We start from the raw sequence: 115,343 nt of genomic DNA on the forward strand, positions 1-115,343 counted from the left end.
GATCGGTTCCAAATTTCGCGCAATGACGACGTGCGGCCTTTGCGTGTGGAGAGGAGACAATTCGGATTTCGGCCTAAACCGCTTCAAATCGACGATATTGGGCACGACGGTCGTATCGAAGCCAAAGCGTCCGAATACTGCCTGCAAGAACCCGGACGGCACCGCAATTAGGCTCGCTTTTTCGAGGCTGGGCCTGATCCAACGCATCGAACGAACGAAGAAACGCTCGGCCTCTCCCCCTCGATAGTTGAGGACGACGGGAACCTTGTTCAGCCACGCGATCCACAACGCGGGAGCGGCGAACAAATGCCATGACCATCCGGAATTCGCCATGACGTGCAACACGTCAACCTGTCTCGCTACACGCCGGAGTCGGGCTATATAAGCCATTAAACGCGGGACGGCTCGAATGCCCTTAAGCTTTCCCACCCAGGCGGGGCGATAGGGTTCATTCACCCGCACGAGGGTAACGGCGATACCGCGCGAAACGAGCAATTCCATGAGCTGGCGGGTCTGATTCGCCATGCCGCCCGAGGGAGGCGGCAAGGGACCCACTAGGCCGACGCGCAGGGTATTTTCCTCTGGAGCAGGATGATTCGAGTTCGAACCTGCCGCTTTTTTCGACAATAGCATTCAAGCGGCTCGCGAAAAATTGGCGATCAGTCTGGCCATGAACTTCGCCGGCGAACGATCCCAGGGCGTAAACCTCGGCAACTGCCAGATATCGCTTCTGCTATCCGCAACTCCCCGAGTGGTGGAGGCCGCCGCCTGAAATCCCAAGTCCCGAACGATTGCGATCTGATCCCGCTTGTAGTCCTTGACGGGCTTGCCGTTCGGATAGGCAAAGAAGCGAATCTTCTCCTGGATAATGGCTTCGAGCGCAGCCTTTCCTTCTCCGATTTCGCTTCGAGCTTCATCTTCGGACAAATTGGCCAGAATCGGATGATTGACCGTGTGCCCGCCGATTTCCATGCCGTGAGCGTGCATCGCCTTGACTTGCGAAGAGGACATCATCAAGTTGTCCGGCAAATTGCCCGCCAGAGAAGCAATGTGGTCGACGTATTCCGCCCTTTGACGGGTGGGCAGGTGCTTCAGCCGGTTTAGCAGCTCGTGGCCGGTTCGGGCTTTGTCCTCGGGCGTCGCAATCGGGTGGACACCCTGCCCTATCGAAGAAAGATCCAGGCGTTCATCATCCAGTACGCGGACCGATTCGAGCACGGTGTCATTCCACATGCGTCCGCCGTCGAGAAATCCGGTCGCGATAAAAAAGGTAGCCGGCAGATTCCAGCGCTGAAGAATGGAGAGCGCCAGCGTTGCGTTATCCGCATAGCCGTCGTCGAACGTGATGCACACGGCTCTAGGCGGCAGATCGCCAAGGCGCAGGCGGTCCAATGCTTCCGCCAACGGCAACACGTTGAAGTTACGCGCGAGAAGCTCCATTTGCCAACCGAAGGTGTGTGCATCGATTTCGTCCCGGCGCATGAAATCCGGTTCGCTCAACACGCGGTGGTAGATCAGGATCGAAACCTTGCGCTTTTGCCCGAAACCGCACATAAAGCCGCCGGCTGCCTTGAGCAGGCCGAGCGTCATGTTTTCCATTGCTGGATTAACGGATGGCATGGGTTTGGAACCACTGTTCCAGCATCATCAGCACCCAAATCAGTTCGCCGTAGTAGGCGGCGTGAACCGACTGGTGCATGGCGATAGCGTGATCCAGGAATTCCGCCCGGAAATAGCCGCGCCCTTTGAGTTGCTGAATGCTGCCGTAGGCAAGCGCTTTGAGCTCCTCATGATTCTGCAGCCAGATGCCGAAAGGCAGACCGAAACCGTGTTTCGATTTGTTGATGATCTCGGCCGGCAGAAATCCGTGCATTGCCCGTTTGTAGAACCATCTCAGGTTATTGGCCTTCAGCTTGGTTTTAGACGGAATCCTGCAAGACAGCTCGATCACGGCATCGTCCAGCATGGGATAGGCCACCTCGACCCCTGCCAGCTCGCACATCCGGTTGACCTTGACCAAGTCATTGTCATGCAGCGTGATTTTCCAATCCAGATAAAGCATCCGGTTAAGCGGAGAGGCTTCTTTTGGCCTGCGGTAACATGCTTGCTGGATCGACAGAGGCGCGCCGACATCGATCGATGCCAGGAGATCCGGATGGAATATCTCATTCACATCGTGGCGGTGCAGGAAATTGTAATCCTGTAGCCGATCCGGCAGCGGTGTCCCGGCTTGCTCGACGTAACGCCCGGCTTTTCGGACGATGCCTTTCTGCAAAGCCGGCGGGATTCGATTCAAAGCGAACTCGAACGTCTTCCTCAACGGAGAAGGCACTTTCCAGAAATATTCGAACAGCAGTTGCTTGGCATAACGCTCGTTACCGGCGAAAAGCTCATCACCGCCATCGCCACCCAATAAGCGATCCACGCCATGCTCGCGCGCCAGCTTTGCGCAAAAGTAGGCCGGCAAGGCCGATGAGTTGCCGAAAGGCTCGTCGCATGCCGCAGCCACCAAGGGGATGGCGGTCACCGCATCAGCCGGCGTCAAATAGTATTCGTGCTGACGGGTATTGAAATGTTTGGCGGCGGTGCGCGCATAGGCGATTTCGTCATAGCCTTCGACGGGAAAACCGATGGAAAACGTATCGGCCTCACCTTCGCTCTCTCGAGCCAATAGCCCGGAGACCGTAGAACTGTCGAGTCCGCCGCTCAGGAAAGCGCCGATCTTGGACGCGCCGTGCGTTTCCCGCCGCACCGCCTCGGTAAGAAGTTCCAAAAGTTTTGTTCCTTCGCGCTCGACAGCGGCATCGCTGTCCTCCCTGAATTCGGGCAGCCAATAATAGCGGCGGCTCACCGAACCGTCGCGCCAAACGAGGCACTCGCCTCCCTCGAGTTTGTAGACTTTCGCATAAATGGAGCCGGGACTCGGACAGTGATGGAAATAGACGTAATCGAACAGCGCTTGCAGAGAGAGCTCAGTATTCACGCCGGGATGACGGACCAGATCATCCGCGCGAGTCCCGAACACCAGCCCTGCCGGCGTAACGGCATAAAAAAGGTGGCGCTGTCCGATGCGGTCAAGCGCCAGCATTACGCTCTGCGCGTTAACGTCGATGACGGCGAGCACGAAACTCCCTCGCAGGTCTCCGAGAAACCCTTCAGGGTCGGCACGATACGCTTCCGCAACCGACTGGGCCATGCCGTTATCCGTCGCCATTTGCGCATAGCGCCGATTGGTCCAGTAAGGCCGACCGCTGACGACCGTCGTGATCGAGCCGTCACTCGATTGATAGAGCGACGCTTTAGGTCCCACGCAGCCCGCCCTTTCGCCGATCACGGCACGGACCGAATCGGGTCGACCGCTACGGTCCCGGAAGCTCTTGAGAAAATCCGCAGTAGTTTCCTGATCTGCGGGTACCTGATACCAACCCAGCATGTCCTGCATGATCAGTTACTCCGGTTCAGCAGGCTTTCATAAATCGGCTTATAGCGCGAAACGCTGTGCGCCCAAGTGCGTTCTCGCTCCACGTATTCCCGTCCGGCGACTCTAAACCGTGACCACTCGTCCCGGCGATTCAGCGCGCTTACCACCATGTCGGCCAAGGCGCCCGGATCGCCCGCCTTGAATAACCATCCGGTCTCTCCGTGCCGAATCAATTCCCGATGACCGCCCACATCGGACGCGATGACCAATTTTCCGTGAGCCAGGGCTTCCAGCGGCTTCAATGGAGTAACCAACTCGGTCAAGCGCATGGACATGCGGGGATATACGAACAGATCCACCTGGTCGTAATACTTCTGAACCTGATCATGGGGAACGCGACCGGAAAAGATCACTTTCTGGGATAACCCGAGCTCTTGTGCGCGCTGCTTGAGCAGATTCTCCTGGGGACCGCCGCCCACCAAGAGAAGCCGAACCTCGGGATTGACTTCGAGAATTCTAAGCAGAGCCTCCAGCAGCAACATCAGGCCCTCGTACGCGTAGAACGACCCGATAAACCCGAGAACGAGGTTTTCCTCTAACCCCAGCTGCTTCTTCAACTCTGCGTCTGCCGGACCGCTCAGGGAAAAGCGGTTAATATCGACGGCATTGGGTATGACCGTAACGTTTTGCTCGGGAATGCCTCTTTCGACGATGTCTCTCTTGAGTCCTTCGCAGATCGTCGTTACTGCATTGGCCCTTCTGAAGACGTAAGTCTCGAGCGACCGGGTTACGCGGTAGCGCAAACCTCCCTCTCGGCATGTCCTGTGGTCGACTGCGGCATCTTCCCAGAAGGCTCGACATTCGTACACGACGGGAAGGGAAAACCATTGCGCCACGCGCAAAGCTGCCAATCCGTTCAATACGGGCGAATGGGCGTGGATGATATCGGGTTTGACTTCTTCCACGGCTTCGCCGACTCGTTCCGCCAGACTGTTGATGATTGAAAATTGGTTCAGCACAGGCAGGGTGGAAAAAAAACTTTTTGGTTGGGCCGTTCGGTAAAAACGAAAACCGTCCACTTCCTCAACCAGCACGTCGGGTCCCTTTTGCTTCGCCGAGGTGATGTGAAAGGTTTCGAAGCCCAGAGCGCGCTGGTGCTCCAAGATAGCGCGCGTTCTGAACGTGTAGCCGCTATGTAATGGGATCGAATGATCAAGTATATGAAGAATACGCATGGCTGCCTTTTATTAACTTGGTCAGGCGTATCGGCGTAGGAAGGATTCGTACATCAACAGCGACCATAAGCCTGCGCTGTAATCGCGCAAACCCGACTGGTGCTGGTCGAGCATAGTCTTGAGAAAATCCATCTCGAACACGCCCGATTCCGCCATGGCCGATCCCAGTACGGCATCGCGGATCCTTTGTCTGAGCGGCCCTCTGAACCAAGCAGCCAATGGCACGGCGAATCCCATTTTTGGGCGGTAAAGAATGTCGTCCGGCAAGTGAGGTTCCATCGACTTCTTGAATACATATTTTCCCTCCCTGCCTCTAAGCTTGAGATCGGGTGGGAGTCCCGAAATCCATTCGACGAGCTTGTGGTCCAGCAGCGGCACGCGAACTTCCAAGGCGTGAGCCATGCTGGCCCGGTCGACTTTCGTGAGGATGTCCCCGGGCAGGTAGGTTTTCATGTCCAAGTACTGCACCAGCGACAACGGGTGCCGAGTCGGAGCCGACTCGGCGTGATGGCGGAGCACTTCGACAGCCTGATAGCCTTGAAGACTGCGCTTGAACCCGGCGCTGAAGATCTTTCCCTGACGCAAGCTGTCCGGCAGAACCGAAACCGTATGGAAGTAGCCTTCGACCGAGTCGCGGGCTAAGGACTCGAAGGTGGTTTTGGCCCGAAAAACTTTCGGCGCCCAATCGGCTTTGGGATAAACCCGGCCGAGCAGCCCGAACAGCGGACGGCGAACGCCTAGCGGCAAAAACGAACGAATTCTCTCCTCATACGTGTGCCAGCGATAGCGGCGATAACCGGCCAAATTTTCGTCGCCCCCATCTCCCGACAGCGCCACCGTAACCTCCTGGCGCGCCAATTCGCACACGCGATAGGTCGGCAGCGCCGAGCTGTCGGCATAGGGCTCGTCGTACAACCCTGCAAGCCGGTCGATCAACGAGAAATCGTCCGGATCGACCTGTTTCACACGATGACGTGTGCGATAACGTTCCGCCACCATCTCCGCATACCGCGCCTCGTTGAACGCGGGATCGCCGAAAGAGATCGAGCAGGTATTGACCGGATCGGCGGATAAGCCCGCCATCATGGCCACGACGGCACTCGAATCGACCCCTCCGGACAAAAAAGCTCCCAGAGGAACGTCGGCCACCAGCCGTATACGGACAGCTTCTTGCAAACGGTTGATAAGCTCTTCCCGCGCATGTCCTTCGGTCATGCTGCCGTCCGGCACGAACGGTACATCCCAGTAGCATTCCGGCCGGCACTTCGGCTCGCCGCGCTTGAGTGTCAGACGAAAGCCCGGAGCCAGTTTCTGGACGCCGCTAAAGATGCTTTTCGGGTCGGGCACATAGCCATAGGCGAAATAATCTTCTACCGCGGTGGGGTCGATTTTCCGCGGCACGTCCGGATGGAACAGCAAAGCTTTCAATTCCGAGCCGAAGACAAATTTGCCGTTGGGGAGATCGGCATAATAAAGCGGTTTCACGCCTAACCGGTCCCGAGCCAGGAACAGCGTCTCGCGCGGACGGTCCCAAATGGCGAACGCGAACATGCCGCGAAACCGGTCCACGCAGGACTCGCCCCAAGCCTCCCAGGCGTAGACGATGACTTCCGTATCGCAGTGAGTCTCGAATTGGTAACCGAGGGTCTCCAACTCGGCGCGTATATCCTGAAAGTTATAGATTTCGCCGTTATAAGTGGCGACAACGCTTTTGTCTTTATTGAAAAGCGGCTGTTGCCCGTTCGAAAGATCGATGATGGAAAGTCGCCTGTGACCGAATCCGAGTCCCGGCTCAGTATGCAGGCCACCTTCGTCGGGACCTCTATGGTATTGGCTTTCGTTCATGCGTCCGAGCAGTTCGCGGTCGATCTCTTCCCGCCCGAACCTGTCGAAGATGCCAACGATTCCACACATACTGTTAGTTCCTCAATGCCTTGTATTCAATAATTCGTCATAAAGGGCGAGATAACGGCTGACCATTCCGTCCAAACTGAACGATTCGACCACGCGCTTTTGCCCCGCAGTTCCGTGAGCTGTGATCATCCCCGGATCGTTCAGATAGGTTTCTAACGCGGTTGTCATCGCGCCGGGATCTTCCTTGGGCACCAACATTCCGGTAACGCCGTTCACGACCAGTTCCGGGTTACCGCCGACCTCGGTAGCGATGACCGGCAAGCCGGAAGCCATCGCCTCTAGGATCGTGTTCGATATGCCCTCTGCCCGGGAGGGGAGTACGAAGATATCCAAGCCGCGCAGGATGTCGGCGATGTCGGAACGCTCACCGGGCAGCCAGGCCAAACGCTCCAAGGCTGCCGATTCCAGCATTTGCCGTGCTTGTTCGCGCAAAGGTCCATCCCCCACGAGGAGCAAGCGCAGTTTCGCACGAAGTTCGGGCCGCCATTCGAGCAAACCTATGAAGGCTTTTACCAGAGTGAGCTGATCCTTGACACCGTGCATGCGACCCACCGTGCCGATCAGTATTTGCCCCTCTCGGCTTTGAAATGGGCAATCCGCTATCGAAGGCTTGCCGTCCGGCGCCGGATGAAATACCGATGTGTCGACACCGTTGCAGATACGGGCCATCTTCTTTTCGGGAACCCTGATCTTTTCCCGGAGATAAGATTCCAGATGGCACGATAATGGGACGTAACGATGCACAAGCGGCTTCAAGAATCGTCGCAGCCACTGATACTTGCGGTTCGTTCCGTCCGGATCGAACACATCCCACCCGTGTTCGCCGTGTACCCGCACCGGAGTGCCCGCGAACCAGGAGGGCATTTGACACTCCAATGCCGCGAGGTTGCGGGTATGCACGATGGCCGGTCTGAGCTGGCACAGCAACCGGTAAACCCGCGCGTAAACCTTAAAATCCTGGCCCTCGCTCCGGTTTAGCTCATAAACTGGAACGTCTCCGGCAACACGCTGCCTGAAGTCGGTCGCATCCTTAAGACAGATAACAGCGTGTCGGTAACGGTCCGGCGGTGTCCGGTTTATCAGATTCACCAGGCCGTTTTCCAAGCCGCCGACACCCAAGCGGTAGATGATATGCGCGACCAGCGGCGACTTCATCGGGTTACGATTGGGCCGCATCGTTCAGATTACGATCGACCGACGGCAACATCTCATCGACGAAACGCTGCAACACCTCGGAAGCCGTCCGGACATCATCTTCATACGGTGTAACGAGGATCACAGCCGCACCGTCCTTCACAGCGCCCAAAAGCTTGTCCTTGGCTTCGAGCAATTTCCCGATATAGTCGTTTGTCGTATACCGTCCCGATATCCGGTTCCAGCGCCAGGTCAGCAATCGCTGCGTGGGTGAATGAAGCCGTCCTTGCAGGACTGTGCCGGGAGCACCGTTCAGCCGGGCTTTCATCGGCTTTTCTTCGGGCATCTTCCAGACCTGCCGGTCTTCGGGGGAAACGAGAACGTTTTGCGAATTGATAAGTTCGCCGCCTTGTTTTTGATGGCGGTAATACATCACGTATAGGCCGACTGTGTCGGCGCCACTGCGATAAAACGCCTTGGCTTTGGCATTCGGCCCTACGTAGGAAGGCTCCCATTCCGTGAAGGCCTCGGCAGTTTGCCAAAAACCGGCTGCCTGTGGCAGCTCGACCTTCACGGATGCAGCTATGTGATCAGCCAGCGAATCGATGTAGGCTGCTCGAGCCGGCCAGAATACCGAAATGACCAAAGCTATGCCGACAGTTGCTGCAAGGCGAACGGCATTAGCACGACGCTCCGGAATTTTTGTCGTAAAAGACGGCAACTCGGCGCTCCTCTGCGGAGGTTCGGTCCAAAACGAGCCGATCCAAAACATGAATAGCATGACGATACCGAAAAATATCCACCCATAGATCACATGGTCTACGCCTACCGCGAGCTTCATTCCGCTCAGATGGCCTATCATCACGATCATGTAGGCTCGCAATCCATTGGCAATTATCGGAAAACATAGGGCCAGCACGATGAATGCCATTCTGCGAACCATCGAGCGGTAGCTCAAATAGGCATAAAGGAAACCGAGTGTAATCGAGGCGATCAGGTAGCGTATGCCGCTGCAGGCTTCGACGACCGACCAATCGCCGCTGGGTATGCTGAAAAAAGTCCCTTCCCGGTAAACCGGAATACGGGTGATCTGGAGCATCTTAACCGTGAAGTCGGCGGTAAACTCCATCAAAATCGGAACAAGCGCCTCGCCGGTCGGTACGGCGAATAGCAGGAACCCAAGGGGAAACGCCAATTTGGTCAGCACGGTCCAGCCCAGAAGCAGCCAGATCAATACTGGAATCATGCCGATCAACATCAATTGCTCAATCACGAGGACGTCGACGAGCCGCGCCGCGAGCCATGCGAATCCAAGAGAAATCAAAAGCGGCAAGGCCCGATAGTCCGGGTACGGGATTATCCGGGCTAGTTCGCACCGCTCCCGCCAGATGAGCCAGATGCTCACCGGAAAAATGATGAAACCATGCGCGAAAGTCTCCGAACGCCACCAGATGGCGACCATCGATGCGAACGTGGAATGATAAATTCCCAGCAAGGCCAGAACGGCGACGCTCGTCAACCATAATGCCGCGGGCCATTCGGCGGCCGAATCCGGCGTATTGATTTGTTGCGAGCCGGCCAAAGCTTCAACACTCATTTTCATATTGCTTCCAGCACCGCCCCCAGACGGCGAAGACTGTTCGCCCAGCCGTATCGCTGCACAACGAACTCCCGGTTTCTCTCGGACTTAAACGGCAGCGAGTCGGCGCAAAGCGCCTTCGAGACGGTGTCCGCCCACTCCCCGTGAGTCTCCGCAACGAGAAGATCCAGAGGTTTTTGGATTTCGATGCCTTCGATCGCCGCCCCAGTGGAGACGATGGATTTCCCCATCGCCATGGCCTCCAGCACTTTGTTCTGAATTCCTCGTGCGATTCTCAAGGGCGTAACCGCACAACGCGCATGCTTCAGGAAAGGCCGCACATCCTCAACCGCACCGGTTACTGCAACGCCCTCGATGCGAGCGAGGTTCCGGACCGCCTCGGTCGGGCGCGCACCAACGATGTAAAAGCGCGCCGTATCCATCTGGCGGCGAATTTCCGGAAATATATCGCGCGCAAACCAAGTGACCGCGTCGATGTTGGCCCAATAATCCATAGCTCCGGTGAATACCATGACATGCTCGCCGGGCGCGTAAGGATTGGCGTAGTCTGCTTGATCCGAAAAATAAGCCGTGTCGACACCGTTCTCGATACTCATAATCCGCTCTTTCACTTCTGGAGCAAGGCCTTTGAACAAGCTCGCCTCGTTTTCCGACACGAAGAGAGAACAGCTAAACGAATTCGCGATCTTGCGGTCATAGCGCGCCAAATACGCCGCCTCCCGCCGGTAAACCCAATTCATCGGCCAGGTTTTTTGGGTTGCATATTGCCGCCATTTGTCGGAATCGACATCGACGAAATCGATGATCCGCGGCACCGACGCATGCTCTACCACATATTGGGCCATCGCCGACGAAAACACCAAGACCGCATGAATGGAGCGCTGCTTCAAAATACCGGCTACCCAAGCGCTCATGCGAGCGTCGGAATAATAAGGCACGGTTAAAGGGAGTCCGACCGCTAATCCCTTGAGGCTCTTGAGTTTGGCGCGTCCTGGGTGCAGCGCAAGCAGACACGCTTCCCCGCAAAAATTTCTTACATCGGATGCGTAACGCCAGTCGTTCGGATCGTCCACGAACGCGCCGAGATGAACGCGGTACGACTCCGATAAATATTTGAGCAAGTGAAAGGATCGTATCTTGTCCCCTTTATTCGGCGGGTAGGGAATCCTGTGGGCGAGGAGCAAAATCTCCTTCATAGGCGGTGCCGTAACGTTCAGCCGAGGTTGCGGGAGATCCAGGGGCCCACCAGATTGCTGACCGGCAAAGGCAGACGCTGCCATGCAGCGATGAAATATCGAAATTTCGGATTGAGCGGATTTATCTCGGGTACCGCCTTCGCTTTCACCAACTCGTACTCGTAAGCCAATGGTTCGGGCTCGAAGCCCCAGTGCGTCTTGAATCGGTACGAGCCGGTACCTTCTTTGCTTCTACCGTAGTCGAATACCCGCACGTCTTTTTCCGTCGCCCGCCGCATGACCTCCCAGTACATGAAATCGTTACCCTTGAGATCCCTGGCTTCTTCGGTTCCGCCGCCATAATACGGGAGCACCTCATCGCGAAAATAGAAACTCATCACGCTGGCGATAACGCGCCCTTGGTGCTCGATGCTGAGGATTTCGCAAGAATCGCCGAATACGTCCTTCAAGATTGCGAAATAGCGTTTTGAAAATACCGGTGTTCCGAGATTGCGGACGCTCTCGGCATAGGCTCCGAAAAACCGGTCCACACCGGGATCGATGATGCTGCTTAAGCCGGCGGCAATGCCCTTTCGGATCATCGCGCGCTGTTTACGCGGAACGGCCGCGAGATTCTTCTCGGGATCGGGATCCAGAGCTTTCCGGAACGTGACATAGAGCGATTTGGTCGGCCGCCCGGATCCGTGCGGTTTTTGATTGCGAAGCTCCAGATAATCCACCTCGAGTTCCCGTGCAAGATCGCAGGCTGCCTGCTCCAGGGCTGTACGCGCTGCATCGGATTCGGTCGCGGCGCCGCCATACACGCAAAACGGGTTCGATATCAGCGCATTACCGAATAGAAAGCTTTTCACGTGGCCGAGCGGCAATACCCCGACGATCCGACCCTCTTCTTCCGCAAAGAGATAGTGGGTTTCATGGCCGAAGGCGCGTTCGATGATGTCTTGCCAACCGGCGAGATGAAAAAAACTCGCCTCGGTACAGTTATTTACGAATGCATCCCAGTCAGACTTGCGGCTGCCGTCTAATCGCTTAATTTCCATGCAAGATTTCGGTCCGGGTTAATTGTGGTATGGAGATAAAAACACATGAGCCATCGTGTTCCAGCGAAAGTCGTGTAAAAGACGGCGCAAGCGCGATTCGGTCCGAGAAAGATTCAGGTAGTGGCGAAACCGTGTTTTCAGATTAATGCCTCGCTGCCTCGGCTGATCCGGATCGATTTCCCAAGGGTGAAAATAAAACACGCATGATTGCCGGTCTTTCCGATTCACTCGCTCGATGGCCCAGCGAGAAACCCGATAGGGCAGCAAACGGAAATAGCCGCCACCGCCGCACGGCAATTTGTTATTGCTTAATTCGACCGTAGTTACGGGTATTTCCAGCAACCCGTCCGGTCTGCACGGCCTGAACGAGAAGCGCGGCGCTTCCGGCATGCCGTACAAATCATGCTTTACAGGATAGATGCTGGAGCTGTAACGGAATCCTGACTCTTCCAGAACCTCTAGCGCCCAGAGGTTTTTGGAACCGATCGAATAGCTGGCCGCACGATATCCCAGAACCGGGACTCCGCCGAGATCTTCGAGCAAACGCTTGGTCCGCAAAACATCGTCACGAAACTCATCAGGAGTTTGTTGAGTCACTCGTACATGGCTATAGCCGTGACAAGCCAGCTCATGGCCGGCTTTTACTATTCGTTTTATGAGTGCCGGGTAGCGCTCGGCCACCCACCCCAACGTGAAAAAAGTGGCTTGCACTCCCGCTTCGGCAAAGATCTGAAGTATCCGGTCGGTATTTCTTTCCACCCGGCAGGGTAAATCGTCCCACTTATCCCTTCCAATATAGGGTTCGAATGCTGATACATGGAAATAATCTTCGACATCCACTGTCATCGCATTGACGATGGGATTGCCAGCGGCCGACGGATTAGCCAAAAATACCCCCTAACGCGCAGTAACGGCGCGCAATTTATAATTGTTTTTGTTAATTCGCAGCGAGAAGCTTCAAGCTAGTTTTTTCGCACTTCAAGATTCGTCAAGCGGCTCCTGATAAACTTCATCAAGATCGAGGTGCAAGAGAATGGCTTTTCGCAACAAAGCCCGTTCTTTTTGCACGGTTTTCCGCAAACTGAGCACCAGGTGTTCGAGTTGAACGACCCTCTCCTCTAGGCTTCCGGTAGCCGCCGGGACGTATCCCGAGTCGATCGGGTACAACGACGCCTCGATATTGGTCGTTCCTTGACAGGATGGGCGCTGGACTCGCACGGCATCCTGCTCCATCTCGTTTATCACCAAGCGAACCGCATCCAAATCCAGCATGTGGAGTTCCTCCAAGTATCCATACAATAAAAGCCGGTCGCACAAAGTATTAATTATTCGTGGAACCCCCTGGGTATGGCGATAGATTTCCTCAAATGCCTCTTTCGTAAATTCCGGATCGTGTGCCCAATCCGCCGTAGTCAATCGATGAAGGATATACTCTTTGGTTTCTTCGAGCTCTAATGGTCGCAAGTGGTACATGGCCGTTATTCGCTGCCGTACCTGTTCCATTTTGCCTCCCTGCAATGTCGCTCGCAGCTCATCCTGTCCCAACAGGAAAACCTGAAAGATCGATCGTCCTTCCGATTCGAAATTGAGCAGCATGCGCAGTTCTTCCAAAGACTGGGCCGGAAGATTCTGTGCTTCATCGACGACCAGTAGGACTCGCTTTCCCTCGCGAGACTTGAGTTTGAAAAATTCTTCCAGATTCTTGAGGAGAACCGCCTTCGCATCGCCATCGTAAGAAAGGCCGAACGTGGCAGCAATGATCCGTAGAGTATCCTCGGCACCGACCTGGGACGTCACCATCAGGCCTGCAACAATATTTTCGTTCCGGAGCGCGCCGAACAACTCCTTTACCAGCATCGTTTTCCCGGTGCCGGGCTCTCCGGTCACGACAACAAACCCTTCGCCCTGGGCTAAACCATATCGTAAATATGCCAACGCCCGTTTATGAACCGCGCTGTTGTAGAAAAACTCGGGGTCCGGATTGAGCTGGAAAGGTTTTTTTTTCAGATTGTAAAAGGCATCGTACATGAAGAATCAGAACCTCATAAGCAAACTGGCCGTTACCCGATTCTCGTCAAATTCATTTTCTGATCGATTCGAATCCTGCTGCATGTGCCGCAACTCCAAAGAGCCTATCAAATCGGCCCAGATCCTTCGGTTCAATGCTAGTGACACGGTCATAAACTTGTTGTCGGAACGCCCTAAAGTCTCGCTCTGATTATCGATCGCCTGCCAGACAAAGTACAAAAGGGATTGGGTTCGTGCTGCGAACTGCCAACTCCACAACGCCGTAAATCCAAGCACATCCTGATCACCGGAAAATTGATAGTTTCGATCCTCCTGATAGCCGGTCAAGGTTACGGTGCTCTTGGCAGTGTGACCGGAGACAGATGCTTGTCCCCGTTTTCGAGTGATGACCTCATTGGTCAAGATAGGCTGATCGATCGGCAACAAGAATGGTTGACTGGTCAACGGATCGAACACCGGTTGATCGAGCAGAACCTGCTGAATTGTCGTGGTGTTGACCGTATAAGTTGCTATCCAACTCGTTCGGCGAGTTCTGTGACTTAGCAGCGCGTTCCAAGTCGTTCCGGCGTTGAACCCTCCTAAGCCGGTCCCACCGAAACCTGCTCCGCCGAAACCTGCTCCGCCGAAACCCGCTCCTCCGAAACCTGCTCCGCCGAAACCCGCTCCTCCGAAACCCGCTCCGCCGAAACCCGCTCCGCCGAAACCCGCTCCGCCGAAACCCGCTCCTCCGAAACCCGCTCCGCCGAAACCCGCTCCTCCGAAACCCGCTCCTCCGAAACCCGCTCCTCCGAAACCCGCTCCTCCGAAACCCGCTCCTCCGAAACCCGCTCCTCCGAAACCCGCTCCTCCGAAACCCGCTCCGCCGAAACCTGTTCCGCCGAAACCCGTTCCGCCGAAACCCGCTCCGCCGAAACCTGCTCCTCCGAAACCTGCTCCGCCGAAACCTGCTCCCCCGAAACCCGCTCCGCCGTAGCCTAACCCGCCGAAACCACCTCCACCATAAGCCCCACCTATGTCGCTATCGCGGTAGATGATCTGAAACGTAGTTCTTTTGCTCGGCTCCCATGCCACAGATATGAAATGATTGTTGCTACCCCACCCGCCTTGTACAGCTAATTTAGCACTCGGCGTCCAAGCCAGTCCCGCAGTCCAATACCCCCCGTTTCGAGCCCCCGAAATGTTTGTCTGACCTAAAAAATCGTTTTCGAAACGTCCTGCCTGAATAAACGGGCTGAATTCCTTGGAGAGACGGTATCTCAACTCGCCATTGTAGTTTCGATATTTTACGTCGCCTGTAGCGCTGGCGCCTCCGACACCATTGTCACGCGTGTTTTCTTGATTATAAAAGTTGGCACGCCAGGCAAGCGAATCGAACCAGTTGCCACTACGCAAATCTATTCTTTGTTCGAAAATATTCGAATCGAAGTTTCCTCCGCCGATGTTACTGTACGTAACACGGGCAGTACCTTCTGCATAACCGCCCAAGTGCGGCTTCCAATAGGGGCTGATTCGAAAAGTTCTGTAATCGCTGGTATTGCCAGTTTGCGAGACATTATCAAACGCAAAACGGCCAGTAGTCGAGTTATTGTATTGCCCAATCGTACTTGTAGAATCGATGAATACCGAATTATCCCACAGCTCGGTAGTCGAATTCATTTGAAGTTGGTTATTGATCCGCGGATCTGTATCCGTTCCCGCATAGAATAGATTCTGCATGCGATAATCCAAGTTAAATAGATTTCGGCCCCGGCGCCGGACTGATACGCCAGGACTTAACTCAGTCACGAATGCATCATCGCCATTCTGCCCCGCCGAACTGCTAGACCGTTGTCCGCTACCGGACAAATTGATATTGTCGGAATATATTCCTCGCGCAGTTAAATTGGGAGTTACAAGCCAATCCACGGCGAAGGCAGGGGCCAACGGAAAAAGAAAAGGAAGAACGGCTATACCTTGACCGATCTTCCTAATACTTGGCATGGACGCTGGGTCACCCATCAGTTCTCTGCTGACCATAAGATCCATACCCATAACCGTACCCGTAGCCATAATATCTGAATCCAAATCCCTTTTTGGTCTTGTTCAATACACAGCCAATGACCTCGCAGGACTCTAATTTGGAAATGGCCTCCTGAACAATGTATTGGGGCGTTGATTCCGACTCAATTACCAGGACGACCTGCCCAACCAACGTGGCTAAAACGGAGCCTTGACTAGCAGCCAACAATGGCGGAGAGTCAAAAATCACTACCCGGTCCGGGTAACGGGCAGATAATTCATTGGCTAGTCGTTTCATCGCATCACTAGCTAAGAGCTCGGTGGAATGGCGATCCAATTTACCTGCCGGCAACAGCGTGAGGTTGGGAATATCCGTTTTGATCAAGACATCGGAAAAACGGATCGATTTATCCTGAAGCAGATCGGTCAATCCTATCTTCGCAGGGATCCCGAGTAATTCAGCTATCGATGGTTTCGCCACGTCAGCATCTATCAACAGTACGGTTTTATCCCGCTCCATCGCTATGCTGAGCGCCAAATTTACGGCCGTAAAGGTTTTCCCCTCGCCGGGAACACTGCTGGTGACGAGAATCAGATTCGCACGGCTGAGACCATTATCACCATCCGGGAATGCGTTCATCAAAAGCGGCCGTTTGATTAGGCGATACTCCTCCGCTATCTGACTATAAGCCATCTCAGGCCCGAGCATCCCTTTTTCCCGCAGGTGACTCCAACCGATCGAATGTATTTTACTGGCCTCGGCAGTAGCTTTCCTGGTTGGCTCGGGGACTGGCTCGGCCGCCTCAATGTTTTCCAGTCTTTCGGGAAAATTCTGTTGATCCGCCTTTTTATTAGTCGAAGACTGCTCGAGCTCTAACGCTTTATTAAGTGCCTTTTCAATAATGCTCACGTGGCTGCCCCCGACTAAATGAAGGACGGAAGATGATAACCCCTAATTTCCAGCAAGATTACCCCAACGAATACTACGAATAACATGGCAAATACAGCCGTAAAAGCTAGAAACTCACGCCATTTCCGTTCCTTAATTTCCGGAATCCAATTCATGGAAACGCTGCCAAGTACAGGCAGTCCTGTAACCTCTCGAACTTTATTCATGGTATTGAATGCCGGCCGGAGCAGCGCCAAAAACACAGCCAACCCTATACTCACCACTATACCTGCCGCGAAAACCCCAACCGATAATAGAATGCGATTGGGAGCAGAAGGTTTCGTAGGTACTTGAGGTGGGTCGACAATCTTGAATTTAACGCTATCCGTGCTCTGCTCTACGCTTTCCGACATTCTCGCTGTCTCGCGCCGTTTCAGGAGTGCATCATAATTTTCCTTAATCGCTGCATAATCTCTATTGAGACCCTGCAACTGAGTCTCCACTTTTAAACGGTCATCCATTTGTTTCTTCAGGTTCTCTATCTTTTCCTCGAAGATTTTGACTCGTGAGTTCAAGGAGGCGACATTAGCGTCCGCCTCGCCAAGCGCAATTTTCTTCTGTTGAAAAACCGGATTTGTCTCGCCCCCCATGCCAGAACTGGTATCTTCTTCCGATGCGGCCTCCTCCTCTTCCTTTTTTTGCAACAATTCATCCAATCGAGCTTGCAACGCTTGAATACGCGTATCCAAAGGACTTGCTGCAACTTGGCTCCCAAAATCCGTGAATGACGGCTCCTCTTCATCCAGCTGCCTCTGCATTTCTTCGCGCCGATAGACAGCCTCTTGCAGAGCCATCTTAGCCTCCTCGAGCTGTCCGTTAAGCGTGCCGAGCTGTCCATAAAGGTCGCCCCCGTGCTCCGGCAACAATCCATAATTGGCTCGCTTGAAATCCTCTCTTGCCTTCTCAGCGGCTTGCAAACGTGTTTCATACTCCTTTAACTGCTGGTCCAGAAATTTCTGCGCAGAATTTGAATCTTCCCGCGACTCTCCGAGTGTTTGCTCAACAAAAATAGTTAATAATGCCTGAACAATCTTCTTTGCTACCGCTGGATTTTGGTCTTCTGCGCTAATCGTAAATAGATTATTTTCTCCGCCAGTAATGCTCATAGCCGATTGCAGGTGACTGACTAACTTTTCCATGGATGCTTCATCCTTCGCGCCTAAATCCAAGTCGGTCATCCGAGCCACTTTCTCCAAGTTTGGGCGACTGAACATCAATTTCGACATTAATCGGATTTGGCCGGAAACATCTGGCTGAATAGCCAAGCCGGAAAGCAGAGGACGCAAAACAGAGCGAGTATCCACATGTACGCGCGCACTTGCCTCATACTTGTTAGGCATTTGCGCGACAAAAACCCAACCCGCAAGACTAATTACCCATGCCAAAGCAATAGAAAGCCACTTATAACGGGTTGCGCCTTGGATATGACCGAGAACCTCGGCGATTAGTTCATGCATGGAAATTAGCTCCTATGCGAAACAGGCTAAAAATAAGCTTCCGGAATAATTAAAACATCTCCTGGTAGAATATTTACATTAGCCGTGATATCGCCATCCTCGAGCAGATCATCGATACGAACTCTAAGTTGCTGCTTAACACCATTTAATGTCCTTACGATTGTAGCTCGGTTGCCAGCCGCATAATCGGTAACCCCACCAACTAAAATCATTAAATCGAGCAGAGACATATTTTCTTTATAAGGTACAGCCTGGGGTTTTGCAGCTTGTCCAACAACTCTAACTTGCTCGCTGTAAGGACCGACAAAATTACTCACAATTACGGTTACTAGCGGGTTTCGAATATATTTTGCTAATTCCTTTTCGATATCGCGTGCGAGCTGAAAGGGTGTCTTGCCCGATGCAGGTAGTTCCTCAACTAAAGGGGCGTTGATTTTTCCGTCCGGTCTAACCGGTATGGTGCGAGATACTTCGGGATTTCCCCAGACAAACATTTCAATGCTGTCGCCTGGCCCGATGATGTAGGTATATTCCGAGGGCGGGTCTACGTTTGGTGCGAGTGGAGCACATCCCACGAGTAAAGAGGCGCAGAATAAAATTCCGCACAAAGCTCCATAATTAAAAAGACGCATAATATCTATCCCCAATTAGCTTTTTCTTAAAACAGCTCGCTCACGAAACCCGAGGTGAAAACAAGGTCAGCCGAAACCCTGACATAAAACCAACATTTGTTTTGTTTAAGCGGCGCGGTTTTGTGGAACGTCGGGTCTGATGCAAGCACAAAAAGCCTGGCTCTTCGCTCTCGATTTACAATGCGGCGCCCCATCTCGCCGGCTCAGGAAGCATACAAAGTCTAGCATAGCTGTTGCGCGCCCCTAAGACTGATTATTTCACCCAGAGGATCGCTATCACGCCAGCCAGGATGCGCTAACCGATTGATTTAACAACTTATATTTTAAATATCTCATTATGCAGTCTAGCGTCGCATATAGGATTAGCGCTGCACAAACTGTCTTATCCGAGTTATGGCCGCAGCCAATCGCTCAAGAGTGACCGCATATGAAAATCTAAGATGATTTTCGGGCGAATTTTTTCCGAAATCCTTACCCGGAGTTGTCGCCACGCCGGTTTCCTCTAACAAATTCAATGCAAAATCAAAGCTATTCGACGTAAACCGCCGGCAATCAGCGTACACATAAAAAGCACCATTTGGGATGGTGTTTAATGTAAATCCAATGCTCAACAGCTGCTCACAAAGAAAGTCTCTTCTTTCCTGAAAAACGCGTCGTCGCTGCTCCAATTCTTGTAAGTTCGCTTCGGTAAAGGAAGCCAGGGCGCCATATTGTGAAGGGGCGGGCGTAGAAATAAAAATGTTCTGTGCAAGTTTTTCGGCACTTTCGATGTAGTCGGCAGGAATCACAAGCCAGCCGACCCGCCAGCCTGTCATGCCAAAATATTTCGAAAAGCTGTTGACCACGAAAACCCGATCCGAGAGCGATAGAGCCGTCGGTGAAGGCTCGTCATATTCGAGTCCGTGATAGATCTCGTCTGATATCAAAAACCCCGATCGCCGCTCCAATTCAATGGTGAGTCTCTTCAACGCATCCGATTGCATTACGGTTCCAGTGGGATTCGAGGGCGATGCGATCACAACGCCCTTTGTTCGGCTGTCCCAGTGGGCGGACAGGACGTCCGAATTGAGCTGGAAACACGTTGACGCGTCTACGGGAACCAACGAAGGAGTGCCACCAAAAAGTCGAACAAAATTCGCATAACATGGATAGCCAGGATCCGCCAACAGAACCTCGTCGCCTTCATTAAGCAGCAATCCCATCGCCAACAGAAAGCCGCCCGAGGCGCCTGGAGTGACAAAGATTCGTTCACTCGCGACATATACGCCGTAGCGGTCACGGTAATATTTCGATATAGCCTCGCGAAGCTCGGGCAGCCCGGCAGCCGGCGTATACTTTATTTCTCCGCGGCGCATGAATTCGGTCGCGTGTTGGATAACCAGCGGAGGCGTCGGAAAATCCGGTTCGCCGATTTCCATATGAATAATGTCCCGCCCCTGGCGCTCCAATGCATTGGCACGCGACAAAATTTCCATCACGTAGAAGGGCTGTATGCCAGCCATACGATTCGAAATCATCATTTTTGCATCCGTAACACGGCGGAATCGCCTTAAAGTGTCCCAGCAATCTCGTTAACAGACGCCGGCCATCTTGCAGAACCGCGATTTGTCTGCTAGTAATATCCGGTTTTTGAACTTGGTTTAGGAGTTTACGGATGTCCAGCGCCCAAAAAGCCGATACCCATGTGACACCTTTCAGCTTCACGCCTTACCCGCTCAAGGAAGGCGAAGAATACATGAATGAGGCTCAAGTCGAGCACTTCCGTCGCATTCTACAGAATTGGAAGGCGGAACTCATGAAGGAAGTCGATCGGACGGTGCATCACATGCAGGACGAAGCGGCTAATTTCCCGGACCCGAACGACCGCGCGACGCAGGAATCCGAATTCAGCCTGGAACTGCGTACCCGCGACCGGGAACGGAAACTCATCAAAAAGATCGAAGAATCCCTGGAAAATCTCGAGCGTGGCGATTACGGTTATTGCGAGACCTGCGGCGTGGAAATCGGCCTGCGGCGCCTCGAGGCGCGGCCGACGGCGACCCAGTGCATCGACTGCAAGACTCTGGATGAAATCCGGGAAAAGCAAGTCGGCTAATCTTTGGTCCATTCATCCTCGGACTTGAACGACACCCAATTCTCGACGACCTCTTCTAAGCCAAAATACCGGGGCCGTTTCGCGCCATCGCCTACCGGCCCCCTGCATTTAGGCTCCCTCTACACAGCTCTCGCCAGTTTTCTCCAAGCCAAATCGCAGCAAGGCGAATGGTATTTGAGAATCGACGATGTCGACCCTTTTCGCACCATTGCCGATTCAGCAGACCGGATTCTTCGCACCCTGGAAACATTCGGTTTGCACTGGAACGGGCCTATCCTCTATCAGAGCGAGCGTTTGGAGGCCTATCGAGCCGCACTTGCGCGGCTCGATCATCAAGAGCTCCTTTATCCCTGCACCTGCTCGCGCAAAGACCTTGCGTCGTTCTCTGACGGAAATACGGACGCATCGATTTACCCGGGGTTCTGCCGGAACAGGAACAAGAAACCTGTGACCGACTCTCATGCCTTGCGCGTCATAACGGAAAACGCTGCGGTAACGTTCGAGGACATGCTCCAGGGACCAGTGACACAGAATCTGGCGAACGACGTCGGAGACTTCATCGTCTTCCGGCGCGATGCAGTTTATGCCTACCATTTGGCAACCGTGCTCGATGATGACGAACAAGGCATTACCGAAGTGGTTCGGGGCGTCGATTTGCTCGACTCCACGCCCCGGCAGATTTATTTGCAGCGGCTACTCGGATTGCCCACTCCGGTATACGCGCACGTTCCGGTTCTCCTAGATCAAATGGGACTCAAACTGAGCAAACAGACCTACGCCGATCCCGTGGATGGGCAAAATCCATCATCGACCTTGGTTAGCTTGTTGACCCTCTTAAACCAAAACCCGCCTCCGGATTTGCAATCGGCAAAAACGGACGATGTCCTCGATTGGGCACTCCGAAATTGGGACATTTCACGACTCTCGGCTCAGCGCACCATCCCGGTGAACTTATCGTGAGCTATCCTTACAAAACCTAAATAATGATCTCGTCTCTTACTCCGAATGCCGTAATGGCCGACGTCCCGCAAAAACAAAGTATTTCAGTCGGTTTTATGGTTTGACAAGTTATTGCTTTTCTTTAAAATTCCGTCCTCCAAATCACGACCCACTTCCCCGATTTTTCCTTAATGAAGGATTACCTGCTCATCCTGGTCGGCACGACCCTGGTCAATAACTTCGTCTTGGTCAAGTTTCTCGGGCTTTGCCCCTTCATGGGCGTATCCAAAAAACTTGAGACTGCGATGGGCATGGGTCTGGCGACGACCTTCGTACTGACCCTGTCTTCGGTGAGCAGTTATCTCGCCAACGAATATCTTCTGGTCCCTCTGGGACTGGAATATCTCCGCACCATCGTCTTCATCGTCGTCATCGCCGTGGTGGTGCAATTCACCGAAATGTTCGTACGCAAGTCGAGCCCCTTGCTCTATCAAGTGCTGGGCATATTTTTGCCCCTCATTACCACCAACTGTGCGGTGCTTGGCGTTGCGCTGCTGAATGTCCAGTCTCAGCACGGATTCATCGAGTCGTTTTTGTACGGTTTCGGTGCCGCTCTCGGCTTTACCTTGGTTTTGGTTCTGTTCGCAGCGGTTCGCGAACGAATAGACGCATCCGATGTTCCTTTACCTTTCCGCGGCAACGCTATCGCCTTGATTACCGCCGGCCTGATTTCCATGGCTTTCATGGGATTCTCCGGCCTCGTCAAGGGCTGATCCGGTTTCATCCATGTTGGCCGTATTCGTCGTTTGCGCATTGTTCGCTTTATTAGGCTTGATCCTGGGCTATTCAGCCCGGCGCTTCAAGGTCGAGGGCGATCCCTTGGTGGATAAAATCGACGCCGTATTGCCGCAAACGCAATGCGGGCAATGCGGTTTTCCCGGTTGCCGCCCGTATGCAGAAGCCATCGCGCGGGGCGATGCGGACATCAACCAGTGCCCTCCGGGCGGCGAGGAAGGCGTTATCGCGCTGGCCGATCTGCTGGGCGTCGAACCAAAGCCTTTGAGCGCCGAACATGGCATCGAAAAACCGAAGTCCGTTGCCATCATCGATGAAAGCAAATGCATCGGCTGCACCCTTTGCATTCAGGCCTGCCCCGTCGATGCGATCCTCGGCGCAGCCAAGCACATGCACACGGTCATTGCGTCGGAATGCACGGGCTGCGAACTGTGCGTGGCGCCGTGCCCGGTGGATTGCATCCGCATGGAACCCGTTAAGGAAACCCTGGCCACCTGGCGATGGCCCGAACCCAAAGCGGTGGGTCAATGAGCTTGTTCAAACTCTGGAACTTCCATGGCGGCCTTCATCTGGATGGCCATAAGCAGGAGTCCTGCAAAGCCCCGCTCGCCGTCGCGCGTTTACCGGAAAGGCTGCTTTTTCCGCTGCAACAGCGGAATGGCGAAGATTCCAAGCCCGTCGTCGCGCCGGGCGACCGGGTTCTGAAAGGCCAAGTCATCGCCCGCGACGACCACCCGTTCTATCCGCCGATTCACGCCTCCAGTTCCGGCATCGTCCGGAAGATCGAAGACTTGCCTCTGCCCCACCCGTCCGGCCTGACTGGATCGTGCATCGTCATCGAGACCGATGGCGAGGATGCCGCCATGGACTTCGCCGGCATAGAGGATTACCGGCAGTGTTCTCCCGACGAACTGCGCCGCAGGATATACGAAGCCGGAATCGTCGGCCTTGGCGGAGCCGCGTTCCCTACCTCGGTCAAGGTGGCACCGGGCAGCGATCGCAAGGTCGACACGCTGATTCTGAACGGCGCGGAATGCGAGCCCTACATCACTTGCGACGACAGCCTGCTCAGCCACTATCCGAACCACGTGCTGGAAGGCGCCAAAATCCTGCTCCAAATCCTGAAGGCGGAACGCTGTCTCCTGGCCGTGGAAGACGATATGCCGGACGCGCTGGCCGCACTGGAGAAGGCGAAGCAGCGCGGAGGTTTCGAGGCTATTCAGCTCGTGCGCGTTCCCGCCATTTATCCCACCGGCGGCGAGAAACAATTGATCAGCGTGCTGACCGGCCGCGAAGTACCGACGCGCGGCATTCCGGCCGACATCGGTATCGTCTGCCAGAATGTCGGAACGGCCGCAGCGGTTTATAACGCCGTCGTTCACGGTACTCCTTTGATTTCCCGAATCGTGACGGTAACCGGCCTCGGCGTAAAACAGCCACAGAATGTTCTGGCTCGGATCGGTACGCCTTTCGCCGATCTCATCCAACAATGCGGCGGCTATACCAACGAAGCCGAGCGGCTCGTTCTGGGCGGACCGATGATGGGCTTTGACGTGCCGACCGATAATCTGCCTTTGACCAAATCGGCCAACTGCATACTGGTGGCCGGCCGCAACGAACTGATCGGCGAAAAGCGATCCCTGCCCTGCATTCGTTGCGGCGCTTGCGCCGAAGCCTGCCCGGTGAACCTGCTGCCGCAGCAGCTTTACTGGTACGGCCGTTCGGACCAGATCGAACGGGCGCTGGATTACAATCTGTTCGACTGCATCGAGTGCGGCTCCTGCGATGTCGTATGCCCCAGCCACATTCCGCTCGTCCAACATTTCCGCGCCACGAAAGGCAAGGCCATCGCCAAGCGGCGCGAGCGCGAAAAGGCCGATCATGCGCGCCTTCGTTTCGAGTCGCGCCAGGCGCGCAAGGAACAGGAGAAGCGCGAGCGCGCGGAAGCCGCGAAGCGGAAGAAAGAGAACCTGGGAACAGGAAAGTCGCCGGAAATCCTCGATGCCATCGAACGCGCCAAACTCCGCCGCGCGGAAAAATCCGCGCCGTCAAGCGAAGGCGCCGCGCAGATTGATGGCGATAAGCAAGAAACGGTAGTGCCGCCGGCAGGCGCCGAGACTCGTCGAGAGTCCGCCAAGGTCGTTCACACCGAGACTCCGCCAGGCGGCCCGGAATCCGAAGCTCAAGCGGTGCCTTCGGAGATCGATTAGCCGGGCATTTCCAAATTCGACAGCCACTTGAAATACATCCATCATCCAACACTCGCTCACATGCGTTTTCCGACCGCTCACGCGCCGTATCTTGCCCCCGTCAACAGCGTCAACCGCATCATGCTGGAGGTGCTCGTCGCTCTGATTCCGGGCTTGGCGGCATTGGTGTGGCAATTCGGCCCTGGAGTGCTCGTGCAGTGCATGATCGCCCTGCTCGCGGCGCAGCTGGGCGAAGCCGCCATGCTCTCCTTGCGTCGCCGTCCGATTGCGCCTGCTCTTAGGGACTATAGCGCTGCCCTCACCGCCGTGCTGCTGGCCGTGTCGCTGCCGCCTTTGGCGCCCTGGTGGCTTACGGCTTTCGGAGCACTTTTCGCCATCGTCATCGGCAAGCACCTGTACGGCGGGCTGGGATACAATCCCTTCAACCCGGCGATGGTCGGCTACGCCGTACTCCTGATCTCTTTTCCCCAGCACATGACCGCCTGGCTTCCGCCCAAGGAACTGAGCGGTTCAGCGCTGAGTTTTGCCGATGCCTGGAATGCGATCTTCACCCGCACGCTGCCGTCGGACATGACTTTCGACGCACTCACCATGGCGACCCCGCTCGACACGATCAAGACCCAGCTCGGGCTAAACCGGTTACTGGACGAAATTCAGGCCGGAGGGCTTTTCGCAGGAATCGGCGGCCGCGGCTGGCAATGGGTCAATTTCGGCTTTCTTCTGGGCGGATTGTGGATGCTGAAACGCGGCATCATCGGCTGGCAGATTCCGGTCGGATTCTTGGGCGCCCTGTTCGGCATTTCGCTGATCTTTTTCCTGATCGATCCGGCGGTCTACCCGACACCGCTGTTCCAGTGCTTCAGCGGAGCCGCCATGCTCGGAGCCTTCTTCATCGCGACCGATCCGGTCACGGCCTCGACCACGCCGCGCGGGCGATTGATTTACGGCGCATCGATCGGCCTACTGGTATTCGTCATCCGCGCCTGGGGCGGCTATCCGGACGGCGTCGCCTTTGCGGTTCTGCTGTTGAATCTGGCTGCGCCCACCATCGATCACTACACCCGTCCGCGGGTCTACGGACATCCGAAATGAATTTGCCCAAGCCCATCATCAATGCAGCCGCCGCGCTCGGAGTGTTCGCCGTCATCGGCATGGGACTCGTGGCCCTGGTGCACGACGGAACGAAAGAGCGCATCGAGTCCAACGAACAGGCCGTCCTGCTGCACACTTTGGAATCCTTGGTTCCGGCCGACTGGTTCGACAACGATATTCTCGCCGACACCATAACAGCCAGCGACCTCACCCTCGGCACCGATAAAGCGGTTACCATTTATCGCGCACGAAAAAACGGCAAGCCCGTGGCGGCCGTGCTCTCCCCTGTCGCTCCGGACGGCTACAACGGCACAATCAGACTGCTGGTAGCAGTCCGCACGGACGGCTCGCTAGCCGGCGTCAGGGTCGTCAGCCATCGCGAAACGCCCGGACTCGGCGATCCCATCGATACCGACAAATCGGACTGGATATTGGGCTTCGACGGCCGCTCGCTGAGTAATCCTTCAGAATCCCGCTGGAAAGTCAAACGGGACGGCGGCGAGTTCGACCAGTTCACCGGAGCGACGATCACGCCACGCGCGGTAGTCAAAGCCGTTTACAAGACCCTGATTTTCTTTGAGCGGAACCAAGAGCGCCTATTTGACCAAGAGTCGGGAAGCTCCCTAGGATCGAATCCATGATCGACTTTTCCAAATACCAGAAAATCGTCCGCGACGGCCTCTGGCACAACAACCAGGCCTTCGTCGCGCTTCTGGGATTATGCCCCCTGCTGGCGGTCAGCAATTCGGTGATCAACAGCCTGGGGCTGGGTCTCGCCACCACCATGGCGCTGATCTTTTCCAACGTCATCGTTTCGCTGATCCGCAATCACGTCGCGACCGAAATCCGGTTGCCGGTGTTCGTACTCATCATCGCCTCGAACGTCACCGTCATCGAACTATTGATGAATGCCTTCTTCCACGATCTGCATAAGATTCTCGGCATCTTCATACCTCTGATCGTCACCAACTGCGCCATCATCGGACGCGCCGAAGCCTTCGCATCCAAGAATCCGGTCGATCGCGCGCTCATGGACGGCTTGTTCGTGGGGTTGGGATTCACCTTTGCACTGGTCATGCTCGGCGCCCTGCGCGAGGCGATAGGAACCGGTGCCGTGTTGAATCGAGCGGACTTGATGTTCGGCGAAATCGCCAAGAACTGGACTTTACCCGTCTTCAGCGACTACGACGGATTTCTGCTGGCAATTCTCCCGCCTGGCGCCTTCATTGGCCTCGGCCTCCTGATCGCGGTGAAAAACCTCATCGACGCCCGGGCGAAAACGAAAGCTCTCGGCAAGACTGCGCCGGTCCAAACAGACTCGCTCCATAAATCTCCCATGCATGAATCATGAACGCCGAAAAGCGCAGACGGATTTTCGAGCGTCTGGCCGCGGCGATCCCGGAGCCGACGACCGAGCTCAGGCACTCGACGCCTTTCGAGCTGCTGATCGCGGTGGTGCTGTCGGCGCAAGCGACCGACAAGGGCGTCAATAAGGCTACCGCCGAGCTATTCCCGGTCGCCAATACGCCCGAGACCATACTCGCCTTGGGTGAAGAAGGTCTCAAGGAATACATCAAGACTATCAACCTATATCCGAGCAAGGCCAAGAACATCATCGGACTTTGCCGGTTGCTGCTGGAAAAACACGGCGGCCAGGTGCCGCAAACAAGAGAAGAGTTGGAAGCACTGCCGGGTGTAGGCCGCAAGACCGCCAATGTCATCCTCAACACCGCATTCGGCCAGCATACCATCGCGGTTGATACCCATATCTTCCGCGTCGCCAACCGAACCCGGCTCGCGCCTGGCAAAACGGTATTGGAGGTCGAAAGGAAACTGGAGCGTACCGTTCCCAAACAGTATTTCAAGGATGCCCATCACCTTCTCATCCTGCACGGCCGCTATACTTGCGTCGCCCGGAAACCGAAATGCCCCATTTGCCCGATCGCCGACTTGTGCGAATACCCGGACAAAACTCCACCCGAATCCTTTTCGGATACCAAATAATCGTCCGAGACGATTTAAAACATTAGTGCTTGACTGAGAACCTCGTAACAGGTTTAATACGCAACTCGATTCGCCACTGGCCAGGTAGCTCAGTTGGTAGAGCAGAGGACTGAAAATCCTCGTGTCGGCGGTTCGATTCCGTCCCTGGCCACCATGTAAAACGAAAGTTTGCAATTATTTTCTTCTGCGCAAACCTTTCTCGTCTTTCCGAAGACGTCTCCGAAAAACGCACTCACCCAAACCGACCAATCGGGCTTGCGATCTTAAGCGCCGCCACTGCGCCCGGCTCATGCCCTAGCCCTTAGAGCTAGTCGCCTTGGTCATCCGTAATGATCTTGGCCTTTAGGGGCGTCGAGGCAATACTTTCCGGTCACATGCTAATCGTCCGGCGGCGTGGCTGGTAACGAATCCTCGCGGATCTTTTCCGTCCCCCCCTGCGGATGACAGTGAACACGTGCCACTGCGCATGCGCTTCGCAAGGAGACCATGTTGCGACAACCACGGCTCGGTGCAGTTCACGGCCGCGATGTCTTGGGGGTCATGAGGGTGGCATTTCAGTTATCCCTTATCATGCCGTCATCGGGGTGGTATAAATTCGCCGGAAGGGGGCACGGTATAGGTGATCTCCAGCGTGATGTTGGAGAGATCCGAGACACAGACCGTGTTGTCCTGAGCCGTTAGACCATCGATCGACGGGCCTCCGGTCAGCAGAACGCCATACCCCCGCATTCCGCCCAGCGGAGGCGCGGGGCTGGAGAGTTGCCAGGCGATCGGAGAGGTTACATCCCATTGACGTGCATTGATGCGCGATGTCGGCTGTCCGCTGGCGAAGGTCGGGAGTCTACCCTGCACCGTTCCACCATTACGAACCCAATCCATGGAAGGGATGCGCACTTCCACGCAGCCGTTCGCTTTCACCTCGTAGTTTCCCTCTCCGTTTTGCCAGCATCGGTAGCTGTATCCCACGACAAGCGGACAGGAAGGAGCTTCGACCTCGTCGTAGCTCAGCACGGCACGGTCGACGATCTTGTCCGGAATCATGTCCATGAGAGTGAAGTCGAATTGCACGGCGCGCTCAAGAACGAAGGCGAAGCAATTTTCGCCGAGCCATCCGATCTCCGCCTGTCCCCACCCTACCATGCCGTCCATCACTCCGGGCATCGGGGTTAGCTCTCCGCAAGTGGAACTGTAGGTTCTACTCTCCCAAGCGTTACGGCTGGTGGTGACTCCTACGAGCAAGGTGTGCTGACCTACAGTGCGGAAGTCTACCCCTCCAGCAACCGTCCTCGATGCTGCGAGTGCGTTCTCTTCCCACACCCGCTGTCGGGCAGCTGGGGTAACACAGACCGTGTCTCCCTCATATGCCTCGCGCCAGACAAAGCCCGACAAGCAATAGTAGACGCCATCGCGCGGTCCCGGCTCGCGCCTGAACGGGGCTTTGGCGTTCTCATCCGCAGCAAGGGCACGGGATTGCGGAATGACGCAGACCAAGTCGTCTGCTCGCGCCGCTCGCCAGACGTATCCGGGAAGGCAGTCGCGAGGGTCTTGGGCAACAGACTCCTCAGCAACTCCGCCGATGAATGCAGGCAGCAGCAACAATGCGAGGGTCTTGTATCCGATCAACATAGTTTTCGACCTTTCTCTTGAAGCGCAAGAGCGATCCGGAATCCCAGGAAAAATAGACGCCTTCTTTTATGTAAAGGAGGACTATAGGGGGGATAGGAAGTTCAAAGGGCGTGATCGGTCAGTTCAGGTGAATGGTTCGCTTCCGATGAGCCGCCATTAAGCGGTGAGCGTTGAGACAACGGGCGGCTTGGGCTCGCGCTCGTTCGACCTTTGACGGTACTAAGTACATTCCGCAAATATTTGCGGAATCTCGACTGATTGGCTTGATTGGCGGGGTTGTCCTGCAGGTTGCCTATGCCGCAAGACTTCCCTGAATGTACATAGAGCGTTTTCATCTCGCTCGTACGGCAAAACCGGCTTGGCAGGAGTCGTTGGCGCCTTCGGCTCGGGTGAATGGATTCAAGCATTCGTAGGTCGGCAATCCTTTGCCGACGAACCCGTTGGCCCAACTGCACCGTCGGGAAGGGCGGCTTCGGCGCTCCCGAAGACGCCGTTTGCGATTGGAAGGGTCGCGACTAAAGCGACCGTTTGCGATTGGGAGGGATTCCCGACCTACGCGCGAGTGCCCGTACAGTCGGTATGAAAATGCTCTAATTGAAGGGGCGGTTCTTTACGTGATTGATCTCATACGCAAGAAAGAAGGCGTAAGGCTTTCGCTATTTGCCTGATGCCGCACAGCTCAGAACGTTCGTTTCCGTCCGCACGTCATGCTGGCCGGGAGCCGCTCATCGACGCTCCGAGCGTGTTCGACATGAGGGGTTCGGATCGCTTTTTCGAATCAAACGTTACTCTTCCTTGATTATTTCCAATTTCATTGTGGTCGAGGCCGAGGCGCTTTGGAGGGGTTTGAAACCAAGCTTTGGATCGTCGGTTCTACCGCCGCTGCATCCGAGACGCATGCAACGCTCCTTGAACTCCCCGAGGGCTTTATTTGCAGATGCCGCAGATTCATACGGCCCCATGATGCCTTCCCTAGCCTCGAAAAACCATTCGACCTGCCCTGTCGTACCGTTACGCGCCGAAAAAACACGATTGACGTTAAACATTGTTCTTATAGTAATGATTACCAAGCATAACCAACACTTCCCGCTCAGTGGCTATACCAGAGTATTTGCTGGCAACTGATTCCGGCAGATGCATGACGAATGAGCAAGCAAAATATAGCACAAGCCCTTTTCGCCGTTCTTTTCCGGGACGGTATCAGGTTTTCATTGGTTGACTTCCTTCTATGGCCAGCCACAGCCCGACCACAGGATTAGGAAGGTGTCCGGCTTTTCCATTCGGCACTGAACCGTCCCCGTCAGCGAGATCAGGGGACCACCTCCACGGTGGCCATCATGCCGTTGTCCTCGTGCGCCACGATATGGCAGTGGTATACGAACTTGCCGACGATCACCGGATTGGTAAACGGAATCAGCAGCTTGACTCGGCTTTTCACGGGAAGATTGACCACATCCTGCCGGCCGGTAAACGGCACCGGCTGCCCGTCGATTTCTGTGACCTGAAAATCGAGCTGATGTATGTGAAACACGTGCATTTCGTCAGTCACATTCTCGATCGTCCATTCTTCCACATCCCCTAGCTTGACTTGGGTGTCGACGCGATTCGGATCGAACTGCTTGCCGTCGATGTAAAACTGGTTGGTGTCGGGATCCTCCGAGAATTGGAAACTGCGGTGCTGGGCAACGGGATGCCCGCGCAAATCCTCCACCGGAGGGAATTGGTCCGCGGTCGGAAGCTCGACCGGTTCGCGCTCGGCACCTTCTGAAATCAAGGTCGCCAGCACCACTTCCGGATACTGATCCCCATCGGGCCCGGTATCGACGGCGAGAGTGCGCAGTTGATAGATTCCGTGGCGACCGCCCTGAATCAACACCTCGGTGCGCGATGCGGGCGGCAGTAAAATTTCGTCCCGCGGCACGAGCTCGGTATGGCGGTTGCCATCCGCGGCGATTTCATAAAGTACGTGATCGTCCAGCTTCAGACGGTAATAAATATCCGCTCCGATATTGCCGATTCGCCAAAACTGCGTTTCTCCTGGGCGAATCTTCAGGGCCGGGTTGACCATGCCGTTGACGGTGCGGGTCGTGCCGGCATTGCTATCGATGTTGTCGGAAGGGATCTCGCCGCCGATGTTCTGAAAATCCTTGAGGAGCATGATGCGCTCCTTGATGCCGCTCAACTGCGGAAACGGATCGAGCATGCCCTCGACGATCAGACCACCCGACATGCCTCCGAAAATCTGCGCCTCGACCAAACCGTGCATGTGAGGGTGGTACCACAGGAAGCCCGCAGGGTGCTCGTCGGGAAATACGATTCGTTGCCGATAACGGGTATTCGGCATGATATCGACGAAGACATTGTCGCCATTATCCAGCGGCGACACGTTCGAGCCGTGGTGATGCAGATTCGTCGAATTTTCCAGCGAATTGACCAGCTCGAGATTCAGGGTATCACCGGGCCGAACTCTCAGCGTCGGTGGGATATAACTGTCATTAAACACCATGGCGACGACGCTCTGCCCGCCAATCTCGATTTCCTGCTTGCCGGCGGTAAGCGTGACGTTCAAGGCGCCATCCGAACTCGCGACTTCGGATGGATTTCGGAATGTTTCGGCAGAATCGCCCTGCTCTCGGCGTCCGTTTCCGTTTTCGGCGGAGTCGTCATGTTCCTCGCCCACGGATGCCTGAATGATCGACTCCGGACCGGCATGAACCCATGGATTCGGGAGCGTTGCAACGACAAGACCGACAACCGCCAGCAAGGCTGCAACGGGTAGAAAGGGAAATTTGCGGGGTGTACGCATGACCGGCCCTCCTTGGCTAAAGGTCTTCGGAGCGAATATCCGTTAGTGCATTAATTCCTAACTCACGTTCCCGCCTGTTGGGCTAAAACAAGGCAAAAATCATGTGAGGAAGCTGCGAAACGGCTGTGACTTTGCCGCATTCGGACCGAACAATGAAATCAGCAATCCAGCAGGGATCTTGCCGCCCAAAAGGCTCGTCCTTCAAACCCTGGAGCATTTTCCGATCCGGTATCAGGGAGCCCGATAGGTAGGTCGGCAATCCCTTGCCGACAAAGTCCTTTGCCGAGCCGATAAGTCGGCAAGGGATTGCCGACCTACGTTCTTCCCGCCCGAACACGAATCCGTACACCGGGATGAAAAACGCTCTATTGCCTCGACGGTCGAAGACAGCCTTTACGGGAGCCATTGTTAGAAAACGGGGAACTTCTCCGGTAGCGACGGAGTATTACGAACGAGTGCGTCGCAAGAAATCGGAGAGCCTTTTTGGTGGCCGATTTCCGGATCGTGGTATGGTAAGGCCCGGTTAAGCTTTGAATCGTTCCTCCGTTCGTCTTCCTCGCAGCAGCGAAAGTTATGGATTCCATCAGTGCGTTCGAAATCATCAAGGTGGGTATCGGCCCTTCCAGCTCCCACACGATGGGACCATGGCGGGCAGCATCGCTGTTTCTGGAAGCCTTGGGCGACCCGGACCGGGTCGAATCCCTGACCGTCCGGCTGTATGGCTCCCTCGCCAAAACCGGCCGCGGGCACGGCACCGACGTAGCCGTGTTGATGGGACTTTCCGGCGAGGATTACACGCTGATCGACACGGCCGTCATTCCGGACCGGATCGCGGCTATCAAGGCCAGCGGTTGGCTGCCCTTGGGCGGAAAACGGAATCTTCCTTTCGTCTGCGAACGGGACCTGGTGTTCGAGAGCTCGACCACCCTGCCGCGCCACGCCAACGGGATGTGTTTTCGGGCGATCCTTACAGACGGCGAAATTCTCGAGCGTATCTACTACTCTCTGGGCGGCGGGTTCGTGGCCGCAGACGATGACATGGAGCAGGCTTCGGCGGCGCGCGTCGTGACGCCTTATCCCTGCCACTCGGGGCAGGATTTGCTGCGAAATTGCAGAGCGCTGGGTTTGTCGGTCTCCGATTTGACCTATTTGAACGAGCAGGCCTGGAGATGCCGGGACGAGATCGACGCCGAGGCGCTTCGGCTATGGCGGGAAATCCGGCACTGTATCTTCCGCGGCGTGCACCGCGAAGGCTATCTGCCGGGCGGCTTGCGGGTCCGGCGCAGGGCACCGGAAATGCACCGCAAATTGCTGAACGGCGCCGACTATACGACGATCGAACAATGGTCCGATCTTCTGCGGCGTCAACCCCGTGATTTCGCCAACGTAGACCGGTGGGTGGTCTGTTTCGCCCTGTCGGTCAACGAGGAAAATGCGTCCTTTGGACGAGTCGTCACTGCACCCACCAACGGCGCCGCCGGGGTGATTCCCGCGGTGTTGATGTACGCTTGGTGCTTCGTCGACGGCTTCGACGAAGACAAGGTCATCCGCTTCATCCTCACTGCCGGCGAGATCGGCACCTTGTTCAAGAAAAACGCCACCATCTCCGCCGCCATGGGCGGCTGCCAGGCCGAAATCGGCGTTTCGTCCGCCATGGCAGCCGCGGGGCTGGCGGAAGTTTCGGGCGGTACACCGGAGCAGGTCTTGCAGGCGGCGGAAATCGCCATGGAGCACCACCTCGGATTGACCTGCGATCCGGTCGGAGGGCTGGTGCAGATTCCGTGCATCGAACGCAACACCATGGGCGCGGTCAAAGCCATCACCGCAGCGACCATCGCCCTGGACAGCGATCCGGCGGACGCCAGGGTCAGCCTCGATGCGGTGATCCAGACCATGTGGGAGACCGCAAAGGACATGAATGGCCGCTACAAAGAAACCGCCGAGGGTGGTCTTGCGGTACACATTCCGGTGAACGTGCCGGAGTGCTGAGCGGAGTATCGTGAGCATCCGATGCGCAAAAACAGGATAATGAGCGGCGCGCCCGCCACGCCCCCGCCGGAAAAGGCGGAGTTGACGTCCACAACTTCTGGCGCGCTACACCATGCCATTGCAAGCTCGCGCTTGTCGTATTGCCGACAATCGGAAGCGGTGGTCGTCACCGAGCTCGGCAATGCAGAGCTCCCGCTACGACCGCGTCTCCACGAACTCGACGGGTGTACTAGCGGCGCATCAGCACAAACGTAGACGGCGCATAAATTGCATTAGTGCCAAAATCAACAACGAGGAGACAAACCCGTGCCTGGATTACTACCCAGCGTCGATCCGGATGGCCTGCTTGAGTACTCGGTGGTCTACACCGACCGTGCGACCAACCACATGTCGAAGGTGTTTCAGGAAAGCATGCGCGACATCTCGCGTATCCTGAAAACTGTGCACAACGGCCACACGGCCGTCATCGTGCCCGGCTCCGGAACCTTTGCCATGGAGGCCGTGGCGCGCCAGTTCGCCACGAGCAAGAAGTGTCTGGTCATCCGCAACGGCTGGTTCAGCTATCGCTGGACCCAAATCTTCGAGATGGGCGGCATCCCATCGGAATCCACCGTCCTGATGGCGCGCCCCGTCGAGTCCGGACCGCAGCCCGCCTACGCCCCGCCGCCGATCGAAGAAGTCGTTGCCGCGATCGGCCGCGAGAAGCCGGATCTCGTGTTCGCCCCGCATGTGGAAACTTCGGCGGGAATGATCCTGCCCGATGACTATCTTCGCGCCGTGGCGGATGCCGTACACGCGGTTGGCGGCCTGTTCGTGCTCGATTGCATCGCATCCGGCACGGTCTGGGTCGATATGCGCCAAATCGGAGTGGACATCTTGATCAGCGCACCGCAAAAAGACTGGAGCGCCCCGCCCTGCTGTGGGCTGGTGGTATTAAGCCCGGCGGCGCGCGACCGTATCGAGAACACCGCCAGCACCAGTTTTGCCGCTGACCTCAAAAAATGGCTGCAAATCATGGAGGCCTACGAACAGGGCGGACACGCCTACCATGCCACCATGCCAACCGATGGCCTGCGCGCTTTACGCGAGGTGATGCGCGAAACTGAAGCCTACGGCTTCGCCAAGGCGCGCGATGAGCAACTGGAACTCGGTCGCCGGGTGCGTGGGATATTGGCCGAGCGCGGCATCAAATCGGTCGCTGCGGCCGACTTCGGCGCCCCCGGCGTGGTAGTGTGCTACACCAGCGACGACGCCATCAAAACCGGCAAGAAATTCGCCGATCTCGGTCTGCAAATCGCGGCCGGGGTCCCGCTGCAATGCGGCGAAAGCCCCGATTTCAAGACTTTCCGCCTGGGTTTGTTCGGCTTAGACAAGTTGCAAAACATCGAGCGTACGGTTGCGACCCTGGCGCAGGCACTGGATCGGATCGAAAGGTTCTGAACGATTGCGTCATCGCGTCGGCGACGGAGTACGGTTCGGCGTAAGGGATTAGACTGCTGGAACAGACGCACTGGCTGCACAAGAACCAGCTCATCGGACGAGTGCGATCGGAACTGCGCGGAAAAAACGGGCGACCCTATTGCCTGCCGCGCAGATGCTCTCTTCTCGGAGATAAGGATTTTCGAAAGCCGCTTTTCGGACGGCTTCATACGTTTTTTGGACCTTCGCTTGCAAATTTCGATGACGGGTTCAGCCGATTGTCATGCACGATTCAACCTGATCATAGATGAATACAAGGACGCAAATCGCCAATGCGTCCGGTCAACACCGGACTGCAAGCTTCCCGCCATAGGCACTCCAGCATTTTTCCCGACAGGTTCATCTGTCCGATCTTGTTTTCGCCTCACAACCTCGCCTTCCTGACTTCGAATCCGGCATTTTTTTCGTCGACGATGCGGGTTTTCGCTGGCTGATCCGTCTTAACTTGATAGACCGTTGAATTCATAAGCAGAGGATAAGGGGGGATGAAACTTACGTCGCAAACTCGCGATGCAGGCATGTCTTCGGAATTCCGGGTATTTCCGTCGGCGCGTTATTTCGAGATTTGTTTCGAGCGACTTTATCGGCTGATTCAGAATCTGATGGATACCGCTGATCGCGATCTCCTACTGGTGCCGACGCACTTGGGTATTGACGTCGCGCAATGTGAAACCATCGCACGCCCCGTCTATCCCTGCTCGCCCAGCAAAACCGTCTCGAGTCGTCGACTCTACACGCGAAATATCCCTGACGATCTTGCCGGCCGATGAGTTTTGCTATCGGTAGGATCGACCTGGTCCGGTTGTCGGTTACCCTCTTGACCTTAGTCCTCTCGCTTCTGGCCGGGTGTGGAACGGCGCCAGATCGGGACGCGAAAAATGTCGGAGCGGGGATTCCCTCATTCTGGACGGCAACGTCAGGCCCTCAGAAAACGGTTTCCGAGCGTTGGGTCGAATCATTCGCCGATTCGACTTTGAGTGCCTTGGTGCATGAGGCTTTGGCAAGCAACTACGACCTGAAGTCCGCGGCCGCCCGTGTGGAGGCCGCCCGGCAGCAAGCCCGTATCGATGGCGCCGGACGCTGGCCTCAGCTTTTCTTCGCGCCGAGCTACGAACGCGCTCAGGTGCGTAGCGCGGGTTTCGGCTCGACCGAATTCGGCGCCTTCGAAGCCTTGTTCACGCTGGACTGGGAAGTGGATGTCTGGGGGCGGATACGCGCTTTCCAGCAGGCGTCCCAACAGGAAGCTGCCGCGACGGAAGCCGATTTCCACGCCGCGCGCCTATCCCTGGCGGCACGAACGGCACAGGCTTATTTCGAACTGGCAGAGGCCAAGCTCCAAGCCGAGGTTGCCGAGCGGTCGATCCGGGACAGGCGCACCATTGTCGACCTGGTGCGCGGCCGCTTCGCCCGGGGACTGGCGCGCGGCCTCGATCTGCGGCTGGCCCTTACCGACCTGGCCAATGCGGAAGCCCAGTTGGCGGCTGCGCGCAACCGGGTTCAAATCGTTACTCGCCTTCTGGAAGTCTTGCTAGGGCGCTATCCGGCGGCCGATCTGGCGACGACGGCGTCTTTGCCCGATCCGCCCGCGCCGCTGTCGGCCGGGGTTCCCTCGGAACTGCTCGAACGGCGCCCAGACCTGATCGCCGCTTTCGACCGCCTGCGCGCCGCCGATTTCCGGGTGGAGAGCGCGCAAAAAGCGCTGCTGCCGCGCCTAGCCCTCACCGCTACCGGCGGCACCCGCAGCCCGGCCTTGACGGAACTGGTCGATCCCCGCGCGGCGGTCTGGAACGTCGCGATAGGTCTTCTGCAACCGCTCTTCACCGGCGGCCGTCTCAAGGGAGAGATTCGGCTGAACCAAGCTCTGGCGGAGGAAGCGCTCAATCTGTACAAAAACACGGCGCTCAACGCCTTCCGCGAGGTGGAACAATCGCTCGCCGCGGAGGAATGGCTGAGGGAGGAAGAACGGGCGCTCAAGGAAGCCGTCGAACAAACCGAAGCAAGCCGAAAGCTGGCGGTCTATTCCTACCGTCACGGCTTCATCGAAATCCTGACCCTGCTGGACAGCTACCGAAGCACCCTGAACGCGCAAAGCGCACATCTCGCCGTCAAGCGGCAATTGCTCAGCAACCGGATCGATCTCTATTTGGCGCTGGGAGGGGAAGTATGAAAGCGGAGACTTTATCGCTACGGCATATGTTGCACACCACGCAGTGTGGGCCAGACCGACGCGGATCTGGTACCTACCAACTGTCGAAGGATTTGGTCCACCTCCTGTCAAAACGCCGAATCGCGATTGCACCGGCACAAAACAGGCTCCGTTGCAAAAACTGTGTTGTCGAGCGAGGATGGCCGCGAGGGACTGAACATAGGAGGTCAAACGTGGATTCCGTATTCCGGTGGCGGCGCTTTGCGCCCGAAGTGATCCTGCCGGGCGTGCGCTGGTATTGCAAGTACGGCATCAGCTACCGCGACCTGGAAGAAATGATGCCGGAACGTGGCATCGCCGTCGATCATACGACGCTGTACCGCTGGGCGCAGCGCTACGCGCCCGAATTGGAGAAGCGTACGCTCTGGTATCAGAGCCGCCTGAGCTCGAGCTAGCGTGTGAACGAGACCTACATCAAGGTTCGCGGCGTGTGGAAATACCTGTTCCGCGCCATCGATAAAGAGGGCCGCACCCTCGACTTTTGCTTGTCGGATATCCGAAACGCCAAGGCCGCCAAGCGTTTCCTGGCCAAGGCGCTGAGGCGCTCGAAGCACTACCGGCCAGGCAAGATCAACACCGACAAGAACCCGGCCTACGGCGAAGCCATTCGCGAACTGAAGAAGGAAGGTTTGCTGCCGGCGGACTGCCTCCACCGGCAAGTGAAATATCTGAATGATCGCCTTGAATCCGATCCCGGTAAACTGAAGCGCTTGATTAAGCCGACCCTCGGCTTTCAGTCGATGCGAACGGCGTATGCCACGATCAAGGGCTTCGAGGTGATGCGCATGTTCCGGAAGCGCCAGTTCGACTTTTGGATCGACGCCGTCGGTGGCGGAACCGAGGCGTGCTTCGTCAACCGGCTATTCAGCGTGTATGCCTGACCCGGCGACAGGCCGAACGGCTCAGAAACGTGCTTAAACCATTTTTGCAACGGAGCCGGGCGCCCGGTGTGCGCGTAGCGGGCCGCGAATTCGTCCGACAGCGAGGCCAGAATGCCATCCACCAACAGCCGCATCCGGCGCAACGGATGCGTTTGAGGAACCCGGTCTTCCCGGTTCACGTAGCTAAACAGGACTCCTTGGGTGACATCTTTGCCGCGCATCGTCGTTCTCGAAAAAATAAAGCGGGTAGTTTAACCGGTCACAGTCCCACACTACCTGATTAGGTGCGACCGGCAGAGTTTTTCACCAGCCTGCTAACGTGAAAACAATAGTTTACACCGTTTCATTCGGAACTTGGGTGGCCTGTAGACAGCCGCCTTGGGCAGATCATGACTTTACGGTGCCTTTGAGTTGTTCACCCAATAAGCCCCGGTTTTGTTGGAGGGATTTTACTGCCGGCGCAATAGCTCAGGTAAAACTCGATACCCAAATGGAAATCCCCGGATACACGTCCCAACACTCTATATTGTAGAGACAGCCTAATACCTCGTTCTCTGCTAATTGGGCCTAGATACAGGGTAATATTCGGATTCATCCACCCGTCGGATGGATGGCTGGTACCGGCCATCCATCTTCCAGGCTGTCCGCTTGGGACTATATCATCACGAGACGCTTACCTTATAACCCGGTAACTTGCAGGAAATTCGCGCCTGTTACGGGTAACTGGTTAGTAACCGCAAATCCGACAGAAGCGCCGGTCGGATGCGAAATAAAAGATATCAAGCATACACCACCGTCTGGCTGACCTCCGGTCGAGGCACCACCGATGCCGCATGTCGATCCGCCTTCCACAGTGGCCAAGACTTGGTCTTGAAGGGGGGTAGCGCCCTTAATTTCACCGAGCGCATGGAAATCACTGGCGATAGCTGGAGCGGCGATCATCATGGTTGCCAACATACTCACTGAAAACATCATTTTCCTCATTGTGATTACTCCTAAATATTGCCGAGTTGGAGCGGGTAATAGGTCCCTTCAGGGTGCGAAATACCCCATCCTTAATCGACTCAAATAAACCGGGCAAAAAAATACCCGGACCAAAGTTTGAAGATATCCATTCCTCCTGACTACAGTCCGTTGGTGGGGAGCATACGAAGAATTGAATGGCTGGCCTTAGGGAAATAATCTCGAAGTGAGACAGGACAATTTCCCGAACGAATGCAATAAATATCCCAGCACCGTGATACCCGCTATGGCAGCTTATCGATTCAGCAATTAAAGGGTTATTATACGAGGGCGGATAACACGGAGTGGAGTCCTTTCAGGGTCATGCCCCGCTCCGATTCCTATTGATTAGGAGCACAATAATGGAAAAAACGATATTGTTGGGTAGTGCGATCGCAGTCAATTTGGCTCTCGCTCCAATTAGCGTATATGGAACGACTCCGAGCGCCGTTTCGACTACACCAACGGATTTGACGGGATGTATTCCAATTGATGATTCGAGCACGGATGCTTGGAATACCGGAGAGTTTTGTCCCGACTCCGGCCAGGGCATCCCGACCGCCGGCTCCGCTAATATGTCGGCTGCCAGCAGCCCTCCAGCCGCAGCGAGCGCGCGGTCAATTCACAGCACGCCAGTTTCCGCCATTAACCCGGTTATCGCTTCACCGGCCCGCACCGAATGTCTGTCTGCCGGCGGTGCGAATGCCGCCGGCCCCGAAGGGTTTTGTCTGGCTTCGGAGATCGGCACCTCGCTTGCCAAGCTGGCGAATTTTGCGGCCACCAACGAGCTGGCGGCAAAGCGCTTGCAGTTTCTGCAGGTGACTTTCAAAAACAGGCCCACATTGAGCGGATCTCGGCTTCTTCCCGCGGATGACAATACCCCTTTGGTTGCGGAATGCTCGTCGGCAGGCGGTTCGACCGCGTTTACCGCCGGAGGGTTTTGCCTGAGTTCGGACCTGACCGAACTCGCAGCGAACATGGCGAAACTTTCGGTCGCGAACAGTCTCTCCGCAGCGAGCCTTAATTTCGTTCAGGTTACCTTCGGCGACCGCGAAATGCTTGGCGAAGCCGGTGAACTTTCGGGTTCTGGGACGTCGACGGGTCCGGAATGTACGTTGGTCGACGGCTCCCGTGCTGTGGCCGGAAATCCGGGAGGGTTTTGTATGGCATCGGACCTCGGCTCGTCGACTGCCGATCTGTTCGCGAATTTTACGGTAGCCAATGACTTGCCCGTGGTCGGCGTGCAATTTCTGCAAATTGCGTTTGATCAAGCGCACTCACAACATTTCCGCAGGACCGTTTGGCCTGGGGGCAAAAAGTGCGAGTCAGTTGACGGCTCGGCCGCGACTATCGGAGATGCTGACGGGGCCTGTATGGTTTCGGACCTTGCGACGCCCAGTACCGACTATTCCGCGAGTTTTTCGGTAGCCAATAGTTTAGCCATCGCGGGTATGCAATACGTACAGGCTACGTTCGGGCGCAATCAACTCCCCGCCGGCACGGCACGTTCCACGACTGTCGGCGCGCCAACCGACAGGAGATGTTCGTCGGCTCAGGGTTCGACTGCGGCTAGCACGAACGCCGGCGGATTTTGCCTTGTTGCGGATCGCGGCAGGTCGGCCTTGGGCTTTGCAAATTTTGCGATTGCCAATGACCTGCCGGTTGCAAGTTTGCGGTTCCTTCAGGTGCCGTTTGGAGACAGGGCCACAGCGAAAAAACTTGGTGCCGGGAAGGAAGGTGATCCGATCGGCGCTGTCATTACGGATTCTTCGGCTTTTAATCGTCGGCTGGTGCCGCCGAGTCTTGTGGTCAGTACCGGTAATCTGCCCTTCCATTTCCCCGCTTTTGATCCAACATTCGCCTTCAGACCCTACTCAAACCAGGATCGAAAGAGGAACTCTTTTCTTTCGCTCTCGTTAGGCTGCGAGGCCGAATATGCGGATACGCCGGCAGATCAATCGCTATTGGGGCGGTTGTTGAATCTCGGTCCGGCCCCATGTGTTCGCGATCGGGTACGCTGGGGAAAGCTTTTACTTCACTGATCTTGAAGTGCCTTACCGACAATGAACCGCCCCGGGTTTGGTGGAGGCTCCAACCTTTGAGAAGATGGAGCCATGAGGAAGTCTACGAAGTTTTCCCCCGAGGTGCGCGAGCGTGCGGTTCGATTGGTGTTCGAGTGCCGCAATGAGCACCCCTCGCAATGGGCCGCTGTTGAATCCATCGCGGGCAAGATTGGGTGTACCCCCCAGACACTGCTGGAGTGGGTGCGCCGGCATGAACGAGACACGGGTCAACGCGACGGTCTAACCTCGGCTGAACAGCAGCGCATCAAGGAACTCGAGCGGAAAGTGAAGGAACTGCGCAAGGCCAATGGAACCCTCAAGCTGGCTAGCGCGTTTTTCGCCCAGGCGGAGCTCGACCGCCGACTCAAGTCCCGAGGGCCTTCGTCGACGCGCATCGGGAGCGCTTCGGGGTCGAGCCGATCTGCACAAGGTCTTGCAAATCGCCCCGTCGGGCTACAGGCGCTATGCTGCACCGCAGCGCAACCCCGCACTGCGTTGTGCACGTGCCCAGCGCGACGATACCCTGATCCCACATATCGAACACGTCTGGCAGGCCATCCTGCAGGTCTACGGTGCCGACAAAGTTTGGCGACAAATAAACCGGGAAGGTATCGCGGTGGCCCGCTGTACGGTCGAGCGGCTCATGCGACGTCTGGGCCTGCGTGGCGCCATCCGCGGCAAGGTGGTACGTACCACGCTTAGCGATAACAAGGCGCCATGCCCGCTGGACCGGGTCAATCGGCAATTCGAGGCCGAGCGCCCCAACCAGCTTTGGGTGTCGGACGTCACCTATGTCTCCACAGAGCATTTTCATACCTACTGTACGGGCACTCGCGCGTAGGTCGGGAATCCCTCCCAATCGCAAACGGTCGCTTTAGTCGCGACCCTTCCAATCGCAAACGGCGTCTTCGGGAGCGCCGAAGCCGCCCTTCCCGACGGTGCCGTTGGGGTAACGGGTTCGTCGGCAAAGGATTGCCGACCTACGAATGCTTGAATCTATTCACCCGAGCCGAAGGCGCCAACGACTCCTGCCAGGCCTGTTTTGCCGTACGAGCGAGATGAAAATGCTCAAGCCGAAACGATCAACGGGCTGTACAAAGCCGAGTTGATCCACCGGCGGGCGCCCTGGAAGACACGGGAAGCCGTCGAATTGGCCACTCTCGAACGGGTGTCCTGGTTCAACCACTCCAGGCTACTCGAACCCATCGGCTATATCCCGCCAGCAGAAGCTGAGGCAAACTATTATCGGCAACTAGCCAATCAGGCTGCCTCGCAGACCTGACTTAAACCAACGAGCCTCCACGATTCCCGGGGCGGTTCACTTTAGTCTTAAAGGTCTTGGTGATGGGGGGCTCTCCCTTGCGGCGTACTTGGATATTCCAGGAACCGCTTGGAAGCTTTCGGAGTGTGGCCATGCAGAACCTCTCTCAATGTTCAGTGTGAACAAAATGTGAACGAGAAGGGTTCTGAGGAGAGCAAGAACTACATTAAGTTCTTGTTTCAAATGGCGCGCCCGAGACGACTCGAACGTCCGACCTTTGGCTCCGGAGGCCAACGCTCTATCCAACTGAGCTACGGGCGCATGCCGCGCATTTTACAGGAATCAGGATCGGTTTAATAGACTTCGGACGGCGGCAAAGCTGTCCATGGCCCGTTCTTTTTTCTGTTCGGGATCGAGCGCGCGCCGTTCCGGCCATTCGAGCTCTTCTTCCGGCAGTTCGTTCAGAAAACGGCTGGGCTCGCAATCCACGATTTCGCCGTGGCGTTTGCGATGCGTGCAATAACTTAAAGTCAGATGCTTCTGCGCGCGGGTGATGCCTACGTAGGCCAGGCGGCGTTCTTCTTCGATCGTGTTTTCTTCGATGCTGGTCTGGTGCGGCAATAGATTTTCCTCCATTCCGACCAGATAGACGTACGGGAACTCCAATCCTTTCGCCGCGTGCAGCGTCATCAGGTTGACACGGTCGCCGGCGTTTTCTTCCTGGCTGCGCTCCAGAACGTCGAGCAGCAGAATTCGGGAAACGACTTCCGCGAGACTCTTTTCTTTTTCGTCGTCCTTGGCGATGCGTTTGAGCCAATCGATCAGTTCGCGTACCTGTCCCATCCTGCGGCGGGCGGCGTCTTCGCTGTTGCTGGTCTCCCTCAGCCAGTTTTCATACCCGATCTTGACGATGAAATCGTCGATCACGGCGAAGGTGTCGCCGCGCTGGGCGCGCTCGGCGACATCGGTAATCCATTCGGCGAAGTGGCGCAGGCGCTGGATCGCCGTCTCGCCGAGAGACTGCTGAAGCCCGAATTCGAAGCAGGCCGAAAACAGACTGATGTGGCGCCGGTTGGCATAGGCGCCGAGTTTTTCCAGGGTTGTCGGCCCGATCTCCCGGCGTGGAACGTTGACCACGCGCAGGAACGCCGCATCGTCGTCCGGATTCACCAGCAATCGCAGATAGGCCATGATGTCCTTGATCTCGGCATAGCCGAAGAAAGACATTCCGCCGCTGATGAAATAAGGTATGGCGTGCTCCCGCAACGCGCGCTCGAAGAGCCGCGACTGGTGGTTGCTGCGATACAGGATCGCGTAGTCCTGAAAACGCGTGCCGTGGCGGAACTTGTGATGCAGCAGGTCGGAGGCGACCTGCCGCGCTTCGGCGACTTCTTCCTTGTGCGTGAGCACGCGCAGCGGATCGCCGTATCCCAGCGCACTCCACAGGCGCTTTTCGAATACGTGGGGGTTGTTGGCGATGAGCTTGTTGGCGACCTTCAGGATCCGTCCGGTCGAACGGTAGTTCTGCTCCAGTTTTATGACCTTGAGCCGCGGAAAATCGCGCTGTAGCTGGGCAAGATTTTCAGGTTGCGCCCCGCGCCACGCGTAAATCGACTGATCGTCGTCGCCGACCACGGTAAAACGGCCGACTTTGCCGGTCAGCAACTTAACCAATTCGTACTGGGTCAGATTGGTGTCCTGGTACTCATCGACCAATAAATAGCGTATCCGGTTGCGCCACTTGTCGAGGATGTCCGCATGCTCGTGAAACAGGAGCACCGGAAGGAGAATCAGGTCGTCGAAGTCGACGGCGTTGTAGGACTTCATGTGCCGGACATATTCGGCATAAAGCTGCGCCGCGGGCTGTGCATCGCCCTGCCCTTCCGCGATAGCCCGCTCGGGGGTCACGAACAAATTCTTCCACCGGCCGATGCGCCAGATATAGTTTTCCGCCTCGTCGATATCCCAGCTTTCCGAGCCGTGCTTGATGAGTTCCTTGGTCAGCGCCAGGCGATCGTGCTCGTCAAAAATGGAGATATTTTTCTTGAGGCCGAGCGCGCCGTGCTCCTCGCGCAAGATTTCGAGGCCCAGCGAATGGAAGGTGGACACCGTCAGGCCGCGCAAATCCTTGTCGGAAAGCAGCTTGCCGACGCGGCTCTTCATCTCCCGCGCCGCCTTATTGGTAAAGGTTAGAGCGGCGATGTGCTTCGCCGGGGTGCCGTGCTTGACCAAATACGCGATTTTCTCGGTGATCACCCGCGTTTTGCCGCTGCCCGCCCCCGCAAGAACGAGCAAGGGACAATCCAAAGTGGTCACGGCAGCGAGCTGCTGCGGATTCAGTTGAGAGACCATCAAACGGCCGAAGAGATACGGTCGAGCCGCCGGAAGCCAATGGCTTCGCTGAGATGCGGAACGGCGATTTTGTCCTCGCCGGCGAGATCGGCGATGGTGCGAGCGAGTTTCAGAATGCGGTGATAGGCGCGATGCGACAATCCGAGCTTTTCGGTGGCCTGCTCGAGCAGTCGGTGTCCATCGTCGGTCAATTGGCAGTAATGCTTGACTTCTTGAGGCGCCATCGAGGCATTCGGCTTTCCGGTCCTCTGCAGAGCCACTTCCCGAGCCGCGATCACCCGCCGGCGAATGTCGGCGCTCTTCTGCTCTCCGCCGGGCGCGCCATGACGCAACATTTCTTTAGAAACGCGCGGCACTTCTATGTGTATGTCGATGCGGTCGAGCAAAGGTCCGGAAATCCGCGCGCGATAACGCTGAACCTGCTCCGACGTGCAGCGGCAGCGTCCGGAGGCGTCGCCCAAATAGCCGCACGGACACGGATTCATCGCGGCGATGAGCTGAAACCGGGCCGGGAAATCGACCTGGCGCGCAGCACGGGAAATCGTGATACAGCCCGTCTCCAACGGTTCCCTCAAAACCTCGAGCACCTTGCGGTCGAACTCCGGTAACTCGTCGAGAAAAAGCACGCCGTTATGAGCCAGGGAGACTTCTCCCGGCTTGGGATTGCCGCCGCCGCCCACCAAAGCAGGGGCCGAAGCCGTATGATGCGGCGAACGGAACGGAGGAATGCGCCAGCGTCTCGGATCGAAAGGCAAATCGCTGACCGATCCGATGGCTGCGCTTTCCAACGCTTCGTCGTCGGTCAAAGGCGGGAGAATACTCGGAAATCGAGCCGCCAGCATGGATTTGCCGGTTCCCGGAGGTCCGAGCATTATCAGATTGTGTTTTCCGGCGGCGGCGACTTCCAGGGCTCGCTTGGCGTGATAATGCCCATGCACGTCCGCGAAATCGGCGAGTTCCTCCAGGCCAACCGATGCCCCCTCGTTCGATTCGAACGGGATCTGTTGCTGGCCATTCAAATGAGCGCATACCTCGAGAAGATGGTGTGCCGCGAGAATTTTCGCACCCTCTGCAAGAGCCGCTTCGCCCGCGTTTTCCTTCGGCGCGATTAACGTACGCCCCGCATGCTTCGCCTGAATCGCGACCGGCAATACCCCGCTGACGGGGCGCAATTCCCCGCCCAGAGAAAGCTCACCTACGCACTCGATCTCCCGGAGAGCATCGCTCCTGATTTGTCCCGACGCCGCCAAGATGCCCAGCGCGATCGCGAGATCGAATCGGCCGCCTTCTTTCGGAATGTCGGCGGGCGCCATGTTCACGGTGATTCGCTGGAGGGGAAATTCGAACTGACAGTTCAGAAGCGCGCCCCTGACCCGATCCTTGCTTTCTTTCACCGCGGTTTCCGGAAGGCCGACGATGGAAAGGCTTGGTAAACCGTTGGAAATATGCACCTCGACGGTGACTAACGGCGCTGCGATACCTTGCCTGCCCCGAGTGAAAACGACGGCCAGGGACATGAATTCCTCGTCCGTTCGAATTATCGATTGACGATCTGCTTTTCCAGCTCGGCGACTTGAGCTTCCAGTCGTTCCAACTGCTCCCGCGTTCTCGCGAGAACGGCGGTCTGCACGTCGAATTCTTCCCGGCTGACCAAATTCATCTTGGCGAACGAGGCTTGAAGGATTGCGCGGAAATTCTTTTCCAAATCGTCCTGCAATTTGAGGAAGTCGGACGGTACTGCCTCGACAAGGCGCCGAGCGAGATCGTTTAGAGTGGTTTTATCAAACATATCGAAAAGCATAGCCGAGTAACGCGGTGAGCGTCCAGTCGGACGCACTCCCGTCGATATGCACCGTCAGAGTGCATGCCAAATCAGACGCTCCGTGATGGTGCATTTTTAGCGTCTGCCATCTTGACAATTTCATTTTTTGCCAAGCCCACCGCACAACATAAAGCTTGGCACAGGTCCTGCTTCTTGGTCGAAGAACGCCTCAACACTGAGCAGGGCTTCGCCGGTTCAGCGTCGAATCGAAGGCGGCGTCCGCACATTCTATAGGAGAACTCTCGCATGAAATTTGTGACCGCGATTCTAAAACCGTTCAAATTGGACGACGTCCGCGAGGCATTGTCCGATGTAGGCATTTCCGGCATCACCGTCACCGAGGTGAAAGGATTCGGCCGACAGAAAGGACATACTGAATTGTACCGGGGCGCTGAATACGTCGTCGATTTTCTGCCCAAGGTCAAGCTCGAAGTCGCGGTAACAGACGAGCAACTGGAAGCCGTGATCGATGCCATCTCCAAAACGGCCAATACCGGAAAAATCGGCGACGGCAAAATTTTTGTGCTCGACCTTGAGCAAGTCATTCGTATCCGTACCGGTGAAACCGGAGCGGAAGCCCTTTAATCAAGGAGAAAAACAACATGAAACGAATCCAGATCGCCCTTTTCCTGTTCATGTCGCTGTGTTTCACAGGAATTGCATTCGCCGAAGAAGCCCCCGCTCCGGTCCCCGATAAAGGAGACGTCGCCTGGATGATCGTAGCCACCGTATTGGTTATTTTGATGACCATTCCGGGGCTGGCCTTGTTCTACAGTGGCATGGTCCGCGCCAAGAACACGCTGTCCGTTCTCATGCAGGTGTTCGTGATTTTCTCGCTAATGGCGCTGTTATGGGCGATATACGGCTACAGCATTGCGTTTACGGAGGGAAACGCCTTCTTCGGCGGGTTCAGTAAACTGTTCTTGAAGGGCGTGACGCCGGAATCGCTCGCCGGTACGTTCAGCAAAGGCGTCTATGTTCCCGAATACGTCTATATCGTATTCCAAGCAACTTTCGCGGGTATCACCCCGGCACTGATCGTCGGCTCGTTCGCCGAACGCGTGAAGTTTTCCGCAGTACTGCTGTTCATGGTTTTGTGGTTCACGTTCTCCTATCTTCCGATGGCCCATATGGTCTGGTTTTGGGCAGGCCCGGATGCGTACACGGATGCCGCCGCCGCCGAAGCCGCCGGCGCGACGGCTGGTTTTCTTTTTCAAAAGGGAGCACTGGATTTCGCCGGCGGTACCGTGGTGCATATCAACGCCGGCATAGCAGGACTGATCGGCTGCCTATTGATCGGCAAGCGCATCGGCTACAAGAAGGAATTTATCGCACCTCATAGCGTAACGATGACCATGATCGGCGCATCGCTGCTTTGGGTCGGCTGGTTCGGCTTCAACGTCGGATCGAACCTGGAAGCCAACGGCATCGCTGCGCTAGTCTTCGCCAATACCTTGCTCGCGACCGCAGCAGCGACCTTGGCCTGGATGTCGGCCGAATGGCTCGCTCGAGGCAAGCCCAGCATGTTGGGTGCCGCGTCGGGCGCAGTCGCCGGGCTCGTCGCCATCACACCGGCCTGCGGCTTCGTTGGTCCTATGGGCAGCATCGTTCTCGGCCTGATTGCCGGTGCCGTCTGCTTCTGGGCGGTGACCAGCTTGAAAAACATCTTGGGCTATGACGACTCGCTCGATGTATTTGGGGTTCATGGCATCGGCGGCATCATCGGCGCGTTGGGAACCGGCATATTCGCCTCTCCCGACCTCGGAGGCGCCGGCGTATACGATTATGTGGCCAATGCCGTCGGCGAATACGACATGATGGCCCAGGTCATCAGCCAGGCTTGGGGCGTGGGAACCGTCGTCATCTGGTCAGGGGTGGTCTCTCTCATCGCCTACAAGATCGTGGACATGCTGATAGGGCTTCGGGTCACGGAAGAGATCGAGCGTCAAGGGCTCGATACGACCGAACATGGAGAAACCGCCTACCATCTTTAATTTGGCAGCCTCTTGTCATGTCTATAGCGGGCGTCTTCGGACGCCCTCTTTTTTGCTACCGGCGCGATTCGAGCCCGATCAACGGGACAAAATCCAATTCCGGAGATTGGCCGCATTCATTGCGCCCATCGCCCGATCGACCTCTTTTCCGCCGTCGAACATCAATAGAGTGGGAATGCTGCGAATATTGAATCGTCCCGCAAGAGCGCTTTCCGAATCGACGTCGACCTTGGCAAAACACACTTGCCCAGCCAATTCGCTCGCCAACTGATCGAGCACCGGCGCCATCATTTTGCACGGTCCGCACCAACTCGCCCAAAAATCCACTACGACAGGCAAATCACTTCTTCCAATATAGGTTTCGAAATCCCTCTCGGTCAGATTTGCCGGCTGCCCGTTAAGGATTTCTTGGCGGCAACGCCCACATTTCGGACGATCTCTAATCCGCTCCGGCGAAACGCGGTTTACGGTCATGCAGAAAGGACAGACGATGTGCATATCTTCACTCCGATTCCGCTTCTGCTATTCGTCTTCTAAATCGCGATCGGGGTTCCAGCCCAAGGCTTTTGCCCGAGCAATCGCCTCCTCCTGAATGCGCAGATATTTCTGGAGAAGCTCCTCCGGAAAGTTGTGCACCGAAAATCCGTACTGATCCCAGGTTTGCTGAACCTTTTCCCACAAGTTCTCGATGCCCCCCGCTTGCCATCCCTCACAGGTCTCGGATTCAGGAATCAGCCCGAATGCCCAGGCGTCCCGAATGATGCGGCCGATATCCGTCATACCGCCGTAGCGGTCATTATGTATTCCGACATACGGTTCATTATTTTTCATGCCAATGCACAGATCCCAGTCAAAGGGCCATTCTACAAAGGTCCAGGATGAAGTACAGCATGCCGGCGCCGGTCGCCTTCTTCACCGGCAAGAATACGACGCTCAAGCTTGAAACGGTTTCACGAAAGTCAATTAAAAGGCGAAAAGGACATCGGCAATCTCAAGGTCAGCTTGACGTCCTGCGCATCTTCCGTGGCTCCGATGCTTACCGATAGATTTAGGCTGGTGTCTCTGGTGAGTTTGAACGAATACCCCAAAAGGAACTCCCCGATATCCAAACTCGATCCGGAAACGGATTCTCCGTCCACTTCCGTATCGAATACGTGCTTATGCGAGTATCCGATGCTGAAGGATGATCGTTCGTTAATGCTGAACCCCAACCCGAAGCTTGCTCCTATCGAGTCGCCGGGATCGATCGTTCCGACATCCTCATCAGTCTCGAGGGTGTAGCCATAATTGAGATTTGCGTAAAACACGGCCGGATCGGTCGGGTAGAGCGCCGTAATACTCGGCTGAACACTAACGTAACCCGAGCCGGTCGGGAGCTCTGTCGGAAAGCGGGCGCCCGGCACACCCTGAGCCAGCACATAGTCCACATCGTAGGGACTTTTTCCTGTGGGAATGGTAGTTGCAAGATTTCCCACGAATATCGGCCAACCGTTGGCTCCGCCATTAAACTGATACCGTGCCGTAAACTCGATATCGCCCAAACCGGATCCATCGGCATTGAAGGTCTCATCCACTCCGGCACCGATTGAAACAGCTCTCGATCGCTGCATGTCCTCTCTGTAAAGGAAAGGTACGCGGCCACTGATTTCGAGGCGATCGGTTACGCCGTAGCGGCCGGTAATCGCACCGATAAACGTATGCCGGTCGATTTCTCTAAGATCGATCAATCCGATGGCAATGGCCGGAACAAACGTAAACGCGTCAAGAAAAACCCGATTGTTGCTCGCGTAGTTGTATTCCAGCGATGGCTCCACAATCAGGTGGCCCTTCGGCGTCAACACGCCGCCTACGGTCTCCGAGATCCTGGGCAGTTCCGGGGGCTTCGGCTTCGCCTCCGGTTCCGGAGCTTGTCCGACCGGACCCTTGGGCATAGCCGGCTGTCGGTTATCGGCAACTTTGACGGGACCGGGAGGCTGGTCCTTGATTCGTGCTGCTTGTGCCGTACCGGGGTTTGTTGCAGTCTGTTTGGCGGGCGCACCGCCGGCTATACGTTCGAGCTGGTTTTGCAGGGTTTGAAGCTTTCGTTGCTGATCCTCGAACGCTTTCTTCTGAAGATCCAGTATCCGTTGCTGCTCGGCTAAGGCCCGCCGCAACTGCTCGATTTCGCTGCCTTTCGCCGCGTCACCGGCAGCCTTTTTGCCTTGAGGCACAAGAACGGCTCTCGATTTTCCCGCACTCTTAACGCCCGGCGCTTGGCCCGCACGCGCCGCCAATGCGGGCTTCGGAAAATCCACCAGAAGCTTGGGCGAAGCCCCATAGGAAACCGGCTCCCAAAACTGGGTAAAAGTCGCGGGCTGTTTTAAGTCGACGATCAGGCGCGAATCGTCATCGCTTTCTGAACCACTGATTACGCGCGAAAACAGGGGATGATCCCGAGGAGGTTGGGGAAGTGTTCTGCTGATTCGGCCGCCGGGAAACTTGATAACCAAGCGATCCGGGCCATCCAAAAAGGAAGCTTGCACCGAGACATAATCCGAAGCCGTTATCTCGAGCCTAAGCGCATCGACCGACTCTCCATACCTTATATCGGTGATTTCCGCTCCCAAACAGTCGGAAACTAGAAATACCCCAAAAATCGAGGAAATAACTAGTACACGCACTGACGTACCCTCCCTGGGTCCATGTCTTATTTTTGTGACGTAACAGAACGTACTTTAATTTGACTGGTTTGGCAAGTTATTTTCGAAGGATATGCGTGTACCAATAAAGCCTTGATTAAAAGAAAAATAGCCCTGCCCGCCATAAATAAATGACGGGAATATCTTGGACGCAAAGGAAATGCCTCGACGATGGTCTAAGTCTTTCATGTCGTGAGGCGTTAAAGATCCGATATCGGCCCAAATCATGCGGCAGATATGGCGGTATAAATCATAAGGCGTATTTTATCAGTTCATCATTAATATATTATTCGATAATAAACAAACATATTTAGATGATCCAACGATAACTTATCCGGCGACATGCTCAACGCCGGGAACCGTAATGGAATGCTTTTCCATCAAGCGATATAGCGTCACGCGGGAAACTCCGAGCCGGCGTGCCGCGCTGGTAATACTTTTGGATTCCGACAACGCAGACATCACGGCTTGTTCGACGGCTTGCGCTTTTATCTCTCTAAGCGTTCTTCCACTGAATTTCGCCGGACGGGATAGCCCCAAATCCACCTCGGTAATCAGACGACCTGTGGAAAGAACGGCAGCTCGATTCACGCAACTCATCAACTCCCGCACGTTTCCAGGCCATGAATAATCGAGAATTGCCGAAACCGCTTTTTTCGACAGACGCTTCGAATTCCGCCGCTTCCCCTGATTAAATCGATCGACGAAATATTCCGCGATTTCAGCTGCGTCGGTATCCCGTTTTCTTAACGGCGGTACATCGATCTGCAATACATTGAGACGATAAAACAAGTCCTCTCTGATTACGCCGGCAGTCACCGCTTCTCGCAAGTTCGGGCTTGCCGAAGTAATAATCCTTACATCTATCGGACGTGATTCTTTAGAACCGAGGGGAGTTAACTCCTTTTCCTGCAAAAACCTTAACAGTGAGACTTGCCCCAACGGAGAGAGATTTTCGATTTCGTCCAAAAACACGGTACCGCCAGCTGCGGCTTCGAAATGCCCTACTCTCTCCTCGACCGCGCCAGTAAACGCTCCCTTGTTATGGCCGAAGAATTCGCTTTGCACTAGCGTGTCGGGAATGGCGCCGCAGCTCACGGCGATGAAAGGTTTTTCCGCCCTGGACGACAAGCCATGGATTGCCCTCGCAATGAGTTCCTTGCCCGTCCCGGTCTCGCCGGTAACGATTACCGGCTCATCACTCCGGCTGATTTTTTGGACATTTTCATAGACCAGCGACATTGCTTTACTGGACCCGATCAATCCAAACCTCTGATTGATCGCTAGACGAAATTCTCCGCGACTGGCCTCCGCCAGTTTTGCCGCGCCGTAAGCGTGCCCAAGCGAATATGCCAGTCTACGGACATCTACGGGGGTCGTATGAAAATCGAAAAAGAAAGAGCTCAAAAAAGAGGCGTGCTCAATAGAACCCATACTCCCTGGATCGACGATCGCAATCCACTCGGTAGACGAGCTTTCATTGATTACTTCCAATAGCCCGCTTTGCGTTTCCTCACTGAAACTTGCATCGAGCAGGACGACACCGACATAGATCTTGCTCGATCTGAGATGCCTTATCGCATCTCGCGTATCCATCGAGATGTGAGCCTTCCAGCCCTTTTCAGCGAGACTCTTCGCCAGACCGAGCGAGTCAGCCCAACCCGGCTGAAGCAAGATTAAATCCCTAGAATCGCCCCAGGCCTGATTGGCCGGAAACACCCTTTCGATTCGAGAAATCCCAGCTGTTAGTTCCATCTGTTTTCCCTTCCTTTTGATTATACAACACAGGACAATATTCCCTATTATTACAAGAACCTATGTAATTATATCTCCCTATAAATAAGCCGCTGCTTTAGATATTATGGAGCAAACCCACCGCCGTACGGTCCAAAACCGTTAAAATCCATACCCTTAACATTTGAAATGGTTAAATCGATGGACCGCATCATAGTTATTATCTGATTATCCATAGTATTTTGAATAACTGCCATGTTGTTCGTCCCAGCATCCGACATCGCGAAATTGTTGGGACCATTATTTACGGCCACTCCGCGCAACTGATCGATGGAAAAATCGTCGGCCAGCGCGAAACGGTCCGAAAACTGTTCTTGTCCATTGACAAATACGGATGTGGCCAAGGATAAGTCAACAACCATCCCGTTGTCCAACACAAACCCGGCACGCAACTCATCAAGCTCTGCGTCCTCGGCCGCTTTCCAGCCGGGAAGCGACTCAACGCCTCCCTGCCCACTTGCCGCACAGATTTTTATTGCTTGAGGGATGGAAGCAAGAAAGATGACACTCAAAACCAGCCGCATGACATCGAATTTCTTCGATGCTCGAACATCCTTGGCCGACATCATGATATTACTCCTTGTTTCTAAAAATCATATCTTCCCGGTTGTAGCAGGTTGAAGGAGGCGAGACTACCATTATCGACTGCCATACCCAATGGGGCTTTCGGACTCAAAGCCCATTCTTCACCGCTGTTGAAATATTTGCCCGCAATATTCTTTTTATTTCGAATAACAAAAAGGATGCGGTTGTCCCATAATTCTCTAAACGTCTGAAGATCCACCCTTTTCAAACCCATGGCCGGATCTCCAAGCAACACAGCGGAGTCGTTCGTGCCTTTTATGATGACGAAGTGCAAATAGCCCTTATTATTGATAATAGTAATCGCGGGCACCTTCGCCTGAGCCAGCTGCTCCAAGCCGATTTTGTAACCGTCAGCCTTGTACCCTCGGCGTTCGAGGTATTGTTTCATGTCCAGCAAGGAAAAACCTTGCTGTTGTATTCTCTGCTGGTCGCCATGCTCCCACATGTCGCCGAAGACTTCCAATTCGCCGACCGCATCTTCGTAATGGAATGACAGCAAACTCGCCAGCGCTGCCGAGCCGCAGCTGAAATCATACTGCTGCTTCAGAATGGTCTTGAACCGTCTCTCCGCGTAGCTCGTTATGCCGATGTTATAGAATCCCGGCCCCGCCACTCCATCGAAAAACTGCACGGAGCCGGCGCGAACCTCCGACACCGTGCTCATAACACAGAGAACGAGCAAAAGACTTGAACGAAAAAGACCGGTACTTTCGCTCATGGCGTTATGGTGACGTTGACGTCCGTGAGATTTTGAATGATTACGTTGTTTCCGGTGTTTTGAATGACCGATATGATTCCGCCGGCATCGGTGAACGCGCTGCCATCGATACTGTTATATGTGGTCATATTACTGGTATTTGCAGTGTTACCGGCCATTGTCGCCTTGAGCGCGCCGCGGGCGAACGCCAAATCGTCCACGCCCTCGCGGGCCCGCTCCTCGCCCAAATCGCCGCTCCCAACCGCCGCATACGATTCGGAAGCGAATGCGACTTCGTCGTCGAGACCGCTTGCTTGGCCGGTCGACCAAAAACAACTGACGAGAAAACATAGGCTTCCAAGCAATCCTTTTTTCATCGTTCACACCTTCTTTCCTTTAGGCTTTGGCAGAGAGCCGGTGAGCGTTTCGGCGCTCACCGGTACCCTAATCGGCTGTTATCTCGTCAATTTCAATTGTTGACGTTCACGGTGCCAAAAACATTGGTGCTTTGTTGAATCAACGAGGCGTGGCCCAGGTTTTGGGAGAGCTGAACGATACCGGCGGCGCCGTTGGCTGAACCGTCGATGCTGTTGGATGAAGCCGCAACCGGCACCCCTGCCTGGACAGCGACACCGACCGGCACTACAACCACATGCTCGACTTCCCCATCTAGCTCGACCTTGGTACTGTTGTCGATCTCCACTTCGCCGCCCCTATGGACGTTAAAAGCATTCCCGTCGCCGGCGACCGAAGCCGAATTTACCTCGATCTCCCCGCCATTCTGCGCGCTTAACGCATTCCCGCCACCAGTGGCCGAGGCCGAGGTATAGTCGATCTCACCGCCGTTCTGGGCAGCAAAAGCATCCCCGCCAGCGTTAGCCGTTGTGTTTTCGCTCTGGTCGCGAGTTGCCGTGCCCCCGTTGTTCGCGGCTACACCGTCGTCCTCGGCCTCAGCTTCGCTGTTGTCGGCAGAGGCCGTGCCGTTGCCGGCCGCGGCAACAGAACCTTCGTCCTCCGCCTCAGCTTCACCAGCGTTGGCCGTGCTCCCGTTGTTCGCGGCAGCAGAGTTTTCGTCCTCGGCCTCAGCTTCGCCAGCGGTGGCCGTGCCCCCGTTGTTCGCGGCGGCAGCACCGTTGTTCTCGGCTTCCGCTTCGCTTTGGTCGTTCGTCGCATTCCCGTTGACCGCAGCAGCGGAATCCTCCTCGGCGTCAGCTTCGTAGCTCGCGTCCACCGCTACATTTAGGTTATTGTTTTGGGAGTCGATCTCCGCGTCAGCCCATGCCCCCGACGAGAAACCCAATGCCAGGCTGATACCGACCGCCAACAAAGTCTTATTGAAGTTCGTCATCGTATGTCTCCTTAAATTCAGTGGTTACCGGGCTGAACTCCAGCTCTGACCCGGAGCGTTCTTCCAAACGCCGCCATATTCCCAACAATTTTCGTACCACGGCGTTATGTCGCTGTTTTTACGAATTTTTTCGAAATGACGCGGTACTCGTTTTTGTAAATGTAGTGGAACGTCCGGCGTCCCCTAGAGGTGCTTTGAAACCCAGTTTCTTATGTATCGTAAATAGCAACTTCTAGCGGAAAGCCCGATCCGATCGTCCGTAGATCATTGATAGTTAAATCTTTTTAGACTCAGGGCGGTGCTGATGATGGCGTTTCCAAGAAATGTAAAATTTTCTGACACCGGAGCCTCCCGCCAATTTTCGCGGGCAAACATCACGGCTTGAGAACAACATCAATCTGTCGCACCATTCGCAGTTATTAATCAGGCCCGTAAATACCCTCCTGGTATTTCGGGCCGCCGCCCAGGCCGGTACACGCCCGGCTTGGGCTCGCGCGGCTTGTCGCCGCGCCGGGGCATCCCTGCCCCGGATTAACCCGGCCTATATTTATAGGCCGGGTTAATAAAACCGACTGCATTTGTTGTCCCTGAAAAAATACAGCCCCCGAACAACAGGAGCACCTCAGACATGAAAAGTTACCGTAAAGAACTTTGGTTCGAAGCACCGAGCCGGATCGCTTTTATCAACATTACCCATCAGGTGGAGACATGTCTGAGAGAAAGCGGAGTGCGGGAAGGTCTCGTTTTGATTAACGCCATGCACATCACGGCATCGGTCTTCATTAACGATGACGAGTCCGGTCTGCATCGCGACTTCGAAACCTGGCTCGAAAATCTGGCTCCGCACGAACCGATCAGCCGCTATTTCCACAACCGCACCGGCGAAGATAATGGCGATGCTCACTTGAAACGGCAGGTTATGGGCCGGGAAGTGGTCGTGGCGATTACCGGCGGACAGCTCGATTTCGGCCCGTGGGAGCAAATTTTTTACGGCGAGTTCGACGGCCGCCGCAAGAAGAGGGTTTTGGTGAAAATCATCGGCGAGTAAGCCGATCAACGACGGTGGAAGCGAATTTCGGTTCCCATGGGAGGGGCAAAGGCCGATAGGCCGTGCCCCATCCCCGGCATCGATGGGCTAGCGGCGCTTTACTCGCCCGGAAAGCCAGGCTGGGCCTGTTCAGGTTGACTATGAGCCCTATCCCAGTAGGCCGTTCGCCCTGAGCCTGTCGAAGGGTTTTGGGCACCTACTGGGATAGGCTCTAAGACCACCCATGGCCTCACGACAAACTTCATTTGTCGCTTTCGGCTCCCGGCGAATTTGTACCCATCCCGCTGCGCCATCAGGGGAAAGACTCGGTAGCTTCTTCAAGGAAGCCGTGAACAGATGGATTCCGCTCATGCCCCTTCGACAGGCTCAGGAGAGCGTTCGACAAGCCTGTCCTGAGCCAAGTCGAAGGGCCTGTCCTGAGCCAAGTCGAAGGGCCTGTCCTGAGCCGAGTCGAAGGGCCTGTCCTGAGCCGAGTCGAAGGGCTCACCACGAACGGAATCGATACGTTACCGTTCGTCCCGAACCTGTCGAAGGGCCCAATCAGAGCTCCCTTAAGCTCTCACCAGTTCTCGTCATCGTCCTTGTAAGGCTTTGGCTTGACCGAATCGGGGATCTTGGGCTTTTTCGCGGTTCGAAGCAGAATCATCAGATTACCGAGAATAATGGCAACCACCAGCACTATCGCGATCCAAAACATTCCCATAAAAATCACATCTTCACAAATGCATGAGTCAGACTCTAGGATAAGCCGGAAACGCGCCCGCCCCCAACCACTCTTACCGTTTCGACACCGATGCCGGGAAAATTGCTCAACCATCAACCCTCGATAAAATCCGAACGGCAGAACATCTGCGCCAAAGGCTACGCCCCATGACCAAAACAACCTGGCACATAGGCCAATTGTTAAATGCCGTTCAGAGCACCTTCATCGGCGTACTGCGCGTTTTGTCGATCCCGATCGTCCTGCTGCTCAGCGTTGCAGAGGGATACAACACCTGCTACGGCCTCAGCTATTTCATTCCTCAATGGATCGCGCTGATCATGACGATCGCCGTGCAATCCATGATCGTGATTTGTACGTTGGAACTGGCCGGCATGCGCTGGCGCGCCAATCGCTTGCGCTATCTCAGCGTGGTGCTGTCCCTGTTAGTGGCTCTGACCATATCGATATCGTTCGCCTATTTCAGGTTTTACGAATTTTCCCAGCGCGATGCCATCCTGCTCGAACGACAGACCAGCGTAGTCCATGACGCGAACCGCTACATCGAAAGCGTGGTCGGTCTCAAGAGCCAGCTCACGGCGGCTCAACAGAAGCGCGTCGAGCAGGCGTCGGAGGATGCCACCCGGGCTTACCTGGGCACTCATCCGGGCATGCAGGGACAGATCGGCAAGGGCAAAGTCTGGGGTTTTTACAACGAGATTCTGCAAAGCGAACAAGCCAGGCTGAAACAACTGAACACGTATTCCGAGAGCATGGAAAACCGTTTGTCCGAGGTGAGAGGCTCCCTACAGGAATTTTCGCTCCAGGTAAACAATTCCGAGGCCTACGAAAGGCTGGTCCGAAACTTCCAGAGTCTGCAAGGAGAAGCGGAAATCCTGGCCGCGACCTATGGTGCGCCACCCATCGAGGCACCCCGGTTCGGCTCCTATGCCGAGTTTTCCCTCGGCATCACGCCGTCCTTTGCCATGTGGAAGAACATCTCTTGGTTTACCCTGGCCTGCGCCGCCATGGTGGACTTCTTCATCCTGTTCCTCTCCTACCGGCTGGAATCCACCGCGCCAGGCCCGCTTACCGAAGAGGAAAAGGAACTGGCCTATCTGGGACTACGCCAGTTCGGCGAATTCACCATCAACAAGAATGACGAATTGGAATTCGTGATCGAGAAAACCGAGCTGGAACGTGCCCGCCGTTATTCCGACTGGACGCGGATGTTTTCCGTGGCGTTTCTATTGAATCGGGGTTATCTTCGTAAGATAAACGATAAATCGGTGGAGTTCGCCCCGAACCTCTACCCGATCATCGCCGAGCGCATCAGGCCCCGGCAGACAACCGAAACTCCCGGGGAACCGGCCAACGAGAGCGAGCTCAAAGACACCCTGACGAGGAAAGGTTATGTTTGAGGACAACCCACTCGACTCCAACTCGCATTGGGAAGCGGGTTTCGAAGGCGACCGCCGCATCGTCGTCTCCGTTCTCGGCCCTTACCGCCGCGTGTTTCCTCGTCCAAACCGCTTTATCCGGCGTTTTTACCACCGTGTATACGAGCTGAAAATCGAAGATTGGCAGATCCCTCTGGAACCTCTGAGGCTGGGAACCCTTTGCACCATCGAAGCCGAGTTGTCGATCCGCTTCCAGCCAACCATTAAATACGCACACGAGCATCTTGACCACATTGCGAACCTCGGCGCCTATATCCGAGCCAATTATCTAACGCTGTTGCAGGATGCGGCGGAACACGAGTTGCGACAATTGGAACAGACGGAATTCGAGGATAACCACGTTCTAATGGAGCGCCGCATCGAAAACATCGCCAACGAACTGCTGGCCATGCGCGAAATTCAATGCCGCACGCGCTGCACGATCCGAACTGTTTTCGCCGAGCTGGATAATATCGAGGAGTATGCCGAAACCGTCGACGCCAAGCACAACGGCATCTATCTCGAGTTGGTCCGGCGCCGCCGTCAGCTCAACGAAAGGCTGGCGAGGGAGCACTACGAACGCGAGACGAACGAACGCAAACTTAAGCTCGAGCACGAAGAACGAATGCTCGAATTGATTCGGCGCGAGGCCGAACTGCGCAAGGCGCAACGGGATCATGAGACCGAGCACGTCCGCGCCGAATTGACGACGGAAGAAACCCGCGCGGCCGAGCAGTATGACAGCGAAGTGCGTCTCCGCGAGGCGCGCATTCACCACGAGACACGTTTGAAGCAGTTGGAACTGGAGGCCGACCTGGCCGAAAAAACCCGCCGGGCAGGAGCCTTGGATGATGTCGAAAATCAGCTCAAGCGGGAAATCGAGTTGCTCGCTTTGGAACGCCAGCGCCTACTCCTGGAAGAGGAAATACACGACGTCAAGATCGCCAAAGCCAAAGGCTGGGTCATCAACGCCAAGCGTCGGTTCCCTTTGGGTGAAAACTCCAAAACGCTGAATTCGCAGGATTCCGGCGTCGCACAAAACCCCGGCAGCGACTAAGTCTCGCTGTCGCGCATTCCCAACACTGGCCGCCATGCGTTCGATCCGACGAGCACTGATTCTTTTTTTTGCCGTTCCCGGCGCTATTCTCGCTAATCCCTGGGCGGAGGTTCCCGGCCCGATCAAAGGCCCTCCGCGCGCAATCGGCGAAACCAACAACGGCTGCGTCAGCGGGGCGGCCGCTCTGCCCACGGAAGGCGATGGCTATCTCGTCATGCACTTGGAGCGGAAGCGCTACTTCGGCCATCCTTCGTTGATCCGGACGATTCAGACCTTGGGCAAGCGCGCCCACGAAACTATCGGGGTGATTCAGGTCGGCGATCTCTCTCAAGCGCGGGGGGGACCCATGCCTTTCGGCCACCGCAGCCATCAGACCGGCCTCGACGCCGACGTCTGGTTCAACCTCGATCCCGGCCTCTATTCGAATGCGGACGGATGGCGCGCCAACATTCCCGCCCCGAGCCTGTTGAATCGCGCCGGGAACGGGTTGGATCGCCGGCTTTGGAGTACGCAGCACGCGCGGCTGTTGAAACTGACGGCGACTATTCCCGAGATCGATCGGGTCTTCGTAAATGCGCACATCAAGCGCGAACTTTGCCGAACGGTTCGGGGAGACCGCAGCTGGTTACGAAAAATCCGCCCCTGGTACGGCCACCACGACCATTTCCACCTTCGCCTCACCTGCCCCGCCGAGAGCCCCGAATGCGTCCGGCAGCCCCCCTTACCGGCCGGTGACGGCTGCGATTCAAGCCTTTCCTGGTGGTTTCAAAAACACCCGCCGGGCCCGGCCAAGCCGGAGCCGCCGAAGCCCCCGATGCCTGAAGCCTGCCAAGTGCTCCTGAACGGCGATTAAGACGCCGGCACTCGATCATTTTCCAAAAGAACCGGCGGTGAGTGGAACGCCGAATATCGTTCCCTATCGGGGAGGAGCCACGGTGTTGAAATCCCGAGGGTCCTCCATGGACGCAACGAGCGCGGAATAATTTATAGGTGTTTAGAGCCTATTCCAGTCGTCACAAAACCCTCCGACAGGCTTAGGGCGAACGGCCTACTGGGCCTACTGAGATAGGCTCTTAGAGCTCTTTCCATTGCTGAGCTTAGGTCTTAAGCCCGGTGCCGCGCCGGAGCAAGACGAGGCTCCAGGCTACGAGGATCGAAATCGAGCCGCCGATGATCAGGAAAGCAGTCCGGATATCCACGTCGGAGATCCCTACGAATCCGTAACGAAAGGCGTTGACCATATAGAGAATCGGATTCGCCAGGGACACCTTCCGCCACAATTCGGGCAACAGCTCGATGGAATAGAAGACGCCGCCCAAGTAAACCAGCGGCGTGAGAACGAAATTCGGGACGATAGAGATGTCGTCGAAGCTGTTGGCGTAAACCGCATTGATGAACCCCGCCAGCGAAAACAGCGCCGCGGTCATGAAGAACACGCTCGCGATGAGACCGGGATGAGCCGGCCGTACATCGGTGAAAAACATCCCGACGATGGCCACCACGCCGCCCACCGCCAACCCGCGGGCTATCCCCCCGCCGACGTAGCCTGCCAGAATGATCCAGTTGGGTATCGGCGAGATCAACAACTCCTCGATATTCCGCTGGAACTTGGTGGAGTAAAACGACGCCACGACGTTGCCGTAGGCATTGGTGATGACCGACATCAGTATGACGCCCGGCACGATATAGTCCATGTAGGACATCCCGGCCATCGGCCCTACCCGCCCGCCGATCAAGGTCCCGAAAATCAGGAAATAAAGCGAGGTGGTGATCGCCGACGGCAGGATGGTCTGCGGCCAGATGCGGACGAAACGGTGAATTTCCTTGAAAAGAATCGTTTTAAATGCAATGAGGTGATGCATGTGATTGATGTATGTCGGACAACTCGGTCAGGCGGTTTTTCGCGCCGGGTCTATACGCTGGTTTTCCACCAAATCAATGAATAGCTGCTCCAAGCGATTCGCCGCATTGCGCAGACTGACCACTTCCATGCCCTGCGCGGCCAACTGATCGAGCAAGCCGTGCAACCCCAGATCCATGGGCACGTCCACGGCCAAGGTATGGTCTTCGAGCGGCTCCAGCTGGTAGCCTTCGACCGTGGGAGCGAACGGCGCGGGGTTTCTCAGCTCGAGGATATAACGATTGGTGTGAAGCTTTCTCAATAGATCCGCCATCGCATTGTGCTCGACAATGTGTCCGTGATTGATGATGGCGATGTGGCGGCACAGATTTTCCGCTTCTTCCAGGTAGTGGGTCGTCAGGATGATCGTGGTGCCTTCCTGGTTGATTTTCCGCAGGAACTCCCACATCGAGCGGCGAATCTCGATATCCACGCCAGCCGTGGGCTCGTCGAGAATGAGAAGTTTCGGCGAATGGACCAGGGCCCGGGCGATCATCAGGCGCCGTTTCATGCCCCCCGAAAGATGGCGCGACACACTGTTCCGTTTGTCCCATAGGCTGAGCTGAGTCAAGCATTCTTCCGCGCGCTGCAACGCCTCTTTCCGGCGAATGCCGTAGTACCCGGCTTGGTTGACGACGATATCCAAAACCTTTTCAAACTGATTGAAATTGACTTCCTGCGGCACAAGGCCGATGCAGCGCTTGGCGGCCTCCCGCTCTTTATCCAGATCATGACCGAAGACTTCGACCGTTCCGCTGGTCTTTCTGACCAAGGAACTGACGATGCCGATCGTAGTCGACTTCCCGGCGCCGTTGGGCCCCAAAAGCGCGAAGAAATCTCCGGCTTTCACATCGAGATCGATGCCTTTCAGGGCTTCAAAGCCGTTCTTATAAGTTTTCCGCAGATTACGAATGGAAAGGGCGTTCATTTCTGGCTGTTTTTGCCGGCAATATTTGTAAAAATACGGCTGCGACGCGAGAATCCCCGACTTTGAAATCACGCGCCGGGCCTCTCGATAACCGCAAGATTGTAACAAATACCACCCCTCTTAAATTCTCCTCTTACGCTTCCTACGGTTCCATGAGTCAATCGCAAAAACACCCTCCCGAGCACGTCGCAGCCGTGGACCTCGGTTCCAACAGTTTTCACATGGTCGTCGCGAAGCTCCGGGCCGGAGAGCTGATCGTCGTCGATCGGCTTCGGGAGATGGTCAGGCTCGGCGCGGGGCTCAACGCCCAGCGTCATCTGACCCAAGACGCGCAGCAGCGCGCGCTGGCATGTCTCGATCGTTTCGGCCAGAGGCTTCGGGATCTGCCGCCGGGATGCGTTCGAGCGGTGGGCACCAATACCTTGCGTACGGCGCGCAATGCCGGCCAGTTTCTGATCCAAGCCGAAAAAGTGCTGGGATATCCGATCGACATCATATCCGGTATCGAGGAAGCGCGGCTGATCTACGAAGGCGTCGCACAAAGCCTGGCGACGGACGGCAAGCGGCGGCTGGTGATGGACATCGGCGGTGGCAGCACCGAATACATCATCGGCGTGGACAAGGTCCCGCTTCGCAAGGAAAGCCTGCGGATGGGCTGCGTATCCATGAGCCTCGCTCACTTCTCCGACGGCAAGATCACCAGCAAGCGCTTCAAAAATGCGGTCATCGCGGCTCAACATGAACTGGAGCCGTTTGAATATACCTTTCACAAGGACCATTGGGACGAAGCCGTAGGCGCCTCCGGAACTTCGCGGGCGATCCGAAAAATATTGGTCGGCCGCGGGTGGAGCAAGGACGGCATTACTCGGGATGGGCTAGACCGGCTGGTCGATACGCTCTTGAGTCTCGGACGGGTCGACAAATCAGGATTCCCGGATCTCAACCCGGACCGTTATCCGATCTTCGCCGGCGGCCTCGCCATCTTGCACGCGACTTTCAAAACGCTGGGCATCCAGCAGATGCACGTTTCCGATGGCGCCTTGAGGGAGGGCTTGCTGTACGATCTCCTCGGCCGGATCTACAACGACGATATTCGGAGCCGAACGGTGGCGGCGCTCGCGACTCGCTATCACGTGGACCTGCAGCAGGTCGGCCGTGTTCAGGAGACGCTGAAATCGTTTCTGGACCGGATTCCGTCGATCGGCGGCATCGATCGGGAAACGGCCGAACAATGGCTGAATTGGGCGGCGAGCTTGCACGAAATCGGCCTCGATATCGCTCATAGCCAATATCACAAGCATGGCGCCTACATCATCGAAAACGCCGACTTACCCGGCTTTTCGCGCCAGGATCAGGTGCTGCTGGCCGCCCTGGTACGTGTCCACCGGCGGAAATTCCACCTCAAGTATTTTAAGGAATTGACTCCACCGTGGAATGAGGCCGCACGGTCCCTGGCGGTAATGTTGCGGCTCGCCATCGTTCTGAACCGCAGCCGGCACGGCAATCCGCCTCCCGATATCGCATTCGGCTTCAGCGATTCCAGAGTCGATCTACGGTTCCCGAGCCAATGGCTGGAGAATCACCCCCTAACCGCCGCCGACCTTGAGCAGGAAGCCGGCAATCTGGGCGCTGCCGGGATCGAACTGACTTATCTCTGAGAGGGTGTGCGAGACGCGTCACGAGTGCCCCGAGGACAAGCCTGTCCTGAGCTTATTCCATTCGGCATTCGAGTGAACATTATTAATCAGGCCCGTAAATACCCTCCTGGTATTTCGGGCCGCCGCCCAGGCCGGTACACGCCCGGCCTGGGCTCACGCGGCTTGTCGCCGCGCCGGGGCATCCCTGCCCCGGATTAACCCGGCCTATATTTATAGGCCGGGTTAATAGAGCGTTTTCCATCCCGGTGTACGGATTCGTTCCGGGAGGGGAGAGCGTAGGTCGGCAATCCCTTCCCAATCGCAAACGGTCGCTTTAGTCGCGACCCTTCCAATCGCAAACGGCATTTCTGGGAGCGCCAGAGCTGCCCTTCCGACAAAGCCCTTCGCCGAGCCGATACGTCGGCAAGGGATTGCCGACCTACATATCCAAATCCCTTACACCGATTCGGAAAACGCTCTAATTGTAGGGTGGGTTAGGCGCGCACCGCCACGAACCGTTCCGTGACCGCAGGGCTCTCTACGCGCCGTAACCCACCGGTTCCGCGGCCTTGCCCGGTGGGTTACGGCGCGCGGAAACGCCGAAGGAACTTTGCCGGTTCCGTGTAATGCGCGCCTAACCCACCCTACAAAATTTAATATTGAAAGCGATTTGGAATCAGTCCTCTTTCAACTCACTTTCTTCAATTGCTCCAGCAAAACGGACTGCGCTTGAATACCGCGCGGATTATCGGGCTGCGGGCGCTGATAGCTTCCGTCGGAAGCCAGCAACCAAGCTTGGCTGTCGTCCCGGAGATAAAGGTCTAAATCGGCCCGAATGCGGTCGGCCAGTTTTTTGTTCTCGATGGGAAAACAGATCTCGACGCGACGGAACATGTTGCGAGGCAGAAAATCGGCGCTCGTGAGATACACTTCCGGATGCCCGCCGTTCTCGAACCAGTAGACCCGGCTGTGCTCCAGAAATCGCCCGATAATCGAGCGGACTTCGATGTTTTCCGAGACGCCCGGAATTCCAGGGCGAAGACAGCAGATTCCGCGGACGATCAACTTGATCTCCACCCCGGCCATGGAAGCGCGGTAAAGCGCCTGGATCAACTGCGGCTCCGCCACCGAATTCACCTTGATGATGATGCGAGCGGGACGGCCGGCCAACGCATGCTCGATTTCGCGGTCGATTTTCTTGAGCAGGGTCTGATGCAAAGTGAACGGCGATTGCAACAGCTTGTTGAGCCTCCCGACTTTGCCCAGACTGGTGAGCTGGACGAACACCCGGCGGATGTCCTCCCCAAGCTCCTGGTCGGCGGTCAATAGCCCGTAGTCGGTATAGAGCCGGGTCGTGCGCGGGTGATAATTGCCCGTAGAGAGATGGGTGTAATAGCGCAGGTGCCGCCCCTCACGCCTGAGGATGAGCAACATCTTCGCGTGCGTCTTGTATCCGACGATGCCGTAGACCACCTGCACGCCCGCCTCCTGCAAGCGCGTTGCCAGCGAAATATTGGCCTTCTCGTCGAAACGCGCCCTAAGTTCCACCACTACGGTGACTTCCTTGCCGGCGCGGGCGGCTTTGAGAAGAACGTCCACAATCGGCGAATTCGGACCGGTACGGTACAAGGTCTGCTTGATGGCGACCACATGCGGATCGTCGGCGGCCTGCCGGATCAGTTCGATGACGGGCGTGAAAGATTCGTAAGGATGATGCAGCAGGATGTCCTGTTTCTTGATCGCCTCGAAGATATCCCGTCCTCCGGCGAGCTGGCCCGGGAATCCGGCCGTGAACAGGGGATATTTGAGATCAGGCCGATCGATCAAATCGTAGACTTCACGGGTGCGACTGAGGTTGACCGGGCCGTCCACCCGGTAAAGCCGATCCTCGGTGAGTCCGAACTGGCTCAGCAAAAACTCGACAATCTCATCCGGACAATTGTCGGCCACTTCCAACCGCACTTCGTCTCCGTAATTGCGGGTGCTCAGTTCGCCTTCCAAGGCGCGGAGCAAATCGTCGACTTCTTCCTCGTCCAGGTACATTTCGCTGTTGCGCGTCACCCGAAACTGATAGCAGCCGCGCACCTTCATGCCGTAGAACAGATCGTCGACGAAGGCATGAATGATGGACGAAAGAAACACGAAATCGTACGGGCCGCTCTCGGTTTCGCCTTGCGGCAGCTGAATGATACGAGGCAAGGCTCTCGGCGCTTGCACTATGGCGAGCGTGATATCGCGCCCGAAAGCGTCCTTGCCGGATAACGGCACGATGAAGTTCAGGCTCTTGTTCAGGATGCGCGGAAACGGATGCGCCGGGTCCAGGCCGATAGGACTCAGGATCGGAAGCAGTTCCTCCTCGAAATACTTCTTGAGCCAAGCGTGCTGGGAGGGATTCCATTCGCTCCTGCGGACGAATCGGATGCCCTGTTCCGCCAACAAAGGCAACATCACCTGATTCAATACCCGATACTGCTCGGCCACCAGCTCGTGGGCGCGCGCGCTGATCGCGGCCAATGTTTCCTGGGGCGCGAGACTATCGGGCTCGGTTTGGGTCGCCCCCAAATCGGCGAGCTGAATCAAACCGGCGGTGCGCACCTCGAAGAATTCATCCAGATTCGAGCAGGAAATGGAAAGAAAATTCAGGCGCTCCAAAAGCGGCGTGTGTTCGACCTTGGCTTGTTCGAGCACACGCCGGTTGAACTCCAAAAAGCTCAGCTCACGATTGATATAAAGCTGGCCATCGGATAAATCGATGGAACCGACAGCGCTCTCGCCCTCGCTCCCGGCCTCGGCCGAACCTTCCGCGCGTTTGTCCAGTAGTCTTCGGGCGCCGCTCGCCTTTTCCATGTCGCCCACCAGATACTTGGCCGCCCGAATCATGCGCATGGCCTTGGCTTTATTGAATCCCGCCATTTTGACCAATTGCTCGGCATCGGCGTTCGCCAATTCTTCGACCGAAAATATTCCGTGCTCGGCCAAGATGGTTCGAGTGGACTTAGTAATGCCTTTTACTTGGTTGATGATCAAACGTGTATCCCCTAATTGTTCTGATTCGGCAATCATAGCGCACCGCGGTCCGCTCAAAGTTGGGAAAACGCGGCGAATTGAAAACACATATGGCATGTACCGGTCGACTGCCGTTACGACCGGTTCTTGGAACGAGAACGAAAATACGCGGCGATTTAGCGGCTAAATCGGTCTCGACAAGCCAGACCCGTCAGCTTTTTTTGTTTGGTCACTTCGTCTTTTCGAAAAGAGCCCGGTACTCCCCGTAGCCTTCTTTTTCCAAATCTTCCTTGGGGATGAACCGCAAAGCCGCCGAATTCATGCAGAAGCGCTTTCCGGTGGGCGGCGGACCGTCATCGAACACATGACCGAGGTGCGAATCGGCGTGCTTGCTGCGCACTTCGTTGCGAACCATGAACCAGGATCGGTCCTGCCGGTAAGCGATGTTGCTCGGCTCCAACGGCTTGGTGAAGCTCGGCCACCCGGTGCCGGAATCGAACTTGTCGAGAGAACTGAAGAGGGGTTCGCCCGACACGACATCGACATAGATGCCTTCTCGGTGATTGTCCCAATACTCGTTCTTGAACGCTCTCTCGGTGCCATCTTCCTGAGTCACTTTGAACTGTTCGCTCGTCAGCTTCTTGCGGAGTTCCTCCTTGCTCTCGTTTTTGAACTGTGACGAATCCCACGACATGGCCAGGCCTCCATAAGACAACAAGGTAAGCAATAATAACAAGGCTTTCATGATGTTCCTGCGTCCGCTTTCAAAAATACCGGCGCGCTTCTCTTTCTGGTTTTTCTTATGTGTCAGCCGATTTCGACCTCTATGACAAACAAAATCGGTCGAAAAATCCTTTGACGTAAAACACCGAGGCATCCGATCCGTCTAACTTTATCTCGCCAACCGAATGGAATTTCCGGGAGGGCAAGATGCGACCGGAGTCAAGGAAAATCCCGGCAAGAACGGCCGATGCGCTATTGATGCTGATGGCCGTCTTATTCTCCAGATCGATTTTGGCGACGGGCGACGAGCTCGCCATGGTCGTAGGCTCTCATTCTTTATTGAGACCTCCAGCCATGATAGCCGTCAAGAAAGGCGCGATCCTGCACGGGCTGGACGCCAGAATGTATTCGGCCATTCATAAAGCCCGCCGGGTTTGGACGCGGCACGGAAAAACCCTGGTCGTTACGTCGGGCTTGGACGGCCGGCACAAAAAGGGGAGCCTGCATTATGCGGGCTTGGCTGTCGATCTCCGTTCCAGATATTTCGTTCCCTCTACCCGCAAGAAGGTCACTCGCGAATTGCGGAGGAGTCTGGGCGACGGGTTTCAAGTGATCGGCGAAAAACATCATATCCACGTGGAATACGATCCGTGAAACGAGATGTGGCAAGCTTATAAGTTCCTTTCGATATTCACTGCGTTTCTCGTCATCGCCCTTGATTTCACATGACGGGCCGAGTTTTCGAGTCCGCAGTTTGCGATAATTCCCATTTTCAAGCGCGCCGCGGTCCTGCAAGGGTTCGTCATTCGTGAAACGCGCTCATTTGCCGCGGTCTTTGAAATTCCAAGGCAAGATTAATTCAAACCCAGTCCAACCGGGGGGATTCGGCCATGGCCGACGAGACTTCCAATCTAATCGATCTTCAAGCACTCCGAACGAAGCGACTCGCGGAACGGAGGAAAGACAAATCACGCCTTCAGGAAAGATTCGGGCGGGAGTTTCTCCTGGATCTTTTTTGGTACGAACACGAACGAGAACCCGCCTCCGCTGCCGAGTTAGAGCAATTCCTCGAGGCAAGGGGCCTGCCCACCATGACGGACTCGGCGCTTTTTCGCGGATGGCTGATGCGCCGCCTCCGAGAAGATGCCTAAGTCGGCGTGGTCCGCGTCGAGCGGGGCTCAACGACTCCAGCCAAAAGCTCCCTCATATAAATAGCTCGCCGCGACCTCTCAGCCCGTTTTATTCGTCGCCTATTGTGTGCAATTATCCGGTTTGTGAACCAAGACGGCCGCGATGCCATTGCGCCTTCGGTTCTCGTCTTCCAGCCAGGCACGGACGGTGTCTTGTCGAGTGCCCGGCTATTCAAACACGAACTTAGGAGGAGTTTGATTATGAGATCTTGTTCCGCAACAGCCGTTAAATCGGCATGGGGCATTATCGCCTGTTGTCTGCTTATCGCTGGCGCGCATACGGCACGCGCCGAGGGACCATACAAAGTCGAAGGCAACAAGGTCGATAAAGCGACCTTCGAAGGCTGGAAAATCTACAAACGGCAACGCTGCGAAACCTGCCATGGCCCCACCGGCGAGGGCGGCCCCGCTTTTCCCAATCTGCTCAACAGCATGAAGAATCTCTCGAAGGAACAATTCCAGCAAGTCGTTTTGGAAGGCCGGAAGAATATGCCTGCCTACAAAGGCAATAAGGCGGTCGTCGATAACATGGACGGCCTTTACGCCTATCTAAAAGGCCGCTCGGATGGTGCCATCCCGGCTGGCGAGCTGGTCGAAATGCAGTGACTTGTCTTAGAAAGCACCGTTTGACGGGAGCGCCATTCCAGTCGATGTCGCGACGGTGAATTCCTCCCCCTGACCGGGGGAGGCATCTCCGCAGCCCCGTCGAAAGGGCCGGGATGGCGGTGTTTCCAACGAACGCTGTCAGTCCCGGAACACCTTGTCTCTCTTCGATCGGCCGGTTCCGAACCGTCCCCTTCACACGCTCTTACCTCGGTACGATTCAGTCGAGATGAATTCAGATCTCTAACCTAGAAACGGCAGTTGGACGCGTCCGAGTGCCGTTTCTAGATTTAAACTCCTCCGCCTCTCCGGCAACTGAAGAAACCCGCATCAAACAAAACCTACGTTACACTGTATCCGTTTGGGTGATACGGCGAACACGCCGCTCACTCGTTACAAAGCAAGCACGTCCATTCGAGGAGACAATAATGTTTAAGAACACTATTACCGCCAGCGTAGTCGCCATGTTATTGACGGGCTGCGCGAGTGGTCCTTACGGGGGTTCACCGCAATTCGGCAAGACCGGCACGGGGGCATTGATAGGGGCGGCCAGCGGCGCAGGGCTAGGCGCAATCATCGCCAAGGACAAGGGGAAAGGCGCGCTCATTGGCGCCGGCGTAGGCGGATTGCTGGGCGCCGGAGTGGGTGCTTACATGGATCGCCAGGAGACGCAACTGCGCGATCAGTTGGCAGGTACCGGCATCGAAGTGCAGCGGAGCGGCAATGATCTGGTTCTGAACATGCCGAACAATGTCACTTTTGCCTACAACTCCGACCAAATCTCACCGCAAGCGGCAAGTGCGTTGACGCAAGTCGCGTCGACTTTGAATCAATTTCCGGAAACATTGCTCACCGTGGTCGGACATACCGATTCGGACGGCAACGACGCGTACAATATGGACCTGTCTCGCCGGAGAGCCGGCGCCGTCTCCGAGTTCTTGATGGCACAGGCCGTTGCCGGCGGTCGCCTGCACACGGTCGGAATGGGCGAAAGTCAGCCTATCGCCAGCAATAGCACGGAAGAAGGTAAAGCACGCAACCGTCGGGTGGAGCTGTTGATTCGCCCCAATCAAGCTGCCGCACAGCAACCCGTAGCGCCGCAGAACCCAGGTTACTACCCCGCACCAACCGGAACTTATCCGCAAAACGGCTATCCTCAGCCGAACGCTTATCCGCAGCAGCCCGGCAGCTATCCTCAACCGAGCACTTATCCTTATCCCCAACAACCGGGCGGCTACCCTCAACCGCGAACTTACCCCCAACAGCCGACAGGATACCCTCAGCAAGGCAATTATCCGCAATATCCTAACAGCGATCCGCAGCAGACCTATCCGACTCGCACTTATCCGTATTGATTCATCGGATTCGGTCTTTTTTCTTTTGAGGAAGCCGTAGAAGCCTGTCTATGAAGCTTTTGCGACACGGACAGGGAATATTTCTCGTTTTCCAGATTACTCAACGGTTTACCTGATTAGCGACGAAGTTCAGTACAGGCTCACATAGTGAGCCGCTAGGGTCCTTAGACTATGGGCATCTATCACAAGCGGGGTGTCCCATGCCTATGAACCGGGTGCAATTTCAAAAGGGTTTGTCGTTGGCCGAGTTTCTGACGCAATACGGCAGTGAAGCGCAGTGCGAAGCGGCACTGGAGGCCCTGCGCTGGCCGGACGGTTTCCGCTGTCCGGTCTGCGGCGGCGCGCGCCACACGGTGTTCGAACGGACCGGGCGGAAATACTGGCAATGCGGACACTGCCGGAGCCAAACGACGCTGATCGCCGGGACGATCTTCCAAGCGACCAAGCTGCCGCTGACCACCTGGTTTCTGGCCATGTATCTCCTGACCCAGGCCAAGAACAATGTCTCGGCACTGGAACTGATGCGCCATCTCGGGGTGTGTTATCGCACGGCATGGCTGGTGAAGCACAAGTTGATCCAGGTGATGGCGGAGCGGGAAACGGATCGGCAGCTGGCCGGGCGGGTCGAGATCGACGATGCCTACCTGGGCGGTGAGCGGCCGGGGAAACCGGGGCGTGGCTCCGAAAACAAGTTGGCCTTTGTGATGGCGGTACAAACCACGGACGACGGGCGTCCGTTGTTCCTGCGCGTCGATCCCCTGCCGTTCACGCAGCAGGCTATCGCGGACTGGGCCAAACGCGCCTTGGCCCCGTCGACCTACGCACTCACCGATGGCCTGAGCGGGTTTCGGAGGCTGCACCAGGTCGTCGCTTGCCATCATCGCCTGATCCTGGGCTCTGGGCGGCAGTCGGCGCAACATCCGGAGTTTCATTGGGTAAATACGATGTTGAGCAACCTGAAGACAGCCATTTCCGGCACCTATCACGCGTTCAAATTCGAGAAATACGCCCAGCGGTACCTGGCCGAGTTCCAATACCGCTTCAATCGGCGTTTCAATCTCAAAACCCTGCTTCAACGGCTGGCGCGCGCCGCGGCGTTCGCTAAGCCTCGACCCGAGTGGCAAATTCGCTTGGCTGAAGTTCATCGCTAATCAGGAAAGGGTTTGTCGTTGGCCGAGTTTCTGACGCAATACGGCAGTGAAGCGCAGTGCGAAGCGGCACTGGAGGCCCTGCGCTGGCCGGACGGTTTCCGCTGTCCGGTCTGCGGCGGCGCGCGCCACACGGTGTTCGAACGGACCGGGCGGAAATACTGGCAATGCGGACACTGCCGGAGCCAAACGACGCTGATCGCCGGGACGATCTTCCAAGCGACCAAGCTGCCGCTGACCACCTGGTTTCTGGCCATGTATCTCCTGACCCAGGCCAAGAACAATGTCTCGGCACTGGAACTGATGCGCCATCTCGGGGTGTGTTATCGCACGGCATGGCTGGTGAAGCACAAGTTGATCCAGGTGATGGCGGAGCGGGAAACGGATCGGCAGCTGGCCGGGCGGGTCGAGATCGACGATGCCTACCTGGGCGGTGAGCGGCCGGGGAAACCGGGGCGTGGCTCCGAAAACAAGTTGGCCTTTGTGATGGCGGTACAAACCACGGACGACGGGCGTCCGTTGTTCCTGCGCGTCGATCCCCTGCCGTTCACGCAGCAGGCTATCGCGGACTGGGCCAAACGCGCCTTGGCCCCGTCGACCTACGCACTCACCGATGGCCTGAGCGGGTTTCGGAGGCTGCACCAGGTCGTCGCTTGCCATCATCGCCTGATCCTGGGCTCTGGGCGGCAGTCGGCGCAACATCCGGAGTTTCATTGGGTAAATACGATGTTGAGCAACCTGAAGACAGCCATTTCCGGCACCTATCACGCGTTCAAATTCGAGAAATACGCCCAGCGGTACCTGGCCGAGTTCCAATACCGCTTCAATCGGCGTTTCAATCTCAAAACCCTGCTTCAACGGCTGGCGCGCGCCGCGGCGTTCGCTAAGCCTCGACCCGAGTGGCAAATTCGCTTGGCTGAAGTTCATCGCTAATCAGGACGGTTTATTACCCGTTGGGAAGTGGCGAACGTCGCATTTTTCGGCACGATTCGTTCCGGGGCGGACCGAGATTCCCGCCCCTTTCGAACGGCCTTGTCACTAATTAAGCATCTACTTGTCTCACTAGAGTCTAGGTATTATCTTACGGCGTAGTCTGGCCGCTACAAATGCAACTCTAGTCCGGCTTCCCGATGCCGCTTTTTGAAACTGCGGCTCCGCCCCGCTATCCCAACCAGTCCGACAGCAAGAATCAGAATTACTCGAGAGGACCCTATGCAAAATTGGAAACGACTGCTGATGTTGATTGCCGCCGCCATCATTGGCTTGGCTGTCGTGCTTTTGGCATCCGGCATCGCTTTGACGAATTTCATAGTGGATTATTGGTGGCACGACGAGCTCGACTATGGCGGATATTTTTGGCTTAAACTTCTTTATCGCTACATTTTGTCGGGTAGCGTCACTCTGTTTTTCTTCTTCATCTTCTTCCTGAATTTCTGGGCTGCGTCCCGTTATCTCGGCATAGACGAAACCGCCTTTGCCAGATTGGGCCATACCGAAGGAACCCGCTACCGGCGATTGTTGAAACTCTTTCAAACCGGCTCTTTGCGGGTTTACACGCCATTGTCCTTAATTTTGGCCATTCTTATCGCGATTCCGTTCTACAAACAATGGAATGCCGCATTGCTGTTCTTGTTTGCTCCCAGCGCCGGAGTCACCGATCCGGTATTCGGGAACGATGTCAGCTTTTACATGTTCTCCTACCCGATCTTCACGCTGATTCAAAGGGAATTGCTCATCGCATCGATCATCGCGACGCTGGCGATCGCACTCCTTTATTGGCTGGAGCATCGGTTACTTCCGGGCGAAAAAAGGGAGTGGCCTATCGGCGCGAGAATTCACCTCAGCGGCCTGGTCATCATCACTGCGCTGATCGTGGCATGGGGTTTCATTCTCTACCGCTTCGGACTGCTATATACGGACGTCCACGAGCCCCAATTCTTCGGTCCGGGGTTCATCGAACTTCGCTATCACTTGCCTTTGATTTGGCTCGCTATTTTGACCCTGCTTGGGGCGGTGGCCGCCAGTTTGATCTATGTACACCGAGGCAACGGATTGACTGCACTGGTCAGTTTGGTCCTCATTTTCTCAGTCGCTTTGGGTGCCCGTAAGATCGACTTCATCCCCGGCTTGATCGATCGGTTTGTGGTAAAACCGAATCCCGTCAAGGTCGAGCAAGAGTTCATGCGGAACAATATCAATGCGACCCTTGCCGCTTATGAGCTGAACGACATCAAGATCATCGATGTCATGCCGGGTCTCCCTAACCGAGATATTCTCGATCAGGCCTTCCGCGAACACCTGTACAACATTCCGGTCTGGGATCCCGAATACCTTGACGACGTGTATCAGCAGATGCAGGGTATTCGGCCCTACTATCGCTTTCCAGGCGTGGACATTGCACGCTATGTAATCAACGGCCGGCTCGAGCAGGTGAATCTTTCCTCGCGCGAAGTCAACATCACCAAGCTGCCGTCCGAGGCTCAGAATTGGGAAAACACCCACCTCCGTTATACCCATGGCTACGGTGCGGTCATTACGCCCGCCGCTCAGGATGGCGAAACGCCGATGAAGTGGTTTCTCCGCGACTTGACCCTTCAGTCAGGAGTCGGCTTCGCGATCGAAAAGCCCGACATCTATTTCGGCGAAGAGAACTTAACCTACGCGATCGTACCGAATCGGCTCAGCGTGGTAGGCATTTCCAGCTTCGACGAGGAATCCAGCTACAACTATACCGGCAGCGGCGGGGTGCCGATTTCCTCGTTTTTCAGGAGACTGCTTTTCTCAATTTATTTCAGAGACGAGAAACTGTTTTTTTCGGTCAACATCCGCGGTGACAGCCGGGCGCTGTTCCGGCGCAACATCATCGATCGGATCAAGAGCCTCACGCCCTATTTGTCCTTGGACAACGACCCCTACGCCGTCGTCACGCCAAAGCGTATCTACTGGATCGTAGACGCCTACACGACTTCCGGCCTGTACCCGGTCTCAAAAACCTCGGTCACCCGTTTCAATCGGGACAGCGAGGATAAGCAATTCAATTACATCCGCAACTCGGTCAAAATCGTCATCGACGCTTTCGACGGTAACGTCGACTACTACGTCGCGAACCCAAACGATCCCATCATCCAGGGCTACAGAAAAGCTTATCCGGGTGTCTTCAAGGATATGAGCGCCATGCCGCCGATGCTCCGAGAGCAACTTCGCTATCCCAAGGATATGTTCACCACTCAGATGAGCATCTACGCCCGCTATCATCAAACCGACCCGGCTTTGTTCTTCCAGCAGGCGGAGACCTGGGATTTTCCTCTGGTCAACGATTCCATCCTGAAGCCCTTTTACTTCACAACTTACCTGTTGGAGGGACTTCGTGAGCCAGAAAACTTCGTTCTGATCAACCCGATGACCCCCATAGGACGGAGCAACCTCAGCGTGCTGGCAGTCGCGGGCACGCCGGCCGCCAGGGGGGGACGTACCGACTTTTTCAAGGAGATCGTCCTCTACAGATTCAGCCGCGAGGTCCAGGTCGAAGGCCCGTCTCAAGTCAGCGCTCTGATCGACCAGGACCCGGAGATCGCGAGACAGTTTGCCCTTTGGGACCAAAAGGGCTCGCATGTATTGCGCGGCCGCATCATCGTCCTGCCGGTGGGTCGATCGGTCTTGTATGTACAGCCCGTTTACATCGTCTCGACCGGCACCACGAGAATCCCGGAACTGCAACGGATCATTTTATCGATGGGAAACGTCGTCATTATGGATGCGTCTTTGGAGAGGGGAATGGAAAGACTCCAGGAGCGGCTAAGGGAAATAGGGCCCCAAGTACCGCCTAGCCCTCCGACGGCGCCCGTGGAGCCGCCAACGCCGCAATTGCCTGAAATCAGGCCGATGTAAGGCAAGACGAGTTTCGAGAAATCCACGGAACACGATCGCGGCAGTGAAAAGAATCACTGCCGCGATCGACCCTCTAGGCACGTAGGAAAAAGAAGCGGACAGACCGTTGTCCTAGGTCCTAGAAACGGCGGTTGGAACGTACCCGAGTGCGCGGCGTCACCCAAACGGTTCAGCGGATAGCCGCCGGGCTGTCCAAACTCGCACAGCTTTTCCGGTATTTCCTAACCACACAGTTGCCGTTTTTGGACTATCGGACTTTTGGCAACAGTTCGGTCGGCGAAGGCAACTCCTGTTTGTCGGTCGCTTTGATATCGATCGGCGTCGTATTCGTGGGATCGGAATCAGACTGTAGTTCGGGCAAAGGAGGCAGCCCATTCTCCAACTCGCCTGGATCTGTCGGCAAGGTTTCCGCTCCTGATTCGCCTGCTTCCGGAGATACCGGGGCTTCGTCATCTTCCAAGGTTTCCAAAGTATCCAGCTTATCTTCAAAAGTGGAGCCGGTATCGAGCGAAATCAGGCATCTTTCAGGCAAAGCCAACTTGTGTTCCGCTCCGGTAAATTCGATTTTCAAAACCCCTTTCAACGAGCGAGGTCCGGCAGCCAAGTATTGCTTCTTGACCGAATATTCCAGCAATGCCGAATCCAACTGATCGCCTACGGTAAAATCCAAAGGTGTTGCTATAGCGTCATCCGAACCGCCCTGCGAGAAGAAGGTTTCGAGCTTCAACTTATCGCCAGTCGGAACGCCGACGCCGCTGCCGGTGGCAAAAAAGCCCTGTAACTTGGCGCGCGCCATGATCTTTCCATTGATGCCAGGCGGAAATTCATGCTCGAATTTGATGACCACCTCCTGTTTCACCGGCGGTTTGGCAATAAAGGTGGCATTCGCAATGCTGACCGAGTTGTTCCGCGAGCCGTTGTAGCAAATTCTCGGAGTTTGGCCCGGATTATCGGCCTCGATTCGCACACCTCGATAATCACCGGTAATATCGACACAGGTTTCGCCGGGCGCTTGCGGTGCAAGCCGGGTACCCTGAATATCTACTACCAGTCCGGAAGAAACGCCGGGCAAGAAAGACAGTAAAATAGACGCGGCGGATAAACTTTTTTTCCAAGGCATTGATGTTCCTCTAGTCGATTTCATATCCCACGGCCATGCTCGGCATTGTGTCCGTCGTGGCGCAGGGATGTCGGTGAGTCGAAATATAGCAAGCTTCGCATAAATGTCTCCACCGAAATACACCCAGAAAAGCGCATCGCAATGCGCACAACACGTTTTACGAATAACTCTCGACCAGCTTGGCAAATTGGTATGACGGATATCATCATCATCGGCGGTGGCGTTATCGGACTGATGACGGCGCGCGAACTCATAAGATCTGGCGCTCGCGTTCTCATCCTGGAAAGGCAGATGATTGGTCGGGAGTCTTCGTGGGCGGGCGGCGGAATTCTCAGTCCGCTCTATCCCTGGCGAGCCGTGGAGCCGATCCTCCAACTCTGGCTTCCAAGTCATGCTGAATATCCCAAGCTTGCCGAAACTCTACATCGGCGCACCGGGATCGATCCGGAATGGCGAAAGAGCGGATTATTGATTGCCGACTGCGAGAACGTGCATCTCGCGGAAACTTGGTGTGAAAGCTACGGGATTGCCTACGAACGGCCGGATCTCGCGCGCTTCCGTGAACTGGAGCCTGCCGTGCAATTTATGCCGAGTTCCCCCATATTCCTGCCCGACATCGCTCAGGTCAGAAATCCGAGATTGCTCCGAGCATTGCAGTCGGAGCTATTGGCAGACGGCGTGCAAATTTCGGAACACCGGACGGTCACCGAGATTGCCGTGGACCGCAGCAAGATCACGCATATTAACGCCGGGAACGAAACTTACTCCGCCGACCAATACGTTATTACTGCCGGAGCTTGGTCGGGAACGATGAGTGATCGCTTTTTTTCCGTGCCGCGCCTCGACGTGGAACCAGTGAAAGGACAGATGATCGTCTTTTCGGCTGAGCCGGAGTTGCTCAGACATATGGTCCTGAGCCGAGATCACTACTTGATTCCTCGAAAAGACGGAAAGATCTTAGCGGGCAGTACCTTGGAGCACTCCGGCTTCGACAAGAGCACCACAGAGTCCGCACGGGACGAGCTTGCGGAGTTTGCCTATACCGTGCTCCCGGCACTCCGCGCTTGCTCGATTGAAAAACACTGGGCAGGACTGCGCCCCGGCTCGCCTAGGGGTATCCCGTATATAGGCAGGCATCCTGAGATTCAGAATTTACATTTCAATTGCGGCCATTTCCGCAACGGATTCGCCATGGCACCGGCTTCTGCCCGCCTCCTGGCCGACCTCCTCTTCGCCCGTACTTCTGAGCTTTCTCCGGAGCCTTATTCTCTGACTGCCGAGCATTGAGCAAATAGCCGGCGCTTTTTAGAGCGTTTTTCATCCCGGTGTACGGATTCGTGTGGGGCGGGAAGAACATAGGTCGGCAATCCCTTGCCGACAAAGCCCTTTGCCGAGCCGGTACGTCGGCAAGGGATTGCCGACCTACATATGGGGCTCCCTTACACCGAATCAGAAAATGCCCTATTGACTCGGTCTAAGAATATAGGCCGGGTTTATCCGGGGCAGGGCTTCTTAGCGCGGCGACAAGCCACGCGAGCTAGGCCTAAGCGTGTAAACCGGCTTGGACGGCGGCCCGAAATGCCAGAAAGGCATTTACGGGCCTGATTAACAATCGGCTAGCTTCAGCCGTCGCCGGATTCCTTCAGCGATACGGTTTCATCCGCCAGTTCGGCGACAGCTGCTCGCGGCAATTCACTCAGACCGATCCCGCCTTCCCGATGGTGAGCGATGATGGCTTTACGCATTCTAGGGTCCCAGAATTTCCGGATGTGATCGGCGATGCCATGTATCGCAATGGATCGGTCCGGCTCGGCATTAAAAAAATTGCCGATGTCATTGGCCATTTTTACCAGATTTTCGATATTCATGATCTTCTTGTTTGAGAGGTTGAAGGCTTGGCGGCGTTAAGCGCTCAGGCCTTGCTGTGCAGCAGGCGTTGCGGATTTGCGTAAACCACATGCTTGTCGCCACGGGCAAATCCGACCAGCGTGACCCCCGCATCTTCGGCCAAGCGCACCGCGAGTCCGGTAGGCGCTGAGATCGCGGCCAGAAAACCGATGCCGACGGACGCGCATTTCTGCACCATCTCATAACTGGCCCGGCTGGTTACCACCACGAAGCCACTGCCGAAATCGACACCTTGCCGCGCCAGCGCGCCGATAAGCTTGTCCAGCGCATTATGTCGGCCGATATCCTCGCGAACCCACTGTATGCCTTGTCCCGGCACGGCCCAAGCCGCCGCGTGTACCGCCCCGGTGATACGGTTTAACCTTTGATGCTCCGATAGTTCGGCGAGCACCCGAATCAATTCCGGCGCCGACACTTGCACACCCTGCCCTACCGGACCCGGCCGGCGCATGGCCTGTTGGAGCGTGCGCGCACCGCAAAGCCCGCAGCCGGTCCGTCCGGCGAGATTGCGCCCTTTCTCCGCGGCACCCGCGCAACGCGCCTCCGGAATGCGTAGGCGCACCTCGATTCCCTCGGAACGCTGGTAAACCTTTATCGACTCCACCTCGCCCGGCGACGCGACGATAGCCTCAGTAAGGCTGAACCCCAGAGCGAAATCCTCCAGATCCAAAGGCGTCGCCAGCATGACGGCATGCGATTCGCCGTTATACATCAAGGCAATCGGAGCTTCCTCGGCGATACAGTCGTCCTGATTGGCATGTTTATCGCCATGCCAGCGCTCAACCGGACTGACTCGATAACTGGGCCACCCCAATTCGGAGGCGAGAACGGCCATCTCGCAGTCTCAACCGGTGGCCGATGTACGTTGCTCGAGCAACGCCAACTGTTCCTCCGAGAACTCCTGGTACCGGCGCTGCCATTCCGAGGGGCCGGAAACTTTGGTGACTTGCACCGCCGTCACCTTGTACTCAGGGCAATTGGTCGCCCAGTCGGAATTGTCTGTAGTAATGACATTGGCGCCCGATTCCGGAAAGTGGAAAGTGGTATACACCACGCCCGGCTGCACCCGTTCGGTGAGGGTGGCCCTCAGTACGGTTTCGCCCGAACGGCTCTTGATGCCCACCCAGTCGCCGTCCTTGATACCGCGTTGTTCCGCATCGTGCGGATGGATTTCCAGACGATCCTCCGAATGCCAGACCGAATTCATGGTGCGGCGGGTCTGCGCACCCACGTTATATTGGGACAGGATGCGGCCGGTAGTAAGGATCAGCGGATAACGGCTGCTGGTCCGTTCCTGGGTCGGCACGTATTCCGTCAGCATGAAGCGTCCTTTGCCGCGCACGAACTGGTCGATGTGCATGGTCGGCGTACCGATCGGCGCTTTCTCGTTGCACGGCCATTGCACGCTGCCCAGCTCGTCGAGCTTGGCGAAGCTGACGCCCGTGAAAGTCGGCACCAGCCGCGCGATCTCGTCCATAATCTCGGACGGGTGCGAATAGTTCATGGGGTAACCCAAGGCATTCGACAGCAACTGGGTTACTTCCCAGTCCTCGTAGCCGGCCAAAGGCGGCATGACTTTCCTGACTGGGGAAATACGGCGTTCGGCATTGGTGAAAGTGCCGTTCTTTTCCAGGAACGACGCGCCCGGCAGAAACACGTGGGCGAACTTCGCAGTTTCATTCAAGAACAAATCCTGCACCACCACGCATTCCATGGCCCGGAGGGCGGCATGGACATGCTGGGTATCCGGATCGGACTGCGCGATATCTTCACCCTCGCAATACAGCCCCTTGAAGCTTCCGTCCAGCGCGGCGCCGAACATATTGGGGATGCGCAAGCCCGGCTCGGATTCCAGGGTTACGCCCCACGCCGATTCGAACTGGGCGCGGGTTTCGAAATCGGAGACGTGGCGATAGCCGGGGAATTCGTGCGGGAACGAACCCATGTCGCAGGAGCCCTGCACGTTGTTCTGGCCGCGCAAGGGGTTCACGCCCACGCCTTCCCGTCCGATATTGCCGGTCGCCATAGCCAAATTGGCAATACCAATCACTGTGGTGGAACCCTGGCTGTGTTCGGTAACGCCGAGGCCGTAGTAAATCGCGGCATTGCCGCCGGTGGCGTAGAGCCTCGCCGCGGCGCGCACCGTCGCTGCCGGAACGCCGGTCACCGATTCGCTCGCTTCAGGCGAGTTGCGCTCTTCGCTGACGAAGGACTTCCACTTCTCGTAAGAGGCCGTTTCGCAGCGCTCCAGTGCGAAAGCGTCGTTTGAAAGGCCTTCAGTAACAATCACGTGGGCCAAGGCGTTGATCAGCGCCACATTGGTACCGGGGCGCAGTTTCAGATGGTAATCGGCCTTCACGTGCGCGGATCTCACCAGATCGATGTCGCGCGGGTCCGCCACGATCAGCTTGGCGCCTTCGCGGATACGGCGCTTCATCATCGAGCCGAACACCGGATGGCCATCGGTGGGATTGGCGCCTATCACCATGATGACGTCGGCCTTCATGACCGAATCGAAAGTCTGGGTCCCGGCCGACTCGCCCAAGGTCTGCTTGAGGCCATAGCCGGTGGGCGAGTGGCAGACCCGGGCGCAGGTGTCGACGTTATTGTTGCCGAAAGCCGCGCGCACCAGCTTCTGCACCAGGTAGGTCTCCTCATTGGTGCAACGGCTGGAAGTCAAGGCGCCCACGGAATAGCGACCGTACTGGGCCTGAATACGCTTGAACTCGGATGCGGCATAGTTTATCGCTTCTTCCCAGGATACGACCTGCCATGGATCGTTGATGCTTTTCCGAATCATGGGCGTCGTAATGCGATCCTTGTGGGTCGCATAGCCGAAGGCGAAACGTCCCTTGACGCAGGAATGGCCGTGATTGGCGTGACCATCCTGGTTGGGCACCATGCGCACCACCTCGGCTCCCTTCATTTCCGCCTTGAACGAGCAACCCACGCCGCAATAGGCGCAGGTGGTGACAATGCTGTGTTCCGGCTGGCCCTTCTCGATTACGGACTTTTCCATCAGCGTCGCAGTCGGACACGCCTGTACACAGGCCCCGCAAGAAACGCATTCGGACTCCATGAAGGCCTGGTTCTGCCCGGGCGAAACCTTGGAGTCGAAGCCCCGGCCGTCCAGGGTCAAGGCGAAGGTACCCTGCACTTCTTCGCAGGCACGCACGCAACGGGAGCAGACGATGCACTTGGCCGGATCGAAGGCAAAATAGGGGTTGCTGGTGTCCTTTTCGGCCTTCAGATGGTTCTCGCCCTCGTAGCCATAACGCACTTCCCTGAGGCCCACCGCGCCGGCCATATCCTGCAATTCGCAATTGCCATTGGCGGAGCAGGTGAGGCAATCCAGCGGATGGTCCGAAATGTACAGCTCCATCACCCCGCGGCGGACTTTGGCCAATCGCTCGTTCTGGGTGCAGACCTTCATGCCTTCCGCCACCGGCGTGGTGCAGGACGCGGGCAGTCCTCGTCCGCCCTCGATTTGCACCAGGCATAAGCGGCAGGAACCGAAAGGTTCCAGGCTATCCGTGGCGCACAGTTTCGGGATCTGGATGCCGATGCTGGCCGCCGCTCTGAGAACCGATGTGCCCTCGGGCACGGTCACGCTGAAGCCGTCAATTTCCAAGGTGACCAGCTTGTCGGATTGGCTTGGGGGGGTGCCGAAGTCGTTATCACGTAGTGCCATGGGATGACTCCTGAGTCGTAAGATGCGCAATGCGCACCGCAAAGCATTCGGGGCGGGCGACGCACCCTATTTCTAAGCAGCTTTGTCTGCCGTGGAAATGCCGAAATCCTCGGGAAAATGGTTGAGAGCGCTCAACACCGGGTACGGCGTCATGCCGCCCAACGCACAAAGCGATCCATTGAGGAGGGTATCGGAAAGATCCCGGAGGAGCGCTAGGTTTTTCTCCCGGTCTACGCCTTCAATGATCTTGTCGATTACTTCTATGCCGCGAGTCGACCCGATTCGGCAGGGCGTACACTTGCCGCAGGACTCGATGGCGCAGAATTCCATGCCGTAGCGGGCCATCTTGGCCATGTCGACGGTGTCGTCGAAGGCCACCACGCCGCCGTGGCCGAGCACCGCCCAAATGGCGGAAAACGCTTCGTAGTCCAGCGGCGTATCGAACTGGGATTCCGGCAGGTACGCGCCCAAAGGCCCGCCGACCTGTACCGCGCGAATCGGCCTTCCGGTGGCGGAACCGCCGCCATAGTCGTAAAGGATTTCCCGTAAGGTGATACCGAAAGCCTTCTCGATCAACCCCGGATGCTTGATGTTGCCCGCCAATTGAATCGGCAGCGTGCCGCGCGAGCGGCCCATGCCGAAATCACGGTAGTATTCGCCGCCCTTGTCGAGAATGATCGGCACCGAAGCCAGCGAAATGACGTTGTTGATGACGGTCGGCCGTCCGAACAGCCCTTCGATGGCCGGCAGCGGCGGCTTGAAGCGGACCAGTCCCCGCTTGCCTTCGAGGCTCTCGAGAAGCGAGGTTTCCTCGCCGCACACATATGCTCCGGCGCCCAAACGAACTTCCAGATCGAAGCTCTTGCCGCTGCCCAGAATGTCTTTTCCGAGGTAACCGGACCGATACGCAGTGTCGATGGCCTCGTTCAGCGCACGATGGGCATGGGGATATTCGACGCGCAGATAAATGTAACCCTGGGTTGCACCCACCGCGAGCCCGGCGATGGTCATGCCCTCGATCAGAACTAACGGGTCCCCTTCCATGATCATGCGGTCGGAGAAAGTGCCCGAGTCGCCCTCGTCGGCGTTGCAGACGATGTATTTTATGTCCGATGCCGTATTCAACACCGTGCGCCATTTGATGCCGGTCGGAAAAGCCGCACCGCCGCGTCCGCGTAGCCCCGAGGTGGTGACCTCGTCAACGATGGCAGAGGGCTCCATGTCCAAAGCGCGGCGTAGGCCGCGAAAGCCCTGATGACCCAGATAGTCGTCCAGGCTGACCGGATCGGTGATCCCGACGCGGGCAAAGGTCAGCCTTTCCTGATTCTTGAAATAAGGAATGGCATCGGTCGGCCCAAGGCAAAGGGAATGCGAACCGCCCTGAAGAAAACCCGCCTCGAATAAGGAAGGCACGTCGCCGATACGCACGGGCCCATAGGCTATCCGGCCTTCCTCGGTAGCCACTTCTACCAGGGGCTCCAGCCAATACATGCCACGGGAGCCGTTACGAACCAAATCGATAGCGATATTTCGTTTGGCCGCTTCGGCCCGAATGGCGGCGGCGACCTGCTCGGCGCCGAGGGAAAGCGCACTGGAGTCTCGAGAAACGTAAACGGTCGTCATTGCGCATCAACCTGCATATTTTCAATAATCTCGTCGAACGTCTCGGACGTCACGCGTCCGTATACGTCTTTATCGATCATGATCGATGGCGAACACGCGCAGTTGCCGAGACAATATACGGGCTCCAGGCTGAAAGCCCCGTCGCCGGTCGTTTCGTGGTAATCGATATTCAGCCGCTGCTTGGCATGAGTTTCCAGTGCCTCGGAACCCATCGCTTGGCAGGATTCGGCCCGGCACAGATAGATGGTGCGCTTGCCCGGCGGCGTGCTACGGAAATAGTGGTAAAAGCTGATGACGCCGTGCACTTCGGCGCGCGAAAGGTTCAGTTCCCCTGCGATCAGCGGGATGCTGTCCGGTGGCACATACCCTAATGCGTCTTGAATGCCGTGCAGAATCGGCAACAATGCACCAGGTTTATCCTTATCACAGCGGATAATTTCCTGCACGTGTTCCCGATCCCATTCGTGTTCTGTCATTTGCCCCTCGCTCAACTACCTCTAAGAATGGGTGGAAATCGCACAAACTTCGATAATCGCCATTCCCTCTCACTACTTAGAAAGTAAAGTAATTTATGCATCTATATGCACATTTTAAAGGCTCGTTGTCGCTTTGCAATATCTTTCTTGACTAAATTGCTAAGCTTTTCAGCAAAGCAACAACCTCGTTGGCGGTCATGAAACGCGATCAGGACAGAGGAAGGCGTTTGGATTAAGGTCGCGGGTACTCACCCGAGCGCTGTTCGTATCGGAACGCGCAGTGCAGCCCGAGTAATATGGCTACATGGAGAAGGCGCGGTATCGGTGAGACCGATTCGACCGATGCAGTCGAGTTGCGGCTTAGTATTGAATTACGATTACTACCCCTGGTGACACGGACATCGAAATTAAGCCGATTATGACCTTGGTCTTTTACCGACCGGTTCGGCACAAAGCGAGGTTCCGCGAGTGTGGAGGATCTGATTGAAACAAGACGGCCGGGGTCCAGGTGCCCCGGCCGTCTTATCGCCCCGAAGCTCAGCGCTTCTTGCTTACTTTCTCGTTATACGCGGTGATTTCCTCGGCATCGAGCTTGTCATCCTTGTTCGTGTCAGCCATGTTGAATATCTCCTCCGGGACCCCATTGGCCAGGGCGTCTTTCTTGGTTAGCGATCTCTCAGTTGACTGTTCCTCGGGCTGGGGAGTGGTGGCGCCGGGCACCGCGGGGTCGCCCGCGTCGCGGAACGCGTAGGCCGTACCGAAGGATAGCGAAACAACAGCGGCCAGAAGGCTCAACGTAGATTTTGTAGCCATGGATACACTCCTTTTGATGGTTAGAGGCAGTATGGTCGGAGCCACAACGACACCTCCAAGCAAGACCAGGGCCAATGCAACAACCTTATGATTATTGGAAATAATATGGCGAACTTCGAATATTCTTCACGAAAACCGTCGTTCTGCGACTACAGTCACAGAGCGATTGTGGATGGACACAAGATTCAACTCGGGTGCCTGTGGGAACAATGAAAGCGGGCGCGTCGAAAGGCCTTCAAAAGGCCGGGGGATTGTAAAAAAGCCGCCGGAAACGAGGGGAGCCGCCTCATAAAGCCTCCTCTGTACCAGGTGTCGAACATCGCAGAACTACGTCCGACTCTTGGCCCAGTTGGAACTGGGAGTTATGCTCGAAAGTTGACGGGCCGGCAAAATTTGACCATTACTCGGAACTGGTCGAGCGCACAAAATCGGCCCTGCGCCCCCGCGCGAGGGGAATACCTGTTGCCAATTCTCCGCTGCCGTTGGGAACCGGGGTTCCTAAAAGTATGACTACGCAATCGGCATGGAACGACCGGTTTCCCCCATTGCCGATGGATTTCCCTCGGCTGCGGCTTGAGCACCGGTTGGCGGTTCGCGCTGAAACCGCCCCCCCGACAGCGGACGTCGTGCAGTGGCGTCATTTCCACAAACGAGGCGCCTCCATCCACCACCGGCCCCACAGCTAAAGTCTCTGGTGATCAGCGGCAGTTCTTTTCGATCAACGCCGCGGTAACTCGGGTCTCGCACCCGTACCTTGCATTTATGGATTTCCTATCCATGTCGGCCATGCCCTCCCAATTAGATCTGGCATAGGTTTTGCTGGTTATCGCTTAGGCCAAGTCGACAAGCCTAAATTCTCTACCCTCGATAACTTTGGGAGACACTTATGAAAGTACGGCAACTACTTAGGACAGCACACCCTATTTTCTTGGCTCTACCCTTGTTGCTGATGGGATGCGAGCGATCCGAGCAACAACCCAGCATGCCGCCAAAGGAGTTAACCGCTCCGACTCCGGCCCCAGATTCCGATCTGCCTAAACCGAACCAAACGGAAGTGGTGCCCGTCACGCCGCCCCCATCGCCAGAAAGCAATACGACACCTTAAACGAGAAGCTTTCTCGTCCGCTCACTGGAAACAATGCGAACAAGCCCGGATGATTGCGAGCAGGAAACGGTCGACGACTGCTCGCAATCGTTCGGATACTTACAAGCGACCGTAGCGATTCAGCCTGCCGCCGGCGGGGGGAATTCAAACGCTTCCGCCCCAGTGGCGCTATGCCACCGCTACCGCTCACTGAAGGCTTCTCATCCGCAGGCGCGCGTTATCCACAGATGTGCCTTTCGTGACAGAACGTTGGAATTAGCGCCGGACGCGCAAAAAGCGACGTGGCCATCAACGATTGCTGCATCTCAAACGTCCATCCCGGACCATTTTACCACTGCAAGATGAACTGTTCGGTTGACTGCATGCGAATAGTAGAACTGAGGCTGCTTTCAGTTGGCTGTCGGACACAAACACCTATTCCAGGTTTACGTCCGGAATCACACAACTGACCCGACCGACGCTGTCATTCGCAAGTCCCGCAGGAATTTGCAAAAAGGTTCGAGTCGTGTTCGGTTCGATCGTTCCCGATAATACGGCTTTTAGAGGCTCCAAAAGCTCCAGATCCTTGGAATACTGAAGACAAACCACTTCGATTCCGCTGATTCGCCGTTCACTGCCGTTCTTGATAGAAAAATCGAACAACATCGTTTTGTCTGCTGGATCTAAAGTCCAGCTAAAATCCGTCAGCTCGATCGTGCGTAGGATTTCGTATTTCGCACGCGTGTCGGAACCGGTCGGGGGCTGCACGGATTCTTCCTTGGTGAGTTCGGGCGATGAACCATCCGGCGGCGTGATCCCTTCGCCGATGCTAGTCGACGTACTCTCCCGAAGCAGGGCTTTTTCATCCAAGCTCGCCGATTCGGTCTGCCGGCGAGCTTCGTCTTGCGCGACACGTCCGTGCCGATGCTCGGCAAACCGTGTACCCAGCTGCCAAGCCGCGGTCGCAAGCAATATGGTCAGGAGCAAAGAAGCAAGCACGTGAGCGTAACGGCGGAACCATGGCTTTTGAGACCCACCCTCACGGCACTCCGCCGGCGCGGTAGCCGTTTCCTCCTCATATTCGGTTTCGCCGCGCTTCTTTGGGCTTGGGCTTATCGGGCCAGCCCCGTAACCGACCGCATCCCAAATCGCCTTTTCCTCGGGCACAATTCTGTCGGCGAACGGCGGCTTCAACTCCTTCGCACGGGCAGGCGTGCCGCGCGCGTCACTTTTACTTTTGTGTTCGTTCAAAGCATGCCGAAATGCGAGGCATGCTTCGCCAAGGTGTCTCAGAACGTCTTTGATGAATTTTTCGTACAATACTAGGCGCACTTTTTGATGAATCGGAACCTCGATCCGATCGAGAACCGCTGACAACGCATCCAATATCGCGACGGGGCTCCAGGGTGTGGCCGGTAATGAATCAAGCGCTCGGCCGACTACCTCGGCGTAGGTTTCATCGAGACGACGAATACTTTGACCGTGTTGGAGTTCGACGTCCCGAACCCTGCGGGCCAGATGCTCGTCCACCGCAAATGTCCGCCGATAGCCTGGTATTTGGCCGGTCTGCCATGCACGGTCACCGGCGTCCGCGCTAGAGTTCTGCTTGCCGGCATCCTGTTGATCCGAAAAACGCGCAAAAGAACCCAGCAATTCCTGGCTAAGACTTTCCGAAACGACCTCTTGATCAAGGTGAAGAGTTGTCCACACGTCGGCAAGATGATCCTGTAATGTCGAATCGAAGCTTTCGATGTTTTGAACAGCCGTCGCTAGATTCAAATCGTCCAACATGTAGCGAAAGCGATCTTGAATGACGCCTACGAATGTCGACCGATAAAGTTCGATTAATACCGGAAAATCCATCGTATTTTTTGGTCCGTCAAGCATGGATACCATTTTATAATTCTCACCTATTTATGCGGCGGAACAGGAGCACGAGTCGAGGCCGGCTCCGCTAAAATAGTCGGTCGAGTTCTTCCATCTTTTCGGTTCCGCACTTCCGAACAAATTCGAAATCAGGCATCCTGCCCATGAACGACAGCCTAAACGCGTCCGTTAATTCCGGCTCGAACAACTCGGTCCAAGACAGTGATTCGCACCACCGTTCCATCCGCAGCTTCACTCTCCGCCAAGGTCGATTCACCGTAGCGCAACGGAGAGCCATGGAGGCTCTTTGGCCCATCTATGGACTAAATGTCGCCGATACGCCCCCCGATTTCGAGGCGATTTTCGGCCGGGGCGCGCCTCTGGTCGTCGAAATCGGCTTCGGTAACGGCGAAACTCTGGCACAACTCGCCGGCGACCAGCCGCAGACCAACTTCATAGGCGTAGAAGTCCACCGACCTGGCGTCGCGCAGTTGCTGGCGCGCCTAAAAGAACGCGAACTAAATAATGTGCGTATTTTTTGCGCCGACGCTGTCGACATCCTGACAAATCAGATCGCTGACGGAAGCCTTTCGGGCGTGAACTTGTTTTTCCCGGATCCGTGGCCCAAAAAGCGCCACCACAAACGCCGACTGGTCAACCCGGAATTTATCAGCCTCGTAGCGCGGAAGCTCAAGTACGGTGGCTATTTTCATGCCGCCACGGACTGGGAAGATTATGCTCAGCACATGCTGGACGTGCTCGAACATTGCGATCGTCTTGAAAACACCGCAGGCGGGAGCAAGTTTTCCCCTCGCCCGACGCACAGAGCGTTGACCAAATTCGAACGCCGCGGACAAGAGCTCGGACACGGCGTATGGGATTTGATTTTTATCCGGCGAGCAGACGATCTTTAGCCGGCCACTGCTTCCGCGGGTTGGAACGGCTCCTCCTCCGCCTCGACCTCTGGCTGTACGTCATCCAGCTGCATCGCTTGCCGTATGGCCAGGAGTTCATCGTATTGCCGACGGAGCGGCTCCAAAGCCTGGGTGAGCGCGGCGATCTCCTGATCCAAGGAGTGACTGGATTCGTTGATCTTGCGCAATACGTCCAGCTTGCTTTCGATTACGCGTTTATGATCCCGAATTTGATGGATAAGCGGCGTAAGGGCCATGCCGGACCAACCCACCGCATCCTTGTGTGCGTGCAGAAAAAGCTCTCGGGCGCGGGCGACAACCGTTGTATAAAGCTTTACCACAACCATGCTCTGCTCCATCAAGGTTGACGAAGCACTGTCTCTGAAAGCCTCCCCTTCCTTGAATACCCGCTCCAGTTCGGCCTGATATTTCTTGAGCGAGAGCGACGGCGCCTTGAGATCGGCAAAGCCATATTCCTCCTGGAATTTTCCGTATATCCCTTTCACCAGTTTTCGACTTTCCTCAGAGATCGACACGGCTTTGACAAGCACGCCGTTCAACTCCTCGAGCACTCCCGCCATGACCGATTTCATCCCGATCGTCGTCAGACTTCCGGCCATCTGCCGCCGAGTTCGCTTGATAATCTCATCGATGCTTTCCGGCGCCAGGGACTCGACCAAAGCCTTGGCCTGCACCGCGAACACCCGTCGGCTCGCCTGAAATTGGTTTACGCTGGCCAAATAAGCATTTTGCTGGTCTCGGGTCTCGGTCATCAGCTGCTTGATCTTGTCCCGATTATTGACATCGACATTGCGGAGATCGTTGATCTGGCGCTCGGCATCCGCTATATGGGCCTGCAGTACACCGGTCGATTCGGTAACCAAATGGCCGATCCTCTCGGTGACCGACGTCATCAGCAGATTCTGCCTCTCCTTTACCACTTTTTCGGCCAAGAAACTCTCAAAAAGATGGAGACGGCTTTTTTCCAGGAGTTCTTGGTCGCCCTTCACTTTGGCAAGCAAAGCCTGTTTGGCGGTCAAGGGAAAAATCGAGCTCGCGTCGACTTCCAAAGTTCTGGCAACTGAGTCGATTTGGGCGCGAATCGATTTCTCGATGACGTCGTCTCCGTGCAAATCCCCCCACATCGAATCGATCTTGTTCATGACCACCGCCAGACCGCTTCTTTTCTGCTGGCCCTGGCGGGAACCCCGAACATGGTTGCACCACATATCCAGATCGCTCTTGGTAACCCCGGTATCCGCTGCAAGCACGAAGATAACCGCTTGAGCGCTGGGCAGCATGTGCAAGGTCAACTCGGGTTCCGCCCCGAGTGCGTTGAGACCGGGTGTGTCCAGAATGGTAAGGCCTTCCTTTAAGAGGTAATGCGGAAAACTGATCAATGCGTGACGCCAGCACGGAATCTCGACGGTCTCCGGCGCCACCACCTGTCCCGGATGAAGATCTTCGTTGTACAGACCGAGCTGCTTCGCTTCTTCGAGCGGCACACGCTTGGTTGCGGTCAGCTCTTGAAATGCTTCCTGCATTTGCACCGGCGAGGTGCAATCCAATTCGATCTGCATCCAACTCTGCGGGTGTCGCTTGTATTCGCTGAGCGATGCCTGGTTCAGACGGCTCTCGATCGCCAAGAGTCGGATATAGGCACCACCTTCGGGATCGTAAAAGATCTCCGTCGGACACATGGTTGTTCTTCCGGGAGATGATGGCAAAAGCCGAACACCGGTATCCGAGAAAAACAAAGCGTTAATGAGCTCGGTCTTGCCTCGCGAAAATTCGGCGGCGAAGGCAAGCACAATACGATCCGCGCGCAAGCTGTCGAGCATGCCCAGAAGAGTTTCATTTACGGCATCGCTGTTCAATTCATGCTGATCAAGCCAGGAACGATATCGCTCAACCGCCTGGCTCAGTTGCTCACGCCACTGGCCGTAGCCTCGCAGCTTGTCTTCTAAATGAATGATGCTCATCTCCGACTCTCGACCCGATCGTCTAGTGGAATAAAGTGCAATTCTGGGGACAGTTGGGATGAAGTTTAGACCAATTCAAAATTCAGTCCATTTTCGAGAGCTCTGCCCACCATGCCGGCCAGCGTTTTGGAGAGCAGATTTTGAACCGCTTATCCCGGCCGGTTTCACCGGCCAGCAAAACCACATCGCGTTTGGCGACGCCGAAAACGTCTGCCAGGAAGTCGATTAGATAACGGTTTGCTTTGCCGTCGACAGGCGGCGCTTTGATGCGGATCTTGAGCCGATCGCCATGCAAACCCGCAATCTCGTCCTTACCGGCGCGAGGTTGTACGTGGACGTTCAGCACCAGTGCCTGGCCGTCCCAGGTATACCAATCGCTCAAGTCAGTTCAGCAGATTCGTGAGTTGCTGCAGCGGGGGCAGCACAAGCATTTTGGCGAGTTGTATGCCGATCAAGGGGATCAACGGCGAGAGATCGATACCCCCTATCGGCGGCAAAAGCCGACGGCTGAAGCGAAGCAGCGGCTCGGTAAGGCTGTAAAGGAGGGAAACCGCGGGGTTATAGCTCCCTGGACTGACCCAACTCAGGACCGCACGGATGATGATGGCGAAAAAATAGACATTGAACAGCAAATCCAAGAGCTGCACGACAGCCCACAGACTCAATGCCGCAAATGTGATCCGCGTATCCTGAAGCACGAATATCAGATAGCCGCTCAGCATTTGCAGCCCCAGCATCAAGACGAGCGAAGCCGTGTCGACGCGGCCGACGGACGGAATAAAGCGGCGGAACATGCGAAGCGGCGGGTGCGTGATCTTGATCAAGAACTGGGAAATCGGATTGTAGTAATCCGCATCGACCCACTGAAACAAGAACCGCAGCAGTATCGCGAATATATAAAGACTGAAGAGCGTATCGATCAGAAAAACAGCGGGATTCACCAGAAAATCCGGAGACATCGTCAACCTCCCAGTTGCTTGGACAATTCTGCCGCCCGCGCATTTGCCGCCTTCATGGCGTCAAGCACAAGGCTACGAAGGCTTCCGCGCTCGAATACCTCTATTGCCTTTTCCGTAGTACCGCCGGGCGAGGTAACCCTTCTTCTCAATTCCGCCGGACCGTCTTCGGATTCTATGGCGATGCGCGCCGCACCAAGCGCCGTCTGCTGGGTAAGAAGCCGCGCCGTAGCTTTGTCCATTCCCATTTCGGTCGCCGCATCCTCCATGGCCTCCATGAACAGAAAAAAGTAAGCGGGTCCGCTTCCGGAAAGCGCCGTCACCAAATCCAGGAGCTCTTCCTTTTCTACCCACACTGCGATGCCGACGGCACGGACTATCGCTTCCGCCACACTTCTATGTTCGGCGCTCGCTCGATCGTTCGCGTGCAATGCGGTAGCCCCGGTTTTCACGAGCGCCGGAGTATTGGGCATACAGCGCACGATGCTTGCGCCGCCGCCCAGCCAGTGGTCGAGGGCGGTCTCGCGAACACCCGCGGCGATGCTGATCATCAGGGGGCCGCGTTGCCGCACGGGGCCGGCAATTTCTCGAGCCACCTGTTCAAGAATCTGCGGTTTAACGGCCAGCAACACGGTCTGGGAGCGCTCGACCAAGGATTTGTTATCTTCGAACGTATGGACGCCGAAACGGCTGGCCAAATCCTTCAGCTTCGCGGTGTCGACGTCCGACACGAAAATATTGTCCGCCGGATAGCCATCCGAAATGAGACCGCCGATCAGGCTGCTCGCCATATTTCCGGCGCCGATAAACCCTAAAGTTTGCTTTTTCATTTGAAATCATCTCCGAACCAACGGACGTATTCTAACCGAGACACGGCCCCAAAAACGTCCCGTTCGCCGTATAAGCCGACAAGTGTCCCTCAGCCGTCCGAAACGCTCCCGGCATCGAGCACGGCCATGTCACGGCTTGACCTCGGCCCGAACAGCGCCGTGCCGATACGTACCATGGTCGAACCTTCCATGACGGCCGCTTCGAGGTCGTCGGACATCCCCATGGACAGCGTATCGAGCCCAAGGTGGCCCAAGCGTTCCGCGGCTTGCCGCAAGCTCCGGAACGATGCGCGCTGAAGGTCGATCGTGTCCGTCGGGGCCGGAATGGCCATAAGCCCGCGGACACGAAGCCTAGGCAGTTCCGCGATCGCTTCGACCAACCCGTCGAGCTCCTCCGGGGCAACGCCCGATTTCGTCGCTTCTCCGCTGACGTTGACTTGAATGCAGATGTTGAGCGGCGGCAGCTCTTCGGGACGCTGATCGCTCAGGCGCTCCGCGATCTTGAATCGGTCGACGCTATGTACCCAGGAAAAACGAGCCGCGATCGACCTGGTTTTGTTGGATTGAATGGGTCCGATGAAATGCCAGCCGATATCGTAATGCGCCAACTTATCTTGCTTGGCCAGAGCCTCTTGAACGTAGTTCTCCCCGAACTCCCGCTGACCGCAGTAATAAGCGGCGGCAATCGCCTCCGCAGGCTGAGTCTTGCTTACGGCGATCAGCCGAACCGAACCCCGGCATCGACCGGCTGCCGTCTCCGCGAGTCGAATTCGCTCGCGTACGGCGTCCAGGCGCTGTTGTATTTGACTCCTCATGTTGCTGATACGTTTGTCTATACTTGCCCGGAGGGTAAGGGTATCTACCGACCAACGCTTACACAAGAGCCATTACAGAAGAGAATCCATGGATATCGCCGAACTGCTCGCTTTCTCCGTCAAGAACAATGCATCCGACCTGCATTTGTCCGCCGGACTTCCGCCGATGATCCGCGTGGATGGCGACATACGCCGCATCAATGTGCCGGCGCTCGACCACAAAGAGGTGCACGCGCTGATCTACGACATCATGAACGACAAGCAGCGGCGCGATTACGAGGAGTTTCTGGAGACCGACTTTTCGTTCGAGCTCCCCGGCGTCGCGCGATTTCGTGTCAACTCGTTCAACCAGGACCGGGGCGCGGCGGCGGTATTTCGAACCATTCCGTCCAAGGTTTTGACATTGGAGGAACTGGGTTGCCCCAAATTTTTCCAGGACGTTACCATGCACCCTCGCGGCCTGATCGTGGTCACCGGGCCCACCGGATCGGGCAAATCGACCACCCTCGCCGCGATGATCGACCACATCAACTCGAACCAGTATTCCCATATCCTGACGATTGAAGACCCCATCGAGTTTGTGCACTCCAGCAAAAAATCGTTGATCAACCAACGCGAAGTTCACCGGGATACTTTGGGTTTCAACGAAGCCTTGCGCTCGGCTCTGCGCGAAGACCCCGACGTGATTCTGGTCGGCGAAATGCGCGACCTGGAAACCATCCGCCTCGCATTGACCGCCGCCGAAACCGGTCACTTGGTTTTCGGTACCCTGCACACCAACTCGGCTGCCAAGACCATAGACCGCGTCATCGACGTTTTCCCGGCCGCCGAAAAAGGCATTATTCGGTCGATGCTGTCCGAGTCCCTGCAGGCCGTGATCTCCCAGACTCTGCTCAAGAAAAACGGCGGCGGACGCACGGCGGCCTGGGAGATCATGGTGGGCACGCCGGCGATCCGCAACCTCATCCGCGAAGACAAGGTCGCACAGATGTACTCGGCCATCCAGACCGGGCGCAAGGACGGCATGCAAACGCTCGACCAGCACTTGCAGGAACTGGTCGAAAAAGGCGTCGTGGCGCGTGCCGCCGCTCGGGTCAGAGCCGTCAATAAAGCCGCATTCTAAAGCCGGAGAACAAGCTCGTGGACTTCGAATCCTTGCTCATGCTGATGACGCAGAAAAAAGCGTCCGACCTCTTCATCACCACCAATAAAGAACCGTGCATGAAGATCGACGGCGTCATTCAGCCGATATCGAACGCCAAGCTGAGCAAAGAGCAGGCGCGGCAGATCGTTATCGGGGTCATGAACCAACGCCAGCGCGACGAATTCGAGAATACCAAGGAGTGCAATTTCGCGATTTCATCGCCCGGCCTAGGCCGCTTCCGCGTCAGCGCCTTCATCCAAAGAGACACCGCCGGAATGGTGTTGCGGCGGATCGAAACGAACATTCCGACAGTCGATGATCTGAATCTGCCGCCGATCCTCAATGAATTATCGATGACCAAACGCGGCTTGATCCTGTTCGTCGGTGCGACCGGAACGGGAAAATCCACATCGCTGGCCGCCATCATCAAACATCGGAACGAGCATTCGAGCGGGCATATCATCACGATCGAAGATCCGCTGGAATATGTGCATCCGCATGCCGGCTGCATCGTCACCCAGCGCGAGGTCGGGATCGATACCGAATCCTACGAGGTGGCGCTCAAGAATACGCTGCGGCAGGCACCCGACGTTATTCTGATCGGAGAAATCCGGACCCGCGAGACGATGCAGCATGCCATCACTTTCGCCGAGACGGGCCATCTCTGCCTAAGCACACTGCACGCCAACAACGCTAATCAGGCGTTGGACCGAATCCTTCACTTTTTTCCTGAAGAGATGCACCCGCAGCTATTCATGGATCTATCCCTCAACCTTCGGGGCATCATCGCTCAACAGCTCATTCGCAGGGCCGATGGCAAGGGACGGTATCCGGCGGTGGAAATTCTCTTGAACACCCCGCTCGCTTCAGATCTCATCCGAAAAGGCGAGGTACATAAGCTGAAGGAACTGATGAAACATTCGCGGGAACAGGGTATGCAAACCTTCGATCAAGCCTTGTACGATCTGTACAAGGCCGGAAAGATCACGTACGAGGATGCCCTACATGCCGCAGATTCGAAAAACGAAGTCAGACTGATGATCAAGCTGGGCGAGGAAGGCAACCTCGAGAAATATGCGGGCCGGCATGACACCATGTCCATCGCGGACGACAATTGACCTCCTCATAAAAACTCCACGCCCTTTACCTGCGTTCTGATCAGTACGCGAGACGGATGCGACGCTCGTCCTTCCCCGCTCTACCGCTTCAGGCGGGCCGTCACGTCTCGCAATACGGACTCCACCAACCTCTCGTCCTCGCTGGCATACCGTAGCGCATCCCTCTCACGCCTCAGCCAGGTGAACTGCCGCTTGGCGAATTGGCGGGTGGCGATGATACCGCGCTCGATCATGGTACCGCGGTCGTATTCGCCCTCGAGATAAGCCCAGACCTGTCGATAGCCGACGGCGCGAATGGAGGGCAGATCGGCGTGGAGATCGTCCCGTTCGTGCAAGGCGCGGACTTCGTCGATAAATCCGCCTTCGATCATGGTCAAGAAGCGCTGGCGAATCCGTTCATGCAGGGCCTCGCGGCTTGCCGGCGCGACGATGAGTTTGATCAGATCGAACGGCAAAGGCGGCGATCGGGTCTCGGCGCACAGCACGGACAGCGGAACCCCGGTCGCGTGGTATACCTCCAGGGCCCGCTGGATGCGCTGGGGATCGTTGGGATGAATGCGAAGCGCAGCTTCCGGGTCGATTCGACCGAGTTCCTCGTGCAGTTTCGCCCAGCCGACCCTCGCCGCTTCCTCGTCGATCTGCCGCCGAATCTCGGGATCGGCAGCGGGCAGACTCGAAAGACCGTAAAACAAGGCGTTGAAGTACAGCATCGTGCCGCCGGCGAGAATCGGCAGCTTGCCGCGGCTTGTTATGTCCTGCATCGCCGCGAGCGCCTCGTCCCGAAAACGCCCGGTGGAATAGGATTCGGCTGGATCAAGAATGTCGATCAGATGGTGCGGAATGCCTGCCCTTTCCTCCAAGCTCGGCTTGGCGGTGCCGATGTCCATGCCCCGGTAAACCAGTGCGGAATCGACGCTGATCACTTCTCCGTCCAGCGTCTTGGCCAATTCGATGGCCAGCCGCGTTTTGCCCGAGGCGGTCGGCCCCATCAGGGCGATAGCGGGTGGTAATTCAGTCACTGGCCGCGCATGAACAAGCGGTTCAGATCCTTGAGGCTTAGCTCGACCCAGGTCGGGCGCCCGTGGTTGCACTGGCCGCTGCGCTCCGTCGCTTCCATGTCGCGGAGCAGCGTGTTCATTTCCGGCACGGTCAGCTTGCGGTTGGCCCTGATCGATCCGTGGCAGGCCATGGTCGCCAGAACCTCGTTCATGGACTGCTCGATCCGGACGCTCCGTCCATGCTGGTTGAGATCGGCCAACACATCGCGCACCAGGCGCTCGCCATCCGCATCCGCCAGCAAGGCCGGCACCGCTCGCAACATGAGCGTATCCGGGCCGCTTCGGCGAAGTTCGATGCCGAGGCTTTCGAACACACCGCCCGCCTCCTCCGCCAAGTCGGCCTCGGCTGCGGTAACCTGAATTCGGATAGGCAGCAGCAAGGGCTGCATCGGAACCGATCCCGCGCAGACCTGCTCCTTCAGCTTTTCATAGGTGATGCGTTCGTGGGCGGCGTGAGCGTCCACCACGATCAGCCCGTTGCGGCTCTCGGCCAGAATGAAAGCGCCATGAAGATGCGCCACCGCAAAACCGAGTGGCGGAGTCGTTTGCTCATCTGGCTCCGGTTCCTGCGGCGCTTCCGGCTTAGGAGCCGGAGCGGAATAAAGATCGGCATAACTTTGAATCGCCTCGGCCACTTGCAACGGCAGCGTAGCTTGGCGGTGCGGTTTAGAAAACTCGGGTGCCGAAACTGCACGCGCCGGCCTGTCTTCCGGATGGGGCACCGCCTCGGCCTCGACAGCCCGCGGCTTGGTCTCGGCCAAAGCCCGGTGCAACGCGCGAAACAGAAAATCGTGCACCGTCCGGGAATCGCGGAAACGCACTTCGAGTTTGGCGGGATGAGCATTGACGTCGACCAACGTCGGGTCCAGCTCCAGATACAGCACGTACACCGGCTGGCGCCCGTGGTAAAGCACGTCCTGATAAGCTTGCTTCACGGCATAGCTCACCAGCTTGTCCCGGACCAAACGCCCGTTGACGTAGAAGAACTGCATGTCGGCCTGGCTGCGGGAGAACGTCGGAAACCCCACCCACCCGGAAAGCCTGAGACCCGCCGCCGAAAACTCCACCGCCAGCGCGTTTTCCAGAAACGCCTCACCGAGCACCAAGGCCAGGCGTCGCTCGATTTCGGCCTGGGTTTCCGCCGGCCGCAAGCTCAATACCGTCCGCTCGTCGTGCTTCAAGGAAAATCCCACTTCAAACCGGCTCAGCGCCATACGCTTGATCAGTGTTTCGATATGGGAGAACTCGGTCTTTTCCGACCGGAGAAACTTCCGGCGCGCCGGCGTGTTGTAGAAGAGATCGCGAACCTCCACCGTCGTGCCTTCGGGATGGGCCGCCGGCTGCACGTCGAAATCGGTTTCCGTCCCGTCCGCGGTGACACGCCAGGCGCAACGCTCGCCGCGTATCCGCGAGGTCAGCGTCAAGCGCGCCACCGAACTGATGCTGGGCAAAGCTTCGCCCCGGAATCCCATGCTGGAGACCCGCTCCAGATCCTCCAGACTGGCGATTTTGCTGGTGGCGTGCCTGGACAGGGCGAGCGGCAATTCCTCTCTATCGATGCCGCAGCCGTCGTCGCGGATGCGCATCATGCGCAATCCGCCCTGTTCCACGTCGATGGCTACCGAGCGCGCGGCGGCGTCGAAGGCATTTTCGACCAATTCTTTCACCACCGAGGCGGGGCGCTCGACCACCTCCCCGGCGGCGATTTGGTTTATGAGTTGCGGAGGGAGAATGCGGATGGGCATGGCAGATGGAATCGGCGATCGAGAAAACGGTTTGGCGGTTAGACAGAACCGCGGGAGCAAGGATTCAATACCTTGCTATTCTCGGGAAAATACAGAAATTATGAAAGACGGGGATAAAGGTGCTTTTGCCGACCTTCGGCGCAAGCGTTCTATTTTCGAATGACCGGCTTCTTGCCGTCGGATTCGGCCACGCTCTCCAGAGCATCGGCCATGCGCAGATCGACCGGAACCATCGGCCGAATTTCGGCGAAATAATTGCGGATGCCGTCGAATATGGCGCGAGCCACCTGATCCTGATGGCTCGAATTGCGCAGATTACGCTCTTCGTCCGGATTGGATATGAACGCCGTCTCCACCAGTATCGAGGGAACGTCCGGCGACTTGAGCACCGCAAAACCGGCTTTTTGCACGTCTCGGTGATGTAGATGGAAATCCTTTCTTAGCTCTCCCAATACCTTTGCGGCCGCGCGGTTGCTGGCGTCTAGCGTCGCGGTTTGCGACAGATCGAGCAGCACCGAAGCCAGCAATTTGTCTTTTCCCCTGAGCTGAACACCGCCCACCAAAGCGGCGTTTTCCCGGTCCGCCAGCCAGCGAGCGGCTTCACTGGAAGCACCGTGATCCGACAGAGTGAATACGGAAGACCCCTTTACGTCATTGCTCACGTAGGCGTCCGCGTGCAAGGAAATAAACAAATCCGCCTTCGCCTTGCGGGCGAGTTCCGCCCGCTCGCGCAAATCGACGAACTGATCGCTCTTGCGCACCATGACCGCCCGCATGCCCGGTTCGGCTCCGATCAGCCGTTCGAGCTTGCGGGCGATAGCCAGCACCACGTCTTTTTCGTAGGTTCCGTTGGGGCCGATCGCGCCGGTATCTTTGCCGCCGTGACCGGCGTCGATGACGATCACCCGCTCCTTGGCCAGCGCCGGCTTCAGGAAACGGACCGGCCTCGCTTCGCCCGGCGAGCTCCAGGCCTTGGCCGCGACCGGCTTGGGAGCTGCTTTCGGCGCCGCAGCAATCTTAGTCGGTTTTGCCGATTTGACCGGCTCCTTGGAAGCCGCCTTGTCTCCCGCCTGGGCGGTCAAAATCGGGGGCGTCAGTTCGAGCACCAGGCGCGAGCTTCCCTTGAGACGGGTGACGTAAGACTTGTATCCGGCCGGGCGTTTAAGATCGAGCAAAATCCTGGGGCTGTCCTTGGCCTTGCCCGAAACCGGAATGAGCTTCGCGATCAGGGGATGAGACGCCGGGGGTTGTCCGAGTTTTCCGGACAGGGAAATATTTTCGAAGTCGATTTGCAGCTGATTCGGCTTGCTTCCGCGGGAGATTCGGTATTTGGGCAGCGCCGCGAAATCGAAAACCAGCCGTGAACTCTGCGCGGCGGCCTCAAACTTCACCGAGTTCATCTGCACGGGCGCGCCGAAAACCAGCGGTGCGTAGCCGCAAAACGTGAACACCAGCCATGTGATTAGAGTTTTTTTTTCCATGAACGAAGCCGCCATGCGTGAAAGCCCCCGGAAAACATAGTCCGAGCTGCGGAAAACCGCAAGGAAATAGGCTACTCGGCTTGCAGCCTGGCCAATACGGCTACACCGGAGTCCGTGCCGGCCGATATCTCCGCCATGCGCCACGTACCCGATATTTCCAGGCGGATCTCGAGATCCGCCTCGGGCAATAGCCCCGCGCCGCGCTCCGGCCATTCGATGAAGCAAACCGCGTTCGGCCGTAGATAGTCCCGGAACCCCATCCACTCCAACTCTTCCGGATCGTTCAGCCGGTACAAATCGAAATGGTAAACGATCCGATCCCCGAGCGGGTATTCTTCGACCAGCGTGAAAGTCGGGCTTTTCACCGGCCCCGAAAACCCTGCCGCCCGGAGCCAGCCGCGCACAAACGTGGTTTTGCCGGCGCCGAGGTTTCCGAGCAGGAAGACGAGCCCGTTCGACGACATCGCTCGATAGACGCGCCCGGCGAATGCGAGCGTTTCCGCCTCGTCCCTAAGAGTCACTTTCATAAATTGACGAGCCGGCGCAAAGGATCCATCAAATCGCAGGCCAAGAGTCCCCTTTCGCCGGCCTTCGCCGCCTCGTCACCCGCCGCGGCATGCAATTGCACGCCCAAGGCCGCCGCCTCGAAAAGATCCAGACGTTGCGCCAGCAATCCCGCGATAACACCGGTCAGCACGTCGCCCATGCCGCCGCTGGCCATGCCGGGATTGCCGGCGGTACAGACATAGGGCAATCCGTCCGAGCCGCAGACCAGGCTGCCGGAACCTTTCAATACGGCTACGCCGCCGAACTTCGCCTGAAGGTTCCGAACGGCGCTGAATCGATCTTTCTGTATGTCCGCGGAAGACGAGTCGAGCAGCCGCGCCGCTTCCCCCGGATGGGGCGTGATGGTCCAGTTGTCCCGTTTGCGGGGGCTTTCCGCCAGAAGATTGAGCGCGTCGGCATCCGCCACGACCGGCAAATCGGTTTCCAACACCGTGCCGAGCAGCGCCTTCGCCCATTCCGAACGGCCCAGCCCAGGCCCGATAGCAACGACCGTGGCCCGCTCCAAGGGTATCTGCAAGTCCTCGGTGGTTTCGACGCCGTGGCACATCAGCTCCGGCCGGGTCAGGTTGAGCGAGTCGGCATGGGACTTCCGCGTGGCGATGCTAATCAACCCCGCTCCAACCCGAGCCGCGGCCTCCGCTGCCATGCGAGGGGCGCCGCTGTAGCCGCAATCGCCCCCGACCACCAGCACATGACCGAAATGACCTTTGTGCGCATAACGCGGACGCGCCGGCAAGCCGCGTTCCCACGGCGGCAGCAGCATGGCCGAAGGTTCGACGGAATATCGCACTTCCGGCGGTGTGCCCAGATCGGCAAAGACGATCTCGCCTGTGTATTCCGGACCTTCACCGGTAAAGAGCCCCTGCTTGAGACCGATGAACGTCACGGTCAAATCGGCCTTGACGGCAACGCCCAGAGCGGAACCGGTATCGGCATGAAGCCCGGACGGAATATCCAGCGCCATCACCCGACCGGAGAACCGGTTGACGGCCCTGATCACGTCCGCGTAAAGTCCGTCGACCTTCCGATCCAAGCCGGTGCCCAAAAGTCCGTCGACCAGCACTTCCGCACCCTCGAAATCGGCCGGGATAAAATCCAATATTTCGCCGCCCGTCGCTCGATAATCCTGGTAAGCCGCCAGGGCATCCCCCTTGAGATTCGCGGGCGGCGAAACCGGATAAACCCGCACGTCCATCCCCGCCTCGTGCGCCAAGCGGGCGACCACATAAGCGTCTCCCCCGTTGTTGCCGCCGCCGCAAATCGCCGACAGCGTGCGCGCTCCCGGCCAGCGTTCGTGCAAAGCGGCAAAGGCCGATGCGCCGGCGCGGCGCATCAACTCGATGCCGGGAATGCCCACCGTTTCGATGGCATAACGGTCCATGGCGCGCACGTCCTCCGCGCGATAAAGATCCTTCGGGAAACTTCGGCTGTATCGTTCGCTCATAACCCAGTAAGCTGTACCCAAACTACGCTCGTTCCGTTTACATTCTGGCTCAAACTCCGCACCGCCTCCACACTTCTGTGACTTCGTCCGCTCGCGATTACTCCGCTCTCGCCGCCAAAATCAAGACCTGGGGCAAAGAACTCGGCTTTCAGCAGGTCGGAATAGCCGATACCGACCTTTCTGCGGCCGAACAGCAGCTTCAAGAATGGATAGACGAGGGATTCCACGGAGAAATGGACTACATGGCGCGGCATGGCACCAAGCGCAGCCGTCCGGAAGAGCTGGTTCCCGGTACGCTCCGGCTCATCAGCGTACGCATGGATTATCTCCCGGAGAATCGAACCACGGTTAGGGAGCGGCTGGACGACCAGACCGCCGCGTTCATCTCCCGCTACGCCCTCGGCCGCGATTACCACAAGGTGCTCCGCAAGCGCTTACAGCAATTGGCCGAGCGCATCGCAGTCGAAATCGGCCCCTTCGGTTATAGGGTCTTCGTCGACAGCGCGCCGGTGCTGGAAAAGGCGCTCGCCGCCAAAGCCGGGCTCGGCTGGATCGGCAAGCACACCAATTTGATCAACCGCAAAGCAGGCTCGATGTTCTTCCTGGGGGAGATTTACACCGATCTCCCCTTGCCCATCGATGCCGAAACGACCAATCACTGCGGGAGCTGCACCGCCTGCATGGAGGTCTGCCCCACCCAAGCGATCGTTGCGCCTTATCGCCTTGACGCCCGGCGCTGCATCTCCTATCTGACCATCGAGTTGCGCGGACCGATTCCCGAAGAATTTCGCACCGCCATCGGCAACCGCATCTACGGCTGTGACGACTGCCAGCTCGTATGCCCGTGGAACCGCTATGCGCGGCTGACCGAGGAAGCGGATTTCATGCCGCGCCACGGTCTCGATACCGCCGGGCTGATCGACCTTTTCCGCTGGGATGAAGCGACGTTTCTACATAAGACCGAAGGCTCTGCCATACGCCGCATCGGTTACGAACGCTGGATCAGGAATATCGCCGTGGCCTTGGGTAACGCTGAAACGTCTACTAAAATCGTCGACGCGTTACGAGCGCGGATAGACGACCCGTTGCCTTTGATCAGGGAGCACGTGCGCTGGGCGCTTGCACGGCACTGCTCCAACGAGCGACAGCCGCACCGTGCGGGAGCCCCAGCGTCTTCTACGTCTTAACGCCGCGTTTTCTTAGCGGCGGGAGCCGATGCTTTGACAAAGGCGGGACCCTTGATGCGAAGCTGGTCGGACAATTGCTTCAGAGTATCGTTGAGCGCGGCGCGGGTCGCCTGACCCAGGGCGCTCGCTGCAAACGCGGATTCCCCGCCCCCGACGCCGAACAAAGAGAAACCGCTGGTGGCGGATTCGGAGGTGAAGGAGCCGTGGGAAGTAATCGTTCCCACCATGCGGCCGCTGCTAGGCTCGACCACTTGCAGGTCCATGCCCACCGCCCCGGTTCGCCGGGCCTTGGTGTTTTCCCAAGTCGGATTGGCGGCAGATACGGCAGCACCGGCGATGCCCGCGGCGGGTGTCCCCGAAACGGCGCCCGCGATGCCGAGCACTGTTCCTGCCCAGCCGAGCGATCCACCTTTGCGCTCGTCGTTGGCTTCGGCAACCTCGTTGAATTCCGTGATCGTACCCTTGATCACGAACGGCCCGACCTCGCCGGGATTCAGCAGCTTTGCGGGATTGCTTTCGTTCTTGCGGTAATGTTCGTAGTCGACGACCACGATGTTCCCTACGTTGCCGAGGGCACTGATTAATTGCGCGGCGACGCCTTGCCCGACGCGATCGCTCATACCTTGATGGTCGGGCGTGTAAGCCCCCGGTGCCGTAGGTGCGGCCCCTCCGAGAATACCCCAGCCGAAGGGTCCCCAGCCGTAGCGGGCCCCGGTCGGAGCCTGTGTCACGCCGCCCCCCGAACCGGTTCCGACACTCAAAGGCTCCACCGTGACGACGTACATGGGTTGAGAACCGTCGAACGGAATCCGCACCACTTCCACCTGCGTCGAAACCGGCGCCACGTGCGTGGCCTGCACCGACGATTTATCCACCGTCGCCGCGCAGCTCACGAGAAATGGAACCGCTGCCCCCACTAACCAAGACTTTAGTTTCATTATTCTTCTCCGGTTATTTTCGTTTGTTGTCGTCCCACGCCGAAAGTCCGGCGTAAACCCACGCCGTTGAAGGTTAGCACACTGCACTACCGCGTCCCAAAGCTGCCGCGCCAAGCCGATGCGGCGGATTCGGCGTTCCGCCCTCCCTCGACATAGCGTAAAATCCGGTGCATTCGTCTCCAACTCGTAAGGAGTTAACGCCCATGAACTTTTTTTTTCGCGTGCTGCTCGCCGCAATCGCTTTGTCCGCCCTGCAAACCGTCCGGGCGGAAGACGAATGGCAGGGCACCACCCTTTCGGACCAGACTCTGGAGAAAGTCAACCTGGCTTTAGTCGCATACCAGACCTGCGTCAACAGCGAAACCCGTGCGCGGGTCGGCGAGCAGGCGGATTCGCGTGCACTCACCGATCGCGTTTTGAAAACGTGCGAAGAGAAGCTGTCGAAGGTCAAGGCGGCGTTCGATAGCGAAAAAGTACCCGGCACGATCTCCGAACGATATATGCGCAGCCGCCGTACTCAGGCCGCACGTCAGGTCCTGCGCACATTGATGGGTGCTCAGGCGGCTCAAGCCGCGACCGGGCAGCCCTAATACGATCGTCCTACCCCGCGCTTAGTTTTCAGCCGGCTGTCCCGCCGATGCCGGCGGCTGTATTTGCCGCACCAACCGCGCCTGCGTCCCAGGGCACCACTCAACGCAAAGAGGATCCGAATGCAATTCGACCCAACTCTCATTCCGACCACGCTCGACGCCGTACACATCGGACTTGCAGCCCTCGTGGTCATTCTGCTGATTCTGCAGATCCTTCTGCTGTCCGTAGCCGTCATCGCTTTGATGCGCCGTGGGCGGCGGGCAGCCGAACCAGTCGTTGCGCCGGTCCCCGCCGGACCGGCCCCCGTTCCGGTCAGGGAGGCACCCAAACCCTTGGAAGTCGTCAAACCGGAACGGCCGGAGCCGGTGGTTGTCAAAGAAGCCACACCGGATGCGGCCCTACAGCTTCTCGGACTTTTGCAGAAAGAAGCCCGTTTTATCGACTTCGTTCAGGAGAACGTCGGCGCCTATTCCGACGCCGAGATCGGCGCGGCGGCTCGAGTCGTACACGAGGGATGCCGCAAAGTATTGAGCCAGCATTTCGAGCTTGAACCGGTGCGCAAAGAGCAGGAGAACTCCCGCGTTACTCTGCCCAAAGGCTTCGACGCTTCAAGCGTAAGGCCCACGGGCAACATCGTCGGCGATCCGCCGTTCACCGGCACATTGATACACCGCGGCTGGCGCGCTACGGCCGTCAGACTGCCCAAGATCGCCGAAGGACATGACGTACGCATCATCGCCCAAGCAGAGGTGGAATTGTGAGCGAAACCCAGTATTCCGTCGGCATCGACCTCGGCACGACCAACAGCGTCGTGTCCTATGTCGATCTCAGCCAGTGCGACGGCGAAAAAGCGCCGATCGAGGTTTTGGATATCCCGCAATTGACGTCGCCCGGTACGGTCGGCGAAAAAAGGCAGTTGCCTTCGTTTCTTTACCAGGCTCACGAGGCCGAGCTCGCACCGAGCGACATCGTGTTGCCCTGGAACGAACATCCGGAAGCCATCGTCGGTGACCTGGCAAGGCAACTCGGCGGCAAAACGCCCATCCGGCTGGTAAGCAGCGCCAAGAGCTGGCTATCTCACAGCGGCGTCGACTGCCGCGCGCCAATCCTGCCCGTTCAGTCACCGGAGGAAGTAAAGCGCGTTTCGCCTCTTCAAGCGTCGATCGAATATCTCCGCCACATGCGTGACGCCTGGAACGACCGCTATCCCGACGCGCCCCTGAGCGAGCAGGAACTGGTGATCACCGTACCGGCGTCCTTTGATCCGGCGGCTCGGGAACTGACCGTGGAAGCCGCCCACGCCGTGGGCCTGCGCCAGGCCATTCTGCTCGAGGAGCCGCAGTCGGCGCTGTACAGCTGGATTCAGACCAGCGAAGGAAAATGGCGCGAGCAGGTCAAGCCGGGCGACATCATTCTCGTCGTGGACGTAGGCGGCGGTACCACCGATTTGTCGCTGATCGCCGTGACCGAGGAGGAAGGCAATCTGATCCTCAACCGCGTCGCCATCGGCGATCACATTCTCCTCGGCGGGGACAACATGGACCTCGCCTTGGCTTATGTCTTGAAAATGAAGCTCGAAGCCGAGGGCAAACGGCTGGAACCTTGGCAGATCCAGGCACTCATGCACGGCTGCCGGGACGCCAAGGAATCCTTGCTGTCCGACTCGGATACCGACGAAGTCGCCGTCGTCGTCCCCAGCCGCGGTTCGTCGCTCATCGGCGGCACGCTGCGTACCAGCCTGACCCGCGACGAGGTCGGACGTACCCTGGTCGAAGGCTTCTTTCCGAAGGTGCAAATCACAGACCGTCCTGCCGTTCAGGCTCGCACCGGTCTGACCACCCTGGGCCTTCCGTATGCCAAGGACGCACGGATCACCTGTCATCTCGCCGCCTTCCTGAGCCGACAGATCGGCGCGACCGGCGAATTGCAGGGATTCAACCTCCCTGCCGATGCCCAGTTCCTGCATCCGACCGCGCTGCTCCTCAACGGGGGTGTATTCAAGTCCGAGGCGCTCGAAAAGCGCTTGCTCGATGTACTCAATAGCTGGCTTCAGGCCGACGACGCACCGCATGCCCGACTGCTGCACGGCGCCGACCTGGATCTAGCCGTGGCCCGTGGTGCCGCTTATTACGGCTATGTCCGCAAAGGTCGTGGGGTCCGCATCCGCGGCGGCACCGGTGCTGCCTATTACGTGGGCGTCGAGAGCGCCATGCCCGCCGTACCGGGCTTCGCCCCGCCGATCGAGGCCCTGTGCATCGCGCCTTTCGGCATGGAGGAAGGTACCGAGGCGGATCTGCCGCCTTACGAGTTCGGATTGGTCGTGGGCGAGCCAGTGCGCTTCCGTTTCTTCGCGTCCAACGTCCGCCGCGACGACGTGGTCGGCACGCGCCTCGACTACTGGTCGGAAGACGAAATGGAAGAACTGGACGAAATCGAGGTCACCTTGCCGGCAGAAGAGTACCAGGCGGGCGATGTGGTCCCGGTTCATTTGGCCGCCAGGGTCACCGAAGTGGGCACGCTGCAACTGGAAGCGGTCGCTAAGGACGGCGACAAACGCTGGAACGTCGAATTCGATGTCCGTGCAGGCGAAAAGCCCTTGCCGTCGGATGAAAATGTCGCACCGGAGGAACCGATCTTAGGCAATCTCTCCGAGCGGGCGACCGAAACCGCATCCGACGAAGCAGCTTCGGAAGCACCTGGCGACGACGCTTCGGCCAAAAAAAGTTTTTGGTCTTTCAATAAATAATCCTGCAAACCGCAGGGGCAATGCCCCTGCGGCCATCCTCACCCATGCCCGCATCATCAAGCCAGACGCCTCGCTATCTTGTCGGCATCGATCTCGGCACGACCCACACCGTGGTCGCCCATGCAGACCTCACCAAAGGTACTCCGGCCGAAATCGAGCTTTTTCAAATCGACCAATTGGTTGCGCCGGGCGAAGTGGCGGCTGAACCGCTGCTGCCGTCTGTTCGCTATCACGCATCGCCGGACGAACTGACCGTAGCGGACGTGCGATTGCCCTGGCCTTCTTCGGAGCCGGAGTCGGCTTATCGTCCGATCATCGGCAAGCTGGCGCGGATCTTGGGCTCGAAAAGCCAGGGACGTTTCGTGACCAGTGCCAAGAGCTGGCTGTCCCATGCCGCCGCGGACCGGACCGCCGCTATCCTCCCCTGGGGCGCGCCGGAGGAGATTCCGAAAATCTCTCCGGTCGAAGCCAGCGCGAGCTACCTCCGCCACGTGCGTTCGGCCTGGAATCATCACCATCCCGAGGCGCCACTGGAAGAGCAGGAGATCGTGGTGACCGTACCGGCCTCATTCGACGAGGCCGCACGCACTCTAACGCTCGAAGCCACCCGGCTGGCCGGATTCGCGACAGTGCGCCTGCTCGAAGAGCCGCAAGCGGTCTGTTACGACTGGCTCTGGAACCACCGCCAGTCCTTACGTCAGCAGCTCGGCGGCGTGCGCTTGCTGCTGGTCTGCGACGTCGGCGGCGGCACCACGGACCTGACCTTGATCAAGGTCGAGCCAGGCGAGGACGAACCCAAGCTCACCCGTATCGCCGTCGGCAATCATCTGATGCTGGGCGGGGATAACATCGATCTCACCTTGGCTCATCTTGCGGAACGCCGCCTGGTGGGCGAGGATCGAAAGCTGTCTGCGGCCGAGCTTTCCCAACTGGTCGAACAATGCCGGTTAGCCAAGGAACGGCTGCTGGCTCCCGATGCGCCGGAAGCCGCGACCGTAACACTACTCGGCACGGGAGCCCGGCTCATCGGAGGCGCGCGCTCGGTCGAGCTGACCCGAAGCGAGGTCCATGGCATCGCTCTCGACGGTTTTTTCCCGATGGTGAGCCTCGCCGATCATCCCGACCGAAAACGCAGCGGCGTCGTCGAATTCGGCCTGCCCTACGCCGCCGATCCCGCGATCAGCAAGCATCTGGCTGCTTTTCTGACTCACCACTTCGAAACTGCGCGAGAGGCCCTCGGATCGGACTCCGCCGACCCCATTCCCGATGCTGTTCTTCTCAACGGTGGCGTGTTCCGCAGCTCGACCATAGCCCAGCGTCTCGTAGAACTTGTGACGTTTTGGGGAAAACAACGCCCCGTCCTGCTCAAAAACGACCGTCCCGATCTGGCAGTAGCCTACGGCGCGGTAGCCTACGGACTCGCGCGGCGCGGCCATGCCGTTCAGCGCATAGGCGGCGGCTCGGCGCGCAGCTATTTTCTGGTGGTGGAAACCGGCCGGGACGGGATCCCCAAGGGTATCTGCATTCTGCCGCGGGGGACCGACGAGGGCCGGGAGATCGTGTTGACCGACCGCTCCTTCCTGCTCAGGCTAGGACAACCGGTGCGTTTCAACCTGGCCTCAACCAGCGAGGACCGGCGTTTCCAGCCGGGAGACCTTGCCGAAATCGACGGAGACCGTTTCGTTCACTTGCCGCCCCTCGCTGCTGTCTTGGAGCGGGAAAGCGCACAAGGGCGAACGGAGCAAGCCGTGCAGATCGCCGCATCCCTAACCGAGGTCGGCACTCTCGATTTGCACTGCGTAGCAGCCGACGATCCCGACCGGCGATGGAGGATCGAGTTCCAATTGCGGCAGGCCGTCCCGCAGACGGTTTTGCCCGAAGCCCGGCACCACCCGCGCCTCGATGAAGCCGTCGAGAAAGTCCGCCTGGTGTTTGGGAAAAAAGCGAAAGCGGCCGACACCAAGCTGGTCAAAGGATTGCGCGGCGAACTTGAAAAGATTCTCGGACCGCGAGCGGATTGGGACACCGCCCTATTACGCGATTTGTTCGGCGCCCTGCTGGAAGGCCTGCCTCACCGGCGGCGATCGGCCGAGCACGAGCGCCTGTGGTTCAGCCTGACCGGATATTGCCTCCGTCCCGGATTCGGCTATCCCTTGGACGATTGGCGGGTTGAACAGGTCTTCGCGATTTACGGGCAAGGTCTGCAATTCGTCAACGAAATCCAGAACTGGACTGAATGGTGGACGTTCTGGCGCCGCCTGGCTGGCGGCTTGAACGAAAAGGCGCAGCTTTCGATATTCAAGGATGTGGCCGACTTCATCAATCCGGAAACCGCCAAGCGCGGCAATCTCCCTGCCCTCGCCAAAAAGCGCAGCTATGAGGACATGGTGAGACTTGCGGCCGTACTGGAACGGCTCCCCGTATCCCAAAAGGCCGAATTGGGAAGCTGGCTTCTCCAGCGCCTGTCCAAGCCCAGCGAACCCGCCGAAAGCTGGTGGGCGCTAGGCCGCGTCGGTGCTCGCGTACCGTTCCACGGCAGCGTGCATAACGTGGTTTCCCGCGTCACGGCCGGGGAATGGCTGGCCCAGATCCTGAGCCGCGACTTCAAAAAAGAGCCGCATGCCGGCTTCGCCGCCGCTCTCATCGCGAGACTCAGCGGTGACCGGGAGCGTGACATCGATCCGGCGCTGAGGCAACGCGTCATCGAGCGGCTGAGAGTCGGCAAAGCGCCGGACTCCTGGATTGGCATGGTGTCCGAAGTAAAAGAACTTTCCGAAGCCGACGAAAAACGCATCTTCGGCGAGGCATTGCCCCCCGGCCTGAAGCTGATTGCCTGATGCGGCGAAGTCCGTAGGATGCGCTGAACGAAGGGAAGCGCATCGTTAGCGATAAGCTGCCGGAGCCATAAAGCCGCCCATTCCCATTCAGCTTCCGTTCAGGAACAGAAGACTATCTTTATCCTGCCGGCAAATCTCACGGGTTTGAATCCGGCGCCAGTTTCGAGTTTTTGAACGGGGGATCAAGTCATGAGACCGCTGAATAAAATCATAGCCCTAAGCACAATCGCCTTACTCGCCTTTGCATCGGGCGCGCGCGCCGACCGCGACCATTGGGGCCACGGCCATCATCGCGGCCACCACGATCATGGGTATCGGCACCACGGTCACTACGATCATGGACATCATCACCACGGCCATGATCATCACCGCCCGAGAGTGATTCACCATTACTACGAGCCTGCGCCACGTTATTACCGGCCGCCGCGCGTGGTACATCGCCATATTCACCATTACCAGCCGCCGCGAGTCGTCTATCACGACGATTACCCTTCCTATTACGGCCGTAGCAGCGGTTTGTCCGGAGCCATACCGATCGTCGCGGGTGGCGTCCTCGGCGGCATGGTTGGAGAACAAGTCGGCTACGGCAATCATGGCGCCATCATCGCCGGCTCGGTAGCCGGAGCCGTCTTGGGACACGAGATCGGCCACTGATCCAGGAACATCATTGACCCGTGGCTTGGTAGAGCCCGTTGTCGGTCCGGAAACGACAGTGTTATTCTGCGCCTACCTCAGTGCCGGGCGGCATTTTGCGGCCCGGCTCATACTTCGGAAACGCCCTAGTCGCATCGAGCCGCGTGATAAACAAACGCTTTTTGTCCTTCACCCTGGGCTGTTCGCTGCTGATGGCATTTCCGTCCTATTCACAGCCGCCGTTCGGTCCGGAGGGTTTGATGACGCCGTTCATCGCGCGCCAGCCTCAGTTCGGGCCCGGCATAAGCCTAGACGAGGCTGTTCAGCGCATCCGGCGTGAAACCGGCGGTCGCATACTGGCTGCCGATACCATCAGAAATAACGGCACGATCACTTATCGCATCAAAGTGCTCATGCCGGACGGCCGCGTGCGCGTCTTCCATGTCGACGCCAACCGATGAGACACCAAAGGCGCCAGCCCGGAATGATCGCTGCGGTTGGCTCCCGTGCCGAAACTCCGCTGCCACGAGTGATGTCGGCTAAGTCCCTCAAACAAGCTGTGTTCAAGCGAGTTTCATGCGCCTACTGATCGTCGAAGATGAAGCCGAGCTCCGCTCTCAGCTAAAGTCGCGCTTGCAAGCCCTCGGTTACGCTGTCGACACCGCGGCCGACGGCAAGGAAGCAGTTTTTATGGGAAACGAATATCCGTTCGATCTGGCTATCGTCGATTTAGGGCTGCCGCTGGTGTCCGGCATCGACGTCATCAGACATTGGCGCGCCGACGGCATCAACTTTCCGATTCTGATCCTCACCGCGCGCGACCGCTGGCAAGACAAGGTGGAAGGGCTGGACGCCGGAGCCGACGATTACCTGAGCAAACCCTTCCATTTCGAAGAACTGCTCGCCCGGACCAAGGCGCTGTTGAGGCGGTCCGCCGGCATCGCGCAATCCCTGCTGCGGTGCGGCCCTATCGTGCTCGATACCGGAGCACAGAGCGTACGTGTCGACGGCCAGCCGGTGGAGTTGACCGCGCAGGAATACAAGGTTCTCGAATATCTGATGCTGAATACCGGCAAGGTCATCTCCAAAACGGCCCTGACCGAACACATCTACGACCAGGAATTCGATCTGGACAGCAACGTGATCGAAGTCTTCATCGCCAGGCTGCGTCGGAAACTCGATCCCCAGAACGTCCATCGCCCCATAGAGACGCTCCGCGGACGCGGCTACCGGTTTACCCTGGAACGCACGCCCGGATGACCTATTCCCTTCGGACGAGGGGACTGCTCGTCGCCAGTGTGGTGCTGATCGCCTTTCTCAGCGCAACCGGGCTGGTCCTCGACAAGGCCTTCCGCGACAGCGCAAAGGCGGCCATGCGCGACAGGCTGCAAGGGTTTGTCTATACCCTTCTGGCCGGCTCGGAACTCGATGCCCGAGGCGTCATGAAGGGCCCCGAAAACCTGCATGAGCCTCGCTTCAATCAAACCGGGTCCGGGCTTTACGCCGACATCCGTCGAGGCAACCGCAAGCCGGACTGGCGATCCCCGTCCGCAGCGGGCATTGAAATTCCCGCGACACTCACACCTCAGACCGGCACTGCCACATTCAGCAGCGCCGTATTGGAAGACGGCACGCCGGTTTATGTGCTCAGTTTCAGCGTACTGTGGGAGGAAGAGGGGCGCAGAAGACCGGTTCGCTGCGTGTTTCGCGTGGCCGAAACCCTGGACGGATTCTACGCAGAGGTCAATCAATTCCGGCGCAGTCTCTGGAGCTGGCTCGGAGCCGCGGCGCTAGTGCTGCTGCTGGTGCAAGGCGCTATTCTCCGCTGGGCGTTCTCGCCGCTCCGCCGGGTCGCGGCCGACCTTTCGGCCATCGAAGCGGGCCATGCCGACAAACTCGTTGGCCAGTATCCGGAAGAACTGCGCGGACTGACCGACAACCTCAATGCTCTGTTGGAGAATGCACAGTCCCACCTTGCCCGGTATCGGGATGCGCTGGGCGATCTCGCGCACAGCCTGAAAACCCCGCTCGCCGTGTTGCGCGGCGCCATCGAAAAACAGAATTCGGACGCCGACAGCGAAATCGGCGCGGTAGCCCAGGAACAGATCGACCGCATGACTCGAATTATCGAGTACCAACTGAAGCGAGCCGCCGCCTCCGGGCGAACCCACCTGACTCCGCCGGTCAGTGTCGCGGAAAAGTCCCGCCAAGTCGCGGCCGCACTGGCCAAGGTCTATGCCGAAAAACAGGTCGACTGCCGAATCATGGTCGAGGACGACGTCGTCTTTCACGGCGACGAGGGCGATTTGCTCGAGATCCTTGGGAACCTACTCGACAATGCCTTCAAGTGGTGTCGAAGCCGAGTCGAACTGAGCGCCCGGACGGTTTTGGAACCGCTGGGAACAAGCTCGCATCTCGAACTGCGGGTGGACGACGATGGCCCCGGAATTGCCGAAGATGTGGCCGAGCGCGTTACCCGCCGCGGTGAGCGCACCGATTCGTCTGTGCCCGGGCACGGCCTCGGCCTCGCCATCGTGGATTCCATCGTGCGGACCTATCTCGGCCAGCTCGTGATCGAGCGAAGCCCGCTCGGGGGGGCAGCAATCGTGATTCGGAATGTCGGCTAACATGGTCCGCATCGAATAGTTCGATAAATTGTCTCGAATTCGATCTAATGAAAGGGTTATCCCGGCGCTCCCGAACCGATCGTTTGCGATTGAAAGGATCGCGACTAAAGCGACCGTTTGCGATTGGGATGCGAATTCGCCTTTTACTGACTACTTTTTACCGTATTTTCATCCGGAGAAAACCATGGCCGAAGCCACTTCGAAC

At 57.0% G+C, this 115,343-nt stretch carries 98 protein-coding genes, 2 tRNA genes, 2 pseudogenes and 1 other annotated feature (2 of these 103 running past the window's edge); of the genes and pseudogenes, 46 read left to right on the forward strand and 56 right to left on the reverse strand.

Annotated features, from left to right (window positions below):
* The 16 genes from ACWJJK_RS13270 to ACWJJK_RS13345 all read right to left on the reverse strand — a co-directional run.
* Positions 1-633, reverse strand: the 5' portion of a protein-coding gene (locus ACWJJK_RS13270) for a glycosyltransferase family 4 protein (protein ID WP_454128160.1). It extends 528 nt beyond the left edge of the window; only the first 633 of its 1,161 coding nucleotides appear in the window; the start codon lies at positions 631-633; its stop codon lies off the left edge, out of view.
* Entirely contained in the window at positions 634-1,590 is a 957-nt protein-coding gene (locus tag ACWJJK_RS13275) for a polysaccharide deacetylase family protein (protein WP_454128161.1), read from the reverse strand.
* Between the two features lie 16 nt (positions 1,591-1,606).
* Complete coding sequence (locus ACWJJK_RS13280) at positions 1,607-3,442, reverse strand: asparagine synthetase B family protein (protein WP_077730090.1); 1,836 nt, start codon at positions 3,440-3,442, stop codon at positions 1,607-1,609.
* A 2-nt stretch (positions 3,443-3,444) separates the two neighbouring features.
* Positions 3,445-4,656, reverse strand: coding sequence for a TIGR04063 family PEP-CTERM/XrtA system glycosyltransferase (locus ACWJJK_RS13285; RefSeq protein ID WP_086135606.1), 1,212 nt, complete (start codon positions 4,654-4,656; stop codon positions 3,445-3,447).
* Between the two features lie 21 nt (positions 4,657-4,677).
* Entirely contained in the window at positions 4,678-6,570 is a 1,893-nt protein-coding gene (locus tag ACWJJK_RS13290) for an XrtA/PEP-CTERM system amidotransferase (protein WP_077730088.1), read from the reverse strand.
* A 12-nt stretch (positions 6,571-6,582) separates the two neighbouring features.
* A complete protein-coding gene (locus ACWJJK_RS13295) occupies positions 6,583-7,725 on the reverse strand; it encodes a TIGR03088 family PEP-CTERM/XrtA system glycosyltransferase (protein WP_454128162.1) in 1,143 nt (380 codons plus the stop codon).
* A 4-nt stretch (positions 7,726-7,729) separates the two neighbouring features.
* Positions 7,730-9,307 (reverse strand): exosortase A, encoded by a 1,578-nt coding sequence (xrtA, locus tag ACWJJK_RS13300; protein WP_454128163.1) that lies wholly within the window; start codon positions 9,305-9,307, stop codon positions 7,730-7,732.
* Positions 9,304-10,500 (reverse strand): TIGR03087 family PEP-CTERM/XrtA system glycosyltransferase, encoded by a 1,197-nt coding sequence (locus ACWJJK_RS13305; protein ID WP_156881043.1) that lies wholly within the window; start codon positions 10,498-10,500, stop codon positions 9,304-9,306. The genes xrtA and ACWJJK_RS13305 overlap by 4 nt, the downstream gene beginning before the upstream one ends.
* A gap of 17 nt (positions 10,501-10,517) precedes the next feature.
* Complete coding sequence (locus ACWJJK_RS13310; RefSeq protein ID WP_156881044.1) at positions 10,518-11,540, reverse strand: FemAB family XrtA/PEP-CTERM system-associated protein; 1,023 nt, start codon at positions 11,538-11,540, stop codon at positions 10,518-10,520.
* Between the two features lie 18 nt (positions 11,541-11,558).
* Entirely contained in the window at positions 11,559-12,428 is an 870-nt protein-coding gene (locus ACWJJK_RS13315) for an XrtA system polysaccharide deacetylase (protein WP_454128164.1), read from the reverse strand.
* Between the two features lie 90 nt (positions 12,429-12,518).
* Positions 12,519-13,568, reverse strand: coding sequence for an XrtA/PEP-CTERM system-associated ATPase (locus ACWJJK_RS13320; protein ID WP_086135610.1), 1,050 nt, complete (start codon positions 13,566-13,568; stop codon positions 12,519-12,521).
* A gap of 6 nt (positions 13,569-13,574) precedes the next feature.
* Complete coding sequence (locus ACWJJK_RS13325; RefSeq protein WP_454128165.1) at positions 13,575-15,617, reverse strand: TIGR03016 family PEP-CTERM system-associated outer membrane protein; 2,043 nt, start codon at positions 15,615-15,617, stop codon at positions 13,575-13,577.
* The gene (locus ACWJJK_RS13330) at positions 15,559-16,476 is read right to left on the reverse strand and encodes an XrtA-associated tyrosine autokinase (RefSeq protein ID WP_077732354.1); all 918 of its coding nucleotides are present in this window, start codon (positions 16,474-16,476) and stop codon (positions 15,559-15,561) included. Before ACWJJK_RS13330 ends, ACWJJK_RS13325 begins: the two co-directional genes overlap by 59 nt.
* Positions 16,477-16,490: 14 nt before the next feature.
* A complete protein-coding gene (locus tag ACWJJK_RS13335; protein ID WP_454128166.1) occupies positions 16,491-17,972 on the reverse strand; it encodes an XrtA system polysaccharide chain length determinant in 1,482 nt (493 codons plus the stop codon).
* A 26-nt stretch (positions 17,973-17,998) separates the two neighbouring features.
* Complete coding sequence (locus tag ACWJJK_RS13340; RefSeq protein ID WP_347258262.1) at positions 17,999-18,619, reverse strand: XrtA/PEP-CTERM system exopolysaccharide export protein; 621 nt, start codon at positions 18,617-18,619, stop codon at positions 17,999-18,001.
* A gap of 347 nt (positions 18,620-18,966) precedes the next feature.
* Positions 18,967-20,124 (reverse strand): aminotransferase class I/II-fold pyridoxal phosphate-dependent enzyme, encoded by a 1,158-nt coding sequence (locus tag ACWJJK_RS13345; RefSeq protein ID WP_156881047.1) that lies wholly within the window; start codon positions 20,122-20,124, stop codon positions 18,967-18,969.
* 134 nt (positions 20,125-20,258) lie between these two features.
* Here ACWJJK_RS13345 and dksA point away from each other — a divergent pair, with 134 nt between their 5' ends.
* The 10 genes from dksA (at position 20,259) to ACWJJK_RS13395 (ending at position 27,893) form a co-directional block, all read left to right on the forward strand.
* Positions 20,259-20,699 carry an RNA polymerase-binding protein DksA gene (gene dksA, locus ACWJJK_RS13350; protein WP_077732350.1) on the forward strand — a complete coding sequence of 147 codons (441 nt, stop codon included), beginning with the start codon at positions 20,259-20,261 and terminating at the stop codon, positions 20,697-20,699.
* 24 nt (positions 20,700-20,723) lie between these two features.
* The gene (gluQRS, locus tag ACWJJK_RS13355; RefSeq protein WP_156881057.1) at positions 20,724-21,659 is read left to right on the forward strand and encodes a tRNA glutamyl-Q(34) synthetase GluQRS; all 936 of its coding nucleotides are present in this window, start codon (positions 20,724-20,726) and stop codon (positions 21,657-21,659) included.
* A 170-nt stretch (positions 21,660-21,829) separates the two neighbouring features.
* On the forward strand, positions 21,830-22,411 hold the full coding sequence (rsxA, locus tag ACWJJK_RS13360) for an electron transport complex subunit RsxA (RefSeq protein WP_077732349.1): 582 nt from the start codon (positions 21,830-21,832) through the stop codon (positions 22,409-22,411).
* A gap of 13 nt (positions 22,412-22,424) precedes the next feature.
* Positions 22,425-22,964, forward strand: coding sequence for an electron transport complex subunit RsxB (gene rsxB / locus ACWJJK_RS13365; protein ID WP_077732348.1), 540 nt, complete (start codon positions 22,425-22,427; stop codon positions 22,962-22,964).
* The gene (rsxC, locus tag ACWJJK_RS13370; RefSeq protein ID WP_454128167.1) at positions 22,961-24,643 is read left to right on the forward strand and encodes an electron transport complex subunit RsxC; all 1,683 of its coding nucleotides are present in this window, start codon (positions 22,961-22,963) and stop codon (positions 24,641-24,643) included. Before rsxB ends, rsxC begins: the two co-directional genes overlap by 4 nt.
* 60 nt (positions 24,644-24,703) lie before the next feature.
* Positions 24,704-25,735: an electron transport complex subunit RsxD gene (gene rsxD, locus ACWJJK_RS13375; protein ID WP_156881059.1), complete on the forward strand. Its 1,032-nt coding sequence runs from the start codon at positions 24,704-24,706 to the stop codon at positions 25,733-25,735.
* Positions 25,732-26,376: an electron transport complex subunit RsxG gene (rsxG, locus tag ACWJJK_RS13380; protein ID WP_077732346.1), complete on the forward strand. Its 645-nt coding sequence runs from the start codon at positions 25,732-25,734 to the stop codon at positions 26,374-26,376. Before rsxD ends, rsxG begins: the two co-directional genes overlap by 4 nt.
* Positions 26,373-27,086, forward strand: coding sequence for an electron transport complex subunit E (locus tag ACWJJK_RS13385; protein ID WP_077732345.1), 714 nt, complete (start codon positions 26,373-26,375; stop codon positions 27,084-27,086). Before rsxG ends, ACWJJK_RS13385 begins: the two co-directional genes overlap by 4 nt.
* Positions 27,083-27,739, forward strand: coding sequence for an endonuclease III (nth, locus tag ACWJJK_RS13390; RefSeq protein ID WP_086135637.1), 657 nt, complete (start codon positions 27,083-27,085; stop codon positions 27,737-27,739). Before ACWJJK_RS13385 ends, nth begins: the two co-directional genes overlap by 4 nt.
* 78 nt (positions 27,740-27,817) lie before the next feature.
* Positions 27,818-27,893 (forward strand) — tRNA-Phe (locus ACWJJK_RS13395).
* Between the two features lie 422 nt (positions 27,894-28,315).
* On the opposite strand, the gene ACWJJK_RS13400 is transcribed toward ACWJJK_RS13395, so the two are convergent.
* From ACWJJK_RS13400 to ACWJJK_RS13410, 3 genes are all read right to left on the reverse strand, one after another.
* Entirely contained in the window at positions 28,316-29,365 is a 1,050-nt protein-coding gene (locus ACWJJK_RS13400; protein WP_139841175.1) for a hypothetical protein, read from the reverse strand.
* Between the two features lie 785 nt (positions 29,366-30,150).
* Positions 30,151-30,411 carry a hypothetical protein gene (locus tag ACWJJK_RS13405; protein ID WP_143735288.1) on the reverse strand — a complete coding sequence of 87 codons (261 nt, stop codon included), beginning with the start codon at positions 30,409-30,411 and terminating at the stop codon, positions 30,151-30,153.
* A 263-nt stretch (positions 30,412-30,674) separates the two neighbouring features.
* Positions 30,675-32,171: a multicopper oxidase family protein gene (locus tag ACWJJK_RS13410; RefSeq protein ID WP_454128168.1), complete on the reverse strand. Its 1,497-nt coding sequence runs from the start codon at positions 32,169-32,171 to the stop codon at positions 30,675-30,677.
* A gap of 573 nt (positions 32,172-32,744) precedes the next feature.
* Here ACWJJK_RS13410 and ACWJJK_RS13415 point away from each other — a divergent pair.
* From ACWJJK_RS13415 to ACWJJK_RS13435, 5 genes and pseudogenes are all read left to right on the forward strand, one after another.
* Positions 32,745-34,160: an L-serine ammonia-lyase gene (locus tag ACWJJK_RS13415; protein ID WP_077732339.1), complete on the forward strand. Its 1,416-nt coding sequence runs from the start codon at positions 32,745-32,747 to the stop codon at positions 34,158-34,160.
* 357 nt (positions 34,161-34,517) lie between these two features.
* The gene (locus tag ACWJJK_RS13420) at positions 34,518-35,600 is read left to right on the forward strand and encodes an aminotransferase class V-fold PLP-dependent enzyme (protein ID WP_347258242.1); all 1,083 of its coding nucleotides are present in this window, start codon (positions 34,518-34,520) and stop codon (positions 35,598-35,600) included.
* 524 nt (positions 35,601-36,124) lie between these two features.
* Positions 36,125-36,409: a hypothetical protein gene (locus ACWJJK_RS13425; RefSeq protein ID WP_086135632.1), complete on the forward strand. Its 285-nt coding sequence runs from the start codon at positions 36,125-36,127 to the stop codon at positions 36,407-36,409.
* Complete coding sequence (locus ACWJJK_RS13430; protein WP_156879440.1) at positions 36,406-37,806, forward strand: efflux transporter outer membrane subunit; 1,401 nt, start codon at positions 36,406-36,408, stop codon at positions 37,804-37,806. The genes ACWJJK_RS13425 and ACWJJK_RS13430 overlap by 4 nt, the downstream gene beginning before the upstream one ends.
* A gap of 212 nt (positions 37,807-38,018) precedes the next feature.
* Positions 38,019-38,726, forward strand: a pseudogene (locus ACWJJK_RS13435) (IS6 family transposase).
* 678 nt (positions 38,727-39,404) lie between these two features.
* On the opposite strand, the gene ACWJJK_RS13440 reads toward ACWJJK_RS13435, so the two are convergent.
* A complete protein-coding gene (locus ACWJJK_RS13440; protein ID WP_077732335.1) occupies positions 39,405-39,710 on the reverse strand; it encodes a hypothetical protein in 306 nt (101 codons plus the stop codon).
* A gap of 380 nt (positions 39,711-40,090) precedes the next feature.
* Between ACWJJK_RS13440 and ACWJJK_RS13445 the strand changes: the two genes are divergently transcribed.
* Positions 40,091-41,770 carry a hypothetical protein gene (locus ACWJJK_RS13445; protein ID WP_143735287.1) on the forward strand — a complete coding sequence of 560 codons (1,680 nt, stop codon included), beginning with the start codon at positions 40,091-40,093 and terminating at the stop codon, positions 41,768-41,770.
* 72 nt (positions 41,771-41,842) lie between these two features.
* Positions 41,843-43,073, forward strand: a pseudogene (locus tag ACWJJK_RS13450) (IS3 family transposase).
* Positions 42,121-42,239 (forward strand) — a sequence feature (AL1L pseudoknot). It overlaps the preceding pseudogene by 119 nt.
* Positions 43,074-43,296: 223 nt before the next feature.
* Here ACWJJK_RS13450 and ACWJJK_RS13455 read toward each other — a convergent pair.
* The 4 genes from ACWJJK_RS13455 to ACWJJK_RS13470 all read right to left on the reverse strand — a co-directional run bounded on the left by ACWJJK_RS13455 (position 43,297) and on the right by ACWJJK_RS13470 (position 47,193).
* A tRNA-Arg gene (locus tag ACWJJK_RS13455) sits at positions 43,297-43,373 on the reverse strand.
* A gap of 21 nt (positions 43,374-43,394) precedes the next feature.
* On the reverse strand, positions 43,395-45,404 hold the full coding sequence (gene rep / locus ACWJJK_RS13460) for a DNA helicase Rep (RefSeq protein ID WP_156879439.1): 2,010 nt from the start codon (positions 45,402-45,404) through the stop codon (positions 43,395-43,397).
* Positions 45,404-46,921 carry a YifB family Mg chelatase-like AAA ATPase gene (locus tag ACWJJK_RS13465; protein ID WP_077732331.1) on the reverse strand — a complete coding sequence of 506 codons (1,518 nt, stop codon included), beginning with the start codon at positions 46,919-46,921 and terminating at the stop codon, positions 45,404-45,406. Before ACWJJK_RS13465 ends, rep begins: the two co-directional genes overlap by 1 nt.
* A gap of 20 nt (positions 46,922-46,941) precedes the next feature.
* Entirely contained in the window at positions 46,942-47,193 is a 252-nt protein-coding gene (locus tag ACWJJK_RS13470) for an accessory factor UbiK family protein (protein ID WP_156879438.1), read from the reverse strand.
* 279 nt (positions 47,194-47,472) lie between these two features.
* Here ACWJJK_RS13470 and glnK point away from each other — a divergent pair, with 279 nt between their 5' ends.
* Both glnK and ACWJJK_RS13480 read left to right on the forward strand, forming a co-directional pair.
* Positions 47,473-47,811 carry a P-II family nitrogen regulator gene (gene glnK, locus ACWJJK_RS13475; RefSeq protein WP_077732330.1) on the forward strand — a complete coding sequence of 113 codons (339 nt, stop codon included), beginning with the start codon at positions 47,473-47,475 and terminating at the stop codon, positions 47,809-47,811.
* Positions 47,812-47,828: 17 nt separating this feature from the next.
* Positions 47,829-49,220: an ammonium transporter gene (locus ACWJJK_RS13480; protein WP_077732329.1), complete on the forward strand. Its 1,392-nt coding sequence runs from the start codon at positions 47,829-47,831 to the stop codon at positions 49,218-49,220.
* Between the two features lie 78 nt (positions 49,221-49,298).
* Here ACWJJK_RS13480 and trxC read toward each other — a convergent pair whose 3' ends face one another.
* The 8 genes from trxC to ACWJJK_RS13520 form a co-directional block, all read right to left on the reverse strand.
* Positions 49,299-49,718 carry a thioredoxin TrxC gene (gene trxC, locus ACWJJK_RS13485; protein WP_077732328.1) on the reverse strand — a complete coding sequence of 140 codons (420 nt, stop codon included), beginning with the start codon at positions 49,716-49,718 and terminating at the stop codon, positions 49,299-49,301.
* 24 nt (positions 49,719-49,742) lie between these two features.
* Positions 49,743-50,051 carry a hypothetical protein gene (locus ACWJJK_RS13490; RefSeq protein WP_077732327.1) on the reverse strand — a complete coding sequence of 103 codons (309 nt, stop codon included), beginning with the start codon at positions 50,049-50,051 and terminating at the stop codon, positions 49,743-49,745.
* A 128-nt stretch (positions 50,052-50,179) separates the two neighbouring features.
* Positions 50,180-51,880, reverse strand: coding sequence for an AMIN domain-containing protein (locus tag ACWJJK_RS13495; RefSeq protein ID WP_077732326.1), 1,701 nt, complete (start codon positions 51,878-51,880; stop codon positions 50,180-50,182).
* Between the two features lie 348 nt (positions 51,881-52,228).
* Positions 52,229-53,653, reverse strand: a complete 1,425-nt coding sequence (locus ACWJJK_RS13500; protein ID WP_077732325.1) for a sigma-54 dependent transcriptional regulator — start codon at positions 53,651-53,653, stop codon at positions 52,229-52,231.
* A gap of 104 nt (positions 53,654-53,757) precedes the next feature.
* Positions 53,758-54,261 (reverse strand): hypothetical protein, encoded by a 504-nt coding sequence (locus ACWJJK_RS13505; protein WP_454128169.1) that lies wholly within the window; start codon positions 54,259-54,261, stop codon positions 53,758-53,760.
* Positions 54,262-54,278: 17 nt separating this feature from the next.
* On the reverse strand, positions 54,279-54,995 hold the full coding sequence (locus ACWJJK_RS13510; RefSeq protein ID WP_208110213.1) for a C39 family peptidase: 717 nt from the start codon (positions 54,993-54,995) through the stop codon (positions 54,279-54,281).
* Entirely contained in the window at positions 54,992-55,351 is a 360-nt protein-coding gene (locus tag ACWJJK_RS13515) for a hypothetical protein (RefSeq protein ID WP_077732323.1), read from the reverse strand. The genes ACWJJK_RS13510 and ACWJJK_RS13515 overlap by 4 nt, the downstream gene beginning before the upstream one ends.
* Before the next feature lie 92 nt (positions 55,352-55,443).
* Entirely contained in the window at positions 55,444-56,322 is an 879-nt protein-coding gene (locus ACWJJK_RS13520) for a hypothetical protein (RefSeq protein WP_077732322.1), read from the reverse strand.
* 628 nt (positions 56,323-56,950) lie between these two features.
* On the opposite strand from ACWJJK_RS13520, the gene ACWJJK_RS13525 reads away from it, so the two are divergent.
* On the forward strand, positions 56,951-57,370 hold the full coding sequence (locus ACWJJK_RS13525) for a secondary thiamine-phosphate synthase enzyme YjbQ (RefSeq protein ID WP_077732321.1): 420 nt from the start codon (positions 56,951-56,953) through the stop codon (positions 57,368-57,370).
* Between the two features lie 559 nt (positions 57,371-57,929).
* Here the strand turns inward: ACWJJK_RS13525 and ACWJJK_RS13530 are convergent.
* Positions 57,930-58,073 carry a DUF2897 family protein gene (locus ACWJJK_RS13530; protein WP_240502640.1) on the reverse strand — a complete coding sequence of 48 codons (144 nt, stop codon included), beginning with the start codon at positions 58,071-58,073 and terminating at the stop codon, positions 57,930-57,932.
* A 167-nt stretch (positions 58,074-58,240) separates the two neighbouring features.
* Between ACWJJK_RS13530 and ACWJJK_RS13535 the strand changes: the two genes are divergently transcribed.
* From ACWJJK_RS13535 to mepA, 3 genes are read left to right on the forward strand one after another with little or no spacing between them, the layout of a single operon-like run.
* Positions 58,241-59,491 carry a hypothetical protein gene (locus ACWJJK_RS13535; RefSeq protein WP_454128170.1) on the forward strand — a complete coding sequence of 417 codons (1,251 nt, stop codon included), beginning with the start codon at positions 58,241-58,243 and terminating at the stop codon, positions 59,489-59,491.
* Positions 59,484-60,566: a coiled-coil domain-containing protein gene (locus ACWJJK_RS13540; RefSeq protein ID WP_077732319.1), complete on the forward strand. Its 1,083-nt coding sequence runs from the start codon at positions 59,484-59,486 to the stop codon at positions 60,564-60,566. Before ACWJJK_RS13535 ends, ACWJJK_RS13540 begins: the two co-directional genes overlap by 8 nt.
* A gap of 34 nt (positions 60,567-60,600) precedes the next feature.
* Positions 60,601-61,419 carry a penicillin-insensitive murein endopeptidase gene (gene mepA / locus ACWJJK_RS13545; protein WP_077732318.1) on the forward strand — a complete coding sequence of 273 codons (819 nt, stop codon included), beginning with the start codon at positions 60,601-60,603 and terminating at the stop codon, positions 61,417-61,419.
* Positions 61,420-61,663: 244 nt separating this feature from the next.
* On the opposite strand, the gene ACWJJK_RS13550 is transcribed toward mepA, so the two are convergent.
* A complete protein-coding gene (locus ACWJJK_RS13550; RefSeq protein ID WP_077732317.1) occupies positions 61,664-62,428 on the reverse strand; it encodes an ABC transporter permease in 765 nt (254 codons plus the stop codon).
* Positions 62,429-62,455: 27 nt separating this feature from the next.
* The gene (locus tag ACWJJK_RS13555; RefSeq protein ID WP_077732316.1) at positions 62,456-63,394 is read right to left on the reverse strand and encodes an ABC transporter ATP-binding protein; all 939 of its coding nucleotides are present in this window, start codon (positions 63,392-63,394) and stop codon (positions 62,456-62,458) included.
* 152 nt (positions 63,395-63,546) lie between these two features.
* On the opposite strand from ACWJJK_RS13555, the gene ppx reads away from it, so the two are divergent.
* Positions 63,547-65,052: an exopolyphosphatase gene (gene ppx, locus ACWJJK_RS13560; RefSeq protein ID WP_156879436.1), complete on the forward strand. Its 1,506-nt coding sequence runs from the start codon at positions 63,547-63,549 to the stop codon at positions 65,050-65,052.
* A gap of 666 nt (positions 65,053-65,718) precedes the next feature.
* Here the strand turns inward: ppx and ppk1 are convergent.
* Both ppk1 and msrB read right to left on the reverse strand, forming a co-directional pair.
* Entirely contained in the window at positions 65,719-68,058 is a 2,340-nt protein-coding gene (gene ppk1 / locus ACWJJK_RS13565; RefSeq protein WP_168175526.1) for a polyphosphate kinase 1, read from the reverse strand.
* 208 nt (positions 68,059-68,266) lie between these two features.
* The gene (msrB, locus tag ACWJJK_RS13570; RefSeq protein ID WP_077732314.1) at positions 68,267-68,782 is read right to left on the reverse strand and encodes a peptide-methionine (R)-S-oxide reductase MsrB; all 516 of its coding nucleotides are present in this window, start codon (positions 68,780-68,782) and stop codon (positions 68,267-68,269) included.
* Between the two features lie 185 nt (positions 68,783-68,967).
* On the opposite strand from msrB, the gene ACWJJK_RS13575 reads away from it, so the two are divergent.
* The 7 genes from ACWJJK_RS13575 to ACWJJK_RS13605 all read left to right on the forward strand — a co-directional run bounded on the left by ACWJJK_RS13575 (position 68,968) and on the right by ACWJJK_RS13605 (position 76,944).
* Positions 68,968-69,414 carry a hypothetical protein gene (locus ACWJJK_RS13575; protein WP_139841136.1) on the forward strand — a complete coding sequence of 149 codons (447 nt, stop codon included), beginning with the start codon at positions 68,968-68,970 and terminating at the stop codon, positions 69,412-69,414.
* A gap of 236 nt (positions 69,415-69,650) precedes the next feature.
* Positions 69,651-69,911, forward strand: coding sequence for a hypothetical protein (locus tag ACWJJK_RS13580; RefSeq protein WP_077732311.1), 261 nt, complete (start codon positions 69,651-69,653; stop codon positions 69,909-69,911).
* Positions 69,912-70,151: 240 nt separating this feature from the next.
* Complete coding sequence (locus ACWJJK_RS13585) at positions 70,152-70,556, forward strand: c-type cytochrome (RefSeq protein WP_086135071.1); 405 nt, start codon at positions 70,152-70,154, stop codon at positions 70,554-70,556.
* A gap of 425 nt (positions 70,557-70,981) precedes the next feature.
* A complete protein-coding gene (locus ACWJJK_RS13590) occupies positions 70,982-71,908 on the forward strand; it encodes an OmpA family protein (protein ID WP_077732309.1) in 927 nt (308 codons plus the stop codon).
* Positions 71,909-72,108: 200 nt separating this feature from the next.
* Positions 72,109-73,059, forward strand: a complete 951-nt coding sequence (locus ACWJJK_RS13595) for an IS1595 family transposase (RefSeq protein ID WP_156882071.1) — start codon at positions 72,109-72,111, stop codon at positions 73,057-73,059.
* A gap of 12 nt (positions 73,060-73,071) precedes the next feature.
* Positions 73,072-73,989, forward strand: a complete 918-nt coding sequence (locus ACWJJK_RS13600) for an IS1595 family transposase (RefSeq protein WP_454128171.1) — start codon at positions 73,072-73,074, stop codon at positions 73,987-73,989.
* A gap of 279 nt (positions 73,990-74,268) precedes the next feature.
* Entirely contained in the window at positions 74,269-76,944 is a 2,676-nt protein-coding gene (locus ACWJJK_RS13605) for a UPF0182 family protein (RefSeq protein ID WP_454128172.1), read from the forward strand.
* 247 nt (positions 76,945-77,191) lie between these two features.
* On the opposite strand, the gene ACWJJK_RS13610 is transcribed toward ACWJJK_RS13605, so the two are convergent.
* Positions 77,192-78,250 carry a hypothetical protein gene (locus ACWJJK_RS13610; RefSeq protein WP_454128173.1) on the reverse strand — a complete coding sequence of 353 codons (1,059 nt, stop codon included), beginning with the start codon at positions 78,248-78,250 and terminating at the stop codon, positions 77,192-77,194.
* Between the two features lie 6 nt (positions 78,251-78,256).
* Between ACWJJK_RS13610 and thiO the strand changes: the two genes are divergently transcribed.
* Positions 78,257-79,351 (forward strand): glycine oxidase ThiO, encoded by a 1,095-nt coding sequence (gene thiO, locus ACWJJK_RS13615; protein ID WP_434112341.1) that lies wholly within the window; start codon positions 78,257-78,259, stop codon positions 79,349-79,351.
* A gap of 335 nt (positions 79,352-79,686) precedes the next feature.
* Here thiO and ACWJJK_RS13620 read toward each other — a convergent pair whose 3' ends face one another.
* From ACWJJK_RS13620 to ACWJJK_RS13650, 7 genes are all read right to left on the reverse strand, one after another.
* Positions 79,687-79,932 (reverse strand): formate dehydrogenase subunit delta, encoded by a 246-nt coding sequence (locus tag ACWJJK_RS13620; protein ID WP_086135066.1) that lies wholly within the window; start codon positions 79,930-79,932, stop codon positions 79,687-79,689.
* A gap of 44 nt (positions 79,933-79,976) precedes the next feature.
* Positions 79,977-80,807: a formate dehydrogenase accessory sulfurtransferase FdhD gene (gene fdhD / locus ACWJJK_RS13625; protein ID WP_077729811.1), complete on the reverse strand. Its 831-nt coding sequence runs from the start codon at positions 80,805-80,807 to the stop codon at positions 79,977-79,979.
* 9 nt (positions 80,808-80,816) lie between these two features.
* Positions 80,817-83,663, reverse strand: coding sequence for a formate dehydrogenase subunit alpha (fdhF, locus tag ACWJJK_RS13630; protein ID WP_454128174.1), 2,847 nt, complete (start codon positions 83,661-83,663; stop codon positions 80,817-80,819).
* Positions 83,664-83,735: 72 nt separating this feature from the next.
* On the reverse strand, positions 83,736-85,286 hold the full coding sequence (locus ACWJJK_RS13635; protein WP_077729813.1) for a formate dehydrogenase beta subunit: 1,551 nt from the start codon (positions 85,284-85,286) through the stop codon (positions 83,736-83,738).
* Positions 85,283-85,762 (reverse strand): formate dehydrogenase subunit gamma, encoded by a 480-nt coding sequence (locus ACWJJK_RS13640; RefSeq protein WP_077729814.1) that lies wholly within the window; start codon positions 85,760-85,762, stop codon positions 85,283-85,285. The genes ACWJJK_RS13635 and ACWJJK_RS13640 overlap by 4 nt, the downstream gene beginning before the upstream one ends.
* Positions 85,763-86,299: 537 nt before the next feature.
* Positions 86,300-86,575 carry a hypothetical protein gene (locus ACWJJK_RS13645; protein ID WP_077729815.1) on the reverse strand — a complete coding sequence of 92 codons (276 nt, stop codon included), beginning with the start codon at positions 86,573-86,575 and terminating at the stop codon, positions 86,300-86,302.
* Between the two features lie 1,519 nt (positions 86,576-88,094).
* Complete coding sequence (locus ACWJJK_RS13650; RefSeq protein ID WP_454128175.1) at positions 88,095-89,522, reverse strand: hypothetical protein; 1,428 nt, start codon at positions 89,520-89,522, stop codon at positions 88,095-88,097.
* A 167-nt stretch (positions 89,523-89,689) separates the two neighbouring features.
* Here ACWJJK_RS13650 and trmB point away from each other — a divergent pair, with 167 nt between their 5' ends.
* Positions 89,690-90,439 carry a tRNA (guanosine(46)-N7)-methyltransferase TrmB gene (gene trmB / locus ACWJJK_RS13655; RefSeq protein WP_434112330.1) on the forward strand — a complete coding sequence of 250 codons (750 nt, stop codon included), beginning with the start codon at positions 89,690-89,692 and terminating at the stop codon, positions 90,437-90,439.
* Here the strand turns inward: trmB and ACWJJK_RS13660 are convergent.
* The 5 genes from ACWJJK_RS13660 to ACWJJK_RS13680 all read right to left on the reverse strand — a co-directional run bounded on the left by ACWJJK_RS13660 (position 90,436) and on the right by ACWJJK_RS13680 (position 95,022).
* Positions 90,436-92,421 carry a dynamin family protein gene (locus ACWJJK_RS13660; protein WP_077729818.1) on the reverse strand — a complete coding sequence of 662 codons (1,986 nt, stop codon included), beginning with the start codon at positions 92,419-92,421 and terminating at the stop codon, positions 90,436-90,438. The two genes, trmB and ACWJJK_RS13660, sit on opposite strands and share 4 nt — an antisense overlap.
* An 82-nt stretch (positions 92,422-92,503) precedes the next feature.
* On the reverse strand, positions 92,504-92,803 hold the full coding sequence (locus ACWJJK_RS13665) for a DUF167 family protein (protein ID WP_077729819.1): 300 nt from the start codon (positions 92,801-92,803) through the stop codon (positions 92,504-92,506).
* A gap of 1 nt (position 92,804) precedes the next feature.
* Positions 92,805-93,380, reverse strand: coding sequence for a YggT family protein (locus ACWJJK_RS13670; protein ID WP_077729820.1), 576 nt, complete (start codon positions 93,378-93,380; stop codon positions 92,805-92,807).
* A gap of 2 nt (positions 93,381-93,382) precedes the next feature.
* Positions 93,383-94,207 (reverse strand): pyrroline-5-carboxylate reductase, encoded by an 825-nt coding sequence (gene proC, locus ACWJJK_RS13675; protein ID WP_086135058.1) that lies wholly within the window; start codon positions 94,205-94,207, stop codon positions 93,383-93,385.
* An 89-nt stretch (positions 94,208-94,296) separates the two neighbouring features.
* The gene (locus tag ACWJJK_RS13680; protein WP_086135057.1) at positions 94,297-95,022 is read right to left on the reverse strand and encodes a YggS family pyridoxal phosphate-dependent enzyme; all 726 of its coding nucleotides are present in this window, start codon (positions 95,020-95,022) and stop codon (positions 94,297-94,299) included.
* 88 nt (positions 95,023-95,110) lie between these two features.
* Here ACWJJK_RS13680 and ACWJJK_RS13685 point away from each other — a divergent pair, with 88 nt between their 5' ends.
* A complete protein-coding gene (locus tag ACWJJK_RS13685) occupies positions 95,111-96,145 on the forward strand; it encodes a type IV pilus twitching motility protein PilT (RefSeq protein WP_077729823.1) in 1,035 nt (344 codons plus the stop codon).
* A gap of 17 nt (positions 96,146-96,162) precedes the next feature.
* Positions 96,163-97,284, forward strand: coding sequence for a PilT/PilU family type 4a pilus ATPase (locus tag ACWJJK_RS13690; RefSeq protein ID WP_347257359.1), 1,122 nt, complete (start codon positions 96,163-96,165; stop codon positions 97,282-97,284).
* Between the two features lie 80 nt (positions 97,285-97,364).
* On the opposite strand, the gene miaA is transcribed toward ACWJJK_RS13690, so the two are convergent.
* Positions 97,365-98,273, reverse strand: a complete 909-nt coding sequence (miaA, locus tag ACWJJK_RS13695) for a tRNA (adenosine(37)-N6)-dimethylallyltransferase MiaA (RefSeq protein WP_156879464.1) — start codon at positions 98,271-98,273, stop codon at positions 97,365-97,367.
* A 26-nt stretch (positions 98,274-98,299) separates the two neighbouring features.
* Positions 98,300-100,087, reverse strand: a complete 1,788-nt coding sequence (mutL, locus tag ACWJJK_RS13700) for a DNA mismatch repair endonuclease MutL (protein WP_454128176.1) — start codon at positions 100,085-100,087, stop codon at positions 98,300-98,302.
* Between mutL and ACWJJK_RS13705 the strand changes: the two genes are divergently transcribed.
* Positions 100,080-100,250 (forward strand): hypothetical protein, encoded by a 171-nt coding sequence (locus ACWJJK_RS13705; RefSeq protein WP_168175385.1) that lies wholly within the window; start codon positions 100,080-100,082, stop codon positions 100,248-100,250. The two genes, mutL and ACWJJK_RS13705, sit on opposite strands and share 8 nt — an antisense overlap.
* Here ACWJJK_RS13705 and ACWJJK_RS13710 read toward each other — a convergent pair.
* The 3 genes from ACWJJK_RS13710 to ACWJJK_RS13720 form a co-directional block, all read right to left on the reverse strand.
* The gene (locus ACWJJK_RS13710) at positions 100,237-101,568 is read right to left on the reverse strand and encodes an N-acetylmuramoyl-L-alanine amidase (protein ID WP_454128177.1); all 1,332 of its coding nucleotides are present in this window, start codon (positions 101,566-101,568) and stop codon (positions 100,237-100,239) included. The two genes, ACWJJK_RS13705 and ACWJJK_RS13710, sit on opposite strands and share 14 nt — an antisense overlap.
* A 71-nt stretch (positions 101,569-101,639) precedes the next feature.
* Complete coding sequence (gene tsaE, locus ACWJJK_RS13715; RefSeq protein WP_454128178.1) at positions 101,640-102,095, reverse strand: tRNA (adenosine(37)-N6)-threonylcarbamoyltransferase complex ATPase subunit type 1 TsaE; 456 nt, start codon at positions 102,093-102,095, stop codon at positions 101,640-101,642.
* A complete protein-coding gene (locus tag ACWJJK_RS13720; RefSeq protein ID WP_454128179.1) occupies positions 102,092-103,579 on the reverse strand; it encodes an NAD(P)H-hydrate dehydratase in 1,488 nt (495 codons plus the stop codon). The genes tsaE and ACWJJK_RS13720 overlap by 4 nt, the downstream gene beginning before the upstream one ends.
* 77 nt (positions 103,580-103,656) lie before the next feature.
* Between ACWJJK_RS13720 and queG the strand changes: the two genes are divergently transcribed.
* Positions 103,657-104,766 carry a tRNA epoxyqueuosine(34) reductase QueG gene (gene queG / locus ACWJJK_RS13725; RefSeq protein ID WP_434130068.1) on the forward strand — a complete coding sequence of 370 codons (1,110 nt, stop codon included), beginning with the start codon at positions 103,657-103,659 and terminating at the stop codon, positions 104,764-104,766.
* On the opposite strand, the gene ACWJJK_RS13730 is transcribed toward queG, so the two are convergent.
* On the reverse strand, positions 104,763-105,704 hold the full coding sequence (locus ACWJJK_RS13730; protein ID WP_156879424.1) for a hypothetical protein: 942 nt from the start codon (positions 105,702-105,704) through the stop codon (positions 104,763-104,765). The two genes, queG and ACWJJK_RS13730, sit on opposite strands and share 4 nt — an antisense overlap.
* A gap of 203 nt (positions 105,705-105,907) precedes the next feature.
* On the opposite strand from ACWJJK_RS13730, the gene ACWJJK_RS13735 reads away from it, so the two are divergent.
* The 9 genes from ACWJJK_RS13735 to ACWJJK_RS13775 form a co-directional block, all read left to right on the forward strand.
* Entirely contained in the window at positions 105,908-106,294 is a 387-nt protein-coding gene (locus ACWJJK_RS13735; protein WP_077729831.1) for a hypothetical protein, read from the forward strand.
* Positions 106,295-106,414: 120 nt separating this feature from the next.
* A complete protein-coding gene (locus ACWJJK_RS13740; protein ID WP_077729832.1) occupies positions 106,415-107,056 on the forward strand; it encodes a DUF2760 domain-containing protein in 642 nt (213 codons plus the stop codon).
* Positions 107,053-109,041: an Hsp70 family protein gene (locus ACWJJK_RS13745; RefSeq protein ID WP_077729833.1), complete on the forward strand. Its 1,989-nt coding sequence runs from the start codon at positions 107,053-107,055 to the stop codon at positions 109,039-109,041. Before ACWJJK_RS13740 ends, ACWJJK_RS13745 begins: the two co-directional genes overlap by 4 nt.
* Before the next feature lie 44 nt (positions 109,042-109,085).
* Entirely contained in the window at positions 109,086-111,878 is a 2,793-nt protein-coding gene (locus tag ACWJJK_RS13750) for an Hsp70 family protein (protein ID WP_086135051.1), read from the forward strand.
* A 189-nt stretch (positions 111,879-112,067) separates the two neighbouring features.
* Positions 112,068-112,532 (forward strand): hypothetical protein, encoded by a 465-nt coding sequence (locus ACWJJK_RS13755; protein WP_086135050.1) that lies wholly within the window; start codon positions 112,068-112,070, stop codon positions 112,530-112,532.
* A gap of 143 nt (positions 112,533-112,675) precedes the next feature.
* Positions 112,676-112,972: a PepSY domain-containing protein gene (locus tag ACWJJK_RS13760; protein WP_133718289.1), complete on the forward strand. Its 297-nt coding sequence runs from the start codon at positions 112,676-112,678 to the stop codon at positions 112,970-112,972.
* A 115-nt stretch (positions 112,973-113,087) separates the two neighbouring features.
* Positions 113,088-113,771, forward strand: a complete 684-nt coding sequence (locus ACWJJK_RS13765; RefSeq protein ID WP_086135049.1) for a response regulator transcription factor — start codon at positions 113,088-113,090, stop codon at positions 113,769-113,771.
* On the forward strand, positions 113,768-115,138 hold the full coding sequence (locus ACWJJK_RS13770; RefSeq protein WP_086135048.1) for an ATP-binding protein: 1,371 nt from the start codon (positions 113,768-113,770) through the stop codon (positions 115,136-115,138). Before ACWJJK_RS13765 ends, ACWJJK_RS13770 begins: the two co-directional genes overlap by 4 nt.
* A 184-nt stretch (positions 115,139-115,322) precedes the next feature.
* Positions 115,323-115,343, forward strand: the start of a protein-coding gene (locus tag ACWJJK_RS13775; protein WP_086135047.1) for a toxic anion resistance protein. It continues 1,197 nt past the right edge of the window; the window shows 21 of its 1,218 coding nt (coding positions 1-21); the start codon lies at positions 115,323-115,325; the stop codon falls past the right edge of the window.

The organism is Methylocaldum gracile (assembly GCF_053646815.1).

What these genes read in the sequence shown, in the direction of transcription:
- ACWJJK_RS13275 (WP_454128161.1), bottom strand. Translation starts at nt 1,590, where the DNA reads ATGACGCTCGGCCTGCTCAAGGCAGCCGGCGGCTTTATGTGCGGTTTC.
- ACWJJK_RS13280 (WP_077730090.1), bottom strand. Translation starts at nt 3,442, where the DNA reads ATGCAGGACATGCTGGGTTGGTATCAGGTACCCGCAGATCAGGAAACT.
- ACWJJK_RS13285 (WP_086135606.1), bottom strand. Translation starts at nt 4,656, where the DNA reads ATGCGTATTCTTCATATACTTGATCATTCGATCCCATTACATAGCGGC.
- ACWJJK_RS13290 (WP_077730088.1), bottom strand. Translation starts at nt 6,570, where the DNA reads ATGTGTGGAATCGTTGGCATCTTCGACAGGTTCGGGCGGGAAGAGATC.
- ACWJJK_RS13295 (WP_454128162.1), bottom strand. Translation starts at nt 7,725, where the DNA reads ATGAAGTCGCCGCTGGTCGCGCATATCATCTACCGCTTGGGTGTCGGC.
- xrtA (WP_454128163.1), bottom strand. Translation starts at nt 9,307, where the DNA reads ATGAAAATGAGTGTTGAAGCTTTGGCCGGCTCGCAACAAATCAATACG.
- ACWJJK_RS13305 (WP_156881043.1), bottom strand. Translation starts at nt 10,500, where the DNA reads ATGAAGGAGATTTTGCTCCTCGCCCACAGGATTCCCTACCCGCCGAAT.
- ACWJJK_RS13310 (WP_156881044.1), bottom strand. Translation starts at nt 11,540, where the DNA reads ATGGAAATTAAGCGATTAGACGGCAGCCGCAAGTCTGACTGGGATGCA.
- ACWJJK_RS13320 (WP_086135610.1), bottom strand. Translation starts at nt 13,568, where the DNA reads ATGTACGATGCCTTTTACAATCTGAAAAAAAAACCTTTCCAGCTCAAT.
- ACWJJK_RS13325 (WP_454128165.1), bottom strand. Translation starts at nt 15,617, where the DNA reads ATGGCTACGGGTACGGTTATGGGTATGGATCTTATGGTCAGCAGAGAA.
- ACWJJK_RS13335 (WP_454128166.1), bottom strand. Translation starts at nt 17,972, where the DNA reads ATGCATGAACTAATCGCCGAGGTTCTCGGTCATATCCAAGGCGCAACC.
- ACWJJK_RS13345 (WP_156881047.1), bottom strand. Translation starts at nt 20,124, where the DNA reads ATGATGATTTCGAATCGTATGGCTGGCATACAGCCCTTCTACGTGATG.
- dksA (WP_077732350.1), top strand. Translation starts at nt 20,259, where the DNA reads ATGTCCAGCGCCCAAAAAGCCGATACCCATGTGACACCTTTCAGCTTC.
- rsxA (WP_077732349.1), top strand. Translation starts at nt 21,830, where the DNA reads ATGAAGGATTACCTGCTCATCCTGGTCGGCACGACCCTGGTCAATAAC.
- rsxB (WP_077732348.1), top strand. Translation starts at nt 22,425, where the DNA reads ATGTTGGCCGTATTCGTCGTTTGCGCATTGTTCGCTTTATTAGGCTTG.
- rsxC (WP_454128167.1), top strand. Translation starts at nt 22,961, where the DNA reads ATGAGCTTGTTCAAACTCTGGAACTTCCATGGCGGCCTTCATCTGGAT.
- rsxD (WP_156881059.1), top strand. Translation starts at nt 24,704, where the DNA reads ATGCGTTTTCCGACCGCTCACGCGCCGTATCTTGCCCCCGTCAACAGC.
- rsxG (WP_077732346.1), top strand. Translation starts at nt 25,732, where the DNA reads ATGAATTTGCCCAAGCCCATCATCAATGCAGCCGCCGCGCTCGGAGTG.
- ACWJJK_RS13385 (WP_077732345.1), top strand. Translation starts at nt 26,373, where the DNA reads ATGATCGACTTTTCCAAATACCAGAAAATCGTCCGCGACGGCCTCTGG.
- nth (WP_086135637.1), top strand. Translation starts at nt 27,083, where the DNA reads ATGAACGCCGAAAAGCGCAGACGGATTTTCGAGCGTCTGGCCGCGGCG.
- ACWJJK_RS13400 (WP_139841175.1), bottom strand. Translation starts at nt 29,365, where the DNA reads ATGTTGATCGGATACAAGACCCTCGCATTGTTGCTGCTGCCTGCATTC.
- ACWJJK_RS13405 (WP_143735288.1), bottom strand. Translation starts at nt 30,411, where the DNA reads ATGTTTAACGTCAATCGTGTTTTTTCGGCGCGTAACGGTACGACAGGG.
- ACWJJK_RS13410 (WP_454128168.1), bottom strand. Translation starts at nt 32,171, where the DNA reads ATGCGTACACCCCGCAAATTTCCCTTTCTACCCGTTGCAGCCTTGCTG.
- ACWJJK_RS13415 (WP_077732339.1), top strand. Translation starts at nt 32,745, where the DNA reads ATGGATTCCATCAGTGCGTTCGAAATCATCAAGGTGGGTATCGGCCCT.
- ACWJJK_RS13425 (WP_086135632.1), top strand. Translation starts at nt 36,125, where the DNA reads ATGAAACTTACGTCGCAAACTCGCGATGCAGGCATGTCTTCGGAATTC.
- ACWJJK_RS13430 (WP_156879440.1), top strand. Translation starts at nt 36,406, where the DNA reads ATGAGTTTTGCTATCGGTAGGATCGACCTGGTCCGGTTGTCGGTTACC.
- ACWJJK_RS13440 (WP_077732335.1), bottom strand. Translation starts at nt 39,710, where the DNA reads ATGAGGAAAATGATGTTTTCAGTGAGTATGTTGGCAACCATGATGATC.
- ACWJJK_RS13445 (WP_143735287.1), top strand. Translation starts at nt 40,091, where the DNA reads ATGGAAAAAACGATATTGTTGGGTAGTGCGATCGCAGTCAATTTGGCT.
- rep (WP_156879439.1), bottom strand. Translation starts at nt 45,404, where the DNA reads ATGGTCTCTCAACTGAATCCGCAGCAGCTCGCTGCCGTGACCACTTTG.
- ACWJJK_RS13465 (WP_077732331.1), bottom strand. Translation starts at nt 46,921, where the DNA reads ATGTCCCTGGCCGTCGTTTTCACTCGGGGCAGGCAAGGTATCGCAGCG.
- ACWJJK_RS13470 (WP_156879438.1), bottom strand. Translation starts at nt 47,193, where the DNA reads ATGTTTGATAAAACCACTCTAAACGATCTCGCTCGGCGCCTTGTCGAG.
- glnK (WP_077732330.1), top strand. Translation starts at nt 47,473, where the DNA reads ATGAAATTTGTGACCGCGATTCTAAAACCGTTCAAATTGGACGACGTC.
- ACWJJK_RS13480 (WP_077732329.1), top strand. Translation starts at nt 47,829, where the DNA reads ATGAAACGAATCCAGATCGCCCTTTTCCTGTTCATGTCGCTGTGTTTC.
- trxC (WP_077732328.1), bottom strand. Translation starts at nt 49,718, where the DNA reads ATGCACATCGTCTGTCCTTTCTGCATGACCGTAAACCGCGTTTCGCCG.
- ACWJJK_RS13490 (WP_077732327.1), bottom strand. Translation starts at nt 50,051, where the DNA reads ATGAAAAATAATGAACCGTATGTCGGAATACATAATGACCGCTACGGC.
- ACWJJK_RS13500 (WP_077732325.1), bottom strand. Translation starts at nt 53,653, where the DNA reads ATGGAACTAACAGCTGGGATTTCTCGAATCGAAAGGGTGTTTCCGGCC.
- ACWJJK_RS13505 (WP_454128169.1), bottom strand. Translation starts at nt 54,261, where the DNA reads ATGATGTCGGCCAAGGATGTTCGAGCATCGAAGAAATTCGATGTCATG.
- ACWJJK_RS13510 (WP_208110213.1), bottom strand. Translation starts at nt 54,995, where the DNA reads ATGAGCGAAAGTACCGGTCTTTTTCGTTCAAGTCTTTTGCTCGTTCTC.
- ACWJJK_RS13515 (WP_077732323.1), bottom strand. Translation starts at nt 55,351, where the DNA reads ATGAAAAAAGGATTGCTTGGAAGCCTATGTTTTCTCGTCAGTTGTTTT.
- ACWJJK_RS13520 (WP_077732322.1), bottom strand. Translation starts at nt 56,322, where the DNA reads ATGACGAACTTCAATAAGACTTTGTTGGCGGTCGGTATCAGCCTGGCA.
- ACWJJK_RS13525 (WP_077732321.1), top strand. Translation starts at nt 56,951, where the DNA reads ATGAAAAGTTACCGTAAAGAACTTTGGTTCGAAGCACCGAGCCGGATC.
- ACWJJK_RS13530 (WP_240502640.1), bottom strand. Translation starts at nt 58,073, where the DNA reads ATGGGAATGTTTTGGATCGCGATAGTGCTGGTGGTTGCCATTATTCTC.
- ACWJJK_RS13535 (WP_454128170.1), top strand. Translation starts at nt 58,241, where the DNA reads ATGACCAAAACAACCTGGCACATAGGCCAATTGTTAAATGCCGTTCAG.
- ACWJJK_RS13540 (WP_077732319.1), top strand. Translation starts at nt 59,484, where the DNA reads ATGTTTGAGGACAACCCACTCGACTCCAACTCGCATTGGGAAGCGGGT.
- mepA (WP_077732318.1), top strand. Translation starts at nt 60,601, where the DNA reads ATGCGTTCGATCCGACGAGCACTGATTCTTTTTTTTGCCGTTCCCGGC.
- ACWJJK_RS13550 (WP_077732317.1), bottom strand. Translation starts at nt 62,428, where the DNA reads ATGCATCACCTCATTGCATTTAAAACGATTCTTTTCAAGGAAATTCAC.
- ACWJJK_RS13555 (WP_077732316.1), bottom strand. Translation starts at nt 63,394, where the DNA reads ATGAACGCCCTTTCCATTCGTAATCTGCGGAAAACTTATAAGAACGGC.
- ppx (WP_156879436.1), top strand. Translation starts at nt 63,547, where the DNA reads ATGAGTCAATCGCAAAAACACCCTCCCGAGCACGTCGCAGCCGTGGAC.
- msrB (WP_077732314.1), bottom strand. Translation starts at nt 68,782, where the DNA reads ATGAAAGCCTTGTTATTATTGCTTACCTTGTTGTCTTATGGAGGCCTG.
- ACWJJK_RS13575 (WP_139841136.1), top strand. Translation starts at nt 68,968, where the DNA reads ATGCGACCGGAGTCAAGGAAAATCCCGGCAAGAACGGCCGATGCGCTA.
- ACWJJK_RS13580 (WP_077732311.1), top strand. Translation starts at nt 69,651, where the DNA reads ATGGCCGACGAGACTTCCAATCTAATCGATCTTCAAGCACTCCGAACG.
- ACWJJK_RS13585 (WP_086135071.1), top strand. Translation starts at nt 70,152, where the DNA reads ATGAGATCTTGTTCCGCAACAGCCGTTAAATCGGCATGGGGCATTATC.
- ACWJJK_RS13590 (WP_077732309.1), top strand. Translation starts at nt 70,982, where the DNA reads ATGTTTAAGAACACTATTACCGCCAGCGTAGTCGCCATGTTATTGACG.
- ACWJJK_RS13595 (WP_156882071.1), top strand. Translation starts at nt 72,109, where the DNA reads ATGCCTATGAACCGGGTGCAATTTCAAAAGGGTTTGTCGTTGGCCGAG.
- ACWJJK_RS13605 (WP_454128172.1), top strand. Translation starts at nt 74,269, where the DNA reads ATGCAAAATTGGAAACGACTGCTGATGTTGATTGCCGCCGCCATCATT.
- thiO (WP_434112341.1), top strand. Translation starts at nt 78,257, where the DNA reads ATGACGGATATCATCATCATCGGCGGTGGCGTTATCGGACTGATGACG.
- ACWJJK_RS13620 (WP_086135066.1), bottom strand. Translation starts at nt 79,932, where the DNA reads ATGAATATCGAAAATCTGGTAAAAATGGCCAATGACATCGGCAATTTT.
- fdhD (WP_077729811.1), bottom strand. Translation starts at nt 80,807, where the DNA reads ATGGCCGTTCTCGCCTCCGAATTGGGGTGGCCCAGTTATCGAGTCAGT.
- fdhF (WP_454128174.1), bottom strand. Translation starts at nt 83,663, where the DNA reads ATGGCACTACGTGATAACGACTTCGGCACCCCCCCAAGCCAATCCGAC.
- ACWJJK_RS13635 (WP_077729813.1), bottom strand. Translation starts at nt 85,286, where the DNA reads ATGACGACCGTTTACGTTTCTCGAGACTCCAGTGCGCTTTCCCTCGGC.
- ACWJJK_RS13640 (WP_077729814.1), bottom strand. Translation starts at nt 85,762, where the DNA reads ATGACAGAACACGAATGGGATCGGGAACACGTGCAGGAAATTATCCGC.
- ACWJJK_RS13645 (WP_077729815.1), bottom strand. Translation starts at nt 86,575, where the DNA reads ATGGCTACAAAATCTACGTTGAGCCTTCTGGCCGCTGTTGTTTCGCTA.
- ACWJJK_RS13650 (WP_454128175.1), bottom strand. Translation starts at nt 89,522, where the DNA reads ATGGATTTTCCGGTATTAATCGAACTTTATCGGTCGACATTCGTAGGC.
- trmB (WP_434112330.1), top strand. Translation starts at nt 89,690, where the DNA reads ATGAACGACAGCCTAAACGCGTCCGTTAATTCCGGCTCGAACAACTCG.
- ACWJJK_RS13660 (WP_077729818.1), bottom strand. Translation starts at nt 92,421, where the DNA reads ATGAGCATCATTCATTTAGAAGACAAGCTGCGAGGCTACGGCCAGTGG.
- ACWJJK_RS13670 (WP_077729820.1), bottom strand. Translation starts at nt 93,380, where the DNA reads ATGTCTCCGGATTTTCTGGTGAATCCCGCTGTTTTTCTGATCGATACG.
- proC (WP_086135058.1), bottom strand. Translation starts at nt 94,207, where the DNA reads ATGAAAAAGCAAACTTTAGGGTTTATCGGCGCCGGAAATATGGCGAGC.
- ACWJJK_RS13680 (WP_086135057.1), bottom strand. Translation starts at nt 95,022, where the DNA reads ATGAGGAGTCAAATACAACAGCGCCTGGACGCCGTACGCGAGCGAATT.
- ACWJJK_RS13685 (WP_077729823.1), top strand. Translation starts at nt 95,111, where the DNA reads ATGGATATCGCCGAACTGCTCGCTTTCTCCGTCAAGAACAATGCATCC.
- miaA (WP_156879464.1), bottom strand. Translation starts at nt 98,273, where the DNA reads ATGGGGCCGACCGCCTCGGGCAAAACGCGGCTGGCCATCGAATTGGCC.
- ACWJJK_RS13705 (WP_168175385.1), top strand. Translation starts at nt 100,080, where the DNA reads ATGGGCATGGCAGATGGAATCGGCGATCGAGAAAACGGTTTGGCGGTT.
- mutL (WP_454128176.1), bottom strand. Translation starts at nt 100,087, where the DNA reads ATGCCCATCCGCATTCTCCCTCCGCAACTCATAAACCAAATCGCCGCC.
- ACWJJK_RS13710 (WP_454128177.1), bottom strand. Translation starts at nt 101,568, where the DNA reads ATGGAAAAAAAAACTCTAATCACATGGCTGGTGTTCACGTTTTGCGGC.
- tsaE (WP_454128178.1), bottom strand. Translation starts at nt 102,095, where the DNA reads ATGAAAGTGACTCTTAGGGACGAGGCGGAAACGCTCGCATTCGCCGGG.
- ACWJJK_RS13720 (WP_454128179.1), bottom strand. Translation starts at nt 103,579, where the DNA reads ATGAGCGAACGATACAGCCGAAGTTTCCCGAAGGATCTTTATCGCGCG.
- ACWJJK_RS13730 (WP_156879424.1), bottom strand. Translation starts at nt 105,704, where the DNA reads ATGAAACTAAAGTCTTGGTTAGTGGGGGCAGCGGTTCCATTTCTCGTG.
- ACWJJK_RS13735 (WP_077729831.1), top strand. Translation starts at nt 105,908, where the DNA reads ATGAACTTTTTTTTTCGCGTGCTGCTCGCCGCAATCGCTTTGTCCGCC.
- ACWJJK_RS13740 (WP_077729832.1), top strand. Translation starts at nt 106,415, where the DNA reads ATGCAATTCGACCCAACTCTCATTCCGACCACGCTCGACGCCGTACAC.
- ACWJJK_RS13750 (WP_086135051.1), top strand. Translation starts at nt 109,086, where the DNA reads ATGCCCGCATCATCAAGCCAGACGCCTCGCTATCTTGTCGGCATCGAT.
- ACWJJK_RS13755 (WP_086135050.1), top strand. Translation starts at nt 112,068, where the DNA reads ATGAGACCGCTGAATAAAATCATAGCCCTAAGCACAATCGCCTTACTC.
- ACWJJK_RS13765 (WP_086135049.1), top strand. Translation starts at nt 113,088, where the DNA reads ATGCGCCTACTGATCGTCGAAGATGAAGCCGAGCTCCGCTCTCAGCTA.
- ACWJJK_RS13770 (WP_086135048.1), top strand. Translation starts at nt 113,768, where the DNA reads ATGACCTATTCCCTTCGGACGAGGGGACTGCTCGTCGCCAGTGTGGTG.